The organism is Agromyces lapidis (assembly GCF_009749405.1).
In the GTDB taxonomy this organism is placed as follows: domain Bacteria; phylum Actinomycetota; class Actinomycetes; order Actinomycetales; family Microbacteriaceae; genus Agromyces; species Agromyces lapidis.
This window is the reverse complement of the sequence record NZ_WBIQ01000001.1, coordinates 397,759-511,602: the sequence shown is the minus strand read 5'-3', so window position 1 is coordinate 511,602 and position 113,844 is coordinate 397,759. Positions and strand designations below refer to the sequence as shown.

The following is a 113,844-nucleotide window of genomic DNA, read 5'->3' as shown; positions in this document are numbered from 1 at the left end:
GATCTCGACGATCACCGCGTTGGCCTGGCCGTTGCCGGGCGTCGCGATCGTGCAGCTCGTCGTCTCGCAGACGGTCCGCCCGAGCACGTCGCGCGACGTCGGGTCGATCTGCACGAGCTCGTAGCCGGAGATCGGAGAGTTGTTGAACGCACCGGCACCGAAGGCGATGTCGAGGGTGCCGTCACCGAACCCGCTGAGCAGCGGCGAGACGACGGGCTCGGGGCGGTCCTGCACCGACACCGTCACGGCGGCCCATGCCCGGCGCGACGGCTCGCCCGTGGCATCCTCGACCTGGTACCGGATCGTGGTGTTGATCGCCGCCGCTGTCTGGGAGACGGCGACCGTGAGCGTCGATCGGTCCTCGCTCGGCGAGATCGTGACGCCCGCCGGGAGGTCGCCCAGTTCGACGGCGACGACGCGCAGCGGCACGTCAGGAAAGGGGTTGGTGGCCTCGTCGTTCGCCAGCACGTCGATCGACGTCGTGCGCCCTCTCGCGGCGATCGCGGTGTCGTCGGCCGGGCGCGCAACGGGCTGGGTGGACGGCACCACCTGCAGCACGATCCGCCCGCCGCTGCCCTCGCCCGTGTCGTCCGAGACGCCGATCGTGATGAACGACTCGGTGCCGAACTCGGTCTCCGATCGGGCGGTGATCGTGAGGTCGGTCCCGTCGAGCTCGACGTCGAAGCCCTCGGCTTGCGGCGGCAGCACCTCGTAGTCGAGGTCGTCGGGCTCGGTGGAGCCGGGCGAGCGGGTGAGGCGACCCAGGTCGATCGTCTTCCGTTCGCCCGGTTCGAAGTCGATCACGCCGCCGATGAACGCCGGCGGCTCGTCCTCGTTCGAGGTGACGTCGATCGGGATGACGACGGTGCCGGTGCGCCCGTCGGGGTCGTCGGCCGACTCTCCGTCGGTCGCCGTGAACGAGATCGACGCCGGCCCGGAATAGCCCGGCTCGCTCCGGAACCGGAGCGTGTCGCGGTCGACGACGAGCGAGGAGCCGTCGCTGTGCGAGGCGAGCACGCTCGCCTCGTCTGCGATGCGCACGGGGTGGCCGGAGGCGGCGATGACGAAGTCGGCGAGTTCGAGCTCGATCGCCTCGCCGCTGCGCACCTCGACGTCGGGGGCGTCGGCGCGCAGCTGCGGCAGCGCGTCGTCGCGGCCCGGCACCCACACGAAGGCGTACGCGGTGATCTCGGGGTCTTCGGGATGCGACACCACGAAGGGGATGATGCGCCGGCGGTCCTCGACCGCGACTCGGATCGAGCCGTCGTCGAGGACCTCCGCACCGCGCCGGTAGCCGTCGACCAGGTCGACGCCGAGTCGCCGCTCGTCGCCGTCGGCGAGGAAGACCCCGCGCAGCACCGGAACGACGACTGACTCCGCATCGACGATGTCGGTCAACGTGAGCACGGTGTCGGATGCCTCGGGGCGGGCGAGGGGCGCGTCCTCGCTCGCGATGACGGTGAGGAAGCTCGACGAACGGCCGAGCGTCTCGTTCTCGATGATGTAGCTGAACCCGAACTCGTCCTCCTCCGCCGGCACGTCGACCTCGACCCGGTCGCCGACGACGCGTGCCGCGCCCGCTCCCTGCGGGTCGACGCCGACGATCTCGAGCGCGCCGCCCGCTGGATCGAAGTCGTTGTCGAGCACCGGCACCGTGATCGTGCGTTCGGGCCGCACCGTGATGACGTCCTCGACGGCGACCGGTGCCGCCGGTCGCTCGTTGCGCGGGGCGATGCCGATGCGGACCGTGCCCTCGGCCCGGGCGCCCAGCGCGTCGATGACGGCGTAGGCGAAGGTGTCGGTGCCCGCGGAGTAGTCGGCCGCGCGATAGTCGAGCCAGTCGGGACCGCTCGCCTCGACCGTGCCGAGCTCGGTGTTCGACTGCTGCCCGAGCAGCTGCACCGAGTCGCCGTCGGGGTCGATGCCGCCGAGCGGGATCCGGATGCGCACCGTCGCTCCGGCGATCACCCGGGCGTCGACCGCCTCGGGCACGGGCACGGCGTTCGTCTCGGGATCGGACTCCCGCACCGAGATCGACACCGCGGCGTTCGCGAACTGGCCCCGCTCGTCCTCGACCCGATAGGTGGCCGTGTACGTTCCCGGGGTCTCGGGGGCGAAGTAGCGCAAGCGGTCCCCCGAGACGAAGAGCAGCCCGTCCTCGGGCGGCGATGCGAGCTCGGGCGAGAGCAGCAGCGGGATGCCGTCGGGATGCTCGTCGTTCTCGAGCACGGGGATGTCGATGACGTCTCCGGTACGCACCGAGACGGTGTCGTCGGCGGCGACGGGCGGCTGTGCGAGTGCCGGCTCGGGCATCTGCACGAGCGTGACCTCGCCCTCGGCCTCCGCAAGACCGTTGCTCACCCGGTAGGCGAAGCTCGTCGAGCCCGACCCGAGCGGGCCCGTGAGGGTCACCCGCAGCAGTCGGTGCTCGATGATCTCGATCTGCACGCCCTCCAGGTCGCGGGCGGCGTCGGTGATGACGAGCACGCCGCCCGTCGGGTCGATGTCGGTGGCGAGCACATCGACGTCGGCCGGGTCGCCGACGCGGAGGAAGGCCGTGTGCGGCACGGTGATCGGGGTCGGGTCGCGGTCGGGCGGGGGCTGCACGTCGACGCGCACGACGCCCGTCACCGGGGCCCCGCCGTCGCTCACCGTGTACTCGAGGTGGTGGGTGCCCACCGCGGTGCTCGAGAAGCGGAAGGTGCCGCCGTCGTAGTCGGGCGTGATCTCGACCTCGGGCTTGGCCGGGACCGCCGTCAGCGCGACCTGCCCGGTGCCGCCGTGGACGTGGCGGAGCGGATCGATCCGGATCTCCTCGCCCGCGGTCGCCAGCGCGACGAACGGCTCGGCGACGATCGGCACCTCGCCGGCGGGGTGCACCGTGACCTCGAGCGTTCCGGACGCCTCGGCGCGGCCGTCGGAGACGACGAGCGCGACGACCCGCTCGCCCGTCGAGCCGGTGGCCTCGTGGAAGACCACCGCCCCCTCGGCCGACCACGAGACCCGGTCGGGCGCGTCGACCGAGGATTCGGCGAGGAACACCGGGTCGCCGTCGGGATCGACCCAGTCGCCGAGCACCGGGGTGGTGAGGCGACCGTCGACCGCCACGTCGGCTTGGATGGGTCGGCGTTGCTCGGGTGCCGTGTTCTCGTCGATGCCGCGCACGGTCACCTCGACGTCGGCCGTGGCGCTGCCCCCGCGCCCGTCGCCGATCCGGTAGGAGAATCGCAGCACCCCGGTCGCCTCAGCGGCGAGCGTGAGCTGCAGCTGTTGGTTCTCGGAGACGAGGTCGAGCGTGGCCCACTCGGGGAGCTGTTCCTCTGGCTGCTCGATCATCAGCACGTCGCCGTTCGCGTCGTAGTCGTTCAGCAGCACCGGCAGCAGCGTCGACCGTCCCGGGCGGGCCCCGAAGACGTCGTCCTCGGCGACCGGGTCGACGCTGCGCTTCTCGATGGTCGGCCGGTCCTCGGGATCGTTGCGCTCGAGCTGCTGATCGTCGAGTTCGACCTCGAGCAGTTCCCTCCAATTGTCGATGCGCTGGTACTCCCGGCTCGCCGCCCAGGTGCGCCCGTTGCCGCGGTCGTTGAGCACCAGGGCGGTGCCGTTCGCGAGGTAGTCGAGGTCGTCGCCCGTGGCGCCCTCGAGCGGGAACAGCTCACCGGGCGCACCGTCGCACGAGCGCCATGCGCCGTCGCCGGACCACGCCGCATGGACGCATCCGCCCACCACCACGGGCGCGACGGGGCTGCCCGAACGTTCGGCGCTCGCGCGCCGCACCGCTCCGGTGTCGGAGTCGACGGCGAGCAGCGCCCGGTCGGTCGAGATCCAGATCTCACCGGCGGTCGACGAGGCGGCCTGCAACCGGACTTCGCCGCCGGACCCGATCTCACGCGAGAGATCGATCCGCCGGCCGTCGAGCGCGAGCATGCCGGTCTCGACGTCGAGCACGGCCCAACGACCGCCGGCGGAGGTGATCTGCACCTCGTGGTCGGTGGACCGTTCGATCCGCCACTCGGACGACACCGTTGCGCCGCCGGCGGCGTCGACCTCCACCACCTCGCCCGTCGAGGGCGTGACCGCGAACATCAGGCCGGCGGGGTCGACCGAGATCACCGCGTCGGCGCCGAAGCTCAGCGCCGCGTCGGTGCCCGCGTCGAACTCGGCGAACTCGGCGAGCGGCGTGCGCCACACATCGCCATCGGCGGCGAGCACGACCTGGGAGCCGGCGAGCGCGAGCGTCGTGACCTCGGGCGGCACCGCGACCGGCTGGGTCAGCTCGCTCGTCGCCGCATCGACGATGCCGACGCTCGAGCGATCGACGTCCAGGACGAGCACGGTCGAGCCGCGCTGCACGATGGTCGCGCGACCCCCCGTCTCGACGACCGAGTTGAGCTCGAGCGCCGCGGTGCTCGCACGACCGACCGACTGGGCTCCCTCGTTCGCGACCCAGACCGCCGCGTCACCGAGATCGACCCGCTGCGAGGCGTAGCCTCCGCTCGTGACCGCGATCGTGCCCACGAGGCCGACCACCGCGGCCACCGCGACTCCGGTGATGACCGCCGAGCGATGACGACGCGGGATCGCGAGCCGCATCAGCCGACGCCTTCGACCTCGACGCAGCGCTCGGTGCTCGGTGCTCCCGACTTGCCGTCGCGCGTGACCGTCACGCTCGCGCAGACGCGATCGCGCTCGCCCGCGTCGATCGAGTAGCTGGTCTCCCGCTGCATCGGCGAGGCGTCGCCGTCGACCCTGACGATGTAGGCATCGCCCGACTCGAGACCCGGATCGACCCATTCGAAGGTGACCTCGGCGCCGACGGCGCTGCCCCTGACCTCGGTGACGACGGGGATCGATCGGGTGTTCTGGATGACCGTCACCACGCCGGCGCCGACGAGCCCGAGCAGGAGCACCGCCACGATCGAGATGCCCCAGGCGAGTCGTCCGGCGGTCGGCGGAGCGCTGCGCCCGCGCGAACCGGTGGTCTCTGCAAGCCCGGTTCGAGACGACGGCGTCGACCGCTGCGCCGCGGCGCGACGGCGGCGCCGCGCGAGATCGGCGGTCGGGCGCGCCGGACTCACCCGGGTGCGTTCGTCGAGGTCGACGGCCGTGGCGAGGGCCCAGTCGTCCATCGCCACCTCGATCGGCGTCTGCGGGAGCCCGAGCTCCTCCTCGACCGCCTGGAGGTCGCGGATGAACTCGAGCGCGCCGCTCTGCCTGGCCTTCGGCTGCTTCGACATCGCGCGGGCGAGCACCGACTCGAGGCTGGCGGGTACGTCGACCCGCCCCGTCGGCGGCAGCTTGCCCTTCGAGATGCGGGTGATGAGGGCCTGCGCCTGGTTGTCGCCGCCGATCACCTCGAACGGGCTGCGGCCCGCGAGCAGCGAGTACACGGTGGCGCCGAGGGACCACACCTCGCTCGCCACGGTGCCCGAGATCTCATCACGGAGCACCTCGGGCGCCGACCAGGGAATCGAGAGTCCGACCGGGTCCGTGGTCTCGGCCTGCCCGAGGGTGGCCGCGATCCCGAAGTCGGAGAGCACCGGGTGCCCGTACGCCGTGGTCAGGATGTTCGAGGGCTTGATGTCGCGGTGCAGCACACCGGAGCGGTGGGCCGTCTCGATGGCGCTCGCGATGCGCACGCCGATCGACAGCACCTCGCCGAGCGGCAGCTGGACCGCGCGATAGCGCTGGCCGATCGAGGCCGAGCAGTACTCCATGACGAGGTACGGCCGCCCGTCGGCGGCCACGCTCGCCTGGTACACGGTGAGGATCGAGGGGTGCGAACTCAGCTGCGCCATGAGGTTCGCCTCGGCCTGGAACATCTGGCGCAGGTCGTCGTTCACGACCCCCGCGAGCAGCACCTTCACCGCGACGAGGCGGCGCGGCATGTTCTGCTCGTAGAGGAACACGTCGGCGAACCCGCCGGAGCCGAGCACTCGGATGAACTCGAATCCCGGAAGCGTGGGCGGGGTGGAAGGGAGACGTCGCGTCACGTTCCTCCCAGCGCTCCTCGGGTCGTCATCGACGGGGTCGGTGGAGACGGGTGCCCGGTGCCCACCATTGTAGGCTTCCGCCGCCGCCGGACCGCAGGTTCGCGACGCGGATGCCGCCGGTCAGGCCCGCGCCGACTCGCCGCCCTCGCCGTGGAGCTCGGGGTCGACGCTCGGCTCGGGACGCACGACCTTCAGCACATCGACGACGACGACGGTGACGTTGTCGCGTCCGCCGTTGCCCAGCGCGGCGTCGACGAGCTGCGCCGCGGCCTTCTCGGCGTTCGGGTTGGCGAGGAGGAAGTGGCGGATGCCGTACGAGGTCAGCTCCTTCGTGAGCCCGTCCGAGCAGATCAGCAGCCGCATGCCGGTCTCGACGGCGATCGCGCGATAGTCGGGGATCGGCGCCTCGTGGAATCCGACGGCCCGCGTGATCACGTTCGAATGCGGGTGGGTGTCGGCCTCCTCGCGGGTGATCTGGCCCGCATCGACCAGTTCCTGCACGATCGAGTGATCGACGGTGAGCTGCTCGAGCACCCCGCCGACGAGCCGGTACACGCGGGAGTCGCCGATGTTGAACACGATCCAGGCCGGTTCGTCCGAGATGGTGCCGAGCGCGGCACCCGTGACGGTGGTGCCGCTGCCCTCGTCGGTGACCCCGGCTCCGCGGCCCATGTCCTGTACGGCGTGATGCAGCGAGGCGTCGATCTCGGGCGTGCCGATCGCCGCCTTGCCGCCGTGCTCGGCGAGCCGGGTGACGACCGCGGCGCTCGCGAAGTCGCCGGCGGCGTGGCCGCCCATCCCGTCGGCGACCGCGAACACGGGCGCCTGGGCGACATAGCTGTCCTCGTTGACCTCGCGGCGCAGTCCGGTGTCGGTGATCGCGGCCCAGGCGAGGGTGATCTCGGTGCCGTCGGGCAGGGTGACCCGATGGCGGGCGTTGCCGTTGCCTATCTGCGTCACGTGTTCGGCCTGCTGTCTGCTCTGAGCGTCGGATCGACTCCCGGGGGTCGGAGGATCTCGATGATCGTATCGTCTCCGAGGTCGAGCCTCATGCCCGGGACCACCACGATCGATTCGCCTGCACGCAGCCTGCGAGTGCCGTTCGGGCCGTGCACGGTGGTGCCGTTCGTCGAGCGGAGATCGCTCGCGACGAGGCGTTCGCCCTCGACGCGCAGTTCGAGGTGCGTTGAGGACACGACCCGCCCGGGCGAGTCGACCCGCACGAGCTGCGGAACGAGCCCCTCTGGCGAGGCGATGCGCGGCGCGGCGGGTCTCCGGCCGACGAAAACCGGGCCGACGGGGGTGAACGACGCCCCTCCCGCGATGCGCACGCTCGGGACCGCGTGCGCCGGGTCGCCCTCGACGACCGCGCTCGGTCCGCTCGGCGGGCCCGCCGACGAGGCGACCCCCGCGGTGAGCACGGTGTCGACGTCGACGGCGGGATGACTCGGCCGGACCTTGTCGGCCCCGCGCGCGAGGCGCTCCCCCTCGGCCTCGTCGGCGCGACGCCACTCGATCGCCGAGGCGCGCAGGCTCGCCCGTGCGTGGGCGACGACCGCGCCGCCGCCGAGTCGCGCCAGCGGTGCGACCGCCGCGGTGAGGCGGATCCCCGACACCTCGTGGAACTCCGCGAGATGCCACGGCCGAATCCCCCGGGCGTCGAAACGGCGACTGCCCCCGGGCGAGTCGAGGTCGACGACCGCGTCGCCCCGCGCGACCGCGGTCACTTCTCCGGGGTCGGGGCCGCCCCACCACACGAGGGCGAAGGAGCCGCTCGCGTCGTCGAGCGGCGCCGGAATGAGCGAGACGAGCCGCTCCAGGCTCGGCTGCGGGTCGCCGGCGGCCCCGGCGAGCGCGTCGACCACGCGCGCGTCGGCGGGCGCGCCGAGGATCGCGATGAAGCGTTCGCCGACGATCGAATCCCACGCCGGGGCGCCGGCGGTCGCGAGACTCGTGACCGACCCCAGAAGCATGTCGTTCAGTCTGGCACCGCAGGGTGCCGGCCAGCGAGCCCGATCCGGACAGCACTCAGGAGCGAATTGCATGGAATCCGTCGTCGAACGCTCAGAATTCGACGGAATCACTTGCCAGAGGCATCCTTCACTGTCACAATCGAGTCCATGACGAACGCAAGTCGTTCCAACGGGCATCGGCCGGTGCAGCTCGATGAGGTCTCGAAGGCGATCATCGAACAGCTGCAGGCCGACGGCCGACGCTCGTATGCCGACATCGGCAAGGCGGTCGGCCTCTCCGAGGCTGCCGTCAGGCAGCGCGTGCAGCGCCTGACGGAGTCGGGGGTGATGCAGATCGTCGCGGTGACCGATCCGATGCAACTCGGATTCACCCGCCAGGCGATGATCGGCATCCGCGCATCCGGCGACACCCGCGTCCTCGCCGAACAGCTGTCCGAGATCCCCGAGATCGACTACGTCGTGCTCACCGCGGGCAGCTTCGACCTGCTCGCCGAGGTGGTGTGCGAGAACGACGAGGAGCTCATCTCCCTGCTCAATTCGCGCATCCGCAACCTCGACGGCGTGAACTCGACCGAGACGTTCGTCTACCTCAAGCTCCAGAAGCAGTTCTACAACTGGGGCACTCGCTAAGAAGGGAAGATCATGACCGACACGGTCTACGACAACGCCGCACTGCAGCAGAAGGCGAAGGACCATCTCTGGATGCACTTCGCCCGGCAGTCCACGATGGAGACCTCGGGCGTGCCGATCATCACCCGCGGCGAGGGGCACCGCGTCTTCGACATCAACGGCAAGGGCTACATCGACGGACTCGCCGGCCTCTTCGTCGTCAACGCCGGTCACGGCCGCAAGCGCCTCGCACAGGCCGGCGCGAAGCAGGCCGAGGAGCTCGCCTTCTTCCCGATCTGGTCGTACGCCCACCCGAAGGCGATCGAGCTCGCCGACCGTCTCGCCGAGTACGCCCCCGGCGACCTCAACCACGTGTTCTTCTCGACCGGCGGCGGCGAAGCCGTCGAGACCGCCTACAAGCTGGCGAAGAACTACTGGAAGCTCATGGGCAAGCCGAGCAAGTACAAGGTGATCTCGCGCGCCCTCGCCTACCACGGCACCCCCCAGGGTGCGCTCGCCGTCACGGGCCTGCCGATCAAGGCTCCGTTCGAGCCGATCACCCCCGGCGGCCTGCGCGTGCCGAACACCAACTTCTACCGCGCAGCCGACATGGGCGCCCCCACGGGCAGCGAAGAGGAGTTCGGCATCTGGGCGGCGAACCGCATCGAGGAGCAGATCCTCATGGAGGACCCCGACACCGTCGCGGCCGTCTTCCTCGAGCCCGTGCAGAACTCGGGCGGCTGCTTCCCGCCTCCCCCCGGCTACTTCCAGCGCGTGCGCGAGATCTGCGACAAGTACGACGTGCTGCTCGTCTCCGACGAGGTCATCTGCGCGTTCGGCCGCATCGGCCACATGTTCGCGTGCGACGAGTACGGCTACGTGCCCGACATGATCACCTGTGCGAAGGCGATGACCTCGGGCTACGCGCCCATGGGCGCGACGATCATCAACGAGCGCATCTACGAGCCGTTCTCGAAGGGCGACACGACCTTCTACCACGGCTACACCTGGGCGGGCCACCCCGTCTCGGCGGCCGTCGCGCTCGAGAACCTCGACATCTTCGAGGAGGAGAACCTCCTCGAGCACGTCCGTGACAACTCGCCGCTGTTCCGCGCCGAACTCGAGAAGCTCAGCGACCTGCCGATCGTCGGCGACGTGCGCGGCGCAGGCTACTTCTTCGCCGTCGAGCTCGTGAAGGACAAGGCCACGCGCGAGACCTTCAACGAGGACGAGTCGGAGCGGCTCCTCCGCGGCTTCCTCTCGACCGCGCTGTTCGATGCGGGCCTGTACTGCCGCGCCGACGACCGCGGCGACCCCGTGATCCAGCTCTCGCCGCCGCTCACGATCGGCGTGCCCGAGTTCCAGGAGATCGAGCAGATCCTTCGGAGCGTGCTCACCGAGGCCTCGAACCGCCTCTGACCCGCCGCGTGCCGCCCACCCGCCGGCCGGCTTCGAGTCTTCTCGGAGCCGCCGGCGGGTGGGCGTCTCCGTGTCCGGGCGGGCGAGCGGGCCCGACCTCATTCGCCGCCGAACCGCGCAGGGCGCGCGAACGCCCAGTCCGGCAGGGCGCCGCTGCAGAGGTGCTGCTCGAGCAGCCCCGCCATGCCATGCGCGGGGTCGAGCTCGAGGGCGGCGTCGAGGAGCGCGCCGGCTGCCGAACCGCGCCCGAGCGCCCAGCAGAGCCACGCCCCGATGCACAGCGGCCCGACGCGGAACGATGCGGGTGCCTCCGCGATCATGCGGCGCACCACCTCGATCGCCCGCTCGACGCGCGCCCGCTCGGGCCGCAGGGTCGTCTGGCCCACGATCAGTCGGGCGAGCAGCTCGTGCACCTCGCCGAGGTCGCCGTCGGCGAGCTCGCGTCGCACGAGCTCGTCGATCGAGATGCCGTGAGCCTCCGCACGGTCCACGCTCTCGACGGCATCCTCATGCGCGGCCGCGCCGATGACCGGGCCGAACGCGAACTGCAGCATCATGCCGTCGCGAAAGGCCGGTCGCGCCGCGAGGTGCAGGAACCAGGCCGAGGCGACCGCCGGCGCGCTGCCGGGCTCGAGCAGGTGCTCGACGAGCTCGACGGGATCGACGTCGTCGCCGAGCCGCCCGAACACCTCGGCCCCCGGGCCCGCCGTGGCGAGCCCCTCGAGCTCTCGGGCGATCGCCCGCGCGCGGGTGCGGTCGGGCTCGGGCAGCGCAGCGTGGATCGCCGGCCCGTCGCCGGGTCGCTCCCCCTCTGGCACCGCCGCGACCGCGGCGCACTCGTCGATGAGGGCGAGCGGATGCCCCGTGGCCGGGAGTGCGGGGTCGAGGTACGACCCCCACCCGTCCGACGCGACGCAGAGCGCGTCTCGCACGGTGAATCCCGCCTCGGCGGCCCGTTGCGCGAGGAGTTCGACGAGGCGGCGCTCGGGCGCCCCCTGCTGCGCGTCGAATCGGCCGTCGGTGTATGCGATGGGCACCACCCCGTCGATCCCGGGCATGCGGCACATGGTCGCCACCACGACCGCCACGAGCGCCGCGCGGTCGCGCGCTCGACGAGGCAGGTCGTGTCGGAGCACGCCGACGCTGCGGCCGCCCTCGAAGGCGACGCAGACGAGGGATCGCGAGGGCTGGAAGCCCGCGAGGCTCGGCACGAGGGCGAGGAGTTCGTGCGCCGATCCGGCGCGGATTATCGTGGTCATGCCCCGAGGATGCCGTCGTGGCCGGGCCGCGCCGCCCGCGTCGTCGCCGCAGGGGTCGCTCTCCGATCGAGGTGCCCTGTTGAGGAGGATTCGCCGCGTCGTGGCGCCGACTCCTCCTCAACAGGCGTGCGTCCGGGCCGGTCGTCGCGATGTCCGATTCTCGCGAGTGCATGTCGGATGCCGCGGCTACGCTCGAAACATGACGAACGTGTACCTCATCCGACTCGACAGCCCGATCGGGCGCATCGAGGTCGTCGCCGACGACGACGCCGTCATCGGTCTCTCGATCGAGCACGACGGCAGCCTCCCCCATGACGACAGCCCCGAGCGGCCCAATGCCGTCCTCGAACGCGCCCGGGTCGAGCTCGCCGAGTACTTCGCCGGCTCTCGCACCGAGTTCGACGTGCCGGTGCGCCTCGACGGCACCGCCTTCCAGCAGGCCGTCTGGGGCGAACTCGCCCGCCTCGGCTGGGGCGAGGCCGTCTCGTACGGCTCGCTCGCTGCCGCCGTCGGCCGCCCCGGAGCGGCGCGCGCGATCGGCGGGGCGGTCGGCGCGAATCCGGTGCCGATCATCGTCGGCTGCCACCGGGTGCTCGCCTCCGACGGCCGCATCACCGGCTATTCGGGCGGCGAGGGCATCCCCACGAAGCTCTGGCTCCTCGGCCACGAGCAGATCGGCTTCGCCGCGTGAGCGTCATTCCGCGACCCGACGTCATCATCGGCGACGACGGGCTCGCGCGCTGCTCGTGGGGCGCCGCCGACGTCGAGTACCGCCGCTATCACGATGAAGAGTGGGGCACGCCGCAGCACGACCCGCAGCGACTCTTCGAGAAGGTCTGTCTCGAGGGCTTCCAGGCGGGGCTGTCGTGGATCACGATCCTCCGCCGTCGTCCCGCCTTCCGCGAGGTCTTCCGTGAATTCGATCCCACCCTCGTCGCCGAGATGACCGACGCCGACGTCGAGCGCCTGCTCGGCGACGCGCGCATCATCCGTCACGGCGGCAAGATCCGGGCGACCATCACGAACGCCAGGGCGACACTCGCGCTCGACAGCCCGCTCGACGAACTGCTCTGGGGCTTCGCCCCGCCCGCGCGCATCGCACCCCCGGCCTCGTTCGCCGAGGTGCCCGCCACCACGGCCGAGTCGACCGCGATGAGTCGAGAGCTGCGTCGCCGAGGGTTCGTCTTCGTCGGACCGACGACGATGTACGCCCTGATGCAGGCGGCGGGAATGGTCGACGACCACGTCGCCGGTTGCTTCCGAGCGCAGCACCCCAGCGGCACCTGACGCCGGTCGCGCCGTGCATGCGGCACACTGCGAAATCCTTGACACCGTCGAATCGGGCACGCTACTTTGTGCCTACTTCGGGGGACAGGCAACGACGCCCGTCCGATGGATCCGAAGCCGATCGCCGACCAGGCGAACGGAATCGCACAGTTCAGAAGGAGCACTGCATGCGAATCACCAGAACACTCGCGCTCGCCGCCACCGCGGCGGCCGCGCTCGCCGTCGGCACGGTAATCCCGGCCGCCGGCGCAACCACGCTCGATGACTCCGTTCCCTCCTACCAGGAGTTCGCGGCATCGACCTATCGAGACGTCGACGGCGGCTACATCGTCAACGGTGACGAGGTGATCTCGGACAAGGGCGAGCTGCGGAAGTTCTACGACCTGCTCGTCGGCCCCGAGACGCCGACCGACGGCCTCATCGTCAACACGGTCAACGGCGCCGACGACAAGTGGTCGGCCTCGCAGGTCGGCAACCTCACCTATTGCGTCAGCACGAAGTTCGGCTCGCGTCACGCCGACGTCGTCAACGCGATGGCGAGCGGCGCGGCGCTCTGGGAGTCCGCGTCGTCGAAGATCGACTTCGTGTACGTGAGCAGCGCCGACGGCCAGTGCACGACGCGCAACAAGTCGGTCCTGTTCTCGGTCGAGCCAGTGCAGACCTCGCAGTACATCGCCCGCGCGTTCTTCCCGAGCTCGCCCGACCGTCAGCAGAACGTGCTCATCGACGACTCGATCTGGAGCTCGGGCTCCTGGACGCCGACCAACATCCTCGGTCACGAACTCGGCCACACCCTCGGGTTCCGTCACGAGCACACGCGTCCCGAAGCGGGCACGTGCTTCGAAGACAACAACTGGCGTCCGCTGACGCCGTACGACTCGGCCTCGATCATGCACTACCCGCAGTGCAACGGTTCGTCCGACGACCTGTCGATGACGAACTCCGACCGCGCGGGAGCCGTCGCACTCTACGGCAACTGAGACACCGCGCTCTCTTCAGAGCGATGTCAGCGTCCGCTGGGCTCGGTCGTGCGCGACCGGGCCCAGCGGTGTGTCGTGCAGCGGGCCGATTCGGCCGCACTCCCCTCCCGCTCCCGTTCAGTGCGCAGGTCAGCGGCAGGCACGCCCTGCTGCACATCGCTGTCGCCGCGCTCCGACCGATTGCAAGCCCCGCCGCTCAGCCCTCGAATCGCGAGAGCGGCGATTCAGGCGACGAGTTCGATCTCGCGCGGCAGCGCCTCGCCGCGATCTTCCCCGAGGTGCATCGAGAAGCCCGCGGAGTCGGCCCATCCGAGCAGATCGTCGATGCTCTCGAGCTCGGGGCGCCCCTCGAGCACGGCCCGAGTGAAACGGCCCTTGGCCTGCTTGTTGAAGTGGTTGAGGGCGCGCTTGCGTCCGGCGCCGTCGAGCGAGACGACCCGCACGTACACGCTGCCCGGGCGCACCGGGGCGGGTCCGAGCTCGGCGTAGCCCTCCGACCGGAGGTCGACGATGAGTCCCGACTCGCTGTCGAGCACCTCGGCGATCGGCGACCGCCAATGGCTCTTCAGCCGCAACCCCGGCAGTTTCGAGTCGTGCGAGAGCCGGTATGCGGGAATGGGATCGAGCGCACCGACGAGCCCGAGCAGCGCCGAATGCACGACGACCGTGCGGCCTGCGAACCTACGAGCCGCTGCGTCGAGCGACGGGGCATCGAGTGCGTCGAACAGCACCCCCGTGTACCGGTCGATCGCCGCCATCGTCGGCGCGACCGCAAGCCGGCGGTTGCGCTCGACCTCCGGGACCTGTCGCGGGCCGAGCTTCAGCGCGCGCATCATCGCATCGCCGTCGGTCGAGAGCGCGCCGAGCGCAGCGATCGTCTGCTCGCGCGAGCCCGACAGCGTCGGGAATGACAGCGCATCGAGTGCGAGGGGCGCGTCGGCGCCGCCGTCGCGTTTCGTCTCGGACGGCGGGAGGAGGATGCGCACTACGAGCCGATGAAGGCGAGCGCCGCGTCGACGTTCGTGCCGAGCGTCTCGATGCTGTCGATCGTGACGCGCGGCAGCGCCGAGGAGGGGCCGGTCCACGCGGCGTACCCCTCGAGGCTCTGCTCGACGGCACGCCAAGTCGTCTCCTCGAGATGCGGCAGCCCGCGCTCGCGCTTCTCGAGACGCGCGCGGTGCAGCTCCTCGTCGGAGCAGACGACCTCGATGACGCGCAGGCGCACATCGGCTCGTTCCGCCAGATCGCGCCACTGCAGCCGAGCCGCCTCTGCGGCGTTCACCGCGTCGACGATCACCGTGCGTCCGGAGTCGAGCTCCTTCTCGGCGATCTCCTCGGCGACGAGGTAGGCCGCGAGGCCCGTCGGCTGGTCGGCATCGATGCCGGCGCGCAGGATGGCCGACTCGATCGGGTCGACCGACACGACCGTGGCGCCGAGGCGGGCGCCGACGATCTGGGCGATCGTCGACTTTCCCGCACCCGGCAACCCGGCCATGACGATGAGTTGGGTGACGCTCAGGTCACCGAACTGGCGGTCGAACGGCTGCTCCCCCTGCATCCGCTTCCCCTCAGGAGAGTTCGGCGCGAGATGCGACGACCTGCACCGAGTTGGACTGCACCGAGAGGAAACCGTCCTCGGCGCGCGCGGTGATCTTCTCACCGCCGGGCAGCGTGACGCGGACCTCGCCGCCGGCGAGGATCGCGAGCATCGGCTCGTGACCCGGCAGGATGCCGATCTCGCCTTCGACGGTCTTCGCGACCACCATGGCCGCCTCGCCCGACCAGACTTCCTGGTCGGCCGAGACGACGCTCACGTTGAGGGCGGCCATGTTCAGCCGTTCTCCTTCTGGATGCGGGCCCAGTTCTCCTCGACGTCCGAGATCGGGCCGACGTTGAAGAACGCCTGCTCGGCCACGTGGTCGAAGTCACCGCGGGCGATGGCGTCGAACGACTCGATGGTGTCCTTCAGGGGCACGGTCGAGCCCTCGACACCGGTGAACTTCTTCGCCATGTAGGTGTTCTGCGAGAGGAACTGCTGGATGCGGCGCGCACGCGACACCGTGATCTTGTCCTCTTCGGAGAGCTCGTCGACACCGAGGATCGCGATGATCTCCTGGAGCTCCTTGTTCTTCTGGAGGATCTGCTTGACCGTGGTCGCGACGCGGTAGTGGTCCTCGCCCAGGTAGCGGGGGTCCATGATGCGCGACGTCGAGGTCAGCGGGTCGATCGCGGGGTAGAGGCCCTTCGACGCGATCTCGCGCGAGAGCTCGGTCGTCGCATCGAGGTGGGCGAAGGTGGTTGCCGGCGCCGGGTCGGTGTAGTCGTCGGCGGGGACGTAGATCGCCTGCAGCGAGGTGATCGAGTGACCACGGGTCGAGGTGATGCGCTCCTGGAGGATGCCCATCTCGTCGGCGAGGTTCGGCTGGTAGCCCACCGCGGAGGGCATGCGGCCGAGCAGCGTCGACACCTCGGAACCCGCCTGCGTGAAGCGGAAGATGTTGTCGATGAAGAGGAGGACGTCCTGCTTCTGCACGTCGCGGAAGTACTCGGCCATGGTGAGGGCCGAGAGGGCGACGCGAAGACGCGTCCCCGGCGGCTCGTCCATCTGGCCGAAGACGAGGGCCGTCTTGTCGAAGACGCCCGCCTCCTCCATCTCGTGGATGAGGTCGTTGCCCTCACGGGTGCGCTCGCCGACACCGGCGAACACCGACACACCACCGTGGTCCTGCGCGACGCGCTGGATCATCTCCTGGATGAGGACGGTCTTGCCGACGCCCGCACCACCGAAGAGGCCGATCTTTCCACCCTGCACGTACGGGGTGAGGAGGTCGATCGACTTGATGCCGGTCTCGAAGAGCTGCGTCTTCGACTCGAGCTGGTCGAATGCCGGGGGCTTGCGGTGGATCGGCCAGCGCTCGGTGATCTCGATCTGCTCGCCGGGCTCGCCGTTCAGCACCTCGCCGATGACGTTGAAGACCTTGCCCTTGGTGACGTCGCCGACCGGGACCGAGATCGCCTCGCCGGTGTCGGTGACCTCCTGGCCGCGGACGAGGCCGTCGGTGGGCTTCAGGGCGATGGCACGAACGAGGTCGTCGCCGAGGTGCTGGGCGACCTCGAGGGTCAGCACCGACGTCTGGTCGCCGAGGGTGATCTCGGTCTTCAGCGCGTTGTAGATCTCGGGGATCGAGTCGTGCGGGAACTCGATGTCGACGACGGGGCCGGTGACGCGGGCGATGCGTCCGACAGCGCCGGCGGCACGCTCGGCGACCGGCGCGGTTGCGGTGTCAGTCATTCTGCTCTCTCTTTTCTGAGTTGCTACTTGGCGGCGACGAGCGCGTCCGCGCCGCCCACGATCTCGGAGATCTGCTGCGTGATCTCGGCCTGTCGAGCGTTGTTCGCCAGGCGGGTGTAGTCGGTGATGAGCTTGTCGGCGTTGTCGGAGGCCGACTTCATCGCCTTCTGCGTGGCGGCGTGCTTGGCAGCGGCCGACTGCAGGAGGGCGTTGAAGATGCGGCTCTCGATGTACACCGGCAGCAGCCCGTCGAGCACGGTTTCGACGTCGGGCTCGAACTCGTACAACGGCTGGACCGTCGCGTCGGGCTCTGCGACGCCCTCGACGACCTCGAGCGGCAGCAGGCGCACGACCGTGGGGGTCTGCGTCATCATGCTCACGAAGGTGTTGTAGACCACGTGGATCTCGTCGACACCGCCGTCGGACGCGTCGCGCAGGAAGGACTCGAGCACCGCGTCGGCGATCTCCTTCGCCAGCTCGAACTCGGGGTTCTCGGAGCTGCCCGTCCACTGCCGCTCCGACTCGCGGTGGCGGAACTGGAAGTACCCGACCGCCTTGCGCCCGACGAGGAAGTACACGACCTCCTTGCCCTGCGAGCGGAGAAGCTCTGCGAGCTCTTCGGCCTCACGCAGGACCTGCGAGTTGAACGCGCCGGCGAGGCCGCGGTCGCTCGTGAGGATCACGATCGCCGCGCGCTCGATCTTCTCGGGCTCGGTCGTCAGCACGTGGTCGACGTTGGAGTACGTCGCCACCGCCGAGACGGCACGGGTGATCGCCCGCGAGTACGGCGTCGAAGCCGACACCCGTGCCTGCGCCTTCTGGATGCGCGAGGCGGCGATGAGCTCCATCGCCTTGGTGATCTTCTTCGTCGTCTGGGCAGACTTGATCTTCTGCCGGTAGACCCGAAGTTGCGCTCCCATGTCTCTCCTGTATCCCTAACGTCAGCGGTTCAGTTCGCCGGGTCCGCCTTAGCGGCGACCCTTGACGATCTTTTCCTGGTTGACGTCTTCGGCGGCGATGGCCTCGAACTGCTCCGAACCCACCGAGGCGAGCGGCTTGCCCTCACCGGTCTGGAACTCGGTCTTGAACGTCGCGACCGACGACTCGAGCTTCTGGATCGTCTCGTCCTCGAGCTTGTTCGTCGAACGCAGCACCTCGAACACGTCGGTGTTGCGACGCAGGTAGTCGAGGAACTCGCTCTCGAAGCGCAGGATGTCTTCGACGGGCACCTCGTCGAGGTGGCCCTTCGTGCCGGCCCAGATCGAGACGACCTGGTCTTCGACGGGGAAGGGCGAGTACTGCGGCTGCTTGAGCAGCTCGGTCAGACGCGCACCACGTGCCAGCTGACGGCGGCTCGCGGCATCGAGGTCGGACGCGAACATCGCGAAGGCCTCGAGCGAGCGGTACTGGGCGAGCTCGAGCTTCAGCGTGCCCGAGACCGACTTGATCGACTTGACCTGCGCGTCGCCGCCGACACGCGAGACCGAGATGCCGACGTCGACGGCCGGGCGCTGGTTCGCGTTGAAGAGGTCGGACTGGAGGAAGATCTGGCCGTCGGTGATCGAGATCACGTTGGTCGGGATGTACGCCGAGACGTCGTTCGCCTTCGTCTCGATGATCGGAAGACCGGTCATCGAGCCGGCGCCGAGCTCGTCGGAGAGCTTCGCGCAACGCTCGAGCAGACGCGAGTGCAGGTAGAAGACGTCACCGGGGTACGCCTCGCGTCCCGGCGGACGGCGGAGGAGCAGCGACACGGCGCGGTAGGCCTCGGCCTGCTTCGACAGGTCGTCGAAGATGATGAGGACGTGCTTGGAGTCGTACATCCAGTGCTGGCCGATGGCCGAGCCGGTGTACGGCGCGAGGTACTTGAAGCCGGCCGGGTCGGAGGCCGGAGCGGCGACGATGGTGGTGTACTCCATCGCGCCGGCGTCTTCGAGGGCGCCCTTCACCGAAGCGATGGTCGAGCCCTTCTGGCCGATCGCGACGTAGATGCAGCGCACCTGCTTGTTGATGTCGCCCGACTCCCAGTTGGCCTTCTGGTTGATGATCGTGTCGATCGCGATGGCCGTCTTGCCGGTCTGGCGGTCACCGATGATGAGCTGACGCTGGCCGCGGCCGACGGGGATCATCGCGTCGATGGCCTTGATGCCGGTCTGGAGCGGCTCGTGCACCGACTTTCGCTGCATGACGCCGGGCGCCTGCAGCTCGAGGGCGCGACGGCCCTCGATGCCGGTGATCTCGCCGAGACCGTCGATCGGGTTGCCGAGCGGGTCGACGACGCGGCCGAGGTAGCCCTCGCCGACGGGTACGGAGAGAACCTCGCCGGTGCGGGTCACCTCCATGCCCTCTTCGATGCCGGTGAACTCGCCGAGCACGACGACGCCGATCTCGTCTTCGTCGAGGTTCTGCGCGAGGCCGAGCGTGCCGTCCGCGAAGCGGACGAGCTCGTTCGCCATCACCGAGGGGAGGCCCCCGACGTGGGCGATGCCGTCGCCGGCGTCGGTGACGTACCCGACTTCGGTCTTCTGCGCCTGGCCCGGCTCGTACGACGAGACGAACTCCGAGAGAGCCGAACGGATCTCGTCGGGGCTGATGGAGAGTTCTGCCATTGCCATTTCCTTTTCTGGGCCGAGCCTCATGGGCGCCGGATGCAGTGTGTTTGTCTGGCGGCGCTGGACGCCGGTCGTGGGGTCAACCGGCGTCAGCCGGCAAGCTTCTGCCGCAGCGAGCTGAGGCGGCTGGCGACGCTGCCGTCGATGACGTCGTCGCCGATCTGAACGCGGACCCCGCCGAGGAGGGCGGGATCGACGATCGTGTCGAATCGGATGGGTCGGCCGGACTGGGCCTGGAGGCCCTGCTCGAGCCGGGCGAGCTGCTCGGACGAGAGCGGTGCTGCCGAGGTGACGGTCGCGATGTCGAAGCCGCGCTGGTCGGCGACGACGGTGGCCGCGTGCCGCAGGGCTTCGCCGATGCGGCGGCCGCGGGGCTGCTGCACGAGGTTCTGCACGATCGCCACAGTCTGCGGGGAGGCCTTGCCGCCGAGCAGACGATCGACGATCTTCGACTTGGCGTCGACCGCGCTGAGCTTCGAACCGAGCGCGAGCTCGAGTTCGGAGTCGGTCGCGACCGCACGGTCGAAGGCGAAGAGCTCGGCGTCGATGTCGACGCCCTCCGCTGCCGAGTCGGCCGCGATGCGGTAACCCAGCTCCTCGATCCCGGCGAGGAAGTCCCCGCCGCTCGACCAGCGGCTCGACGCAGCGGTCACGATCAGCGTCACCGCGACCGAGGGCAGCTGCGCACCGAAGACGCGCTCGACGAGCGCGCGCTTCTGCGTGGCATCCGCCTCGGGGTCGGTGAGCGCCGAGCGCAGCTGCGTCGACGAGCCGATCACGCGGCCGGCGGCGAGGAGGCCCTCGGCGACGTCAAGCTCGACCCGGCCGAGCTCGGCGAGCGCAGCCCGCGACCCGGCCAGGGCCTCTCTCGTAGCGCTACCCATGGGTTACTTCTTCCCTCCGGCGGTGGCCTCGGAGGCCTCCAGGTCGGCGAGGAAACGGTCGACGACCGCAGTCGCCTTCGCGTCGTCGGAGAGCGACTCGCCGATCACGCCGGAGGCGAGATCGATGGCGAGGGTACCCACCTCGGAGCGGAGCGAGACGAGCGCGGTCTGGCGCTCCGCCTCGATCTGCGCCTGGGCGCTCGCGGTGACGCGAGCGGCCTCGACGGTGGCGGTGTCCTTCGCCTCGGCGACGATCTTCTTGCCGTCCTCACGAGCCGTCTCGCGGATGCGACCGGCCTCGGTGCGGGCGTCGGCGAGCTGCGCCGTGTACTCCTCGAGAGCGGCCTCGGCCTTGCGCTGGGCCTCGTCGGCCTTCGCGATGTTGCCCTCGATCGCCTCAGCACGCTCGTCGAGCAGCTTCTGGACGCGCGGGAGCACGTACTTCCAGAAGAAGACGAGGATGATGACGAAGCAGACCGACGACCAGAGAATGTCGTACAGCTCCGGAATCACCGGGCTGTGCGTCTCGCCACCCTCGGTTGCAGCGCTCAGTACTGCATGAAGCACGTTGGCCTCCTCAGTTGCGGCGGGTGGATCAGACGAAGATGAAGTAGGTCGCGATACCGATGAAGGCGAGCGCCTCGGTGAAGGCGATACCGATCCACATCAGGACCTGGAGACGGCCGGCCAGCTCGGGCTGGCGGGCGACGCCCTCGATCGTCTTGCCGACGACGATGCCCACGCCGATGGCCGGGCCGATCGCCGCGAGGCCGTAGCCGACGGTCGCGATGTTTCCATCAAGGGCAGCGAGAACGGTGGTTGCGTCCACGTTGGGTTTCCTTTCTTAGGGATGCTTCGGGCGGGCGCCCGGGCTCAGTGCTCTTCTGCGACCGCGAGCTGGATGTAGACCGCGGTGAGAAGTGCGAAGACGTAGGCCTGCAGGACGGCGACGAGGACCTCGAACAGCGTGAACGCGAGTCCGAAGGCCAGGGTGCCGGCACCGACGATGGTCCACCAGCCGCTGAGCTGGAAGACGAAGAACTGCGTGGCTGCAAAGAAGAGCACGAGCAGGAGGTGACCGACGATCATGTTCATCATGAGTCGCAGGGTCAGCGTGATCGGGCGGATCACGAACGTCGAGATGAGCTCGATCGGCGTGACGATGATGTACACCGGCCACGGCACGCCCGAGGGGAAGAGCGAGTTCTTGAAGAAGTTCTTGGGGCTCTTCTTGACGCCCGCGTAGATGAAGGTGATGTACGCGACGATCGCGAGCACGAGCGGCACGCCGATGACGGAGGTGCCGGCGATGTTCAGGAAGGGGATGACACCCGTCAGGTTCATGAACAGGATCATGAAGAACATCGTCGTGAGGATCGGCAGGAACCGCTTGCCGTCCTTCTTGCCGAGCAGGTCGTCGGCGATGTTGACGCGCACGACGTCGAGGCCCATCTCGACGAGGCTCTGGAATCGGCCGGGCACGACGCGCATGTTGCGCGTGCCGAGCCAGAAGACCAGGAACAGTGCGATGACCGCGACGAAGCGGACGAGCATGATGCGGTTGATCTCGAAGGCGGTGCCTTCGAAGAGCAACGCTCCCGGGAAGAATTCGTCGATCGACGGACCGTGGAACTCACCGTCTTCGGTGGCAGTCGGAACCAGCAGGTTCAGAGCGTGTGCTAGCAGCGCTTTCTCCTGTTTCGGGGCGTGGAGCTCGGCTCTCGCGACGACGAACATGGACCTCGGTTCGCCCATGCGTGATGAGGGCAGAACCGTGGGGGGATCGGGAATACTCTAGCAAGACTTCTACGAGCAGACGAATTCAGAACCGAGTTCAGTCGTCTTCGGGTGCTTTCGGCAGTTCGACGTCGCTCGCGTAGGGCAGGCGCGACTTCGCGACGACGAGCACGTCGACCACGAGCGAGGCCAGAACACCGGCCACGAGGCTGAGGAACAGCACGGTCGTGTCGAGCCACGAGGCATCCCTGAGGAGCACGACGAGCACGATGAAGACGATGAACTTCACGAGCCAGCCGCCGAGCACGATGCCGAAGAACGCGCCCACGAAGAGGTCGCTGCCCGAGAAGCGGTTGGCGACGAGGATGCTCGCCGCGGTGATGCCCATGAACACCACCGCCATGGTGGTGCCGATGAGGGCGCCCCAGAGGCCGGGGAGCCCGGCGAAGACGAGGCCGAGCACGGCGCTCACCACGAGGATCACGGCGGCGAGCACACCGCCCCAGATGAGGGCGCGGCGCAGCACCGGGTTCGAGGTCGGCGTGCGGTCGGCGGGCTGTGCGGGACGTGCGTCGGTCATCATGCTCCAGTCGGGGGTCGCCCGATTCTACCGAGCCGGACCTTCGAGTTCGTCGGCCCCCGCCGGAGGCGTGCTCGGGCGCTCCTCCGCGGCGATCGTGAGGCGCTTGCGGCGGCCGAGCGGAGCGAGGGTGATCACGGCGCAGACGAGGAAGCCGACGCCGAGGAAGACGAAGGCCCAGGCGCTGTCGACGCCGAAGTAGGTCGGCAGCACGTAGGTGAGGAGGCACCCGACGGAAGCGACTGCCGTCCACCCGTAGAGGATGAGCACGGCGTTCAGGTGCGAGTGCCCCATGTCGAGCAGGCGGTGGTGCAGGTGCTTGCGGTCGGCCGCGAAGGGCGACTTGCCCGCGCTCAGCCGGCGCACGACCGCGAGGCCGAAGTCGAGCAGCGGGATCACGAGCACCACGAACGGCAGGAGGATCGGGATGAAGGCGGCGAAGAGGTTCTCGAACCCGACGCTGCCCGGGTTGATCGTGCCCGTCACCGCGATCGCCGCCGTCGCCGTCAGGAGGCCGATGAGGAGGGCGCCCGCATCGCCCATGAAGAGCTTCGCGGGGTGCCAGTTGAGCGGCAGGAAGCCCGCGCACGCGCCGACCACGATGACCGCGAGCAGCGACGCCAAGTTGAAGTAGTTGAGCGGCGAGGTCTGCTGCACGAGCAGGTAGGTGTAGAGGAAGAACACGCCGTTGGCGATGAGCGAGACGCCCGCGACGAGCCCGTCGAGCCCGTCGATGAAGTTCACCGCGTTCATCACGAGCACGATGACGAAGACCGTGAGCGTCGCGCTCAGCCACGACGGGATGAGCGTGATGCCCGCGATCGGCAGCGACACGATCGTGACGCCCTGCCAGGCGATGAGCCCGCCGGCGATGAACTGGCCCGCGAGCTTCGTCGTCCAGTCGAGGTCCCAGATGTCGTCGGCGACGCCCATCGCCACGATGAGCAGCGCCGCGCCGAGGATCGCGAGGATCTGGCCGGGGTTCTCGAAGATGATCGAGACGTTCGAGAACCGCGACACCCCGAGGCTCGACACGAAGGCCGCCGCGCCGATCGCGACGACGATGCCGACGAACATCGCGATGCCGCCGAGCCGCGGCGTCGGCCGGGTGTGCACGTCGCGCTCGCGGATCTTCGGATACAAGCGGTACTTCAGGCTGAGCTTCCAGACGACGATCGAGCCGCCGAAGGTGACGAGCGCGGCCAGCAGCGCGAGCGAGAGGAAGAGGGTCATGAGGCGGCGGCGCCCGCCTCATCGGCCTCGTCGACGGGGGCGGATGCCTCGGAGGCGGAGGCCTCGGGCCCGGCTGCGTCGACCGCATCGTCGACGGGGGCGGATGCCTCGGAGGCGGAGGCCTCGGGCGCCAGCAGCTCTTCGCCGACGACCGCGGCGATGCGCTCGCGCGAGATGACTCCGGCACGCACGATGCGGAGCACTCCCCCGTGCTCGCCGAGCCCCGTGGCATCCACGATCGTCGAGGAGGTGTCGCCCGGGCGCTCGCCGATCGCCTCGTAGCCCGAACCGGCCTCGCCGCCGTCGAGGTAGACGGCGACCGACTCGCCGAGCATCTGCTCGGCACCGGCGGCGGTCGTCGCCGAGGGCAGGCCCGAGAGGTTCGCCGAGGAGACCGCGAGCGGCCCCGTCTCGGAGAGCAGCTCGAGCGCGATCGGGTTCGCGGGCATGCGCAGGGCGACCGTGCCGCGGGTCTCGCCGAGGTCCCACTGGAGCGAGGGCTGCGCACGGAGGATGACCGTCAGCCCGCCCGGCCAGAACTCGCCGACGAGGTCGCGCACGGCGGGCGGCACCTCGCTCGCGAGGGCGTCGAGCGTCGGCAGCCCGGGGATCAGCACGGGCGGCGGCGAGGTGCGCTCGCGGCCCTTCGCCTCGAGGAGGCGCGCGACGGCCTTGGCGTCGAAGGCGTCGGCCGCGACGCCGTAGACCGTGTCGGTCGGGATGACGACGAGTTCGCCGCGTCCGATCGCGCCGCGGGCGAGTCGCATGCCGGTGAGCAACTGGGAGTCGACCGAGCAGTCGTAGATGGCAGTCATGACCTGCCGATTCTAGACCAGCACGGCAGGGCGGACGGATGCCTCGGGCCGCGCTCGGCCCGAGGCATCCGAAGTGATGACGGCTCGCTCAGCGGCGACCCGCCTTGCGACGGAACAGCCATGCGCCCCAGACCGCTGCGACGACGATGATGAGCACGCACCAGCCGACGGCCCACCACGCCGAGTCGCCCATCGGCGTGCCGAGCAGGAGCGAGCGGATGGTCTCGATCACGGGGGTGATGGGCTGGTTCTCCGCGATCCACTGCAGCCACTCGGGCATGGTGTCGACCGGCACGAAGGCGCTCGACAGGTAGGGCAGGAACAGCAGGATGAAGCCGTAGCCGCTCGCCGCCTCGGGCGAGGCTGCGGCGAGGCCGATCGCCGCGAACAGGTAGGTGATCGCGAGGATGTACAGGGCCACGACGCCGACGACGGCGAGCCACTCGAGGGGTGTCGCATTCGGGCTGAATCCGACGAGGAGGGCGACGCCGATCACGACGGCCGTGGCGACGAGGTTGCGCACGAGGCTCTCGACCACGTGCCCCGTCAGCACGGCGCCGCTGCGCAGCGGCATCGTGCGGATCCGGTCGATGATGCCCGTCGTCATGTCGCGCGACACCGAGATCGCGGTGCCCGCGGCGCCGAAGCCTGCGCACAGCAGGATGATGCCGGGCACGACGTAGTCGACGTAGCCGCCCGAGGGATCGATCGCGTTGCCGAAGATGAAGGTGAACATCAGCATGAGCATCGTCGGCAGGACGACCGCCATGAGCAGCGCCTCGACGTCGCGGACGGAGTGGATGAGGCTCCTGCCGATGAAGACGCGTTCGGCGGCGACGCCGCGCAGGCGCGGACGACGGGCGGATGCGGGTGCGGTTGCTGTTGCGCGCGCCGACGCCGGCACGGTTGCGGTGGTCATTTCGCCTCCACGAGTTCGGGGGTGGATGCCTCGGCACCGGAGGTGATGGCGAGGAACACGTCGTCGAGACTCGGACGACGGATGGAGACCTGTACGCCGTCGACGCCGGCGCCGCCGACCGAGGCCCGGTCGAGCTCATCGATTGCGGCGCGCAGGCCGTGCACGCTGCCGTCGGTCGGGATCTCGCGGACGAGCACGCCGTCGGCGTCGCGCAGCTCGACGACGTCGCCGCCCACTCGCGCCTTGAGCTCGTCGGCCGTGCCCTCGGCGGCGATGCGCCCGCGGTCGAGTACGGCGATGCGGTCGGCGAGCCGGTCGGCCTCCTCGAGGTACTGGGTCGTGAGGAACACGGTGGTGCCGGCGTCGGCGAGGGTGCGGATGACGGCCCAGAGCTCCTGCCGGCTGCGGGTGTCGAGGCCCGTCGTCGGTTCGTCGAGGAAGAGCACGGGCACGTCCACGACGAGGCTCAGCGCCAGGTCGAGACGACGGCGCATTCCGCCCGAGTAGGTGCCCACGCGGCGGTCGGCCGCCGCCTCGAGGTCGAAGCGGTGCACGAGCTCGGCGGCACGCGCCTTCGCCGCACGCCGGGTGAGCCCCGAGAGCCGGCCCATCATGACGAGGTTCTCGGTGCCGGTGAGCACCTCGTCGACGGCGGCCGACTGGCCCGTGAGCGCGATGCGCTGCTGCACCTCGCCCGGGGCCCGGGCGACGTCGCACCCGGCGACGATGGCCGTGCCTGCGTCGGGCGCGACGAGGGTCGTGAGGATGTTGATCGTCGTGGTCTTGCCCGCACCGTTCGGCCCGAGGAGGGCGAAGACGCTCCCCTTCGGCACCGCGAGGTCGAGCCCCGCGAGCACCTCGGTTCGGCCGAACTGCTTGCGGAGGCCGCGGACGTCGATGGCGAGTTCCATCGCTCGTACTCCGTTCGTGTCGGGTCTGCGCCGTCGGCCCATCGACCGTGTACGACGCAAACTGTTTATGTGATGCACTGTTGTTTAAGTAATACACAGTTCTAGACTGTGGTCAAGCGCACCGAAGAACTGGAGCCCGATGAGCGACGAACTGCGAGCCGACCCCGAACTCCCCCGGGCGGTCGCACTGGCCTGGGGCGTCGCCGCCCACCCGCAGCGCGGACCCAAGCGCGAACTCTCGATCGAACGCATCGTCGACGCCGCGATCGAGATCGCCGACGCAGAAGGACTCGGCGCCGTCTCGATGAGTCGGGTCGCGGCATCCCTCGGATTCACGACGATGTCGCTCTACCGGTACGTGACGAGCAAGGACGACCTGATCCTGCTCATGCAGGAGGGCGCGGTCGAGCCGCCCGTGCCCGACGATTCGGTCGACCGGGGCTGGCGCGCGGGGGTCACGGCCTGGGTGCTCGCCATGCGCGCGGCGTACCAGGAACACCCGTGGCTCGTCGACATCCCGATCTCGGGCGCCCCGATCACGCCGAACAGCCTGCTCATCGTCGACTGGTTCCTCCGCGAAGTGCGCGATCTCCCGCTGAGCGACGGCGAGAAGATGTCGGCGCTCCTGCTGCTCACGAGCTACGCCCGCGCCACCAGCGCGCAGGACCGCGACCTGCGAGCCGCCGCCCTGGCCGCCGACGACCCGGCCGACGTCACCGGTGAGAGCGCCTTCGCCGCGTTGACCGAGCTCGTCACCCCCGAGCGCTTCCCCCACCTCAGCCCGCTGCTCGCCGCCGGCGGCTACGTCGCCGAACCCGGCACGCACCCGGGCGACACCGACGACGACTTCACCTTCGGGCTTCTTCGCATCCTCGACGGCATCGGGCACCACGTCGATCGCCAGGGCGGCGCCTCATCGCCCGCGACGCCCGAACCGCTCCCCGAACTCCCGGCGCAGCTCGATCTCCCGCGCGACCCGCGGGTCCGCGAGGCCGCGAAGGCGAGGCGCGAGGCCGAGAAGGCCGTGCGAGAGGCGCAGAAGACGCTGCGCGAAGCGCAGAAGCGCGAGCGCGAGGCGATCAAGCACGCGCTCGAACGCGAGAAGCACGAGAAGAAGAAGTAGCGAGCAGCCGGGCGTGGCCTCGCCCGGCCGAGCCGGCGTCAGCGCAGCGCGGTGGTCGCCCGGTCGCGCCCCGTGAGATCGCGGTGATGCGAGATCGCGCGCCAGCCGTCGGCCGCGAGGAGCGCTGCGATCTCGGCCGACTGCGCCTCGCCGTGCTCGATCACGAGCAGACCGCCCGGCACGAGCAGCGCCCGCGCACGCTGCGAGAGCACGCGCACGACGTCGAGGCCGTCGGCCCCGCCGTAGAGGGCGCGCTCGGGATCGTAGAGCCGCACCTCGGGGTCGCGCGGGATCGCCCCCAACGGGATGTACGGCGGGTTCGAGACGACGACCGACACCCGCCCGTCGAGTTCGGGCAGCGCCGTCGCGAGATCGCCGAAGACGAGCTCGAGGTTCGGCGCCCCGACCTCCTCGACGTTGCGCCGCGTCCACGGGAAGGCCTCGGGCGAGTTCTCGACCGCCCATACCCTCGCGTGCGGCACCTCGGTAGCGAGGGCCAGCGCGATCGCGCCGCTGCCCGAACCGAGGTCGATGCCGATCGGCTCGGCCTCCGCGACGGCGCGCAGCGCGTCGATGCCGATCTGGGCGACGCCCTCGGTCTCGGGGCGGGGCACGAAGACCCCGGGCCCCACGGCCAGCTCGAGCGAACGGAACGCGGCCCGCCCCGTGAGGTGCTGCAACGGCTCGCGCCGTGCGCGACGCTCGGCGAGCGAGGCCAGCTCCGCGGCATCCTCGGCCGAGAACGCGCCGCCGATCACGAGGCGCGCCTGCACGCCGCCGCGGCTGAGTCCCAGCACGTGCCCGATGAGGAGTTCGGCGTCGACCTCGGGGTCTGGGACCCCCGCCGCGGCGAGCATCCTGACGAGTTCGTCGCGCACCTCGCGCAGCGGTCGGGCGGCCTGGTCCTCTGGTGCATCCACGCAATGGAATGTAACGCACCCCCACCGCCCCGAACGCCCCAATAGGCTGATGACGCCCGCACCGCCCCTCCAGAAAGGCCTGCCCATGGCTCAGATCTACGACAACATCACGCAGGCCTTCGGCCGCACCCCGCTCGTGCGCCTGAACCGCCTCACCGAGGGGGCCGGCGCGACCGTGCTCGCGAAGCTCGAGTTCTACAACCCCTCCGCGAGCGTGAAGGACCGCCTCGGCGTGGGCATCGTCGACGCGGCCGAGGCCTCGGGCGCACTCCAGCCCGGCGGCACCATCGTCGAGGGCACGAGCGGCAACACGGGCATCGCCCTCGCCCTCATCGGCGCGGCGCGCGGCTACAAGGTCATCCTCGCGATGCCCGAGACCATGTCGAAGGAGCGCAAGTCGCTGCTGAAGGCCTACGGCGCCGAGCTCGTGCTGACGCCCGGCTCCGAGGGCATGAAGGGCGCCGTCGCGAAGGCCGAGGAGATCGCCGCCGCCACCCCCGGCGCGATCCTCGCCCGCCAGTTCGAGAACGAGGCGAACGTCGACATCCACCGCCGCACCACCGCCGAAGAGGTGTGGAACGACACCGACGGCGGCGTCGACATCTTCGTCTCGGGAATCGGCACCGGCGGCACCCTCTCGGGCACCGGCCAGGTGCTGAAGGAGCGCAAGCCGGGCGTGAAGGTCGTGGGCGTCGAGCCCGCCGAGTCGCCCATCCTCAACGGGGGCGCACCCGGCCCGCACAAGATCCAGGGCATCGGCGCGAACTTCGTGCCCGACATCCTCGACCGCGACGTCTACGACGAGATCATCGACGTGAACATCGACCAGGCCGTCGCCACCGCGCGCCGGCTCGGCACCGAAGAGGGCATCCTCGGCGGCATCTCCTCGGGCGCGACCGTGTACGCCGCCCTCGAGCTCGCCAAGCGCCCCGAGAACGACGGAAAGACCATCGTCGTCATCGTCGCGAGCTACGGCGAGCGGTACCTGTCGACCGTCCTGTACGAGGGTCTGCTTGACTGATCAGGTGCCGATCTTCAGACGCCTGAGGGAAGACCTCGCGACAGCCCGTGCGCACGACCCCGCAGCACGGAGCGGTCTCGAGGTCTTCCTCGTGTATTCGGGCCTCCACGCCATCTGGGCGTACCGCGTCGCCCACCGGCTCTGGCGAGCCCGATGGCGGTTCCCGGCGCGGGTGATCTCGCAGCTGACCCGGTTCCTCACCGGCATCGAGATCCACCCCGGCGCGACCATCGGCCGCCGCTTCTTCATCGACCACGGCATGGGCGTCGTGATCGGCGAGACGGCCGTCATCGGCGACGACGTCATGCTCTACCACGGCGTCACCCTCGGCGGGAAGGCGCCGCGCAACACCCCGCCGGGCACCAAGCGCCACCCGACCCTCGACGACGGCGTCACGGTCGGCGCCGGCGCGAAGATCCTCGGCGACATCACGATCGGCGCGTGGAGCGCCGTCGGCGCCAACGCGGTCGTGACGCGCAGCGCTCCCCCGCACTCGCTCGTCGTCGGCGTGCCCGCGACCGTGCGACCGCTGTCGCACCAGACCGCCGACGCCGCGCGCGGCGTGCACGACTGGCACATCTGAGGCGTCGAACGACGAGGTGCGGATGCCCCGGGGTCGCCCCGGGGCATCCGCCCCTCGTTCGTTCTCGGCGAGTGCCGCGAGCTCAGTCCTCGCGACCGGCGAGCTGCGCCTCCTCGTCGGCCTGGATGGCCGACTCGATGAGCGGGTCGAGCGCCCCGTTCATCACCTGGTCGAGGTTGTACGCCTTGTAGCCGGTGCGGTGGTCGGCGATGCGGTTCTCGGGGAAGTTGTACGTGCGGATGCGCTCCGAGCGGTCCATGGACCGGATCTGCGACTTGCGGGCGTCCGAGGCCGCGGCGTCGAGCTCCTCCTGCTGGCGCGCGAGGATGCGTGCGCGGAGCACGCGCATCGCCGCCTCGCGGTTCTGCAGCTGCGACTTCTCGTTCTGCATCGAGACCACGATGCCGGTGGGCAGGTGGGTGATGCGCACGGCCGAGTCGGTCGTGTTCACCGACTGCCCGCCGGGACCGGAGGAGCGGTAGACGTCGATCTTGAGGTCGTTCTGGTTGATCTCGACCTCTTCGGGCTCGTCGACCTCGGGGAAGACGAGCACGCCCGTCGTCGACGTGTGGATGCGGCCCTGCGTCTCGGTGACGGGCACCCGCTGCACGCGGTGCACGCCGCCCTCGTACTTGAGGTGCGCCCACACGCCCTGCGACGGGTCGCTCGCGTTCGACTTGATCGCGACCTGCACGTCTTTGTACCCGCCGAGGTCGGACTCGTTGCGCTCGAGGAGCTCGGTCTTCCAACCCTTCGACTGCGCGTACTGGATGTACATGCGCAGGAGGTCGGCGGCGAAGAGGGCGCTCTCCGCGCCGCCCTCGCCGCCCTTGATCTCCATGATCACGTCGCGGCCGTCATCGGGGTCGCGCGGGATCAGGAGCCGCCGGAGCCTCTCCTGCGCCTGCGCGAGTCCCTCCTCGAGGGCCGGCACCTCCTCGGCGAAGGCGTCGTCCTCCTTGGCGAGCTCACGGGCCGCCGCGAGGTCGTCCTGCGCCTCGTGCCAGGCCGTGTTCGCAGCGACGATCCGGCTCAGCTCGGCGTAGCGCCGGTTGACCTTCTTCGCGCGCGCCGCGTCGGCGTGCAGCGCCGGGTCCGCGAGCTCCTCCTGGAGCTGCGCGTGCTCGGCGAGCAGCGGCTGGACCGATTCGAACACGTGAGCCTCAGCGGTGGTCGGTCTCGTGCCCGTGCGAGTTGCCGTGGCCGGCGACCGGCATCGACTTCTGCATGAGCATGAGGAACTCGACGTTCGACTGCGTCTCCTTCAGACGACCGAGCACGGCCTCGAGGGCGGGCTGCTGGTCGAGGCCGGCGAGGGCACGACGCAGCTTCCAGGTGATCTTCACCTCGTCGGGGCTCAGCAGCATCTCCTCGCGACGCGTCGACGAGGCGTTGACATCGACGGCCGGGAAGATGCGCTTGTCGGCGAGCTGACGCGAGAGGCGCAGCTCGCTGTTGCCGGTGCCCTTGAACTCCTCGAAGATCACCTCGTCCATCTTCGAACCGGTCTCGACGAGCGCGGTCGCGAGGATGGTCAGCGAGCCGCCGTTCTCGATGTTGCGCGCGGCGCCGAAGAAGCGCTTCGGCGGGTACAGCGCCGAGGCGTCGACACCGCCCGAGAGGATGCGGCCCGAAGCGGGTGCGGCCAGGTTGTAGGCGCGGCCGAGGCGGGTGATCGAGTCGAGCAGCACGACGACGTCGTGGCCGAGCTCGACGAGGCGCTTGGCACGCTCGATGGCGAGCTCGGCGACCGTCGTGTGGTCTTCGGCCGGACGGTCGAAGGTCGAGGCGATGACCTCGCCCTTCACCGTGCGCTGCATGTCGGTGACCTCTTCGGGGCGCTCGTCGACGAGCACGACCATGAGGTGGACCTCGGGGTTGTTGATCGAGATGGCGTTCGCGATCTGCTGCAGCACGATCGTCTTGCCCGCCTTCGGGGGCGCGACGATGAGGCCGCGCTGGCCCTTGCCGATGGGCGCGACGAGGTCGATGATGCGCTGCGTGAGCTTCGTCGGCTCGGTCTCGAGACGCAGGCGCTCCTGCGGGTAGAGCGGGGTCAGCTTCTGGAACTCGACGCGCGCGGCGGCCTCGTCGATCGACTGGCCGTTGACCGAGTCGACCTTGACGAGCGCGTTGTACTTCTGCCGGCTGTTCGCCTCGTTGTCGCGCGGCTGCTTGATCGAGCCGACGACCGCGTCGCCCTTGCGCAGGTTGTACTTCTTGACCTGACCGAGCGAGACGTAGACGTCGCTCGGGCCGGGGAGGTACCCCGTCGTGCGCACGAAGGCGTAGTTGTCGAGCACGTCGAGGATGCCCGCGATCGGGATCAGCACATCGTCGTCGAGGATCTCGGGCTCGAGCTCGTCGCCGGCCGCGCCCTGACCGCGGCGCTTGCGGTCGCGGTAGCGGCTGCGACGGCCGCCCTCGCCCTCGAGCTGCTGCTGGGCGTCGCGGTTCTGGCCCTGGTTCTGACCCTCGCGGCCCTGGCCGTCGCGGCCCTGGCCGTCGCGGCCCTGACCCTCACGGCCCTGGCCGTCGCGGCCCTGACCGTCGCGACCCTGCTTGCCCTTCTCGGCGTCGCCCTGGCGCTCGGCGGACTTGCCGCCCTCGTCGCGCTTGCTGCGCTGCTCGCCGCCCTGGGCGGCGTCGCCCTGGCCGTTCTGGCCGTTCTGGCGGCGGTCGCCGCCCTGCTTCTGGGCGTCGTCGCCGCGCTCGCCGCGCTCGTTGCCGCCGCGCTCGCCGCGCTCGCCGCCACGGCGACCGCGGTTGCGGCCGCGGCCCTGACGGGGCTCGTCGGTCTGGGCCTGCTCGCCCTCGCCCTCGGCCGTTGCGGGGCGCGCGCCCTCGCCGGTCGCGGCGGCGAGCTCCTCGCGCACTGCGGCGCGCGCGGCCTCGCGGGCCTCGTCGTCGTTCGCCGGCACGAGGCCGACGCCCGCGCCGCCGCCGTTGACGTGCTGCGCGGCGGCCGTGGTCGCGCTCGTCGCGCGACGCGGCTGGCGACCGCGACGGGGCGCTGCCGGCTCGGGGGCGGATGCCTCGGAGGCGGCCTGCTCTGCAGCAGGAGCCTCGATCGGCGCCGACTCCGCCGCCGGGGCGGCGGGCGCCTCGACTGCGGCGGTCTCGGCGGGCGCCGGGTCGGCGGCGGCCGCCGCGCCGTCGAAGTCGAGCGTCGGGGCGACGTCGCCCGCCTGCTCGGCCTGACGGGCGGTGATCGCCTCGACGAGTTCGCCCTTGCGGAGCTTGGATGCGCCCACGATGCCGAGCGAGACGGCGAGCTCCTGGAGCTCGGCGACCTTGAGGCCGGTCAGAGGGGCGCTGTTCGCCACGCCTGCAGCGTGGTCGGATGCGTTGGTCACTGGGTGTTTTCCTTTCCCCTGGCGCAAGAGTTGCGCGGCAGGAGAGCTGATCGCGTCCTCGAGCGAGGTCGGCGCGCGGTGGCGCAGACATGCGCGAGAGCGAAAGCAAGAGATTGCCGGGAATTGCACGATGCGGCCGGGAGTACGAACAGTGCATATGTCTGCAGTACGTCGCCTGCCGGGTGCGGTGTCAGTCTAACACTCCGCACCGCACCGATCCGCCACGCGACGCGCCCTGTGGAGAAGGAGATTCCCCGACCGGGTGCACCGTCATCGACGGAGCGGCCGCTCGGGGCCTCCGACCGATGGTGTCGTCGCATGCGCGGGAGCGCATGCGGTCTGCCGCGGGCGCTGGGCCTGCCGCCTATCGCGACACGGTCTCCCGCACCGGGCGGCGTCACCTCGGGAGGTCTGCCGGAGACGCGTCGCGGCGCTGGGCGCCGCGGGCGCTGGGGCTGCCGCCTTGCGCGACAGTCGTCAACGCTCCGCGTTGACGACTGTCGCGCCCTTGAAGTCGACGGCGAGCGGCAGCGCCTGCCAGACCGTATCGGCGACGCGCTCGACGAGTGCGGTCGCGGCGGCGCGCTCGCTCGGGTCGCTCGCGAGCACCAGGATCGACGGCCCCGCACCCGAGACGACGGCGGGATGCCCCGCCTCGCGGAGCGCCTGGATGAGCCGATCGGTCTCGGGCATGGCCGCGGCACGGTAGTGCTGGTGCAGCTTGTCCTCGGTGGCCTGGAAGAGCAGCTCGGGGCTCTGGATGAGCGCCGCGACGAGCAGCGCCGAACGCGAGACGTTGAAGACCGCGTCTTCGTGCGGCACCGACTCGGGCTGCAGCGACCGCGCGAGCGCCGTCGACATCTCGTGCTCGGGCACGAGCACGAGCGGCGAGACGCCGCGGTGCACGATGAGCTTCTTGTGGCGGGGCCCCTCGGGGGTCACCCACGCGATCGTGAGCCCGCCGAACAGCGCCGGCGCGACGTTGTCGGGGTGCCCCTCGAGCTCGGTCGCGAGCTCGAGCAGCTCGTCGGCGGTGAAGTCGACGACGCCCTCGAGCAGCCCCTTCGCGGCGACCACGCCGGCGACGATCGCCGCACCCGAGGAGCCGAGCCCGCGGCCGTGCGGGATCGTGTTGTGCGCGACGAGCTCCAGGCCCGGCAGCGCGACCCCGGCACGTTCGAAGGTGTGCGCGATCGAGCGCACGACGAGGTGCGAGGCATCCAGCGGCACCTCGCCCTCGCCGACGCCGTGCACCTCGACGACGACGCCCGCCGTCGCGGTCGCCCGGATCTCGAGCTCGTCGTAGCGCGCGAGCGCGAGCCCGAGCGTGTCGAAGCCGGGGCCGAGGTTCGCGGAGGTGGCCGGCACCTTCACCTGCACGGCGCGACCCGCGAGCGCGGTGTCGACCGGAGCGACGAGGGTGCCGGTCACGAGGAGAGTCCGAGCACCGACGCGATCTGCGCGGTGTCGACCGGCACGATGGTCGGCTGCACGTCGGAACCGTCGGCGGTGCGCAGGGCCCACTGCGGGTCCTTCAGGCCGTGGCCGGTGACGGTGAGCACGACGCGGGCGCCCTTCGGCACGACACCGGCCTCGGCTCGCTCGAGCAGGCCCGCGACCGAGATCGCCGAGGCGGGCTCGACGAAGATGCCGACCTCGGCAGAGAGGATGCGCTGCGCCTCGAGGATCTTGTCGTCGTCGATGGCGCCGAAGTAGCCGTCGGACTCGTCGCGCGCCTGCAGGGCGAGATCCCACGATGCGGGGTTGCCGATTCGGATGGCGCTCGCGATGGTGTCGGGGTCCTTCACCGGCTCGCCGCGCACGATCGGTGCGGAGCCCGCGGCCTGGAAACCGAACATCCGGGGCAGTCGCGTGGCGTTGCCCGCCGCGATGTCCTCGCGGTAGCCGCGCGTGTACGCGGTGTAGTTGCCGGCGTTGCCGACGGGGATGAAGTGGAAGTCGGGGGCGTCGCCGAGCACCTCGACGACCTCGAACGCGGCGGTCTTCTGCCCCTCGATTCGGTCGTTGTTGACCGAGTTCACGAGGTGCACCGGGTAGTTCGCCGCGAGGTCGCGGGCGATGTCGAGGCAGTCGTCGAAGTTGCCCTGCACCTGCAGCAGTTCGGCGTTGTGCGCGATGGCCTGGCTGAGCTTGCCCATCGCGATCTTGCCCTCGGGCACGAGCACGGCGGCCTTGATGCCGGCGTGCGTGGCGTAGGCGGCCGCCGAGGCCGAGGTGTTGCCGGTCGAGGCGCAGATGACGACCTTCGCCCCGTGCTCGACGGCCTTCGTGACCGCCATCGTCATGCCGCGGTCCTTGAAGGAGCCGGTCGGGTTCATGCCCTCGAACTTCACCCAGACGTCGGCGCCGGTGCGGGCCGAGAGCGCCGGGGCGGGCAGCAGCGGCGTGCCGCCCTCGCCGAGGGTGACGACCGGGGTGGCGTCGGTGACGTCGAGGCGGTCCGCGTACTCGCGGATGACTCCGCGCCACTGGCGGGAGTTGGCCTTGGGGGTGGGCTGGGAGTTCACAGTGCTCCTTCGACTCGGAGGACGGACGCGACGGATGCGACGACGGGGCTCTGGGCGAGGGCGGCGACGGTCTCGGCGAGCGCGGACTCCTTCGCCTCATGCGTCCCGATGACCAGCGTAGCCCGCTGGCTCCCTTCGCTGACGCTCTGCTGGAGTTGCTCGACCGAGACGCCGTGCAGGGCGAAGATGCGGGCGATCTGCTCGAGCACGCCGGGTTCATCGGTGACCTCGAGCGTGATCGCGTAGCGCGTGGTGATGCGGCCGATCTCGAGCACGGGCACTTCGGCCTGCGTGGATTCGGCGGTGCCGGGGCCGCCGGAGACGCGGCGGCGGGCGATGGCGACGAGGTCGCCGAGCACGGCGGAGGCGGTCTGCACTCCCCCGGCGCCGGCGCCGTAGAACATGAGCGGGCCTGCGGCGGATGCCTCGACGAAGACGGCGTTGTTCGCGCCGTGCACGGCGGCGAGCGGGTGGCTCCGCGGCACGAGCGCCGGGTAGACGCGCGCAGAGACACCCTCGTCGCCCGTCTCGGGGTCGGTGAGACGCTCGCAGATCGCGAGGAGCTTCACGACGTAGCCGGCGCGGCGGGCCGATTCGACCTGGTCGGCGGAGACCTCGGTGATCCCCTCGCGGTGCACGGCCTCGACGGGCACGCTCGTGTGGAAGGCGAGGCTCGCGAGGATCGCGGCCTTCTGCGCTGCGTCGTAGCCGCCGATGTCGGCGGTCGGGTCGGCCTCGGCGTACCCGAGCTCGGTCGCGGTCGCGAGTGCGTCTTCCAGGGATGCCCCGGTCGTGTCCATGCGGTCGAGGATGAAGTTCGTGGTGCCGTTGACGATGCCGAGGATGCGGTCGACCCGGTCGCCGGCGAGGCTCTCGCGGAGCGGACGGATGATCGGGATGGCCCCGGCGACCGCGGCCTCGTACGAGAGCTGCGCGCCGACCTGCTCGGCCGCGGCGAACAGCTCGGGTCCGTGCGAGGCGAGGAGCGCCTTGTTGCCCGTCACGACGTCGGCGCCCGAGCCGATCGCCTGCAGCACGAGGCTCCGGGCTGGTTCGATGCCGCCGACGAGCTCGATCACGATGTCGGAGCCGAGGATGAGCGACTCGGCGTCGGTCGTGAGGAGCTCGGCGGGAAGCTCGACGTCGCGCTTCGCGCTCGTGTCGCGCACGGCGATGCCCACGAGTTCGAGTCGGGCGCCGACACGCTGCTCGAGCTCGTCGGCGTGCTCGAGGAGGAGCCTCGCCACCTGCGATCCCACCGATCCGGCTCCGAGCAGTCCGACTCGGATGGAGCGGTACTCGATCATGCGGGGGTCCCTTCGATAGCGGATGGCTCGAGCCCGAGGTCGCGGCCGAGCAGGTCGTCGATCGTCTCGCCCCGCACGATGAGGCGGGCCTCGCCCCCGCGCACCGCGACGACGGGCGGGCGGGGCACGTGGTTGTAGTTCGAGGCGAGCGACCAGCAGTAGGCCCCGGTGGCGGGCACGGCGAGCAGGTCGCCCGGGGCGGTGTCGGCAGGCAGGTACTCGGCGTCGACGACGATGTCGCCCGACTCGCAGTGCTTGCCGACGACGCGCGAGAGCGCGGGCGGCGCCGCTGAGACGCGCGAGGCGAGACGGGCCGAGTACTCGGCGCCGTAGAGCGCGGTGCGGGCGTTGTCGCTCATGCCGCCGTCGACGCTCACGTAACGGCGCTCGCCGCCGTCGATCGGCACCGACTTGATCGTGCCGACCGTGTAGATCGTGACGCCCGCCGGACCGATGATCGAGCGCCCGGGCTCGAACGCGAGCCTGGGCAGCAGCAGGCCGCGTTCGCGACAGCCGGCGACGACGGCGTCGAGGATGCCCCGGGCGATCTCCTCGATCGGCTGCGGCGAATCGGCCGCGGTGTAGGCGATGCCGAAGCCGCCGCCGAGGTTGAGCTCGGGCACGGGGCCGGCCTCCGAGAGCTCGGCGTGGGCCTCGAGCAGTCGCGACGCCGATTCGGCGAAGCCGTCGGCGTCGAAGATCTGCGAGCCGATGTGGCAGTGCAGGCCGAGGAAGTCGAGGGCCTCGTGGCTGCGGATGCGGGCGCCCAGCTCGGCCGCGCGCTCGAGCGGGACCCCGAACTTCTGGTCTTCGTGGGCGGTCGCGAGGAACTCGTGCGTCGAGGCGTGCACGCCGCTGTTCACCCGGAGGCGCACACGCTGGCGTCGCCCGGCACGGGCGGCCGCGGCCGCGACCCGCTCGATCTCGACCTCGCTGTCGATGACGATCGCGCCCACGCCCGCGGCGACCGCGGCGTCGATCTCGGCGATCGACTTGTTGTTGCCGTGGAAGCCGAGCCGGCCGGGGTCCGCCCCCGCCCCGAGCGCGACCGCGAGTTCACCGCCGGTGCAGACGTCGACCGCGAGCCCCTCGTCGAGGACCCAGCGCACGACGGCACCGGAGAGGAACGCCTTGCCCGCGTAATAGACCGTCACATCGGTGCCCGCGGCGCGCGCTGCGGCGTCGAACGCCTCGCGGGTGCGGCGGGCTCGCCCGCGCGCCTCGGCCTCGTCGACGACGTACAGCGGAGTGCCGAAGCGCGCGGCGAGCGACGCCGCGTCGAGTCCGGCGAGCACGAGCCGGCCCGCTTCGTCGCGATGCGCCGACTCGGGCCAGACCTGCGGCACGAGCCCGTTGACGTCGTCGGGCACGGCGGGGCCCGAGGGGACGGCGATGGAGACGGATGCCACGGAGAAACCTCACGGAGGGGACGAATCGACGGTCGCTCGCGGCGAGCGAACCCGGATCGGTTCCTGAAGCCTGATGCGTGCCGACCTTGTGGGTCGGCGTACGGCGAGTCTACCGAGGCCGCACGGCGAGGCCGAATCGACGCGTCAGTCGCAGCTGCCGGTCTGCCGCAGATGCGCCTCGTCGAGCGTGATCTCAGAGCCCTCGAGCTCGACCCGCACGACGCCGGGCGCCGCAGCGATGTCGGTCACCTCGATGCCCTCGGGCAGGTGCTCGGCGACGCAGACCGCGATCGGGTCGCTGCCGAGGACGCGTTCGACGATGCCCGAGAGATCGAGCGAGCCGCCGCCCGCGCCGATCTCGACCCCGACCGGCTGGAGCAGCACCTCGGTGCCCGCCGCCGTGGGGGTCGCGGTCACCTGGTAGGCGATCGACTGCCCGAAGAGTTCGAGCTCGCCCTCGTAGCCGACGGTCGCGTCGCCGAGCGTGATCGAGCCGGTCGAGTTCGGCACCTGGACGAGCTGGTTCACCGCGTCCTGTTCGGCCGAGACCGTCGCGTCGAGCCGGTCGACCGGGCTGCCGAGATCGACCGGGACCCCGCGGAGCTCGACCTCGACGTCGAGCGGCGCTCCGTCGACGACGAGCTCGGGCGCGCTCAGCGAGACCTGCTCCATGGTGCCCGAGAGGTATTGGGCGATCACCGAGAGGCCGCCGATCGTCACGTCGACGTCGCCCTCGACCCCGGCGGGCAGGCTCGCACGCACCTCGTCGGCGACGCGCTGCTCGGCGATGCCGCGGGCGACCACGTCGGCGACCACGAGGAGCGCCGCGATACCGACCACGGAGCCCGCGACGATGAGCCCGATGCGGGCGCCCCGACCGAGTCGACGCCGGGGCTCCGGCTCGGGCCCCGTGACATCCAACTCGACCGTCGCGTGCTCGTCGGACATCGCTGCTCCCTCGGGATCGTTTCGGGCGGACTACATGCGCTCGGGCGCCGAGACGCCGATGAGCCCCAGTCCGTTGCGGATGACCTGGCCCGTGGCGTCGTTCAGCCAGAGTCGCGTGCGCTGGAGCTCGCCGACCGGCTCGTCGCCGAGCGGCAGCACGCGGCAATTGTCGTACCAGCGATGGTAGAGGCCCGCGAGCTCTTCGACGTAGCGCGCGACGCGGTGCGGCTCGCGCAGCTCGGCCGACTGCGCCACGATGCGCGGGAACTCCTGCAGCGCGCCGAGGAGCGCCGACTCGGTCTCGTGGGTGAGCAGTTCAGGGGCGAACGACGAGCGGTCGACCCCGGATGCCGCGGCATTGCGCGCGACCGCGGAGGTGCGGGCGTGCGCGTACTGCACGTAGAAGACCGGGTTGTCGTTGGTGCGGCGCTGCAGGATCTCGGGGTCGATCGTGAGCGGCGAGTCGGCCGGGTAGCGGCCGAGCGTGTAGCGGAGCGCGTCGGTGCCGAGCCAGGCCTGCAGGTCGTCGAGCTCGATGATGTTGCCGGCGCGCTTCGAGAGCTTCGCGCCGTTCACGCTCACGAGCTGACCGATGAGCACCTCGATGTCGCGCTCGGGATCGTCGCCGGCCGCGCCGGCGAGCGCCTTGAGGCGGTGGACGTACCCGTGGTGATCGGCGCCGAGCAGGTAGATCTTGTGCTTGAAGCCGCGATCGCCCTTGTCGAGGTACAGGGCGGCGTCGGCGGCGAAGTAGGTCGGCACGCCGTTGCCGCGCACGAACACCCGGTCTTTGTCGTCGCCGAAGTCGGTCGTCTTCACCCACACGGCGTCGTCGGCGTCGTAGACGTGGCCCTGCGCGCGCAGCCGGGCGAGCGCCGTGTCGATGTCGTTGAGGCCGTCGTCGCCGCGGGCGTGCAGGCGGCGCTCGCTCGTCCACACGTCGAAGTGCACGTTGAAGCGCTCGAGCGAGGCGCGGATCTCGGCGAGCTGCAGCTCGTAGGCGATCTCGGTGGCCGTGTGCAGCGCGACGTCTCGGTCGAGCTCGGCGAGCTTCGGCTCGCGTTCGAGCACGCGGGCCGCGAGATCGGCGATGTAGCTGCCGGGGTAGCCGCCCTCGGGGGTCGGCTCGCCCTTCGCCGCGGCGAGCACGGAGGCGCCGAAGATCTCCATCTGGTTGCCGGCGTCGTTGATGTAGTACTCGTTGGCGACGTCGGCGCCCGCAGCACGCAGCACGCGGCTGATCGAGTCGCCGAGCGCGGCCCAGCGGGTGTGCCCGATGTGCAGCGGACCGGTCGGGTTCGCCGAGACGAACTCGAGATTGATCACGCTGCCCGCCAGCGAGTCGCTGCGACCGTACTCGGCACCCGCCTCGACGATCGTCTTCGCGAGCGCACCGGCCGCGGCCGCCTCGAGGCGGATGTTGATGAAGCCGGGCCCTGCGACCTCGGCGCTCGCGACGCCGTCGACCGCGGCGATCGCCTCGGCCAGCTCGCCGGCGAGCTCGCGCGGGTTCTGGCCGAACGGCTTCGCGATGCGCATGGCGATGTTCGAGGCCCAGTCGCCGTGCTCGCGCAGCTTCGGACGCTCGAGCGCCACATCACCCGGCGCCAGCACCAGTTCGACCTCCGCGCCCGCGGCCCGACGTCGCTCGGCGAGGGCGAGGACGAGGTCGTACAGGGCGAGTGAGAGGTCGGTGGGAGTCACCCGCAAATCCTACCGGGTGGCGATTGGTAAGGTTCGTCACATGCCGCGCCTCCACCGTCTGCCTCGACTGCGATCGACCGGCCTCGCGCTCGCCGTCGCGGCATCCGCCCTCGTCCTCGCCGGGTGCGCCGCACCCGCTTCCCCGACCGACGAGCCGTCGGCCTCGGCGACCGATCCTGCGGGCGAACCCGGCGCGAGCGAAGCCCCGGCCGAACCGCCCGTGCCGTTCGAGATCGCCTGCGACGAGCTGCTCTCCGCCGACGACGTCTACGCCTTCAATCCGAACTTCGGCGCCGCCCCCGGTTACGAACCGGCCGCCGACGGCGCCCTCGGCATCGACGAGGAGGCGGGCACCGCGTGCGGCCTCCTCAACCAGACGAGCGGCGCACTCATCGAGTTCGGCGTCGCGACGCCGCCCGAGGGTGCGCTCGAGCAGCGCAAGAACGATGCCGCGCTCGCATCGAAGCCCGTCCCGACCTACGGCACGCCGCCCGAGGTCGAGGGGTACTTCACCGTCGCGGGCGAGCACGGCGAGGCGCAGGTCTTCTCCGGCCCGTACTGGATCGTCGTGGACTCGGTCGACTTCGTCGAACCCGGCGACGCGCAGGTGCTCGTCTCGTCGATCCTCGAGAACCTGGCCGGCTGATGAACGCTCCGACGACGCGGCACTCGCAGGGGACGCCGTCCTGGCTCGGCGCGGTCAACGACCGGGTCGGGCTCTCGGCCCTCCTCGACCACGGGCCGCTCACCCGCAACCGCATCTGCGAACTCGTCGGCGTCTCGAAGCCGACCGCCTCGATGATGATGAGCCGGCTCATCGCCGCGGGCGTCGTCGAGGAGAGCGGGCAGCTCGCGGGCAGCCCCGGACGCAATGCCGTGCTCTACTCGGCGCGGACCGACCGCCCCCTCGGCGTCGCGATCGCGATCGACGCGTTCCGGATGCGGGCGCGCATCGTCGACGCCGCGGGCGGGGATCGTCCTGCCGTGACCATCGCCCTGCCCCGCGACGCCGCAGCGCGTTCCGCCGTCGACGAGGTGTCGGCCGCGATCCGGGAGGCGAGTGCCGCAGCCGGAACCGACCCGGCGATGGTCCACACGGTCTGCATCGGCACCGCCGGGTACGTCGACCCGGGCGGCGAAGGCGCGCTGTTCAGCGAGACCCTGCCCGGTTGGCCGACCACGGGGCTGCGCGAGGTGCTCGAGCGGGCGCTCGGCATCACCGTCTTCATCGAGAACGACGTGAACCTCGCGGCACTCGCCGAGCGCGAGAGCGGTGCAGGCGCCGGGCGCGACGTGTTCGCCCTGCTCTGGCTCGGCAACGGCGTCGGCACCTCCTTCGACGTCGCCGGAGACCTGCACCGCGGCACCTTCGGCGGCGCTGGCGAGATCGGCTTCCTCCCGCTCTCGGTCGAGGCGCACGCGCTCGATGAGCACGCCCGCACGAGCACCGACCTCGTCGGCGCGGCCGCCGTCCGGCGGATCGCCGAGGCCCGAGGGATCGGCGGCGCCGACTTCGCGGGCGTGCTCGAGTCGATCACCGCGAGCGAGGCCCGCGACGAGATCATCGACGAGATCGGACTGCGCATCGCCCACATCTCGCTGCCGCTGCTCGCGACCCTCGACCCGGGGCTGCTCGTGCTCGCGGGCCCGACCGCGGCGGTCGGCGGCTCCCGGCTCGCCGAGGCCGTCGAACGCGACATCCGACGGCTGAGCCGCTGGTACCCCGAGGTCGTCGCGACGCACATCGTCGGCGACGCGGTGCTGCAGGGCGCGCACGCGTTCCTCACGGCGAAGGTGCGCGAGGAGCTGCTCGGCCGGGTCGCCCGGCTCGCCATGCCCTAGCCCCACCGCACCCGCTCGGCCGGGCCCCGATGCGGCTCGTCCTCGGCACTCGGGCACGTCCGGGGATGCTAAGGTTTTCAACTGTGCGCCTCCGTAGCTCAGGGGATAGAGCGCCGGTTTCCGGTACCGTAGGTCGGGGGTTCGAATCCCTCCGGGGGCACGTTCGCAGGTGGTGATGTCGACGCCAGTGTCGATCACCGCGAAGAAGAGGGAAGCCTCGGCCGATGGCCGGGGCTTTTCGCTTTCGACTCGAACGCCCGCGGCCCGCGCCGACGCGCCTCTCCCGCCGCGCAATGGCGCGTCATGGACGTGGGAGTCGGAGCCGTCCTAGACTCGGGAACGTCCGTCCGGACGGGGGAAAGGCACTGGTGCATGCACGCAGGACGCAGATGGCTCGCGACGGTCGCGATGGTCGCGGGGTTGGTCGGCGTCGGAGCGGCCGGCGCCGCATGGGCTGACGACCCGGTCTCCTTCGGCTCCTCCCCCGTCGTCGACACGGCGGGCGCGCTCGGCGCCCGCACGGCCGAAGTCGAATCCGCACTCGCCGCCGACGCGGATCGCAGCGGTCGCCAGCTCTTCGTCGCCTACGTCGACGAGTTCGAGAACCCGTCGGCGGCCGATGCCTGGGCCGAGCAGACCGCGATCGACAACGGCCTCGGCAGCGAGGACTACCTGCTCGCGGTCGCCGTCGAGGGGCGGCAGTACTTCCTCTCCGCGTCGAGCGACGCCGCACTCTCCGACGAGGAGCTCGACCGCATCAGCCTCGAGGTGATCGAGCCCGAGCTGCGCGACGAGGACTGGGCGGGCGCCGCGATCGCCGGTTCCGCGGCGATCGCGGGCGACCGCGGCAGCAGCGGCGGCTGGGGGGCCGGCTTCATCTGGTTCCTCGTGATCGCCGCGGTCGTCGTCGTGATCGTCTGGATCGTCCTCGCCCGACGCAAGAAGCGGAGCCCGGCCGGCGGCGGCGCCCCGCTGCAGTCGATCGACGAGCTCCGTCGTCAGGCCGGCAGCGCGCTCGTGCAGGCCGACGACGCGCTGAAGACGAGCGAGGAGGAACTCGGGTTCGCGGTCGCCTCCTACGGAGACGAGGCCACGGCCGATTTCCGCGCCGCCCTCGAGGGTGCGAAGGCGAAGATCGCCGAGGCCTTCGCGCTGCAGCAGCGGCTCGACGACGCCGAGCCCGACACCGACGAGGAGCGCCGCGCCTGGTACGGCGGCATCATCTCGCTCACGGGCGAGGCCGATGCGCTGCTCGACGAACAGGCGGCGCGATTCGACGCCCTCCGCGACCTCGAGCGGAACGCCCCCGAGGCGCTCGCCCGCGTCGAGGCGGTCGCCGCGACCGTCGAGCGGGGCATCGCCCCCGCGGCCCAGCGCCTCGCCGCGCTGCAGTCCCAGTACGCCGCCACGGCGCTCGCCCCGATCGCCGACAACCCGGCCCAGGCCCAGGCCCGCATGGGCTTCGCCCGTGAGGCGCTGAACGAAGCCGCCGCGGCGGTCGGCCGCGGCGAAGGGGGCGCTGCCGCCGTCGAGATCCGTGCCGCCGAGGAGGCGGTCGACCAGGCGCAGCTGCTCTCGGTCTCGATCGAGCGGCTCGCCGCCGAGCTCGCAGCGGCCGACCGCGCCGTCGCCGCCGGAGCCGACGAACTCGATCGCGATGTGCAGACCGCGCGCAACCTCGGGGGCGACGGCACGGGCGCCCTCGCGGATCGGGTCGCCGCCGAGGCATCCGAACTGCGCGGTGCGATCGCCGCAGCCGGCCGCGACCCGCTCGCCCTGCAGGCCCGCCTCGAACAGGTCGACGGCGAGATCGACGCGGCGATCCAGGGCGCCCGCGACGCCGCCGAGCAGGCGGCGCGCACGCAGGCCCAGCTCGGGCGGAGCCTGCAGGCGGCGCGCAGCCAGGTCCAGGCGGCCGAAGACTACCTCGTCGCGCGACGCGGCGCCGTCGGCCCCGAGGCCAGAACCCGACTCGCCGAGGCCGGGCGACTGCTGGTGCAGGCCGAGCAGGCCGCCGCCAACGATGCCGCGGCCGCCCTCCCCGCAGCCCAGCGCGCCGAGCAGCTCGCGCGGTCGGCGATGGAACTCGCCCAGCAGGACGTCGGCGGATTCGGCGGCTACGGCGGCGGCGCGGTCCCAGGACGCGGCGGCACGGCCGGCGGCTCAGGAGGAGACCTCTTCGGCGCCGTGCTCGGCGGCATCCTCATCAACTCGGTGCTCGGCGGCGGTGCCGGCGGCTTCGGCGGCGGTGGCGGTGGCTTCGGCGGCGGCGGTCGGCGCTCCCCCGGCAGCTTCGGCGGCTCGGCGACGCGCTCGCGACGCGGAAGCGGGGGCCGATTCTGAACGACCACGACCACGACCACGACCACGACCACGACCGCACGAGACTTCGACTCCATCGACCATCGACCGACCTCAGAACCACGAACAGGGAGCAATCATGACCAAGCAGTCCATCTTCGGGCGGATCTCGCAGCTCGTCCGAGCCAACATCAACGCCCTCATCGACCAGGCCGAGGATCCGCAGCTCATGCTCGACCAGATGGTGCGCGACTACACCAACTCGATCGCCGATGCCGAGGCCGCCATCGCCGAGACGATCGGCAACCTGCGCCTCCTCGAGGACGACCACCGCGAGGACGTCGAGGCGGCGCGCGAATGGGGCGAGAAGGCGGTCGCGGCGAGCCGCAAGGGCGACGAGCTGCGCTCGGCGGGCGACGCCCCGGGCGGCGACAAGTTCGACAACCTCGCGAAGGTCGCGCTGAGCCGCCAGATCTCGGCCGAGAACGAGGCGAAGGCGGCCGAGCCGCAGATCGCCGCGCAGACCGAGGTCGTCGACAAGCTGAAGGCCGGCCTCAACGGCATGAAGGAGAAGCTCGTCCAGCTGCAGAACAAGCGCTCCGAGCTCGTCGCGCGCGCGAAGACCGCGCAGGCGCAGAAGCAGGTGCAGGACGCGGTCAAGTCGATCGACATCCTCGACCCGACGAGCGACATCGGCCGCTTCGAAGAGAAGATCCGCCGCGAGGAGGCCGTCGTGCGCGGCCAGGCCGAGCTCGCCGCGTCGAGCCTCGACGCCCAGTTCAACGAGCTCGACGACCTCGGCGAGCTGACCGAGGTCGACGCCCGGCTCGCCGCGCTCAAGGCGGGCGGCTCGCAGGGCGCGATCGGCGGCTGAGCGCCGCCTCCCGGGCACGAATCGGATGCCGCGACCGCACGTCGGTCGCGGCATCCGCCGTCTTCGGTGGTCGACCGACGACGGTGGCGCGATACTGGAGTCATGCCAGCCACCTTCGTCGTCGTACCGCTCTGGCAGGGATCGGTCTCCTCGCGCGCCATGAGCCTCGCCGACGGGGCCGAGGCCATCCGGGGCGACCTGCCGTCCTCATCGACCGTGGTCGTCGAGGTGCCGGTCGAGGCCGGGGAGTCGCTCGGTACGGGCGTCCGCCGGTACAGCACGATCCGGCGAGTGCGGGAGTCGACCGCGCTCGCGCTCGCGCAAGTGCCCGACTGGGCGCTCACGATCGGCGGCGACTGCGGCAGCTCGCTCGCCGCGGTGGCGCATGCGGCCGAGCGCACCCAGGGCGATCTGGCGGTGCTCTGGCTCGACGCCCACCCCGACCTCAACACCCCCGAGAGCTCGCCGTCGGGCGGGTTCGGCGGCATGACGCTCCGGGCGATCACGGGCGATGGGGCCGACGGCCTCGCCCTCGACGAGGCGACCCGGGTCGCACCGGCACGGCTCGTGCTCGGCGGCATCCGGGCGATCGACGCGGAGGAGCACCGCTTCATCGACGAGCACGGCATCTCGGTGCTCACCGTCGAGGACCTCTCCGACCCGGCTGCGGTCATCGCCGAACTCGAAGCGACCGGGGCGTCGAACGTCTTCGTGCACATCGACCTCGACGTGCTCGACCCCTCGGCCCTCGCCGGGCTGTCGTACCCGATGCCGTTCGGCATCGGGGCGGGCGAACTGGTGACCCTCGTCCGCGAAGTGGTGGCGCGCTTCGCGGTGGCGGGTGCGGCGATCACGGGCTTCACACCGTCGAACCCCGAGTCCGCCGTCGACGACCTGCCCACGATCCTCCGGCTCGTCGGGGCACTCACGTCGAGTGCCCGCGCGCGCGGCTGACGCCCGTGGCGGCGCCCGCCCCTAGGCTGGTGCAATCGGGCGCGGCCGGGCCTTCGCGGCACGGCACGGGCTCGTCGGGACTCACCGAACGTCACGACAGGGGGCAGCGATGCAGCGCGAGACCGATGTGGTCGTGATCGGGGCCGGGCCGGTGGGCGAGAACGTCGCCGACCGAGCGCGGGCGGCCGGGCTCGACGTCGTCATCGTCGAGCACGAGCTCGTCGGGGGCGAGTGCTCCTACTGGGCCTGCGTGCCGTCGAAGACGCTGCTGCGGAGCGCCGCCGCGCTGCGTGCGGCGCGACGCGTCCCCGGCGCCGCCGAGGCGGCGACGGGCGAGCTCGACGTCGACGCAGTGCTGCGTCGCCGCGACTTCTGGGTCTCCGACTGGAGCGACCGGGGCGCGGTGGACTGGCTCGACAGCGTCGGCATCGCGCTCGAGCGCGGACACGGCCGGCTCGACGGACCGCGCCGCGTCGTCGTCGAGCGATCCGACGGCGAGACGACGACGCTCGTCGCGCGCCACGCCGTCGTCCTCTCGACCGGATCAGACCCGGTGATCCCACCGATCGACGGACTCGCCCTGTCCCGGCCGTGGGCGAGCCGCGAGGCCACGAGCGTCACGGCGCCGCCACGCCGCCTCGCGGTGATCGGCGGCGGTGCGGTCGCCCTCGAGATGGCGACCGTCTTCGCCGGCTTCGGCACCGAGGTCACCGTGCTCGCCCGTCACGGTCTGCTCGGCGGCATGGAGCCCTTCGCGGGCGAAGCCGTCGCCGACGGACTGCGCGGGCTCGGGGCGTCCGTCCGCCTCGGCGTCGACGTGGTGCGCGTCGAGCGCCGGCCGGACGACGAGGTGCGCCTCGAGCTCGCCGACGGCGAGGTGCTCGTCGCCGACGAGGTGCTCGTCGCAACCGGGCGACGTCCCCGCACCGACGGGCTCGGCCTCGAGACCGTCGGACTCGAACCTGGCGAATGGCTCGACGTCGACGACAGCCTGCTCGTGCGCGCGTCGACGAACGAGGAGGCGCCGTGGCTCTACGCCGTCGGAGACGTCAACCGCCGCGCGCTCCTCACCCACCAGGGCAAGTACCAGGCGCGCGCAGCCGGCGACCTCATCGGGGCCCGCGCGACCGGGCGCCCGCTCGAGCTCGCGCCGTGGGGCGCGCACACGGCGACGGCCGACCACTCGGCCGTTCCCGAGATCGTGTTCGCCGAACCCGAGTGCGGCGCCGTAGGCCGGACGGCCGAGTCGGCACGACGTTCGGGGCGCACGGTGCGCGTCGCCGACGTCGACTTCGGCTCGGTGAGCGGAGCGGGCATCCACGCCGACGGCTTCGCCGGCCGGGCGCGGCTCGTCGTCGACGCCGAGCTCGGAACGGTGATCGGCGCCACCTTCGTCGGACCGGACGTCTCGGAGCTCGTGCATGCGGCGACCATCGCGATCGTCGGCGAGGTGCCGGTGGACCGACTCTGGCACGCGGTGCCCGCCTTCCCGACCATGAGCGAGGTGTGGCTGCGCCTGCTCGAGGCGCTCGGCCGGCCGGGCGCCGCCGAGGGCGCCGCGGCGGGCGATCAGGCCGCCTCCCCCTCGACCGGCACCACCGATGACGACGACGAGGAGCCCGCAGCGTGAGCGACGCGAAGCCGAACACCGCCCTGCGCATCCGCCTCACGGATTCGCCGATCAGCCGGCTCGGCTACTGGTGGGCGACCGCCGTCGGCTTCACCTGGGGGTTCATCTGGAGCACCGGGCCGATCCGCCGCCGCCACGGCCTCATCGTGTTCACCGGCATGCCGGGTTGGACCTACGGACGAGGCGGATCGTGCGTCGGCGGCTGCTACCTCACCGGCGCGAACGACGGCGACCGAGTGCTCGGGCACGAGGTCGTGCACCGCGAGCAGTGGCGCCGGTACGGCATGCTCTTCCCGCTGCTGTACTTCGCCGCAGGGCGCGATCCCCTGCGGAACCGCTTCGAGATCGAGGCGGGGCTCGAGGCGGGCGGTTACCTGCCGCGCCGCGCTACCCCTCGGCGCGGCCGAGCTTCCAGTACCCCATGAACGCCACCCGCTTGCGGTCGACGCCGAGCCCCTTCACGAGGTGGCGGCGCAGCGTCGTGATCGCCGTGGCCTCGCCGGCGAGCCAGGCGTAGAAGCCGCCGTCGCGCGCGGGCTCGGGAACCTCCCAGAGGATCTCGTCCTCGGCGAGCGTCGGAAGCTCGGCACCGGCCTCGCCCGGTTCGCCGGCGGCGAGCACGACCGCCTCCGCCCCGTCGCGCACGGCCTCCTCGGCCCAGGCATCGGCCCACGTGCGCACGGCCTCGACGAGGCAGCCGCCGTAGCCCTGCCCGGGCAGCGCGTCGCCGCCGCGGTCGAACCACTGCACCGAGACGCCCGCCGGCGCCCGCAGCTCGAGTGCGTCGGCGGCGTCGGGCACCTCGAGGAAGACCGCGCCGCGAGCGTCGGCGGGCAGCTGCTCGAGGATCACCGAGACCGCGGGAACCGCGGTCTCGTCGCCGGCGATCAAGAGCGTGCTCGCGTCGCCGGGATGCCACTCCCAGCCGCCGGACGGCTCGTCGCTCGTCGCGTCGGGGGCGATGAGGAGCATCCGCTCGCCCACGGCGGCGCGCCCGATCCACCGTGACGCCGGCCCGCTGTCACCGTGCGCGACGAAGTCGACGTCGAGCTCGCCGTGCTCGGGTCGCGCATCGCGGATCGTGTAGGTGCGGATGGGATTGCGCAGTTCGTCGGGGAGCGCGCGCCAGGCGCCGAACCAGTCGTCGCTCATCGGGAAGTGGCCGAAGCCGTCACCGTCACCGTCACCGTCACCGTCGCCGCCCAGCGGAAGGATGACCTTGATCCGCTGGTCGGGCCCGTCCCATCCGAGGTCCCGCAGCTCGTCGCCGCGGAAGGTCACGCGCACGAAGTGCGGGCTGAGCCGGCGGATCCCCCCGACGGCGGTCTCGAAGACGCGGTATCCGGGCTTGGCCATGCTGGGCTCCTGTCGTAGGGATCGGTCGAGGGGTGTGCGGATCAGGCCGTGCGGCGCGAACGCCACAGCAGCCAGACGAAGTACGGTGCGCCGACGACCGCGGTGACGAGGCCGGCCGGCAGCTGGCCCGGCGCGATCACGGTGCGGCCGATGGTGTCGGCGACGGTGACGAGCAGCGCACCGAGCAGGGCGGCGAGCGGCAGCACGAGTCCGTGCCGCGCCCCGACGAGCGCACGCGCGGCGTGCGGCGCCACGAGGCCCACGAATCCGACGACGCCGACGGCCGACACCGCGGTCGCCGTGAGCGCGACGGCGATCGCGAGCAGCCCGAGGCGCGCGTTCCCGAGCCGGACGCCGAGCACCCTCGGGGTGTCGTCGTCGAAGGCGAGGAGGTCGAGCTCCCGACGCATGCCGGCGAGCACGGGCAGCGAGACCGCGAGCACGATGAGGAGCGGGATCAGCTGCGGGAAGGTGCGACCGTACGTCGATCCCGACATCCAGGTGAGCGCCTTCGCCGCGTTGTACGGGTCGGTCGCGATGATGAGCATCGCGACGATCGCCGAGGCTGCCGCCGAGACGCCGAGGCCGACGAGGATCAGGCGGCTCGAGGCGAGCCCGCCGCGCAGCGAGAGTCCGAAGACGATCAGCGCCGCGACCGCCGCGCCCGCGAACCCGCCGGTCGTGACGGCGACGAAGCTCGCGAGCGGCCAGAAGGTGATGACGAGTACGGCCCCGACGCCGGCACCGCCGGTCACGCCGAGGATGGCCGGTTCGGCGAGCGGGTTGCGCGAGACCGCCTGCACGACGGTGCCGGCGACGGCGAGTGCGGCGCCGGCGAGGATGGCGGCCGCCACGCGCGGCGCTCGGGTGTTCATGACGAACTCGACGAGCGGGCCCGCCTGCCCGGTGATCCAGTTCAGCACGTCGCCGCCGAGCAGCTTCGCGTCGCCGAGCAGGAGGGAGACGAAGGCGAGCACCACGAGGAGCAGGATCGACGCCCCGATGACGAGGCGGCGCCCGCGCCGCGAGAGCCCGGCACCGATCACGAAGCCGCTCGCCGCCTCGGAGGTCGCCCGCGATCGGAGTGCGAGCGCGACGAGGAACACCGCACCGAAGATCGTGGTGACGATGCCGGTCGGCACTTCGACACCGGCCTGGCCGCCGAACGCGAGCCTGAGCAGCACGTCGGCGCCGAGCACCACGATGACGCCCATCACCGCGGCGGCCGGGATGAGGAGCACGTGCTTCTGCATGCCCGGCACCCGCACCGCGATGAGCCGCACGATCGCAGGGGCCGAGAGGCCGACGAACCCGATCGGGCCGACCAGCGCGACGGCCGCCGCCGAGAGCAGCACGGCGATCAGGATGCCGATGAGGCGCGTTCGCCGCACGTCGACGCCGAGCACGGTGGCCGTGTCGTCGCCGAGGGCGACGAGATCGAACTGTCGGGCGAAGACGAGGAGTGCCGCGACGGCGACGAGCACGACGGGCGCGAGCTGCGCGGCCGGTCCGATGCCGGTCTGCGCGAGGGTGCCCTGGCTCCAGGCGTAGAGCCCGTTGGTGCGCTCGGGGAAGAGCAGCAGGAGCATGGTCGTGAGCGCGGTGAGGGCGAGCGCGATGGCCGAGCCGGCGAGCACGAGCCGGACCGTGCCGCCGCCCGAGCCCGACGAGCGCGAACCGCCCGCGGACAGGGCGAGTACGAGACCGGCGGCCGCGAGACCGCCGAGGAACGCCACCGCGCCGCCGCCGAGCACGGGCAGCGAGATGCCGAACGCCGCGACCACGACGACGGCCAGGTACGAGCCGGCATTCACCGCGAGGGTGTCGGGCGAGGCGAGCACATTGCGCGACACCGACTGCAGCACGAGTCCCGCGACGCCGAGCGCGATGCCGACGACGACGCCCGCGACCAGGCGCGGCATGCGCGAGGCGAGGAAGACCGCGGCCGACTGCTCGTCTCCGCCGGTGCCGGTGAGGAGGCCGATGAGCTCGGGGAGCCCCACGTCGGCCGATCCCTGGGTGACGTGGACCGCGGCGAGCAGCGTCGCGACCACGAGCCCCAGGGCGATGAGCAGCACGGCGCCGAGCCGGGGGCGGCGGTCGCCCCCGGTCGGCGTCGCCGCCGTCTCAGCCCGCGAGGGTGCTGACGACCGCATCGATGTAGTCGTTCATCGACGACGGGCCGCCGAACATCCAGATGCCGTCGGGCAGGCGGTGCACGTTGCCGTTCGCGACGAACGGCAGCGACTTCCAGACCGCGTTGTCGGCCAGGTCGACGGCGTAGGCGTCGGCCTCGCCGTTCGTGATGTACAGGAACTCGAGGTCGTCGAGCGCGGTCAGGCCCTCGACGTCGGTCGAGCCGAGGCCGTAGTCGGCGTCGCCTTCACCCGTCCAGGCGTTCTCGAGACCGAGCTCCTCGGTGACCGCGGTGAGCAGCGCCCCCTCGGTGAACGGACGGATGGAGACCTGGCCGCCGCTCGCCCAGGAGTCGCTCATCATGAACGGGGTTCCGGCGAGGCCCGCCGCGTCGAGCGCGGCCTTGCCCTCGTCGACCTTCGCGTGGAAGCCGTCGAGGAGCGTCTCCCCCTCCGCCTCGGTGCCGGTGGCGGTGGCGATGCGCTCGAGGTTCGACTCCATCTGTCCGATGGGGTTCGAGGCGTCGGCGCCGCGCACCACGAGCACCGGGGCGAACTCCTCGATCTGCGAGATCACGGTCTCGGGCAGGTCGGTGGTGGTCACGACGAGGTCGGGTGCGAGGCCCGCGATCGCGTCGACGGAGGGCTCGCCGCGCATGCCGACGTCGGTGACGCTCTCATCGAGCGGCTCCGACTGCACCCAGGCGGTGTACCCCGCGACGTCGGCCACCCCGGCCGGCATGACGCCGAGCGCGACGAGGTTCTCGGCGGTGTTCCACTCGAGCGCGACGACCTTCTCGGCCGGTGCGTCGAGCGAGATCTCCTCGCCTCGGTCGTCAGTCACGGTGATCGCGACCTCGTCGCCTGCCGCGGCCTCAGGGGCCTCGGTCGTGCCGCAGCCGGTCAGCAGCAGGAGCGACGCCGCGGCGACCGCGCCCAGGGTGATGACGGGTGTTCTCATGGGGGAGGTTTCCTCACGGATCGGCGCGCAGGCATGACTGACCCGCGCGAGGGGGTGGTGGGGGACGACGTCGCTACGCGACGACGAGTCGTTCGGCGCGCTGCCTCGTGTTGTAGCGACCGATGGGGCAGGTGGTGATGCAGCCGCGCTCGTCGACGTCGACATCGACGCGGATGCCGTAGGCCGAGCTCAGCACGTCGCTGACGAGCACTTCTGCGGGGGTGCCGACGGCGCGAACGCGGCCCGACTCGAGCAGCACGATACGGTCGGCGATCGCGGCGGCCTGATCGAGGTCGTGCAGCACGACGCCGATCGTCACGCCGTGGTCGTCGGCGAGTTCGCGGATGAGATCGAGCAGTTCGACCTGGTAGCGCAGGTCGAGGTAGGTGGTCGGCTCGTCGAGCAGGAGGACGCCCGTATCCTGCGCGAGGCAGGCGGCGAGCCAGACGCGCTGCAGCTGCCCGCCGGAGAGCTCGTCGACCGCGTTGCCGGCGAGGTTCGCGACCCCGGTCAGCTCCATGGCGCGCTCGACGATCGCGGCGCCGCCCGCGTCGCCCGCGATGAAGCGGCCGCGATGCGGGTGCCGGCCGAACTCCACGAGCTCGCGCACAGTCAGTCCGCCGGGGGTCGGCCGGCTCTGCGCGAGGAGCGTGACGCGGCGGGCGAACTCGCGCGCGCTCAGCTCGGCCGCGTCGACGCCGTGCTCGACGAGGGCACTGGCGCCTGCGGCGGCGCCCTCCGAGACGGTGTGCACGTCGCCGCCGGCGAGCAGCACTCGGCCGGAGTCGGGCTGGTGGAGCCGCGCGAGCGCGCGCAGCAGCGTCGACTTGCCACTGCCGTTCGGGCCGACGAGCGCGGTGACCTTGCCCGGTTCGAGGTGGAGCTCCGCGCCGTGCACGACGGGCGTGCCGTTGTAGGAGATCGTGAGGTCGAGACCGAGCATGCCTCCACTATAGGTGAGGCTTACCTAAGTGCGTCAACTCGGCTCGGTCGCACAGGGTCACCAAACCGCCGGATGCCTCGGCGACCGCCGCACGCGACGCTCGAGCTGCGCGGCGAGCGAGAACAGCGTCGACTCCCCGCCGGGCCGCCCGATCAGCTGGACTCCCACCGGCACGCCCGCGTCCGTGAACGAGACCGGCACCGTGATGGCCGGCAGCCCCGAGACGTTCACGAAGGAGGTGAACGGGGTGAACTGCACCTGCTGGGCGAAGTTGCGCTCCCCGTCCTCCGCGTCGTACCAGCCGACCGGTCGCGGCGTGAGGGCGAGGGCCGGGGTGAGCACCACGTCGAACGAGGCGAAGCGCTGGATCACCCGCTGCTCGAAGGCCGCGAGCCACGCGAGCGCCTCGGCGAGCCGCCGGGCCGGCACGGCGCGCCCCCGTCCGAGCAGCCACTGCGTGAGCGGCTCGAGCAGCGCCTCGCGCTCGCCGTCGACCGGGATCGTCGCGGCGCCCGCCTGCCAGATCGTGCGGAACGCGTCGGCGTAGCCGGGTTCGGGGGCCGGCGCCAGCTGTTCGACCCCGTGGCCGAGCCCGTCGAGCACGCCGACGGCGAGCTCGAGCGCCCCCCGCGACGGGTCGTCGATCGTGATCTCGTACGCCTCGTCCCACGGGCTGTCGAGCATGACCCCGAGCTGGAATCGCCCCTCCCCGCGCACGGCCGCCCCGAGATACGGCCCGTCGTCGCCGGGCGCCCGTACCGCGGAGCGGTGACGCGCCGGGTACCCCTCGGGTGCGATGAGTCCGTCGAGGAGCAGCGCCGCGTCGGCGACGGTGCGGGCGATCGGCCCGGCGACGGCGAGACCGGCGAGGCTCGCGAGCCCCGAACCGCCCGGAACGCGTCCGCGCGAGGGCTTCACCCCGACGAGCCCGCACGCCGCGGCGGGGATCCGGATCGAGCCGCCCCCGTCGGAGCCGGGCGCGAACGGCAGCATGCCGGCGGCGACGGCCGCCGCGGCTCCCCCGCTCGATCCGCCGGCGCCGAGCTCGAGATCCCACGGGTTGCGCGCAGGCGGACCGGCGAGCCCCTCGGTGTACGAGGGCAGCCCGAACTCGGGCGTCGCGGTCTTGCCGAGGCTCACCGCGCCGGCCGCGTCGACCGCCTGCACGAGCTGGTCCGACTCCTCGGGCACGTACTCGGCGAAGGCGCGCGACCCGAATCCGGCCGGCACCCCGGCCCGCTCCTGCAGGTCCTTGTCGGCGAGCGGCAGGCCCCAGAGGGGCCGCGAACGCGGTACCTCGCGCTCGACCAGCACGGCGCGCCCGAGGGCGGCCTCGCCGGTGACCGTCGCGAACGCGCCGACCTCAGGGTTGAGCCGCTCGACGCGGTCGAGGTAGTGCGTCGCGAGCTCGACCGGCGACACCTCGCCCCGCTGCAGCAACTGGTGGAGCTCGAGGGCGGTGTGATCGTGCAGCTCGCTCATGTGCTCGAGCCTACGGCGACGAGGACGCTCGGCAGGCGGCCGCCCGTGGCATCCGCCCTATTTCAGCGAGCGCTGCAGCAGCACCGTGCCGAGCCAGCGGTCGAACTTGAACCCGACCCGGCCCATGCGCCCGATCTCGGTGAACCCGAACTTCTCGTGCAGGGCGATCGACGCCTCGGCGCCCTGGTCGGCGATCACCGCGATCATCTCCTTCAGCCCGGCGGCCTTCGAGCGCTCGATGAGCTCGCCGAGCAGCACCCGGCCAAGGCCCTTGCCCGACGCGGCCGGGCCGAGGTAGATCGAGTTCTCGACGGTGAACCGGTACGCCCGCTTCGGCTTCCACGGCGTGACGAGCGCGTAGCCGAGCAACTGCCCCGACGGCGACTCGGCGACGAGGAACGGCATGCCGAACTCGGTGAGCTGGGCGTACTTCGCCCGCCACTCGGCGAGGGTCATCGCGTCCTCGTCGAAGGTGACCGTCGAGTTCGCGACGTAGTAGTTGTAGATCTCGCGCACCGAGGGCAGATCGGCCGCGGTCGCGTCGCGGATCGTGTACTCGAACGGCGCCTCGGCCGGGGGCTGCGGCCGCAGGTGCCGCGGCAGCACCCGCCGTTCCTGGTATTCCTCTTCGAGCATTCCGTCAGCCTACGTCGCCCAGATCACACGCGTGTTTCGCGAGCCGGATGTCTCGAGGCCGGCATCAGCCCGGCAGGCTCCAGTCGACCGGGGCGGCGCCCTGCTCCGCGAGCAGCGCGTTCGCGCGGCTGAACGGGCGCGATCCGAAGAAGCCGCGCGACGCGGACAACGGGCTCGGGTGCGCCGACTCGATCACGGGCGTCTCCCCGAGGAGCGGGCGCAACTGCTGGGCGTCGCGCCCCCACAGGATCGCGACGAGCGGCGTGCCGCGTCCGGCGAGCGCGCGGATCGCGTGATCGGTGACCGGTTCCCAGCCCTTGCGGCGATGCGAGCCCGCCTCGCCGGGGCGCACCGTGAGCACCCGATTCAGCAGCAGCACACCGCTTCGACTCCAGTGGCTCAGATCGCCGTGCGCGGGCGGCTCGATGCCGAGGTCGTCGCGCAGTTCGCGGTAGATGTTCCCGAGGCTCCGCGGCAGCGGCCGAACGTGCGGGTCGACGGCGAACGAGAGGCCGATCGGATGTCCCGGGGTGGGGTACGGATCCTGCCCGACGATGAGCACCCTGACGTCGGCGAGCGGTGCGGCGAAGGCGCGCAGCACATGCTCGTCGGCCGGCAGGACCTCCCGGCCCGCCGCCCGCTCGGCGCGCACGAACTCGCCCATGCGGGCGAGCTGCGGGGCCACGGGGGCGAGGGCCTCCGCCCACGCCGTGTCGATGCGACGTGCGGCGTCGGGCCCGCTCGGCCCCGTCGCCGTCATCAGGCGCCGATCGTCGAGACCAGCACCCCGCCGTCGGCCGGCAGCACCCGCCACACGCTGCCGAAGCCCTCGACCCGCAGCCCGCCTTCGCCGACGATGAGCGCGGTGCGCTCGTCGATGCCGAGCGCACCCTCGACGAGACCCGACTCGACGGCGGCGACGAGGCGCGAGAGGTTGCCGCGCTGGGCGACGTGGGCGTCGATCGCCACGTCGACGAGCCCGATGCCCGGTTCGATCTCGAACTCGGTCGCCGGCTCCCCCGCATCTTCGGGGGCGAGCTGCACCCCGTCGATGCGCGTGCCGCCGCCGAGGGCGCCCTCGGCCGCGACCATCGCACCCGCCGAGACGCCGAGGTACGGCACTCCGCCGGCGACCTGTCGGCGCAGCTCACCGAAGACCGGCTCGAGCCCCGCCCGCACGTGCTCGACGATGCCGCCGCCCACGGCGATGCCGTCGACCTCGGCGAGCGCGGCCTGCGCGACGGGCTCGCGGCCCGGCAGCGCCGTCACCCGCGGCTCGAACTCGCCGGCCGCGGCGAGCACCGCGACGAGCATGCCCGCTCGCTCATCGGCCTCGGGGTGGATCGAGATCACCGCGATGCGCGGGACCGTGCGCCCGGCGGCTCGCGCCCGGGCGGCGGCTTCGCCGAGGAACGGCGCGTACAGCGGGGCATCCGAGGCCGCGAGGGCGCCGCCCCCGACGAGGTGGACGCTCATGCGTCGACCCGCACCGGCGGCTTCGACGACCAGGGGAACACGATCCAGTCGTCGGTGGCGCGATAGCTGAAGTCGGGAACGAGGATCGTGCGCGACTTCGTGTAGAGGGTCGCCGTGCGCACCTCGGCACCGACCTCGGTGAGGAGGTCGAGCACCTTCGCGAGCGTGCGCCCCGAGTCCGAGACGTCGTCGACGAGCAGCACCCGCTTGCCGGCGAGCGCGGGCGCGTCGAGCATCGGCGGGTGCACGATCGGCTCGGGCAGCACCTTCTCGATGTCGGTGTAGAACTCGACGTTGATCGAACCGCACTGCTTCGTGCCGAGCGCGTACGAGATCGCTCCCGCGAGCAGCAGGCCGCCGCGGGCGATCGCGATGACCACGTCGGGCCGGAAGCCCGAGGCGAGCACCTCCCCCGCGAGCGAGCGCGCGGCCTCGCCGAACTGGTCCCAATCGAGGATCTCGCGACGGATGCCGGGGTCTCCGGTCGCCGCGTCATTCGCATCGAACGTCATCTGGAAAGCGTACCCGGATGCTCGGGGCGGTCGTGCTCGCCGAGTGCGCCGGGGTGCGCCGGCCGTGCGCCTCAGTCGTCGCGTTCGGGGAGCGGGTCGTCGGGCGCCTCCGCGAGGATCTCTGAGATGCCGTGCGCGGGCGAGCTGAGCTCGTGCAACGGCTCCGACTCGCCCGGGGCGGGTGCGACGGCCGGGTGCTCGTGCCGCACCGTCGCGATTCGCTCGTTGATGAGCGAGATGATCGTGGCCGACGCGGTGCCCACGATCGCGACGCCGCCGGCCATCAGCAGCACGGCGTAGAGCCGACCGATCACCGTGACCGGGTACGCGTCGCCGTAGCCGACGGTCGCGATCGTGACGACCGCCCACCAGAGCGCCTCGCCGAAGTCGGTGATCGACGCACCGGGGGCGTCGCGCTCGGCCGAGAGCGTCGCGAGCGAGACGAAGTAGATGAAGAGCCCCGAATAGCAGATCGCGGTGACGACGAGGTTGGTGCGCACGGCGGCGCCGGTGCGCCGCTGCAGGTACGGCACCTGGCGCACGAGCACGAGCACTCGGAACGCCCGGAACACCGGCAGGAACGCCGAGAGCACGTCGATCGGGTGCGTCCACACGAACCGCCACCGCCGGCCGTGCGGGGTGAGCGCGACGCGCACCACGAGGTCGACGATGAACACGGCCCAGGTGACGACCAGGACGACGCCGATCAGGAGTCTGGCCTCCGGCGTCAGCTGCTCGACCAGCACGAGCACCGAGTACGCGACGATGAAGGCGATGCCGAGCACGAAGAGCGGCGTCGTCGTGCGCCGCTCCCATGCGAGGCGTCGCGGTGCCGGTGCCGGTGCCGGTTGGCCGGCCATGTCAGTCTCCTTCGCGGCGAACGGCCAGCGGCCCCCGCGCGAGCCGGTGGGGCGCCGCCTGCGCGACGGGTTTCACGACGATGAGGTCGAGGTCGACGTGACGGGGCTTCTGCACCGCGTCGACGACGACCCCCGCGATGTCCTCGGCGGTGAGCGGCTCGGGCACGTCGTCGTACACCGCGTCGGCGCGGGCCCGGTCGCCGCCGAACCGCACGAGGGCGAACTCGTCGGTCTTGACCATGCCGGGCGCCACCTCGATCACCCGCAGCGGTTCGCCGTTCAGCTCGAGCCGCAGCACCTCGGTGAGCGCGTGGGCGGCGAACTTCGCCGCGTTGTAGCCGCCGCCCCCGACGTAGGCGACGTGGCCCGCGATCGAGGTGATGTTGACGATGTCGGCGACGCCGCGCACGGCCGCACCTCGGCGCAGCAGCGGCAGCAGCGCACTCGTCACCCGCTTGAGCGCGAGCACGTTGACCTCGAGCATCCACGCCCAGTCGTCGATCGACGATGCCTCGACCGAGTCGAGTCCCTTCGCCCCGCCCGCGTTGTTCACGAGCGCGTGCACGGGGCCCGTCGCGGCGAGGTGGTCGCGCAGCGCGTCGACGTCGCCCTGCTTCGTCAGGTCGGCGACGAACACGGATGCCCCGGTCTCGGCCTCGAGGGCACGCAGCCGGTCCTCGCGGCGCGCGACGCCCACCACGTCCCATCCGGCCGCGCGCAGTGCCACGACGGTCGCGCGACCGATCCCCGAACTCGCACCCGTCACGACCGCCCGCAGATTCGCCATGCGCCCATTCTGCCGAACTCCGGGGTGGTCCGGCGGGAACGCGGGCGACCGATCGACCGCCGCGCCGCGGCGCCCGCGACGCGGTGCGGTTGAATGGAGTGATGCACACGAGGCTCGAACCCCGCAAGCCGACGCGCAGGCGCGTTCCCCTCTGGGACAACGCCAGATGGATCGCGATCACGCTCGTCGTGATCGGCCACGGCATCCTCCCGCTCATCGGCGAGTCGAATTCGGCGTACAGCGTCTACCTGTTCATCTACTCGTTCCACGTGGCCGTGTTCGTGACCGTGAGCGGCTACTTCGCGAAGTCGGGCCCGCCCAACGCCCGGGCCCTCAAGCAGGTCCTCACCGACATCGTCTTCCCGTTCCTGATCTTCGAGACCATCTGGACCGTGATCCGCTGGGTTCTCGGCGGCGAGTTCGCGATCGACTACACGACCGCCTCGTGGACGCTCTGGTTCCTCATCGCCCTCGCGATCTGGCGCATCGTGCTGCCCTATCTCGTGCTGCTGCGATTCCCGCTGCTCATCGCGATCGCCATCTCGATCGGCGCCGGGTACACCGAGACGATCGACTCGACCTTCGCCCTCACGCGCACCTTCGGAATGCTGCCCTTCTTCGTCTTCGGGTGGAAGCTCAGGCAGTGGCAGCTCACGGGTCGCTGGCTCGAACTGCGGACCGCCGTCGCCTGGCGCTGGCGGGCGGGTGCGATCGTGCTCTTCGCGCTCGTGCTCGCGTTCATGCCGATGACGATCGAGACACTGCGCGACCTGAAGCTGCGCCGCTTCATGCTCTACGACGAGTCGTACGAGGCGATCGGCTACGACGAGCCCTGGTCCGGAGGCATCCGGCTCGTACTGCTCGTCACCGCCATGGTGCTGGCCGTCGCGTTCCTCGTGCTGATGCCGCGCGGCGCGCACTGGTTCACCTCGTTCGGCGGCGCGACGATGTACATCTACCTGCTCCACACCTTCGTGCTCTACCCATTCCGCGAGACCGAGCTGCTCGCGGGCGACCAGCCGTTCTGGGTGCTGCCCGCGATGATCCTGTTCTGCATCGGCATCTCGATCGTGCTCTCGCTGAAACCCGTGCGCCGGGTGTTCCGGCCGCTCGTCGAGCCTCGGGCGCGGTGGCTGTTCCGCCCCGAGCCGTCGACCGCGACCGGCACGCTCGTGCTGCCGCCCGATCCCGAACGGCACTGACCACGCGCTCCTCCCCCGTGACGCCGTGTTGCGGGTTCCGTTGCCCGCGCCTCCGCGCCCGCCTAACGTGACTGCAACACCCGCGGCCCCGCCGCCACCCGACTTCTGAGGAGCCACCCATGAGCGACACCGCCGCCTGGCGTTTCGAGACCAAGCAGGTCCACTCGGGCGCCGCCCCCGACCCCGTGACGAAGGCGCGGGCGACCCCGATCTACCAGACCACCTCGTACGTCTTCGACAGCGCCGAGCACGCGCAGAACCTCTTCGCGCTCGCCGAGTTCGGCAACATCTACACCCGCATCCAGAACCCGACCCAGGCGGTCGCCGAAGAGCGCATCGCGGCGCTCGAAGGCGGCACCGGCGCGCTGCTCGTCGCCTCCGGCCAGGCCGCCGAGACCTTCGCCGTGCTGAACATCGCGCAGGCGGGCGACCACATCGTCTCCTCGTCGTCGATCTACGGCGGCACCTACAACCTGTTCAAGTACACGCTCGCGAAGCTCGGCATCGAGACGACCTTCGTCGAGAACCAGGACGACGCCGACGAGTGGCGCCGCGCGGTGCGCCCGAACACGAAGCTCTTCTTCGCCGAGACGATCGGCAACCCGAAGATCAACGTGCTCGACATCGAGCTCGTCTCGGGCATCGCCCACGAGGCGGGGCTGCCGCTCATCGTCGACAACACGATCGCGACGCCCTACCTCATCCGCCCCTTCGAGCACGGGGCCGACATCGTCGTGCACTCGGCGACCAAGTTCCTCGGCGGCCACGGCACCGTGGTCGGCGGCGTCATCGTCGACGGCGGGCGATTCGAGTGGTCGAAGAACGTCGAGAAGTTCCCGGGCCTCACCGAGCCCGACCCCTCGTACCACGGCGCGAGCTACACGGCCGCGGTCGGCGACGGGCTGGCGTACATCATCAAGGCGCGGGTGCAGCTCCTGCGCGATCTCGGCGCCGCGATCGCGCCGAACAACGCCTGGCAGCTCATCCAGGGCATCGAGACCCTCTCGCTGCGCATCGAGCGCCATGTGCAGAACGCGCAGGAGATCGCGGAGTGGCTCGACGACCACGCCGACGTCGCGAGCGTCAACTACTCGGGGCTGCCCTCGAGCCCCTGGTACGCGGCCGCGAACGCCTACGCCCCGAAGGGCGTCGGCGCGGTGCTCTCGTTCGAGCTCAAGGGCGGCGTCGACGCCGGTCGCGCGCTCGTCGACAACCTCTCGCTGTTCAGCCACCTCGCGAACATCGGCGACGTGCGCTCGCTCGTCATCCACCCCGCGTCGACGACGCACTCGCAGCTGACCCCCGAGCAGCAGCTCACGACCGGCGTCACGCCCGGTCTCGTGCGCCTCTCGGTCGGCATCGAGAACATCGACGACCTGAAGGCCGACCTCGAGGCCGGTTTCGCCGCCGCCCGCGCGGCCACGGAGGCGGCGCGCGTCTGACGCGCCCGATCGCACGGCGGATGCCGCGAGCCGAACCGGCTCGCGGCATCCGCCGTCTTCCGGCCGCGCCGTCCCGCGGTGCGCGTAACAATCGGGCGGGGCGCCGCGCGGACACGGGAGAATCGACACATGGATTGGCAGACGACGGCCGACGCGGTTCCCGCGAGCATCGTGCCCGCGGCGGGTGCGCTCGCACTGCTCGGGCGGGCGCCGGCGACGGGTGCGTGGCGCGAGGGCGACGAGGTCGGCGACCGCCGTTTCGTCGGCATCGGCGACCTCGCCCTCGAGTCGGGCCGCGTACTGCCGGGCGCGCGCATCGCCTACGAGCAGTGGGGCGCGCTCTCGCCCCAGCGCGACAACGCGGTGCTCGTGCTGCACGCCCTCACCGGCGACAGCCATGTGATCGGCCAGGCCGGCCCCGGGCATCCGAGTGCGGGCTGGTGGCGCGGCGTCGTCGGCCCCGGCCTCGCGATCGACACCGAGCGCTACTTCGTGGTGGCCCCGAACGTGCTCGGCGGATGCCAGGGCTCGACCGGTCCGGCCTCGCTCGCCCCCGACCGCAGCGAATGGGGGGCCCGGTTCCCGTTCCTCACGATCCGCGACCAGGTGCGGGCGCAGATCGCGTTCGCCCGGGCGATCGGCATCGAGCGCTTCGCCGCGGTCGTCGGCGGCTCGATGGGCGCCATGCACGTGCTCGAGTGGGCCATCGAGGCCCCCGAGGCGGTCGAGCGCATCGCGGTGCTCGCCGCGCCGGCCGCGACCACCGCCGACCAGATCGCCCTGAACTCGGTGCAGATCGAGGCGATCCGCACCGATCCGGCGTTCGCCGCGGGCGCGTTCTACGATGCGCCCGACGGCGAGGGGCCCACGCGCGGCCTGGCACTGGCCCGTCGCATGGCGATGCTCAACTACCGCACGGCCGCCGAGCTCAACGAGCGGTTCGAGCGCAGCTGGCAGTCCGAGCTCGACCCGCTCGGCGGCGACGGCCGCTTCGCGGTCGAGTCCTACCTCGACTTCCACGGCAACAAGTTCACCCGGCGGTTCGATGCGAACAGCTACATCGTGCTCACCGAGTCGATGAACTCGCACGACGTCGGGCGCGGGCGCGGCGGCGTGGCGGCGGCGCTCGCCGGGGTCCGGGCGAAGAGCCTCGTGCTCGGCATCGACAGCGACCGCTACTTCCCGCTCGCCGGGCAGCGCGAGATCGCCGCGCTCCTGCCCCGCAGCGTGCACGGGGCCGAGCCGGTCGTCATCGCCAGCGAGTTCGGCCACGACGCCTTCCTCATCGAAGACGCGGCGGTCGGTGCAGAGCTCGCTCGGCTGCTTGCCGCGTGATCGCGGGCGTCCCGAATCGACGTGATCCGCGCCGACCGGGCCCGACTCGGCTACAGTTCGAGATGACGGGCACCCCGAGACGGGCGCCGTCGTCGCCGAGGGGGTGACATGAAGCGCATCCACAAGGAGCGCGACCGGCTGCTGCGCAGGCTCGCACGTATCGCGGGCCTCACCGGCGCGCTCGGCACCTGCGCCTTCATGTTCTTCCCTGGCGCCTCGTCGACGCTCGAGTTCGCGCTCGTCGTGCTGCTCTCGCTCGCCGCCACCGTGCTCGTCGTCGTGCATTCGCTGCACGGAAGCATGCCGGCCGCCCTCGGGGTGGTCGCCGCTGCGCTCGGCACCGTGGCCGTGCTCGGCAACGCACCGGTCATCGACCCGGTCTCGATCGCCGCGATCTCGCTCGCATCGGCGGTCACCGCCCCTTCCATCGCGATCACCCTCGTCGTCCGCCGCGACGGGATACCGCTCGTCGGCGGACTCGCCGCGCTCTTCGTGGTCGCCATCGGCCTGATCGCCGCCGCCGGGCATCCGATGACCACGGTCATCCTCGCGACCGTCGCGGGCTGGGCGGTCGGCGCCACACTCGGATCGGTCGTGGACCATGCGATCGCCGGCGCCGCCGAGCGCATCGACGAGGTCGGGCGCGCGCACGAGGCGGAGCGCCACGCGAGTGAGTTCGAGGCGCGCCAGCGGCAGGACGCCCGCGTGCTGCACGACACGGTGCTCGCCACGCTCAGCCTGCTCGCGCACTCGGGCGTCGGCGTCGGTTCGGTCGCGCTGCGCCAGCAGGCGGGCGACGACGCGCGCCTGCTCAAGCAGCTCCGGCTCGGCGCCCCCCTCGACAACGCCTCGAACGCGATCTTCTCGCCCGACTCCGACGAAGACATCCTCAGCACGACCTTCGAGTCGGTCAGGCAGCGCTTCGCCCGAATGGGGCTCGACGTGAACTGGCACGGCGTCGGGCAGCTCGCGCTGCCGCGCGAGACCCTCGACGCACTGCTCGGTGCGCTCGGCGAGTGCCTCGAGAACGTCCGGCGCCACTCGGGCGTCAATGAGGCGGATGTCACGGTGAGCGACGACGACCGGACGGTTCGCGCCATGGTGACCGACGCGGGGCACGGGTTCGAGCCCGAGACGATCGGCGCCGCCCGCCTCGGCTACGCCGAGTCGGTCGTGGGGCGCCTGAACACCGTCGGCGGGCGCGCCCGCATCTTCTCATCGCCCGGCTCGGGCACCACTGTGATGCTCGAGGTGCCGAAGCCGTGAGCACGGGATCGATCGAGACCAGCGGCCGCTCGGGCTTCCGCCGCCCGAGGCGCACGGCGCGCGCCGTCGGCGACGTGCGGGAACGCCACGGCGGTCGCCGGCTGGCGACGGGCATCACGATCGCCGCGGCCATCATCATCCTCTGGCACCTGGCGCGTGCGGTGCTCCTCGCGCCCGTGTTCCCGCCCGGCGCCGGCCCCTGGGCCGCGTGGTTGGCGGTCCTCGTGATCCTCGCGGTCGGCGTCGTCTCGCGCATCCTCTCGCGCGCCCAGCCGCTGCCCGACCTGCTGTACGCAGTGCTGCTCATCGCCCTCGCGGTGCCCGTGTGGCTCGACGTCTCGGCGAGCTGGGGACTGCTCCACCTCGGCGTCACGCCGACCGCCGCCGCAGCCACGGGTGCCGTGCTCATGCCGGTCGCCGCGATCCGCGGCACCCGCATCTCGCTGGTCGTCGCCTCCGTGATCGGCCTGGTGCTCCTCGTCACGACGCTCCTGCAGACGGCGTCGGCCGGTCCGTACACGGCGACGGGCATCTCGGTCGCGGCCTCCGCGGTGCTGCCGCTCGTCCTCGCCGTCGTCGCGACCCGCGGATTCCGGCGGCTCGTCGGGCGCGAGCTCGACCTCTCGATCGTGCAGAGCACGGTGTACACCCCGCGTTCGGCCTTCGGGATGCGCGCCTCCGAAGAGCTCGCGCAGCTCGACTTCGACGCCGAGACGCTGCTCGACGACGTCGGCTCTGGGCGCATCGCCATTCCGCTGCCCGCGGCCGACGCCGAGCGCGCCGGTCGTCTGGCCGCCGCACTGCGCCTGAGGCTCATCGCGGGGCGGACGGACACGTGGCTCCGCCATGCGGTGACCGAATCGGCCTATCTCAACGACCGGGTCGTGGTCGACGACCCCGAGGGGTCGGCCGGCCTGCTCGCGCAGGAGCAGCGCGACAACCTGCTGCTCGCACTGTGGCTGCTCGTCGGCGAACTCCGCAAGGGGCAGACCCGCCCGATCGAGGTCGCCGTCTCCTCGCCCGACGGCGACGACGACGGGGAGCACCACTCCCCCGCCGTGCATCTCACGATCGAGGTCCCCGGCGTCGTCGGACGACGCTTGGACCCCGCGACGTGGGATGCTGTCGGTAGTGTCGGATCACACGGCGTCGTCGCGGGGTCCGATTCCTTCCGCATCGAAATCGAATGCCGGACGGACCCGACCGTTCCGGTGAGTGCGTCGGCCGCCGAGTCGGCCCGTCCGAGGAGAAGCTGAATGCCCGACAAAGCTCCACCGATCCGCCTGGCGATCGTCGACGATCACCGAATGCTGCTCGGCGCCCTGACCGAGTGGCTGCGCGGTGCATCGTCCGAGATCGAACTCGTCGCCGCCGTCCCGTCCTGGTCCGAACTGCTCGCCCATCCCGACTTCCCGGTCGACGTGGTGCTGCTCGACCTCGACCTCCGCGACAACATCCCCATCTCGCTCAAGCTGTCGATGCTGAAGTCGGCCGAGGTGCAGACGATGCTCATGAGCAACTACTCCGAGCCCGCCGTGGTTCGCGAGGCGCTGAGCGCCGGTGCGATGGGGTACCTCGTGAAGAGCGAGCCGGTCGAGTCGATCATCGAGGCGATCCGCTCCGCCCAGCAGGGCGTGTCGTACCTGACCCCCGAACTCGAGGCGACGCTGCTCGACGACGGCACGCTGCCGAAGCTCTCCGCGCAGGAGCGCCGGGTCATGGCGCTCTACGGCGCCGGTCAGCCGGTGAAGGCCGTCGCCTTCCAGCTCGGCATCTCCGAAGAGACGGCGAAGAGCTACCTCAAGCGCATCCGTGAGAAGTACCGGGCGTCCGGCTACGACGTCGGCACCAAGGTCGCGCTGCGCAAGCGGGCGATCGCCGACGGCATCCTGCTGCAGTCCGACTGACGGCGCGCGCACGGCTCGGCCGGCGGCAGGTACGCCCCGTCACCGTCTCTCGGGTCAGTCGATCGCCGGCGTCGCACCCGTCGCGTACGGCACCGCGTGACCGCGCCGACGGCGCGAACGGTCGAGGGCGAAGCTCGCCAGGGCGAGCCCGATCCCGGCGAAGGTCAGCAGCAGGCCGACCCAGATCGGAGCGACGTAGCCGAGCCCCGCGGCGATCACGGCGCCGCCGAGGAGCGCGCCGAGGCTGTTGCCGATGTTCAGCGCCGAATGGTTCAGCGCCGCGGCGATCGACTGGCTGTCGCGCGCGACGTCCATCAGGCGGGTCTGGATGGTCGGCGCGAGGGCGGAGGAGGTGGCGCCGATGAGGAACGCGCCGACGAAGAGACCCGCGGCGAACTGCGCGGTGAGCGCGAGCAGGGCGAGCGAGAGGGCGAGCGCCCCGAATGCGGCGTACATCGTGCGCCGCACGCTCCAGTCGGCGAGGCGGCCGCCGACGAGGTTGCCGACGGTCATGCCGAGTCCGGTGGCGACCAGCACGAGCGGCACCGCGGCGGCCTCGAGTCCGGTGACCTCGGTCGCGAGCGGCGCGATGTAGCTGTACATCGCGAAGAACCCGCCGAAGCCGATCGCCCCGATCGCGATCGCGAACCACACCTGCGGGCGGGCGAACGCCCCGAGTTCGCGTCGGACGCTCGCGTTCGCATCCCCCGCCTGCCAGGGCACCGCGGCGAGGACTGCGACGAAGGTGAGGGCGAAGATCGCGGCGACCGCGAGGTAGGCGACGCGCCATCCGGCCGCCTGGCCGAGCCAGGTGATCGCGGGCACGCCGATGACGTTCGCGATGGTGAGGCCGGAGAGCACCAGGGCGACGCCGCGAGCGCGCTTGCCCGGACCCATGAGGCTCGCGGCGACGAGCGAGGCGATGCCGAAGTACGCCCCGTGCGGCAGCGCGGAGAGGAACCGCGCGACGAGCACGAGTTCGAAGCTCGGGAGCAGCGCCGAGGCGATCGTGCCGACCGTGAACGCCGCGACGAGCACGAGCAGAAGCCGTTTGCGGGGCCAGCGCGCGGCGACGGCGGCGATCGTCGGAGCGCCGACCACGACGCCGAGCGCGTAGGCCGAGATCACCCATCCGGCGGTCGCGTTGGCGGCGTCGGGCGAGGCTGCGTAGGTGCCGGGCAGCAGGTCGGCCGCGATGTTCGGCAGGAGGCCCATGGCCACGAACTCGGTCGAGCCGATGCCGAAGCCGCCGAGGGCGAGCGCGAGGAGCGCGAGTCTGGTGCGGGCCGGCGACAAGGTCGTCGGTTCATCGGAGGCGTGGGTCACCGAGCGATTCTCTCACGAATCGAATCGATTCGAGAACCCGCCGACGAACGCGGCGACCCGACGGCGTCATCGTCGGATCCGAGCGGCAGGCTCAGTCCCGTGGCGCTCCGGCGCCCTCGCCCGCATCGTCGATCGCCGACTCGAGCCGGTCGATCTTCGCATCGAGCTCGCCCGAATAGCCGGGGCGGATGTCGGCCTTCAGCACGAGCGAGACCCGCGAACCGTACTCGCCGACGGCCTCCGTCGCGCGCCGCACCACGTCGAACACCTCGTCCCAGTCGCCTTCGATCTCGGTGAACATCGACGTCGTGCGATTCGGGAGCCCGGACTCGCGGACGATCTTCACGGCCGCCGCGACGGCGTCGTGCACGGAGCCGTCGGCGCGGCCGGTGCCGCTCGGCGCAACGGAGAACGCCACCAGCATGCTGCCTCCTCGGCGGGTGGGGTCGGTGTCGCCGCTCAACTCGTCGCGAACGCGGCATCCCGCCTGCTGCCAGCCTGCCACACGACGACGAGCGACCAGACGAGGAGCGCGCCCAGCAGCGCGACCTTCATCGTGAGCAGGAACACGAACGCGGGGTTCGCGACGAGGAGCCACCCGTACCAGTACGGGTAGATGATCTGCGTGAGCAGCGCCACGGCCGCGGCGATGAGGGCCGGTACGGCGAATCGCGCGGGGCGCAGCACGAGCCCGAGGATGACGGGCGCCGCGAGCCAGGTCGCGAACTGCGGCGATCCGACCTTGTTGGCGAGCATGAGCACGACGACGAAGGCGAGCGAGAGCGGCGCCATGAGCACGACGAACGACGCCCCGCGACGTGCCGCGCGCACGCCGAGGGCGGTGACGGCGAGCGCGGAGACGAGCATGAGCGGCGTCGTGAGCGCGGCCGCGGCGTCGGCGCCCGGCCCGACGATCTGGAAGGTGAGGATGTCCTGCGAGTACTCGATCGTGACGTCCTTCGCTCCCGCGACGATCTGCCAGAGCCAGAACACCGCGGCGGGGGCCTCGATCTGCAGGCCGCGGCCGGCCTGCTCGGCGATGAACCCGAACGCGTTCGTCCCTGCGCCGGCGAGCAGGCTCACCCCGATGATCGCGGCGCTCAGCGAGAGCGCGATCGTCACGACCTCGCCGCGCCGACGCGAGGCGATGACGATGGCGGCCACGAGCGCTGCGGGCCACACCTTGATCCAGGCCCCGATCGTGAGCAGCGTCGCCGCGACCCTGGGGCGGCCCCCCGCCCACAGCAGACCGGCGATCGCGAACGGCACGGTCACCGCGTCGATGCGGCCGAGCGCGATCGGTCCGAGGAGTGCGAGGAATCCGAGCCACCACCAGGCCGCCAGCCGCCGCGGGCGGGAGAGCGAAGCCCGACCGAGCAGGATCGAGAACGCGAGCGCGTCGAGGACGATGACGATGGCGAGCCACGACTGGGCGATGTAGGCCTCGCCGAATGCGAAGGCCGCCGCCATCGGGGCGAACGCGAGGATCGGATACACCCAGGGCGCGTCGATGCCCATGCGCAGCCAGCCGTGCGAGGCGTTCTCGGCCCACAGCCGGTAGACCCCGGTGACGTCGCCCATCGGGTACCCGGGCGCCGAGAGGTTCAGCCAGGCGAGCAGCAGGTGCACGGCGGCGAACGCCGTCCAGAGCGCGCCGCGGCCGCCGAGGGCGCGTCGCAGCCGAGCAGCGGATGTCTCGCGCTCGCCTCCCCCGTTCACGCGACGAGCCTATCCGAGCGTCATATTCCGCCACGCGCACCCGCCGTGCCCGAGGGATCGGAGATGCTGGAGATCGACGGAAGCACCGACGCAGTCGGGCGGCTTCGGTGCTCTGGGGCGGCCGGAACGTCAGCGCTGCAGCAGCCCGCCGATCACCTGAGGCACCGCTTCGGCGATGTCGAGCGCGGCCACGGGTCCGCCGTCGACCGCGGCGCTGGCACGACGCGCGGCCTCGCTGTGGATCCACGCGGCGGTCGCGGCGAGCCGCGTCAGCACCTCTGCGTTGAGCGCGAGCTCCTCGTGGTGGGTGGCGACGAGCGCGCCGAGGATGCCGCCGAGCACGTCGCCGGTGCCCGCGCTCGCGAGCCAGTGCGTGTCGGCGGTGACGGTGTAGCGGTCGCCGTCGGGATCGGCGATGTGGGTCACCGCCCCCTTCAGCAGCACGGCGACCCCGAGCTCTCGTGCGGCGCGATCGGCCCACCCGCCGGGGTCGGCCCGCACCTCGGCGACGGTCACCTCGACCTCGCGGGTCACGAGCAGATTCGCGAGTTCGCGGGCGTGCGGGGTGATCACGGTCGGCGCCGTGTGCGTGCCGACGAGATCGAGCGCCCCGGCGTCCAGCACGACCGGCACGCGGGAGGCGAGCGCGTGCTGCAGGTCACCCTGGAGCATGAAGGAGCGCCGTCCAGGGTCGATGCCCGAACCGATGAGCCAGGCCTGCACGCGCCCCGACACCGTCACCGTCTCGGGCCGTCGCAGCAGCACGGCGGCGCGCACCCCGCGCGGACCGATGTAGCGCACCATGCCGACGCCGGTCCGCGTCGCGGCGTCGACCCCCAGTACGGCGGCCCCGGGGTAGTCGGGCGATCCTGTGATCATGCCGAGCACGCCGCGCGAGTACTTGTCGTCTCCGGCATGGGGAGCCCTCACCCAGCCGGCCGCGTCATCGACGGTCCATTCCTGCCACGGTTCGCCCATGTACCAACGATAGGTTGAGTGGGATGACTCCGACAGCCCTCGCCCCGATCAGTCTCTCGCCCTCGGTCGTCGTCTTCGACTACGGCGAGGTCATCTCGCGCGAGCCGAGCGAGGCCGACCGGGCCGCACTGCTCGCGCGCGCGGGCGTGCCCGCCGAGGCGTTCTGGGCCGCGTACTGGGCCCACCGCGAGGGGCTCGACCGCGGCACGACCTCGATCGCCGCGTACTGGCAGGCGGTCGCCCGCGACACCGGGGCAGTGTGGGGCGCACTCGACGTGCACGAGCTCTGGGCGATCGACCATCGCGGCTGGCTCTCGGTCGACCACGACACCCTCGGCGTGCTGCACGCGCTGGTCGACGGCGGCACGCGGCTCGCGCTGCTCTCGAATGCCGGCGCCGACTTCTCGGGCTGGCTCCGCCACGGATCGTTCGCGCCGCTCTTCGAGCGGGTGTTCGTGAGCGGCGAACTCCGCCTCGTGAAGCCCGAGGCCGCGATCTACGAGCACGTCATCGACGAGCTCGACATCGAGCCGGCGCAGTTCCTCTTCGTCGACAACCGCGCCGAGAACGTCGAGGGCGCGCGCGCCATCGGCGGCGACGGGCACGTGTTCACGGATGCCGCCGGGCTCGAGCGCTGGCTCCGGGGCCTCGCGTGAGCGGCGCGGCGCACGACGGTCCCGCACTGTTCCGCCCGCTCACGATCCGCGGGCTCGAGATCCGCAACCGCGTCTGGGTTCCGCCGCTCTGCCAGTACTCGGTGACGGCGCGAGACGGCGTGCCGCACGACTGGCATCTCGTGCACCTCGGCGCGATGGCCGCCGGCGGCGCGGGCCTCGTGATCGCCGAGGCGACCGCGGTGAACCCCGAGGGGCGCATCTCCGATCACGACACCGGTCTCTGGAACGACGAGCAGGCCGCGGCCTGGTCCCGCATCACCCGATTCATCCGGTCGCAGGGCGCGGCGTCGGGCATCCAGCTCGCGCACGCCGGCCGCAAGGCCTCGATCTGGCCCGAACCGATGCGGCGTCGCGGGTCGCAGCCGATCGAGGAGGGCGGATGGCCGACCGTGTCGGCGTCGGCGCTCGCCTTCGACGGCTACCGCGAGCCGCTCGCCCTCGACGAGTCGGGCATCGCCCGGGTCGTCGACGACTTCCGTGCGGCGGCCCGCCGCGCGGTCACCGCGGGATTCGACCTCGTCGAGGTCCACGCCGCGCACGGCTACCTCGTGCACCAGTTCCTCTCACCGCTCTCGAACGCGCGCGACGACCGGTGGGGCGGAAGCCTCGAGAACCGGGCTCGGCTCCTCCTCGAGATCGTGCGCGCCGTGCGGGCCGAGGTCGGCGCGCAGATGCCGGTGTTCGTGCGCTTCTCAGCGACCGACTGGTCGCCCGGCGGGTGGGACGAGGAGCAGACCGCGACCGTGACGGCCTGGGCGGTCGACGCGGGCGCCGACTTCTTCGACATCTCGACGGGCGGGCTCGTCGCCGCCGCCGACATCCCGGTCGCGCCGGGGTATCAGGCGCACTTCGCCGAGTACGTCGGCGAGCATGCAGATGCACCCGTGTCCGCGGTCGGCCGCATCACCGACGCCCGGCACGCCGAGGAGCTCGTCTCCGAGGGCCGCGCCGACGCCGTCATGTTCGGCAAGGCGATGATGCGCGACCCGCATTTCGCGATGCGCGCCGCGCACGAACTCGGCGCGGGCACCTCGATGTGGCCGCCGCAGTACCTCCGTGCCGGGCCCGAGTACAACGACGGCGAGTGGTGAGCCTCCGCCCCGGTCGGTGTCGCTAGCCCATCGAGCCCGACCGCAGCTTCGACATCTGCGCCATGCGCTCGGGGCTGGTCTCGCCCAGCGCGATGATGTTGCCCTCGCTGTCGCTGAACCACGCGCTGCGCTCGTCACCGAGTTCGGCGACGCCGTCGACGGTCGTGAGCCCGGGCAGGTCGTAGTCGTGGAAGACGACCCCGAGCGTGCGCATCGCCGTCATGTCTCGGTCGAGGTCGTCGGTGTACAGGCCCAGAGCGGTGTTCTGCGCGGTGCCGGCGTAGTCGGTGCGGTAGACCAAGACGACGGTGCCACCGACGTCGTAGAAGAGCGCCTCGCCCTCCATGTCGTCGGCGATCGGGTCGCGGGCGAGCACGTCGTGCCACCACTTGCGCGCGCGTGCGATGTCGGCGGCGGGGAGGACGGCGCCCGCCATGAGCTTCTCGAACATGATTTTCCCTCGAGTTTCTCGGGTCGAGGAAAGTCTACGCCGCCTCCCCCTCCGCGGTGCTACCCCCGGCGGGTCGCGTCCTGCACCTCGCCGACGAGCTCCTCGATGATGTCCTCGAGGAAGATCACCCCGCTCGTCGAGCCGTCCTCCTCGAAGGTGCGGGCGACGTGCGTGCCGAGGCGACGCATCGTGGCGAGCGCGTCCTCGAGGTCGGTGCCGTCGAAGATCGAGACCAGCCGCCGCACGCGCTTGGCCGGGATCGGGTCGTCGAACTCGTCGTCGTCGAGGTCGATCACGTCTTTCAGGTGCACGTAGCCGTCGGGCTCGCCGTCCTCGCCGAGGATCGGGTAGCGCGAGAAGCCCCGACGGGCGACCGCCCGCTCGACATCGCCCGGCGTCGCCCCCGGCGGCAGGCTCACGAGGCCCGACATCGGCACTGCGACATCCTTCACGCGCTTCGTGGTGAACTCGAAGGCCGCCGTGAGCGTGCCGCTCGCATCGTCGAGCACGCCCTCGCGGCGCGACTGGTCGACGATCGTCTGCACCTCCTCGAGCGTGAACGTCGAGGTCGCCTCGTTCTTCGGCTCGACGCCGAACAGGCGCAGCACGCCGTTCGCCGTCGCGTTCAGCGCGACGATGATCGGCTTGAAGACGCGCGCGACGAACACGAGCGGGGGTGCGAGCAGCAGCACCGCCCGGTCGGGCACCGAGAACGAGAGGTTCTTCGGCACCATCTCGCCGAACACGACGTGCAGGTACGAGACGAGCACGAGGGTCACGATGAATGCGATCGTCGAGACGACCTCGACCGACCAGCCGGTGAGGTGCAGCGGCACCTCGAGCAGGTGATGGATCGCCGGTTCGGACACGTTCAGGATGAGCAGCGAGCACACCGTGATGCCGAGCTGGCTCGTCGCCAGCATGAGCGTCGCGTGCTCCATCGCCCAGAGCGCGGTCTTGGCGCTGCGCCGGCCCTGCTCGGCGAGCGGTTCGATCTGCGAGCGCCTGGCCGAGATGACGGCGAACTCGGCGCCCACGAAGAAGGCGTTCGCGGCGAGCAGCACGAACAGCCAGGCGATGCCGGCCCAGTCGCTCATCGGCCCGCCTCCTCGTCATCGGCGGCCTCGTCGGCCGGCATGGGTCTCGGCACGAAGCGCAGCCGATCGATGCGGCGGCCGTCGAGGCGCTGCACGCGGAGCATGCCCCCGTCGATCGCGACTTCGTCGCCGACGGCGGGCAGCCGGCCGAGTTCGGCCATCACGTAGCCCGCCACCGTCTCGTAGTCGCCGTTCTCGGGCACCCGGATGCCGGTGCGCTCGACGAGTTCGTCGGGTCGCAGTATTCCGGGGAAGCTCACGTTGTCGCCGCGGCGGACGATCCCCGCCCGCGTGCGGTCGTGCTCGTCGGCGACCTCGCCGACGAGCTCCTCGACGAGGTCCTCGAGCGTCGCGACGCCAGCGGTGCCGCCGTACTCGTCGACGACGACCGCCATCTGGAACCCGCGGCCGCGCAGCTCGCCGAGCAGCGCATCGAGCTTGATCGTCTCGGGCACGCGCAGCGCATCCGACTGGAGCGCCGACGCCGGTACCTCCGCCCGGCGCTCGCGCGGCACGGCGACGGCCTGCTTCACGTGCACGACGCCGACGACGTCATCGAGGTTCTCGTCGTAGACGGGGAACCGCGAGAGTCCGGTCTGGCGCGCGAGCTCGAGCACCGCCTCGGCCGGCTCGAGCCGCTGCACGGCGGCGACGCGCGGGCGCGGGGTCATCACGTCGGAGGCGTCGTGGTCGGAGAAGCGCAGCGTCCGACCGAGGAGGGTCGCCGTGTCCTTCTCGAGCAGCCCGGCGCTCGCCGAGCGACGCACGAGCGAGGAGAGCTCCTCGGCCGAACGCGCGCCGGAGAGCTCCTCCTTCGGCTCGATGCCGACGGCGCGCAGAATGGCGTTCGCGCTGCCGTTGAGCAGGCTGATCGCGGGCCGGAACACCCAGGTGAACGCCGTCTGGAACGGGATCACGAGCTTCGCCGTCGCGAGCGGCAGGGCGAGCGCGAAGTTCTTCGGCACCAGCTCGCCGATGATCATCGAGAGCAGGGTCGCCACGATGATCGCGGTCGTGGCGCCGACCGGGCGCACGAGCGACGCGGGCACGCCGATCGCGGCGAGGGGACCCGCGAGGAGCGAGGAGATCGCCGGCTCCATCGTGTATCCGGTGAGCAGCGTGGTCAGCGTGATGCCGAGCTGCGCGCTCGAGAGATGCGTCGAGGTGATCTTCAGCGCCGCGATCGTCATGCCGAGGCGGGTCTCACCCCGCTCGCGGCGCGCCTCGAGATCGGCGCGATCGAGGTTGACGAGCGCGAACTCGCTCGCAACGAACAAGCCCGTGCCGATCGTGAGGAGGAGTCCGATGCCGAGCAGTATCCACTCAGACAACGCTGCCTCCCCGAACGGTCACGGGCGAGGGTCTATGGCCGGGGTTGTTCGCAGAGGGAGGATCGTCCATGGTCCTGCCAGTATATCGACGCGACCGCCCGCGACGCGGGGCGTCACCAGCTGACCGGGAGCGCCTTGCCCTCCTCGTAGCCCGCGGCGGACTGGATGCCGACGAGCGCGCGCTCCCGGAACTCGGCGAGCGTGCGCGCGCCGGCGTAGGTGAACGCGCTGCGCACCCCCGAGGTGATCATGTCGAGCAAGTCCTCGAGCGAGGGGCGCATCGGGTCGAGGGTGATCGACGACGAGGAGATTCCCTCCGCGAAGAGTTCCTTGCGGGCGAGCTCGTACGGCGAGAGGCGGTCGAACCGTTCGCGCACGGCCTTCGTCGAGGCCATGCCCCAGCTCTCCTTGAAGAGGCGGCCGGATGCATCGCGCCGCAGTGCTCCGGGCGCCTCGATCGTGCCGGCGAACCAGGAGCCGATCATGACCGAGGCGGCGCCGGCGGCGAGTGCGAGCGCCACGTCGCGGGGGTGACGCACCCCGCCGTCGGCCCACACCCGCGCGCCGAGCTCGCGCGCGGCCTCGGCCGTCTCGAGCACCGCAGAGAACTGGGGCCGGCCGACGGCCGTCATCATGCGCGTCGTGCACATCGCACCGGGACCGACCCCGACCTTGAGCACGTCGGCGCCCGCGTCGACGAGGTCGCCGACGGCAGCCGCGGTCACGATGTTGCCCGCCACGATCGGGATGCCGAGGTCGAGGTCGCGCACGATCGACACCGCTCGGATCATGCCCTCCTGGTGCCCGTGCGCCGTGTCGAGGACGAGCATGTCGACGCCCGCCGCCGCGAGCGCACGCGCCTTCGCGGCCACATCGCCGTTGATGCCGACCGCCGCCGCCACGCGGAGCCGTCCGTCGCGGTCGACGTTCGGTTCGTAGATCGTGCCGCGGAGGGCGCTGCGCCGACTCAGGGTTCCGACGACGCGGCCGTGCTCGAGCACCGGCGCGAAGTCGAGCTCCGCCTCGACCATGAGGTCGAACGCGCGCCGCGGGCTGTCGACGTCTTCGGCGTCGAGCGAGGCGATGCCCCCGTGCACGAGATCGCCGAGCCGGGCGTCGGGCAGCGCGCTCGCGAGCCGCGTCGCGGCGAGGCATCCGACATAGCGCCCCGTCGTGTCGTGCAGCACGATGCCGTGCCCCTCGAACGGCGGCAGCGATTCGAGCGCGTCGGCGACCGTCGCGTCGGGGTGGAACGCATGCGGGGTGTCGAAGCGGGGCGACTGCGCCTTCACCGAGCGGATCGACTCGGCCAGGTCTTGCAGGTGCAGGTCTTGAGGGAGCACGCCGATGCCGCCGCGGCGGGCGAGCGTCGCAGCCAGTCGCGGCCCCGTGATGGAGTTCATGTTGGCCGAGACGATCGGCACGGAGGCGCCTGAGCCGTCGTCGGGGGCGAGCGACACGTCGAGCCGGCTCGTCACGCCCGAACGACTCGGAACGAGGAACACATCGGAGTAGGTCAGATCGTGGGTCGGGGCCGTCCGGTAGAACTCCATGCCCCCAGCGTAGGCCGCGCCCCTGCGGCGTGCACGAGGCGCCTCGCGCGGGGTTTAGGCTTGTGTGGGTGATCGGCCACGACGCGTTCGCGGCCGGGTCGATCTCCGAGAATCCAGCATCAACGGAGAGAGTGGGCGAGCGGCTGTGTCGAGCCAATTGACCGGAGCGGGATCCGACGAAACGGCGTCGGGCGAATACGGAGCCAACGAATGGCTCGTCGACGAGATGTACGAGAAGTTCCTCGCCGATCCCGACTCGGTCGACCAGACCTGGAGGCCGGTGCTCGAGCGGCGCCGCGCGCAGAGCGAACAGGGTGCAGCGGCCCCCGCGACGAACGGCGCCGCCCCGCAGGGCCAGGCGCCCGCGGCCCCACCGGCCGCCGAGACGCCGGCCGAGGCATCCGCCGCCCCGCAGCAGGCCGCACCGGCCGCCGACGCCGGCGCTCCCGCCTCCCCCGCGACCGCGCCGACGCCCGTGATCGGGCAGACCCCGGCCGCCCGCACGACCTCGGTGGCGCCGCGCACCCAGCCGGTGCCTGCCGACGTGCCCGTCACGAGCCCGCAGCCGGTCGTGGCCGACGCGCCCGCCGAAGACGAGGTCGTGGCGCTCAAGGGCATGCCGAAGGCGCTCGCCGCGAACATGGACGCCTCGCTCACCGTGCCGACCGCGACGAGCGTGCGCACCGTGCCGGCGAAGCTCATGATCGACAACCGCATCGTGATCAACAACCACCTGCGGCGCACCCGCGGCGGCAAGATCAGCTTCACCCACCTGATCGGGTGGGCGCTCATCCAGGCGCTCAAGGAGTTCCCGAGCCAGAACGTCTTCTACTCCGAGGTCGACGGCAAGCCGAGCCTCGTGAAGCCCGCGCACATCGGCCTCGGCATCGCGATCGACATCCCGAAGCCCGACGGCACCCGCGCCCTCCTCGTGCCCGCGATCAAGCGCGCCGAGACGATGTCGTTCAACGAGTACCTGAGCGCCTACGAAGACCTCGTCTCGCGGGCCCGCCAGAACAAGCTCAAGGCCGACGACTTCTCGGGCGCCACGATCTCGCTGACGAACCCGGGCGGCATCGGCACCGTGCACTCGGTGCCGCGACTCATGAAGGGCCAGGGCTGCATCATCGGCGCCGGCGCCCTCGAGTACCCGGCCGAGTTCCAGGGTGCGAGCGACAAGACCCTCGCGAACCTCGCGATCGGCAAGACGATCACGCTGACCTCGACCTACGACCACCGCGTCATCCAGGGCGCCGGCTCGGGCGAGTTCCTGAAGAAGGTGCACGAGCTCCTCATCGGCCAGCGCGGCTTCTACGAGGCCATCTTCGCCGCCCTGCGCCTGCCGTACGAGCCGATCCGCTGGGCGCCCGACATCGCCGTCGACATCGCGAGCGCGATCGACAAAACGGCGCGCGTGCAGGAGCTCATCAACTCCTTCCGCGTGCGCGGCCACATGATGGCCGACACCGACCCGCTCGAGTACGTGCAGCGCTCGCACCCCGACCTCGACATCGCGAGCCACGGGCTCACCTTCTGGGACCTCGACCGCGAGTTCGTCACGGGCGGCTTCGGCAACAAGCGCACGGCGCTCCTCCGCGACATCCTCGGCGTCCTCCGCGACTCCTACTGCCGCACCATCGGCATCGAGTACATGCACATCCAGGACCCGGTGCAGCGCCAGTGGATCCAGAACGAGGTCGAGCGCCCCTACGAGAAGCCGACCCACGACGAGCAGATGCGCATCCTCGGCAAGCTCAACGAGGCCGAGGCGTTCGAGACCTTCCTGCAGACGAAGTACGTCGGGCAGAAGCGCTTCAGCCTCGAGGGCGGCGAATCCGTCATCGCGCTCCTCGACGAGATCCTGCAGGGCGCCGCGAAGGAGGGCCTCGACGAGGTCGCGATCGGCATGGCGCACCGCGGCCGCCTGAACGTGCTGACGAACATCGCCGGCAAGACCTACGGCCAGGTGTTCCGCGAGTTCGAGGGCGCCACCGCCGGGCAGGGCTCGGGCGACGTGAAGTACCACCTCGGCACCGAGGGCACCTTCACCGCCGACGACGGCCACCAGGTGCCCGTCTCGCTCGCCGCGAACCCCTCGCACCTCGAGGCCGTCGACGGCGTGCTCGAGGGCATCGTCCGCGCCAAGCAGGACCGCAAGCCCATCGGCACCTTCTCGACCCTGCCGATCCTCGTGCACGGCGACGCTGCCATGGCCGGGCAGGGCATCGTCGTCGAGACGATGCAGATGTCGCAGCTGCGCGCGTACCGCACGGGCGGCACGATCCACGTGAACATCAACAACCAGGTCGGCTTCACGACGGTGCCGGGCGACGCCCGCTCCTCGATCTACTCGACCGATGTCGCGAAGACGATCCAGGCGCCGATCTTCCATGTGAACGGCGACGACCCCGAGGCCGTCGTGCGGGTGGCCGAACTCGCGTTCCGCTACCGCCAGGAGTTCAAGCGCGACGTGGTCATCGACCTCGTCTGCTACCGCCGCCGAGGCCACAACGAGGGCGACGACCCCTCGATGACGCAGCCGCTCATGTACAACCTGATCGAGCAGAAGCGCAGCGTGCGCAAGCTCTACACCGAGGCCCTCGTCGGCCGCGGCGACATCACCGAGGCCGAGTACGAAGAGGCGCACCGCGACTTCCAGGACCGCCTCGAGCGCGCCTTCGCCGAGACCCACGCCGTGCAGACCGGCGCGATCGCGGTGATCGGGGCGACCGAGCAGACCCACGCTCCCGAGCAGCCCACGGGCGAGCTCGAGACGACGGGCGTCGGCGCCGAGGTCGTGCACGCCATCGGCGACGCCTTCAACAACAAGCCCGCCGGCTTCACGGTGCACCCGAAGATCCAGCAGCTGCTCACGAAGCGCCTCGACATGAGCCGCAACGGCAAGATCGACTGGGGTTTCGGCGAGCTGCTCGCGCTCGGCTCGCTGCTTCTCGAGGGCACCCCGGTGCGCCTCGCCGGCCAGGACGCGCGCCGCGGCACCTTCGTGCAGCGCCACGCGGTGCTCCACGACCGCGCGAACGGCCAGGAGTGGCTGCCGCTGCAGAACCTGTCGGAGAACCAGGCCAAGTTCTGGATCTACGACTCGCTCCTCAGCGAGTACGCGGCGATGGGCTTCGAGTACGGCTACTCGGTCGAGCGCGCCGATGCGCTCGTCATGTGGGAGGCCCAGTTCGGCGACTTCGCCAACGGTGCGCAGACCATCATCGACGAGTTCATCTCCTCGGCCGAGCAGAAGTGGGGCCAGCGCTCGAGCGTCGTGCTGCTGCTCCCCCACGGCTACGAGGGTCAGGGCCCCGACCACTCGAGCGCCCGCATCGAGCGCTACCTGCAGCTCTGCGCCGAGAACAACATGACCGTCGCCCGTCCTTCGACGCCCGCGTCGTACTTCCACCTGCTGCGCCGCCAGGCCTACGCCCGCCCGCGTCGTCCGCTCGTGGTGTTCACGCCGAAGGCGATGCTGCGCCTGCGCGGAGCGACGAGCGAGCTGGCCGACTTCACCGAGGGCAAGTTCGAGCCCGTGCTCGACGACCCGCGCATCAGCGACCGGTCCGCCGTCAAGCGCGTGGTGTTCGTGTCGGGCAAGATCTACTACGACCTGATCGCCGAGCTCGACAAGCAGCAGAACACCGAGGTCGCGGTGGTGCGTCTCGAGCAGCTCTACCCGCTGCCCGCGACCGAGCTCAAGGCCGTCGTCGACGCCTACCCCGAGGCCGAGCTGATGTGGGCCCAGGACGAGCCCGAGAACCAGGGCGCCTGGCCGTACTTCATCATCGAGACGAACAAGCTCGGGCCGCGCACGGTCTCGGTCGTCGCCCGCCAGGCGGCGGCGTCGCCCGCGACGGGTTCGGCCAAGCGCCACGCGACCGAGCAGGCAGAGCTGGTCCGACGCGCGACGACGCTGTAGCGACCGCAGAACGAGACGAAGCGAGCGGATGCCTGGGCCCACACGCCCGAGGCTCCGTTCATCGCGAAACGATGGACGGAGTGGCGTGGGGAGTGGCATCCGCTCGCTTCGTCGTTCCGGGCCGCCCGCGCCCGCGCCCGCGAGCGCATCCCGCACTCCCGTACTCCCGCACTCCCGCACTCCCGCACTCCCGCACTCCCGCACTCCCGCACTCCCGCACTCTTCTCCACTGAGTCGCCGAAAACCGCCCTTCCGAGAGGAACGAAGGGCGGTTTTTGGCGACTCGCTAGGAGGGGCCCCGCGGCGGCGGGGCCCCGCGGCGGCGAGCCACCGCCGCGGCGAGGCCCCGGCGGGCGGGTCAGTCCGCGCGGCGGGCCAGCTTGCTCGGCCACCAGATGACCCGGCCGAGGTCGTACGCGAGCGCCGGCACGAGCAGCGTGCGCACGAGGAAGGTGTCGAGCAGCACGCCGAACGCGACGATGAACGAGATCTGCACGAGGAAGAGGATCGGCAGCACGCCGAGCGCCGCGAAGGTCGCCGCGAGCACGAGCCCCGCGGAGGTGATCACACCACCCGTGAGCCTGAGTCCGCGGACGATGCCCGGCCGCGTGCCGAACTGCAACGACTCCTCGCGCACGCGGGTCATGAGGAAGATGTTGTAGTCGACGCCGAGCGCGACGAGGAACACGAAGCCGAACAGCGGCACCGAGGGGTCGGCGCCCGGGAACCCGAAGACGTGCTCGAAGACGAGCGCCGAGACCCCGAGTGCCGCCGCGAACGAGACCACCACGCTGCCGATGAGGATGAGCGGGGCCACGATCGAGCGCAGCAGCAGCATGAGGATCAGGAGGATCGCGGCGAGCACGAGCGGGATCACGAGGGTGCGGTCCGCGATCGCGGCGTCGTTCGTGTCGAGGGCGACCGCGGTCTGCCCGCCGACGAGCACCTCGGTGCCGACCTCGTCGAGCACGGTGCGGAGCTCGGCGACGGTCGCCTCGGCCTCCATCGAGTCGGACGGATCGGCGAGCGTCGCCTGCAGCATCACCTGCCCATCGACGACGGTCGGCTCGGGGGCCGGGGTTCCGGGCGGGCCGAAGGCCTGCACGCCGTCGGCGGTCACCGGGGCCGTGCCGGCCGGCGAGTCGGCCGAGACGACCGCGACCGAGTCGACGCCGTCGACCGCGAGGGCCGTGTCGGCCATCTGCTGCAGCTCGTCCTCGGGTCCGACGATCAGTGCCGGCGTCCCCGATCCGGCCGGGAAGTGCTCGCCGAGCAGCGCCTGCCCGTCGCGTGCCTGCGACTCGCCGAGCACGAACTCGCTCGAGGGCACCCCGTCGGAGTCGAGCTGTGCGAGGCCGAGCGACATGCCGGCGAGCGCGAGCACCGAGACGATCCACACGGTGCGGGGCCGCCGCGAGACGAGGCGGCCGACGCCGGCCCAGAGGCCGCGGTCGGGCAGGTCGTGCTCGTCGGGCGCGGATGCCTCGTGCAGCACCCCGGCCGCGTGGGCGCCGTGCGCGGGCTCGGCCTCGTCGCCGCGGTGGGCGATGCGTCGCGGCCAGAACGCCGCGCGTCCCGCCCAGAGCAGCAGCGCCGGCAGGAGGGTGAGCGCCGAGAGCAGGGCGAAGACGATGCCGATCGCGGCGACCGGCCCGAGGATCTTGTTCGAGGTCAGCTCGCTCGCGAGCAGGATGAGGAGCGCCACGATCACGGTGCCGCCCGAGGCCACGATCGGCTCCCACGATCCGCGCAGGGCCGCCCACGTGGCATCCCACCGCCGTTCGTACCGTGCGAGCGTCTCGCGATACCGCGAGATGTAGAGCAGCGCGTAGTCGGTCGCGGCGCCGATCACGAGGATGAAGAGGATGCCCTGGGTCTGCCCCGAGAGGAGCAGGATGTCGGCTCGGGCCAGTGCCACGACCGTGAACACCGAGGCGCAGAGCGCCGACATGCTCGTGAACAGCACGATGAACGGCAGCAGCGGCGAGCGGTAGACGACGATGAGGATGAGGAACACCGCGGCGAGCGCGACCGCGAGCAGAAGCCCGTCGATGCCCGCGAATGCGGCGCTGAGGTCGGCGGTGAAGCCCGCCGGACCGGTGACGGCCGACGTCGTGCCGTCGACGGCGTGCTCGTCGACCACCGTGCGCATCTCCGCGACGACGTCGGCGGGGCGCTCGGCCCCCTCCGAGGTGTCGACCGGCAGCACGATCTCGACGGCCTCGCCGTCGTCCGAGGCGATCACGGGCGACGCCTCGTCGCCGAGCACCCCGTCGACCTCGGTGAGCGCCGTGCGCAGCTCGTCGGCCGCGTCCAGCTGCGCCGTGCTGAGCTCCGAGCCGTCGTCGCTCGCGATGACGACGATCGCGGGGATCGCCTCGCTGTCGCGGAACTCGTCCGCGAGGCCCGCGACCTCGGTGGCTTCGGCCGAGGCGGGCAGGAACTGCGCCTGGTCGTTCGTCGAGACGTCGCTCAGCGAGCCGAACGCGGCACCGCCCGCGCCGAAGGCGCCGAACCAGATGAGGATGAGGACCGCGGGGATGAGCACGCGGAGCCACGTGGGGACGCGTGGGCGCTTCGGAGCAGGGGTGTCGATCACATCGTCGACGCTACGGGCGCCCCGTCGCCGCCGCATCGAACGAACGATTGAATCGCTCGTCGCTCATCGCTCGTCGCACGTCGCGCGCGGCCGGCGTCAGGCGATGGTGTGCGTCGACTGGTAGAGACGGATCTGCGTGAGCACCTGCACGCGCAGCTGCTCGGGCGCGCTCTCGCGGCAGGCCCGCTGCACGACCTCCGTGATCGCGACGCCGACGCGCAGCTCGGCCTGGCAGTCGACGCAGTTCTCGACGTGCTCGCGGATGTCGGTCGCGTCGACGGCCTGCAGCTCGTTGTGCAGGTACTCCTCGAGCTCGGCTCTCGCCTTCTCGCAGCCGCAGTCGGTCATTTCTTGCTCCTCGCGGGTTTGGGCGCCTTCTCGGCCGCGGCGAACCCCTGTTCGCGGGCGTAGTCGGCGAGGGACTCGCGAAGCAGACGCCGGCCACGGTGCAGACGGCTCATCACGGTCCCGATGGGGGTGTTCATCATGTCGGCGATCTCCTGGTAGGAGAAGCCCTCGACGTCGGCGAAGTACACGGCGAGCCGGAAGTCCTCGGGCAGCGCCTGCAGTGCGTCCTTCACGGCGCTGTCGGGCAGGTGGTCGATCGCCTCGGCCTCGGCCGAGCGGCTCGACCGGGCGGTCGTCGACTCGGCGCCGCCGAGCTGCCAGTCCTCGAGCTCGTCGATCGTGCCCTGGTACGGCTCGCGCTGCTTCTTGCGGTAGCTGTTGATGAAGGTGTTCGTCAGGATGCGGTAGAGCCACGCCTTCAGGTTCGTGCCCTGCGTGAACTGCCCGAACGCGGCGAACGCCTTCACGAAGGTCTCTTGAACGAGGTCCTGCGCATCGGCCGGATTCTTCGTCATGCGGAGCGCGGCGGCGTAGAGCTGGTCGAGGAACGGCAGCGCCTGCTCCTCGAAGAGTTCGCCGAGAGGCCGGGCCTCTTCGGAGGTCTCGGCTTCGGTCGGCGCCTGGTCGATCTCGTCGGCAGTCATCACCGTCAAGCTTAGATCGTCGGTTCCTCCGAGGTCCCCGCGCCGTGCTCCGAGCTGCTCAGCCGGCCGTTCGAGTACCGCAAGCGACATCCGCACCATCTCCTTCCGCGTCCCTGACGCTACTGTTGATAACCGATGCAGATTTCGAGGTATTCCGAGCCCGAGTTCGATCCGTACGGCGACAACAAGACGACCGAGACGGATGCCGGGTGGCGCGCGCCGCTCGCGACGTCGCCGCTGTCCGCGGTGGTGTCCCTTCCGGGGTCGAAATCGCTGACCAATCGCGAGCTCGTGCTCGCCGCACTCGCCGACGGCCCGTCGACCCTGCACGCACCGCTCTGGTCGCGCGACAGCGAGCTGATGGTCGAGGCGCTGCGCGCCCTCGGCACCGGGTTCGAGCGCGTGCCCGGCCGCGGCGAGTTCGGCGACGACCTGCGGGTCACCCCGGCCGACGAGCTGCTCGGGTCGACGACGATCGACTGCGGACTCGCGGGCACCGTCATGCGCTTCATGCCCGCGGTCGCCGCACTGGCGCTCGGCCCGACGACCTTCGATGGCGACGAGTACGCACGCAAGCGTCCGATGTCGGGCGTCATCGAGGGCCTCAAGGGGCTCGGCGTCGACCTCGACGACGACCGCCGCGGCACGCTGCCATTCACGGTGCACGGCACCGGCCGCGTCGCAGGCGGCGCCCTCGAGATCGACGCCTCGGCCTCGAGCCAGTTCGTCTCGGGCCTGCTGCTCTCGGCACCCCGCTTCGAGCAGGGGCTCGACCTCCGCCACGTGGGCGAACGGCTGCCGAGCCTGCCCCACATCGAGATGACGATCGAGACCCTCGCCGCTCGCGGCGTCGCGGTCGAGACCCCTGAGACCGGCCGCTGGGTCGTGGCGCCGGGGCCGATCCGCGCGATCGACGTCGAACTCGAACCCGACCTCTCGAATGCGGCGCCGTTCCTCGTCGCGGCGCTCGTCGCCGGCGGCTCGGTCACGATCGTCGGATGGCCGGGCGCCACCACGCAGGTCGGTGCGCAGCTCGCCGAGCTCCTTCCCCGCTTCGGCGCCCGCGTCGAGCGCGACGGCGACCGGCTCACGGTGCACGCGCCGACCCCCGCGCCCGGCGGCGGGCGCGGCATCCGGGGCGTCGAGCTCGACCTCTCGGAGGCCGGCGAACTCGCGCCGAACCTCGTCGCCCTCGCGGCCCTCGCCGACGAGCCGTCGACGATCACCGGCATCGGGCACATCCGCCACCACGAGACCGACCGGCTCGCCGCGCTCGCGACCGAGCTCAACGGCCTGGGCGGTCGGGTCGCCGAACTGCCCGACGGGCTGCGCATCGAGCCCGCGCCCCTCCACGGCGGCCCGTGGCGTGCATACGCCGACCACCGCATGGCGACCAGCGGGGCGATCATCGGCCTCGCGGTGCCCGACGTGATCGTCGACGACATCGCCTCGACGGGCAAGACGCTGCCGCAGTTCACCGCGCTCTGGGAGCGGCTGCTCGCATGACCTGGTGGAGCACCGACGACGACGAGGACGACGAGCCCGAGTTCGACGAGTCCGCCGTCCGGGTGCGTCCCAACCGGCGCGGCTCCCGACCCCGCACGAAGACGCGCCCCGAGCACGCCGATGCGATCGCGGGCATCGTGCTGGGCGTCGACCGGGGCCGCTACCACGTGCTCATCGACGAGGGCGGAGCCGATGAGCACGTGCTGACGGCCGCCCGGGCGAGCGAGCTGCGTCGCAAGTCGGTCGTGACGGGCGACCGGGTCGACCTCGTGGGCGACGTCTCGGGCGATGAGGGCAGCCTCGCGCGCATCGTGCGGGTGCAGGAGCGCACGACGCTCCTCCGCCGCAGCGCCGACGACACCGATGAGGTCGAGCGGGTCATCGTCGCGAACGCCGACCAGATGCTCATCGTCGTGGCGGCGGCGAACCCCGAGCCGCGGGTGCGGCTCATCGACCGCTACCTCGTGGCGGCGTTCGACGCCGGCATCCGCCCGCTGCTCTGCATGACGAAGACCGACCTCGCCGACCCCGACGAGTTCCTCCACAACTTCCCCGGCCTCGAGCTGCCCGTCTTCCGCTCGCGCAGCGACGAGATGCCGCTCGCCGAGATCACCGAGTCGCTCATCGGGCATCGCACGGTGTTCGTCGGGCACTCGGGCGTCGGCAAGTCGACGCTCGTCAACGCCCTCGTGCCGAGCGCCCACCGGGCGACCGGGCACGTCAACGTCGTGACCGGCCGCGGCCGGCACACCTCCTCGTCGACGGTGTCGCTGCGCATCGAGCACGACGGCCGCACGGGCTGGGTGATCGACACCCCGGGTGTGCGCTCGTTCGGGCTCGGCCACGTCGACCCGGCGAACATCCTCGGCGCCTTCACCGATCTCGCCCGCATCGCCGACGACTGCCCGCGCGGCTGCACGCACCTGCCCGATTCGCCCGACTGCGCGATCATCGAAGCGGTCGACGCGGGCGAGCTCGGCGAGACGGGCCGCGCCCGCCTCGACTCGCTGCAGCGACTGCTCACCACCTTCGCCTGAGGCGGACGCCGCCCGGCTGCAGCGCCGCCCGGCCCGGACCGGGCCGGCCCGGCCCCGCCTCGCCGCACATCGCCCGGCACGGAGCATCCGCACATCGAAGCGTGCCTACGATGGGTGACATGACCGATGCACGACTTGGCCAAGGCGACCTCGCCCCCGACTTCACGCTCGACGACCAGAACGGCGACTCCGTCACGCTCTCGTCGTTGCGCGGAACGAAGGTCGTCCTCTACTTCTACCCCGAGGCGATGACCCCGGGCTGCACCACCGAGGCCTGCGACTTCCGCGACAGCCTCAACTCCTTCCAGAGCGCGGGCATCCGCGTGCTCGGCGTCTCGAAGGACGAGGTCGACAAGCTCGCCCGCTTCGCCGAGCGCGACCGCCTGAACTTCACCCTGCTCTCCGACCCCGACCTCGCGGTGCAGCAGCAGTACGGCGTGTGGGGCGAGAAGTCGCTCTACGGCAAGATCGTGGTCGGCTCGATCCGCTCGACGTTCATCATCGACGAGGAGGGCCGCATCTCGCGGGCGATGTACAACGTGAAGGCCACCGGGCACGTCGCGCGGGTGCGACGCGAGCTCGGTCTCGACGCCTGAGCCGACCGTCGGGTCGGAACGACCCGACCGCCTCCCCGAACGGGCCCGGCCGCACCTGCGGCCGGGCCCGTTCGCGTCCGTCTGCGGCGCCGCGTCAGGCGGCGGGGTGATCCTCGGGGCGCGAGTACGCGATCCGCACGGGCGTCCAGAGCAGGAGGCCGATGACGGTGATGGCGGGCACGAGCAGCGCCCAGCCGAGGTCGGGGCGCGCGAAGAGCCCCTGGAATGCGCCGACGGCGACCGACACCTGCAGGATCTGCCAGACGATCGCCGCGGCACGCGACCACGGGGCTCGCCGCAACGAGGCGAATGCGACGGCGGAGACCCAGACGGCGCCGATCACCACGAGCACGAGGAGCGCGATCGCCGTCGCCATCGACGAGGGCTCGAGCGCGAACAGGTCGACGATGAGCCAGACCACGAGCCCCACCATGAGCAGCGCCTCGGCGAAGAGCACGACGCTCACGACCACGAGCGCCGTGCGCACGCCGCCGTCCTGCGCCGCCTCGACCGGCCGGTCAGCGCCCGACGGCTCGCTCGCGCCCTGGTCGGATGCCTCGGGCCGGGTCTCGTCGCGTCGATTCACAGCGTTGTCCCATACATGGCTATTGATTCGATCTCTCCACTATGCGACCATTTATGAGGTCGAATTGATGCTCACAGGGACGTGAGCCGATCAGTCATGATCCTACTTCCCGAGATTCGACTTTCCCCCTGCAGCAGCCCTCACGGGCAAGCGCAATCGTGCGCGTCTGCGAACGAAGTACACGCAAGGAGCATCTCCATGGATTGGCGCGACAAGGCCGCCTGCCTCACCGCAGACCCGGAACTCTTCTTCCCGGTCGGCAACACCGGCCCCGCCGTCGATCAGATCGAGAAGGCGAAGACGGTCTGCGCTCGCTGCACCGTCACCGAGATCTGCCTGCAGTACGCCCTCGAGACCGGCCAGGACTCGGGCGTCTGGGGAGGCCTCTCGGAGGACGAGCGCCGCGCCCTCAAGCGCCGCGCCGCTCGCGCCCGCCGCGCGGGCTGAGCCCCATCGCTTCGGATGCTCCGGGGCCCGCGTCAGGCGGGCACCGGAGCATCTTTCGCTGCTAGGCCTGGGTGATCCAGCGCAGCGGGATCTCGATCGTGACCTCGGTGCCACGACCGACCACCGTGTGCCAGTCGATCGTGCCGCCGAGCTCGCCCTGGATGAGCGTGCGCACGATCTGCGTGCCGAGTCCTTCGCCGACCTTGCCCTCGGGCAGGCCGGCTCCCGTGTCGCGCACCTGCACCGTGAGCTCGGTCTGCGAACGGTCGGCGCTGATCTCGACGTCGCCCTCCTGACCGGCGAGGCCGTGCTCGACCGCGTTCGTCACGAGCTCGGTGAGCGCGAGGGCGAGCGGTGTCGCGTACTCGCTCGGCAGCACGCCGAACGACCCCGTGCGCTTCGGGTGCGCCGTCGTGTTGTGCGCCGAGGCGACCTCGGCGACGAGCAGCAGCGCCCGGTCGAACACCTCGTCGAAATCGACGTTCTGCGAGAGCCCGGTCGAGAGCGTGTCGTGCACGACGGCGATCGCGCCGACCCGTCGCATCGCCTGCGTCAGCGCATCGCGCGCCTCGTCGGAGTGCGTGCGGCGCGCCTGGATGCGCAGCAGCGATGCGACGGTCTGCAGGTTGTTCTTCACCCGGTGGTGGATCTCGCGGATCGTCGCGTCCTTGGTGATGAGCTCCTGCTCCTGGTGACGGAGCTCGGTGACGTCGCGGGTCAGCACGATCGCGCCGGTGCGGTCACCGCGCCGGCGGATCGGGATCGCCCGCAGCGACACCGTCACGCCGCGCGACTCGACGTCGGTGCGCCACGGCGCCCGCCCGGTCACGACGAGCGGCAGCGACTCGTCGACGACGAGCTTGCCGCCGAGGAGCGCGGTCGTCACCTCGGCGAGCGACTGACCCTCGAGCTCGTCGTCGAAGCCCATCCGGTTGAACGCCGAGAGGGCGTTGGGGCTCGCGAAGGTCGTGATGCCGTCGACATCGAGTCGGATCAGGCCGTCGGACGCGCGTGGTGCGCCGCGGCGCGGCCCGGTGGGCGCCCCCAGGTCGGGGAAGTCGCCCGAGGCGATCATCTCGAAGAGCTCTTCGGCGCACTCGTTGAACGTGAGCTCCTGCCGACTCGGCGTGCGGGTGGCACCGAGGTTCGTGTGCCGGGTGATCACGGCGACGGGTTCGGCCGCGATCGCCGTGCCGGTCGCGGTGATGCGACGCATCACCGGCACCGCCCGCACGCGCGTCGGCATCTCCTCGTACCAGTCGGGGGCCGAGGAATCGGCGATACGGGCGGTGCCGAAGGCCTCGGTCACGAGGTCGCGCCACTGGGGCTTGATGCCCTGCCCGACGAAGTCGCGGTAGAAGAGCGTCGCCGCGCTCGACGGGCGCGAGTGCGCGACCGCGACGAAGTCGTCGTCGCCGGACGGCACCCACAGCACGATGTCGGCGAAGGCGAGATCGGCGAGCAGTTGGAGGTCGCCGACGAGCATGTGCAGCCAGTCGACGTCGGCCTGACTGCTGCGGCCCTGGGCGAGGACGAGTTCACTGAGGGTCGACACAGATCCAGCGTAGTGCGCGGATGCCTCAGCCTGCCGCAGCACGGCGGAGCAGCGGCAGCGCGAGCGTGCGGCGAGGGGCCGGCGCGGGTTCGGGCAGGATCGAGCCGAGCACGTACGCGCGCAGCGCCGCGCGGAGCGGAGCGCGTCCCGCTGCGTCGCGCAGGGTTCGCGCGCCGAGGATCGCGGCGTCGGCCGCCCGTCCGTCGTGAGGCAGCAGCACGGCGTCGGTGATCCCGGCGAATCGGCGCAGCGTCTGGCGCACCTGCGCGTGCGCATCGATGCCGAGCGCGCTCTGCCGGACTCGGTTGACGACCACGTCGATGCGCTCGGCGTCGACGAGCGACCCGAGCTCGTCGTACCCGCGCAGCAGCCGCGAGAGTCCGACCGGGTCGGCGAGGCCGACCGCGACCACCCGATCGGCGGATTCGAGCGCGGCGAAGGTCGCCGCGTTGCGTCGTGGCGCGAACTGGTCGCTCGTGAGCTCCTCGTCGCGTTCGAGGCTGAATCCGGTGTCGATCACGAGGTACTCGAAGTGCTCGCGCATCGTCGCGAGCACGCTCGTCACCCGCTCGTGCGAGAGTTCGGGCCACCGGCTCGGCCCGACGAGGCCGGTGAAGACGTCGAAGGAGGCGCGCGGCGCCGAGTAGCGCTGCGCGATGCGTTCGAGTTCGGCGCGGTCGAGCGCACCGGCACCGGCGAGCCGGCATGCCGAGGCGAACCCGGGCGCCTCGTCGAGCAGTCCGAGCACCGGGGCGATGCTGCCGCCGTACGGGTCGGCGTCGACGAGTGCGACGCGGTGGCCCGCCCCGGCGAGCTCGGCCGCGATGTTGACCGCCATCGTGGTGCGGCCGGGCGCACCGGCCGCGCCCCACACGGCGATGACCCCGGCCTGCGGGGCCGCACCGTCGCCTGCGCCGCCGACCCGTGAGGGCACGGCGACCCCGCCGTGTACGAGGGCCTCGAACTCGGCCCATTCGGCTTCGGCATCGACGAGTTCGTGCACCCCGAGCGCGCCGGCGTGAGCGCGCTCGGCGTCGTTCGCCGCGACCCCCACGAGACGGATCCCGCGATCGTCGCACGCGGCGAGCAGCTCGGCACTCAACGTGCCGCGGCCGGCCCCGACGACCACGACGTCGGGCGCCAGCATCTCGAGGCTCTCGACGACGTCGCGCCAGCCGACCAGCCGGGCGACCACCGTGTGGCCGTGTTCGACGAGGTCGGGCAGCAGGCGATCCTCGGTGGAGGCGTCGAGGGCGAGCGCGAGGCGGGCCATCTCAGTCGCCCGCCGATCGCGTCGCGACGAGATCGACGGCGTCGCCCGCGGCGAGCGCCTCGAGCAGGGCGGCGACCTTCTCGCGCGGGATCAGGAGTTCGACCGAGGTGCCTTCGGAAGCCATCATGCCGCTCTCCTCGACGAGTGCGGCGATCTCCGCCCCGCCGACGAGCACCTTGGGGGCTTCGAAGCCGCTGCGCTCGGTCGCCTTCGCCGACCAGACGTCGACCAGCGCCCCGGCCTCGAGTCCGCTCGGGAGCGCGCCCCGGCTCGGCACCACCACGGTCGACAGCCCGGTGCGGTCGGCGTCGTCGACGGCCGCGACCGGCACGAGCTCGCCGGCCCGCACGGTGCGCGCCACCACGAGGGACGACTCTGGCGCTCCGTCGACGAGGAGGTAGTGCTGCTCGCTCGCACCGAGTCGCACCGAGGCGACGTCGAGCGCGTCGAGCTCGAGCGGCGCGCCCGGCGTGAGCGTGTCGCGGGCGACGTAGACCTCGACCGTGTCGTCGAGGCCCGAGACGAGCGCCCAGACGCCGAGCGTCGAACCCGCGACGAGGACGAGGCCGATGAGGAGCCTGGGATCGAGCCGCACGGCTCCGCGTTCGCCTCGGCTGCGAGCGGTCATCGGTCCTGCCTCCTGTCGTCGACGCGGACGCGTCGCCACCCATCGTCACCCGAACCGCGACGAACGTCCCGAAGTTATCCACAGCGGCTCCGGCTCGCCCGCGCGCACCGCCATCGGGTCGATAATCGAGACATGACCTCAGCAGGTTCGGGCGGCGAGATCGGCCGCTTCCTCACGATCGCCGACGCGGCCGAGATCCTCGCCGTCGATGTGGCGACCGTCGATGAGCTGATCCGCAGCGGCGAGCTCCCGGCGATCCGGGTCGGCACGTCGGGCCCGTGGCGCATCGAGCGCGCCCAGCTCGAGGTCTGGATCGAGATGCAGTACGAGGAGACCCGCGTCGGCGTGGCGTGGAACGAGGGCGAGTTCGCGAACGTCGCCGAGCTCTCGGGGGTCCGCAGCGGCCGCATCCGCCCCGTCGAGTGACCGAACCGGCTCAGTCGAAGCGCACCAGCAGCAGCCGCGCGAGCGGCACGATGCGGTAGCCGAACACCTCGCGTTCGCGACGGGCACTGCCGCGCTCATGGAGGGCGAGGTCGAGGTGATCGCGTGCGACGCGGTCGATCGTGCCGTGCGCGGTGCCGTCGATCGTCGTGAGCTGCACGGCGGTGCGCCGCCGGCAGAGATCGCGCAGCACGAACGGCAGGCCGATGCGTTCGGCGAGTCGAACGGATGCCTCGGGCAGCACCACGAGGCTCGGGTCGAGCTGCCCGCGGCCGGGCAGGATCGCGGCGACCGCCGAGAGCGGCACGATGCACTGCTCGACCGGTCGCCCGTGGTGGCGGATCTCGGCGCTCATCCAATCGCGGCCGAAGCCGAGCGGGCGGACGCCCAGCACGGTGCCGCCCTGCAGCTCGATGCGCACGAGCTCGTCGCCCGCTGTGCCGTGTTCGCCCGCACGGGCGATGGCGGCCAGCCGGTCGCGCAGCGTCAGCCGACCGAGCCGCAGCCGCTCCTCCTCGAGCGCGAGGGCCCGCTGCTCGTCGTGCTGCTCGCGATCGAGCTGCGACTCGAGGTCGTCGAACAGCAGGTCCCAGCGCATGCAGCGACGCTACCCGGGTGACGCTCCGCGACGCCCGAGTTCTCCACAGCCCGAGAAATCTCTTGACACGCTTCGACGCCCTGCCTAAATTCACTGCAGTGAGTCACTTCTGTCCCCCTCTCGGGGGGTGAGCCTCGTCGCCGACCCGAACGGCCGGCGACTCCCAGCCCTACTGGAGCAATGATGACCGTACGCGATGCCGCAGCCGCCCGAACGGCTGCGGTGCAGGGCAGTGCCGCCCGCCACCTCGATCTCGACGACGACTACTTCGCACGCCAGCCGACGCGGAGCTCCGAGCTCCCCGATCCCGAGCCGCTGCTGCGCAATCTCACTCACTGCGTCCTCGAGTCCCTCGCCGGGGCGCGCGACCTCGAGCAGCTCGCCCGCTGGGTCACCGACGAGGTGTACCGCGCGCTGTCCAAGCGGGTCGTGCTCGCGGCCAGGGCGCGCCGGGTCAAGGGGCAGCAGGCGCAGCGCCCGACCTTCGCGATCGGTCGGGTGCACCTCCACGAACCTGCCGAGGGCGTCGTCGAGGCCGTCGTGATGGTGCATCAGCGCGTGCGCTCGCGTGCGGTGGCGATCCGCCTCGAGGGCTTCGACCGCCGCTGGCGCGCGAGCGCCGTCAGTGTGCTCTGAGCGCCCAGGCGTTCATTCCCAGCTCGCCCGCTCGTCCTCCCGGGGTGCGAGCACGGTGCGCGTCTCCGTGTCGAAGGTCCGCACCGGCCGGTCTGCCGTCCAGCTCTCCCAGCCCGGGTCGCCGTGCGTGGCGAATGCGACCCACGCGCCGTGCATCTCGTCGGCGAGCGACTCGGGCGCCGCTCCCCCGGTGAGCGCGAGCGCGTCGGCCGCGTCGAGCCGATCGAAGACCGCAGGCAGCTCCATGCAGTGGGCGGCGCCGAGGCCGAGGCGGGGGCTCGACCAGGCGAACTCGTACACCCACGTCGGCACGCCGCGCGCCAGACGGGCGTCGGCCAGACGGTTGATCGGAAGCCGGAGCAGGATGTCGGAGGCGAGTGCGCCGAACAGCTCGCCGCGGCTCGCGCCGGGCCGGTTGCGCCGATAGGCGCGCATCGTCGCGCCGCGGATCTTGAAGCTGAGCCGGGCCGCGGCGAGGTGCAGGGCGCTGATGCGCGCCGTGAGCCCGGTCGGTTCGAGCCAGAGCCGGGCCTCCTCGCGGGTCGAGCCGATCAGCACGGGCACGGCGTCGGCCGCTCCCCCGCCGAGTGCGACCTCGGGATCGGGCAGGCCGTCGCCGACGGCGAGGGCGAAGCCCGGGCCACCCGTGACGGGTGTGGTGCCCGCCGTGACCCGCAACTGCGCGGCGACGAGGCCGTCGGGCGCGATCGCGGCGAAGGCGTCTCGCTCGGCGGCGATGCCGAGGTCCTTCGCGATGAGGCGGGTGATGCGCCCCGCCCGCTCGCGGGGCCGGGCGGCGAGCGGCCCGCTCTGCAGGATGACCCGGTCGGCGAGCCCGGCCCCGTCGGGGTGCGCGAGCGCGGCCGCGATGAGCGAGGCGCCCGCGGACTGCCCCGCGACGGTGACCCGTGCGGGGTCGCCGCCGAAGGCGCCGATCTCCTGGCGCACCCAGCGGAGGGCCGCGATGACGTCGAGGAGCCCGAGGTTCAGCGGGGCGCCGTCGAGCACCGAGAACCCCTCGGATCCGAGACGGTAGTTGATCGCCACGAACACGACGCCGTCGCGGGCGAACGTGGTGCCGTCGTAGCTCTCGAGCGCGTTCGCGCCGCGCGACAGCGCGCCGCCGTGCACCCAGACGAGCACGGGGAGCGACGCCCGCCCGGTAGCCGTGGCCTCCGGCGCGCCGTCGGATTCGCGCATCTCCTCGGCCGCACCGATGCCGGGCGCCCAGACGTTCACGTTCAGGATCTCGTCGCCCGCGACCTCGACGCTCGGCAGCACCTGCTCGAGGCCGCCGCCGTACGGCGCCTGCGGGGCGGTGGCGCCCGGCTGCGTGGCATCGCGCTCCCCCGGCCATCCCGGATGCGGCGCAGGTGGCGCGAAGCGCAGTGGCCCGAACGGCGCCGCGGCGTAGGGCACGCCGAGGAAGCGGGCGATGCCGCCCGAGCGCGAGCCGCGGAGCATCCCGCCCCCGACCCGTACGCTCACCGCCTCGCGGGGCTCGTCGATCGTGTCTGAACGCAGCGCGGACGCATCTTCGGGTCGTGACGCCATGGCTCCTCCTCGAGTGGGCGATCCTCCGATCGTACGGGTCGCCGGCGCGCCCGCGCAGCGGGGCGCGGAAACGGCCGCGGCCAGCGTGTTCGGAGGAACACGCGGGCCGCGGCCGTCGACGGGGCTCAGCGCCCCTTGCGCTCCTGGGCGCGACGCTCCGAGCGGTTCTGCGGGGCGACCTCGCCGCTGCCGGCACGCTGGCCGAAGGCTCCGCGCTCGGGCTCCGTCGCGGGCGCCTGGCTCTCGGCGACCGCGCGACGCGCGCGCTGGGTCGCGGCCTGCTGCACCTGGCCGCGCTGGTTGCGCACCTCGACGCCGCCCGAGTCGCTCGGTGCCGTGTAGCTCAGCTTGTCGTCGGCGGCGCCCTGACGGCCGAGGCCCTTCGCCTCGATCGTCGGCCCGGTGCCGCCCTGCGGCGCGACCTCGACCTCGAGGTTGAACAGGAACCCGACGGTCTCCTCGCGGATCGAGCCCATCATCTGCTGGAACATCGCGAAGCCCTCGCGCTGGTACTCGACCAGCGGGTCGCGCTGCGCCATCGCGCGCAGGCCGATGCCGTCCTTCAGGTAGTCCATCTCGTAGAGGTGGTCGCGCCAGCGGCGGTCGATGACCGAGAGCACGACACGGCGCTCGAGCTCGCGCATCGCGGGACTGCCGAGCTGCTCCTCACGGCGCTGGTAGGCGAGCTTCGCGTCGGAGAGGATCTCGCGGCGCACGAACTCGCGGTTGACGCGGCCCTTCTCGCCCGCCTCGGCGACGACCTCGTCGATCGTGATGTCGACCGGGTAGAGGGTCTTCAGCTCGGTCCAGAGGGCGTCGAAGTCCCACTCGTCGGGGTTGCCCTCGGCGGTGTGCTGCGCGAGCACCTCGTCGATCACGTCTTCGAGGAACTTCTGCGTGCGCTCGTGCAGGTCGTCGCCCTCGAGGATGTGACGGCGGTCGCCGTAGATCGCCTCGCGCTGACGGTTGAGCACGTCGTCGTACTTCAGCACGTTCTTGCGGATCTCGGCGTTGCGGGCCTCGACCTGCGACTGCGCCGAGCGGATCGCGCGCGAGACGACCTTCGACTCGATGGCCACGTCGTCGGGCACGCCGCGCGCCATCAGGTTCTCGGCCGCGCCGGCGTTGAAGAGGCGCATCAGGTCGTCGGTGAGCGACAGGTAGAAGCGGCTCTCGCCCGGGTCGCCCTGACGGCCCGATCGACCGCGCAGCTGGTTGTCGATGCGTCGCGACTCGTGGCGCTCGGTGCCGAGCACGTAGAGCCCGCCCGCGGCGAGCACCTTCTCGGCCTCGACGTCGACCGCGGCCTTGACGGCCTCGAACACGCCGTCCCACGCGGCCTCGTACTCATCGGGCGTCTCGGCGGGCGAGAGGCCCTTCTCGTGCATCTGCTGCACGGCGATGAACTCGGCGTTGCCGCCGAGCATGATGTCGGTGCCGCGGCCGGCCATGTTCGTGGCGACGGTGACCGCGCCGAGGCGCCCCGCCTGCGAGACGATCGCGGCCTCACGGGCGTGGTTCTTCGCGTTCAGCACCTCGTGCCGCACGCCCTTCTTCGCGAGCAGGCGCGAGAGGTACTCGCTCTTCTCGACGCTCGTCGTGCCGACGAGCACGGGCTGGCCCTTCTTGTGCCGCTCGACGATGTCTTCGACGACCTGGGCGAACTTGACCTCTTCGTTCTTGTAGACGAGGTCGGACTGGTCGATGCGGACCATCGGCTTGTTCGTCGGAATGGGCACGACGCCGAGCTTGTAGGTCGACATGAACTCGGCCGCCTCGGTCTCGGCGGTACCCGTCATGCCGGAGAGCTTCGAGTAGAGGCGGAAGTAGTTCTGCAGCGTGACGGTGGCGAGGGTCTGGTTCTCGGCCTTGACCTGCACCCCCTCCTTCGCCTCGATCGCCTGGTGGATGCCCTCGTTGTAGCGGCGACCCACGAGGATGCGACCCGTGTGCTCGTCGACGATCAGCACCTCGCCGTTCATGACGACGTAGTCCTTGTCTCGCTTGAAGAGTGCGTTGGCCTTGATCGAGTTGTTGAGGAACGAGATGAGCGGGGTGTTCGCCGACTCGTAGAGGTTGTCGATGCCCAGGTAGTCTTCGACCTTCTCGATGCCGGGCTCGAGCACGCCGACCGTGCGCTTCTTCTCGTCGACCTCGAAGTCCTCGCCGGGCACGAGCCGGTCGGCGAGCCGCGCGAACTCGGCGAACCAGCGGTTCGCCTCGCCCGAGGCGGGCCCCGAGATGATGAGCGGGGTGCGCGCCTCGTCGATGAGGATCGAGTCGACCTCGTCGACGATCGCGAAGTAGTGGCCGCGCTGCACCATGTCGGAGGCCTGCCACGCCATGTTGTCGCGCAGGTAGTCGAAGCCGAACTCGTTGTTCGTGCCGTAGGTGATGTCGGCCGCGTACTGCTCGCGGCGCACCTGCGGCGTCTGGCCGGCCACGATGCATCCGGTCGTCATGCCGAGGGCGCGGAAGACGCGGCCCATCAGCTCGGACTGGTAGCTCGCGAGGAAGTCGTTCACCGTGATCACGTGCACGCCGCGGCTCGTGAGCGCGTTGAGGTAGGCGGCCGTCGTCGCGACGAGGGTCTTGCCCTCACCGGTCTTCATCTCGGCGATGTTGCCGAGGTGAAGGGCGGCGCCGCCCATGAGCTGCACGTCGAAGTGACGGAGGCCGAGGGTGCGGCGCGACGCCTCGCGCACGGCGGCGAACGCCTCGGGCAGCAGGTCGTCGAGCGACTCGCCGCTCGCGTAGCGCTCGCGCAGCTCGACGGTCTCGTGCTTGAGCTCCTCGTCGCTGAGGGCCTGGAAGCCGTCTTCGAGGGCGTTGATCGCCGCCGCGTAGTTCTCGAGCCGCTTGAGGGTTCGGCCCTCGCCGACGCGGAGGACCTTTTCAAGAATCGAAGCCACGAATGTTCTCCTGTGTTTCATCGGGCGCTGCGTCGTCGGTGCCCGCCTCGGGTGGCGGCGGCGCCCACTGCCGCCTGTCCAGCGGTCATCATAGCCATGCTAGTGGGCCGCAGCCTGAGCGACCCCGCTCGGCATCGTGCGATGCCGGGCGGGGTCGCCGGTTCAGAGCATGACGTCGGTCAGGATGCCACAGGCTCGCGCCCCTTCGTCACGGGGCTGTCGAGCACGGCGTCGGAGTTCTCGTCGAGGCCGATCAGGCCGTAATCCCAGCCCTTTCGGCGGTAGACGACGCTGGGGCGGTTCGACTCGGCGTCGACGAAGAGGTAGAAGTCGTGCCCCACGAGTTCCATGAAGTAGAGCGCGTCGTCGACGGTCATGGGCGTCGACGCGAAGACCTTGCGCCTGATCACGACGGGACTGTAGACCTCGTCCTCCTCGATCCCGTCGGGCTCGGCCACGACGGGGATCGCCCCGGTGCGCACCCGCTCGAGCACCTCGGGTGCCGCGGCCTGCACGCCGACATCGGCGAAACCGGCATCGGTGGCCTCGCGGAGGGAGGTGTGGCGGTGATTGCCGCCTCGATGGACCTTCCGCCGGTCCTTCGCCCTCCTGATGCGTTCGAGCAATCGCCCGAGCGCGACGTCGAACGCCGCGTACTTGTCGGTGCCGTCGGCCTCAGCCCGCACCACCGGCCCTTTTCCGAACAGGGTCAGCTCGACGCGATCGAGACCAGGGTTGCCGTTCTTCTCGTTGTGACGGCTGAGCTTCACGTCGAGGGAGATGGCCCGGTCGTTCAAGTGCGTGACCTTCTCGGACTTCTCCGTCGCATAGGCGCGGAAACGGTCCGTGATCCCCAGGTTTCGTCCGACGATGTTCAGTTCCATGACGACCTCCGTTCACCGGCGTGTCACCCGGTTCTGAAGGGTGGATCGACCACGCCTGTCCTGCCACCGTAGTCCGCTTGCACGCCATTGTCACGGGCGGCTTCCAGAGAGTTCGCCGAGAGCCGAATGCGCCGCAGCGGCGTCTCGGCGAGCACCGCACAACCGGCGACCGAACCACCCGCCGACCGCACGGCGCGTGCCGACTCGGCGAGGGTCGACCCGGTCGTGAGGATGTCGTCGACCAGCAGGAAGCGGCGTCCGTCGAGGCGACGCGCGGCGACGAGCCCGCCCGCGGCGTTCGCCCGTCGCGCCGCGTGGTCGAGCCCGGCCTGGTCGACGCGGTCCCGTGCGAGGCGGAGCACGCGCGCGGAACGGATGCCGCTGCGCGCGAGCAGCAGCTCGACCGGGGCGTAGCCGCGTTCGCGGAGCGCGCGCCGAGTCGACGGCACCGTGCACAGCTCGACGGGGGCGCCCGGCCCCGCGTCGGTGAGCGCGGCGACGACGGCAGCGCGCAACGCGAGGGCGAGCGGCCGCACGGCGTCCGTGCGCCCGCCGTCCTTGAACGCGGCGAGGGTCGTGGCGACCACTCCCGCGTACTCCAGCGAGGCGTGCACGACGATCGGCGCCTCGGGGCTCGGAACGGGCCGGGTCACCGTGCGCGGCACCGGGGCGAGCACGCCGAGGCAGACGGCGCAGACGGCGCGGTCGACGGTTCCGCAACCCGCGCAGGCGACGGGTGCGAGCACCGCGAGGCCGTCGAGGACGGCCTCACGGGCGGCCTGCGCGGCGCCGGCGAGGCGCAGGGCCGGAGACGCGGTCACGTCACGGAGTCTGCCGCGCGGGCTCGAGCGCCGATCGGGGTGACCGCGGACGGTGGCCCGCGTGCGCGCCCGTCCGTGCTGGGGAGGAGCGGTCGAGAGGTCGGCGACCGGGTCGACGGGTCAGTCGGGCATCTGCGAGGCGACGAAGTCGATGCCCCTCGCCCGGATCTGCCAGCCCACGCCGCTCTGCACATCGAGATCGCCCGAGGAGGTGAGCACCCGGAGATCGCGCTCCCCGTTGCCGGCGTCGAGCTGGATGCCGCCCTCCGGGCCGGCGATGGTCTCGGGCACTCCCCCGAGCTCCTCGACGACGACCCGCGTATCGCCGCCGGGCAGCGAAGTGAGCGATGCGACCGTGTTCGCGTCGAGCCAGGCCACGTCGCGCGGCGTTCCTGCCAGCCCCGACAGGCTGAGCACGACGGGGCCGAGCGCGATCGGCATGCCGTCGGCGTCACGCTCGATCGACGCTGCGACGAAGCGGGTGCGCACCCCGTCGCCGAGGAGGGCGATGATGCGCGTGCCGTCGCGCGAGACCTCGAGCGCCGCGATCGTCGATCCCGACCACGGAACCGGGATGGGACGCTCCCGTTCCTCGCCGCTCGGCAGGTACGCCACGAGCTCCCCGGGCGCCGTCGCGGGCACCGACCAGACGACACCCTCGGGGTCGACGGCGGGCGTGATGAGCCCCGGTCGCGGATCACGCACCTCGGCGGGCTCGCCGGGCAGCACGACCGAGACCCCCGCCGGCGTGCGCACGGCGACCGATTCACCACGCGGGCCGACCGCGGCGGCCGACACCGCGAGTCCCTCGACCTGCGGCGAGATGTCCTCGATCGGCTCGATCTCGTCGCCCGAGGCGGCGAGGTGGCCGAAGGCGGCGCCGTCGAAGACGACCGGCCGCGGATCGACCGGCGGATCGTGCACCGGCGGGTCGTCGAGCGGAGGCACGTCCTGCGCCGCCCCGTCGATCGCGAGCGCGACCTCGTCGACGTTGCGCACGACGCCCACGAGGCTCTCGTCGAGCTGCTCCTGCATGCGTTGCACGGTCAGGACGTCGTCGAAGGAGGCGCCCGAGAGCTCGACGCTCGCGATGCCGTTGGCGATCGGCACCGAGCTCGTCTCGAGCGAGACGCCCTCGGGGAAGGCCGTCTCGACGCCGGGCGCGAGCCATTCGGCCGGCCCGGCGAGCAGGGCCCGCACGATGCTCGTCTGGGCCGAGTCGCGCCCCGCGAACCAGCGCAGGTCGGGCACGAGGTACTGGAAGGTCGGATCGAAGAAAGCGAGCTCGTACGGCCGGAACACGTCGCCGAAGGTCAGCTCGTCGATGAGGATTCCCTTCGGGGCCTCGGCGATGCGCCACTCGCCGTCGACGCGCTCGAGACGATACGGCAGGGTGACCTCGGCGGCCGACGCGGGCAGTTCGTACTGGCCGTTCGACGTCAGCGCGGCCGCCGGCGTCGCGCCGACCGAGAGCTGGGTCTCGGTGGCGTCGTCGGCGACCTCGGGCTCCTCGATCGAGCGGTCGGCGAGCACGTCGATCGTCGCGCCCGCACCCGGCTGCCACTCCGCCGAGAACTCCGGGGTGAGGAAGTCCCTGGCCGCGTCGTAGTTGCCGCGCGGACTCGCGGCGGCCTCGATGAACCCCTGCACGATCTGGTCGGGCGTCGCCCCGGCCTGCGGCGGGCGCACGAAGGTGTCGAGCTCCGCCGACTCCTCCACCGGATCCGGATTCCCGACGCCGACGGGCCCCGAGGTCGGCAGCGCGACGCAGCCGCTGAGCAGGGCCGCCACCGCGAGCGCGAGGGATGCCCCGAGCACACGTCTACGCATCGCGCACCCCCTGCCCCGTGGCATCCGTGGAGGTACCGGCCGCGCCGCCGTCGGCGACCGCGTCGAGGTCGACCGCGGCGATGATGCCCGTCGGCGGCGGTCCGCTCGCCAGGGCGTCGTCGGGCTCGAGCGGCAACGGCGAGACGACCGACTCGGCGTCGTCGCCGCGCGGCAGGGTGAGCCGGAACACGGTGCCCGAGCCGGGCCTCGACCAGACGTCGAGCGTGCCCCGATGCGCGACCGCGTCCTCCAACGAGATGGCGAGGCCGAGCCCGGTGCCGCCGATGGTCCGTGTGCGGCTCGGATCGGCCCGCCAGAATCGGTCGAACACGCGTGCGCTCTCCTCTTCGGTCATGCCGAGGCCGTAGTCGCGCACCGACAGGGCGATCGCCGACTGGTTGCTGTCGACCGCCACGACGATCGGGCGCCCTTCGCCGTGCTCGATCGCGTTGCCGAGCAGATTGCGCACGATGCGGCGGATGCGGCGCGGGTCGACCTCGGCGTCGACATGGCCGCCGGGGGCGACGAGACGCAGCTCGCTGCCTCGCTCGCGCGCGAGCTCGTGCATCGACTCGATCGCATCACCGGCGAGGTGCACGAGGTTCGTGGGCTCAGTGGTGAGCTCGACCGAACCGGCGTCATAGCGGCTGATCTCGAGGAGGTCGGCCAGCAACCGCTCGAAGCGCTCGGTCTGCGTGTGCAGGAGCTCGACGGTGCGCGAGGTCGGCCCGGGGAAGTCCTCGCGCTGACCGTACAGCACGTCGCCCGCGAGCCGGATGGTGGTGAGCGGCGTGCGCAGCTCGTGCGAGACGTCGGAGACGAATCGCTGCTGCATCACCGACAGCTCGGCGAGCTCGCGGATGCGGGCCTGCAGGCTGTCGGCCATGCCGTTGAAGGACGCGGCGAGGGTCGCCAGCTCGTCTTCTCCCTTCGACGGCATGCGCACCCCGAGGTCCCCCGCGGCCAGCCGCCGGCTCGTCGTGGCCGCCGAGCGGATCGGCTCGATCACCCAGCGCACGACGAGCAGCGTGATCGCGCTGAGCAGCACGATCAGCGCGATCGCGCCGAGCACGCCGACCGCCTGCATGAACCCGAGCGTCTGCTGCGCATCGGCGAAGTCGTAGCCGATGTAGAGCTCGTAGTCGCCCGCCCTCGGCACCTCGAGGGTGCTGCCGACCACCACGCCGGGGTCGGTGCCGCCGTCGGCGTTCTCGAGCGCGACCGACTGCCAGAACTGCCCGTCGGGATTGGCCTGCACCCGTTCGCGCAGCTCGTCGGTGATGACCGCGCTCAGCTGCGGATCGCCGCGGTCGGGCGGCGCGTCGCTCACCGGCGCATCGGTCGGCACCCGGAAGTAGGCGATCGAGGTCGAGCCCGAACTCGCCCCCACCGTGCGCACGGTCGAGGACATGAGGCTCTGCAGCGCACCGCGATCCGCCGCGTCGGAGGAGTTCAGGATGCGCTGGGCGGCCACCGTGGCGTTGTTCGCAGCGGCGAGCGATTGGTCGAGCTGGCTCTGGAACAGGTTCGACGCCACGCTGAACGAGATGTACAGGCCGATCACGAAGATCGCGAGCGAGGAGAGGGCGATCGTGATGACGACCGTGCGGAACTGCAGCGACCGGCGCCAGAGCGCGGCCATCCTCCTCGGCAGTTCGCGCCACGAACCCGCGAGGGGGATCGCCGTGGCGGCCGTCTCGGACATCCGGCCCGTCGCCTAGGTCGTCGCGCCGGCGCGGTAGCCGACGCCGCGCACCGTCATGACGATGCGCGGGTTGTCGGGGTCGTGCTCGACCTTCGCCCGCAGCCGCTGCACGTGCACGTTCACGAGCCGCGTGTCGGCCTTGTAGTGGTAGCCCCAGACCTGTTCGAGCAGCATCTCGCGGGTGAACACCTGCTGCGGCTTCGAAGCGAGGGTGAGCAGCAGGTCGAACTCGAGCGGCGTGAGGTTGATGCGGGTCTCGCCGCGACGCACCTCGTGCCCGGCCGCGTCGATCACGAGGTCGCCGATGCCGAGCGTCGCGACGACCGGGTCGGGGGTCGGCCGCAGCCGGGTGCGGATGCGGGCGACCAGCTCCTTCGGGTTGAAGGGCTTGACCATGTAGTCGTCGGCGCCGGACTCGAGGCCCTTCACGACGTCGGCCGTGTCGGACTTCGCGGTCAGCATGATGATCGGCGTGCCCGACTCGGCGCGGATTCGACCGCACACCTCGATGCCGTCCATGCCGGGGAGCATCAGGTCGAGGAGCACGAGGTCGGGCTTCGACTCGCGGAACGCGGCGAGCGCGCCGGCGCCGTCGGCGCAGAAGACCGGCTCGAAGCCCTCGGTGCGCAGCACGATGCCGATCATCTCGGCGAGGGCCGTGTCGTCGTCGACGACGAGTACGCGTGAAGTCATCCCGTTCATTCCTGTCGGCGCCGAGCTTTCCGGCGCAGTCCCGTGTCGGTGCCGTGCGGCGCGGCCCGGTCTCCGTCTCGGTGCCGTGCGACGCGGCGCGGTCTGGTGCGCTCCAGCGTAGCCGGTCGGCGTGCGGCTCGGCCGAATGTGCGAGCATGGGGGCACCCCGCCGGAAGGAGTGCGTACAGGTGTCGGATCACGACTGGCAGGCGCCCGGTACTCCGGCGAGCGGTTCGGCTCCGGATGCCCCGGTGCCGCCGCCGTACGGCGCGCCCCCGGTGCCGCCCGCGCCGGGCTACGGTTCGCCGCAGCAGCCGTGGCTCCCGCCCGCGCCCGGCGCGTGGGCGCCGCCGCCGAAGCCCGGGCTGCTGCCGCTGCGTCCGCTGAGCTTCGGCACGCTGCTCTGGGCGCCGTTCCAGGCCCTGCGCCGCAACCCCGGCGCGACCTTCGGCAGCGGGCTCGTCGTGCAGCTCGTCTCCGCGTTCGCGACGCTCGCCGTCGTCGTGCCGTTCATGGTGTTCATCTTCACCAGGGTCGAGAACGCCGCCTCCGAGGACATGGACGCGGTGATGTCGGGCGGCGTCGGCGCCTTCCTCCTCCTCATGCTCGTCCCGGTCGCGCTCACACTCGTCGCCGGCGCCTTCCTGCAGGGGGTCATGGTCGTCGAGGTCGCGACCGGCACCCTCGGCGAGCGGCTCGGGTTCGGAGCGCTCTGGCGGCGCGCCGCGCGCCGCATCTGGCCGCTGCTCGGGTGGACGGCGCTCGTCACCCTCGCGGTGCTCCTCGTCGTGGCCGTGTTCACCGGCATCATCGTCGTCGCCGCGCTCACCTCGCCCGGCGCCCTGATCGGCGCGGTGCTCGTCACGCTATTCGGCGCCCTCGGCCTCGCGGTGGTCGGCGCCTGGCTCGGCACCAAGCTCGCGATCGTGCCGAGCATCATCGTGCTCGAGAACACCGGGATCGGGCAGGCCGTACGACGGTCGTGGCGACTCACGAACGGGTACTTCTGGCGCACCTTCGGCACCCTGCTGCTGGTGGGGCTCATCCTGAACGTGGCCGCCCAGGTCGTGGTGCAGCCGGTGTCGCTCATCGGTACCGTCCTCGCCGCGATCATCGACCCGACCGGCACCGGGGCCGCGCTCGGCATCACCATCGCGACGAGCGTCGTCACGCTCGTGCTGTCGCTGCTCATCGGCGCGATCACCGCCGTCGTGCAGGCCGCCCTCGTCGCCGTCATCTACATCGACCTGCGCATGCGCACCGAGGGGCTCGACCTCGAGCTCGCGCGCCACGTCGAGCAGCGCGACGCGGGCGCGGCCGCGACGGGCGACCCGTACGCACCGCCGCCGTCGAGCGCACCCGCCCCCGCATGGGCGCCGTACGCGCCGGCGGCGGCACCGCCCGCCACGACCTGGCCGACGACGCCCGAGGCCGGCGGACCCGAGCAGCCCCGGCACTGACGGTGCTCGTCCTGACCCCGCTCGACCCCGACGCGCCCGAGGCGCGTCGGTGGCTCGAGGACGAACTCGCCAAGCCCGAGTACCAGAACTCCAAGCCGACCGCCTTCGACCTCGCGATGCAGGCCGTCCGCGACTGGTTCGCCGAGCTCCTCGGCGGCGCCGGGGGCGTGCCCGCGCCGGTCGTGACGCTCATCGTCGTCGTCGCCGTCGCCGCGCTCGTCGTCGTCGCCTTCCTGGTCTTCGGCGCGCCCCGTCTCCGTCGGCGTCAGCAGGCCGCCGTCCCGCTCTTCGACGACGGCGACCTCCGCGACCTCGCGGCGCTGCGGCGGGCCGCAGAGCTCGCCGCGGCGAGCTGGGACTGGCCGCTCGCCATCGAGGAGCGCTTCCGCGCGCTCGTCCGGGGCACGGTCGACCGCGATCTCGTGCAGGTGCACCCGGGTACCACCGCGCACGCCTTCGCACTGGCGGCCGCAGCGCCCTTCCCGGATCGCGAGCGCGAGCTCGCGGCGGCCGCCGCGGAGTTCGACGGGGTGCGCTACCTGGGTGGGCTCGGCAGCGCCGCGGGGTACGAGCGGATGAGCGAGCTCGAGACCGAACTCGCCCGGAGCCGGCCCGCCGGCGCCCCCGAGGCGGCCGCCGACGCAGCGGGGGCCGTCCGATGACGGCGGCGCCGCCCGCTGCGGCGGTCGCCTCCGCACCCGCCGACGTGACGCCCGCCGCCGCGATCACGCCGACGTTCCGCGCGGGTGTCCGCCGCCGACGCATCTGGATCTGGTTCGCGATCGTCCTCGTGCTCGGTGCGATCGCGCTGCTCGTGCTCCGCGGCGGCGCCGCGGGCGCCGGCCAGCGTCTCGGCGCCGACAATCCGGCCCCGTTCGGGGCGAAGGCGCTCGTCGAGGTCCTCGGCTCCCACGGCGTCGAGGTCGAGACCGCCGACGACTTCGACACGGCACTCACCGCGGCGAAGTCCGGTGCCACGGTGCTCGTCTTCGACGAGTTCGGCCTGCTCGACGAGCAGCGACTCAGCCGGCTGGCGATGTTCGCCGACCGCGTCGTCGTCGTCGAGCCCGGGTTCGCCGCGCTCGAGGCGCTCGCCCCCGGCATACGGTTGGCCGGGGCCGCATCGGGCGCCCTCGACGAGGTCGCGTGCGAGCTCCCCGCCGCCGAGAACGCCGGGGCGCTCTCGACCGACCAGCGCCTCTTCACCATCGACGACGAGGCGGCCTCTGGCGGCTGGCAGGGGTGCTTCCGCGACGGCGAGTACGGCTACGCCGTCGCCGAGGGACCCTCGTCGGGCGACGGACGGATCGCACTCGTCGGGGCATCGACCCCGTTCGAGAATGGCCGCATCACCGAGCGCGGCAACGCGGCGCTCGCCATCGGGCTCGCCGGGGCATCCGATGAACTCGTGTGGTACCTGCCCGGCCCCCTCGATGCCGACCCCGACCAGGCACCCACGCTCGGCGAACTCACCCCGGGCTGGGTCAGCCCGGTGCTCGCCCTCGCGGTCGTCGTCACCATCGTCGCCGGCGTCTGGCGCGGGCGGCGCTTCGGCCCCCTGGTCGTCGAGAACCTCCCCGTGCACGTGCCTGCGGGCGAGACCGCCGTGGGCCGCGCCCGGTTGTACGCGCGCAGCGCGGCGCGCCGGCACGCGCTCGACCAGCTGCGCCTCGGCACGCTCGCCCGCATCGCCTCGGCACTGCGGCTGCCGCGCACCGCCGACGTCGCCGAGATCGCCGCGGCGGCGGCGGCCGCGACCCGACGAGACCCGGGGCAGGTGCGCGCCGTGCTGATCGATGCGGTGCCCACCGGCGACCAGGAGTTCGTGCGGCTCGCGGCCGGGCTCGACGATCTCGAACACGCCGTGCGTGCGACACTCGCACCAGAGACCTCCACCCCGCAGCCTGCGGATCATCCAGGAAGGCGACCATGACCGACCCGATCGCGAACGAGACGACCGCCCAGGCGGCGGAAGCCCCGGCGACGACCGCTGCGGCGACCCCTGCACCGGCGCCCGCCACGCCCGACGACGAACTGCGCGCCGCGCTGAACCGCGTCCGCACCGAGGTCGGCAAGGCCGTCGTCGGCCAGGACGGCGCGGTGACGGGCCTCATCATCGCCCTGCTCACCCGCGGGCACGTGCTGCTCGAGGGTGTGCCCGGAGTGGCGAAGACCCTGCTCGTGCGCACGCTCAGCCGAACCCTGCAGCTCGACACACGACGCCTGCAGTTCACGCCCGACCTCATGCCCGGCGACGTGACCGGCTCGCTCGCCTACGACCCCCGCTCCGGCGAGTTCGCCTTCCGCGAGGGGCCGGTGTTCACCAACATCCTGCTGGCCGACGAGATCAACCGCACGCCGCCGAAGACCCAGTCCGCGCTCCTCGAGGCGATGGAGGAGCGCCAGGTCTCGGCCGACGGCGTGACCCGGCCGCTGCCCGACCCGTTCATGGTCGCGGCGACCCAGAACCCGATCGAGTACGAGGGCACCTACGCCCTTCCCGAGGCGCAGCTCGACCGCTTCCTCCTGAAGCTCGTGCTCGACGTGCCCGAGCGCGAGGCCGAGGTCTCGCTGCTGCGTCGCCACGCCGACGGCTTCGACCCGCACGATCTCGCCGCCGCGGGCGTCACGCCGGTGCTCGGCGCCGACGAGCTCGCGGCCGCGCGTCGGGCGGCCGCCGCGGTGCGCGTCGAGGACGACGTGCTCGGCTACCTCGTCGACCTCGCCCGTGCGACCCGCCGCAGCCCCTCGATGCGACTCGGCGTGAGCCCACGCGGCACGACCGGGCTCCTCGCCGCGGCGAAGGCCTGGGCGTGGCTCACGGGCTTCGAGTCCCTCACCCCCGACCACGTGCAGGCGATGCTGCTGCCGGTCTGGCGCCACCGGGTGCAGCTGCGCCCCGAGGCCGAGCTCGAGGGCGTCTCGGTCGACCAGGTGCTGCGCGGCATCGCGCAGCAGGTGCAGGTTCCGCTCTGAGATGGCGCTGACCGGTCGATTCGCGCTGCTCGTCGCCCTCGGGGTCGTCCCCGTCGTGGTGGCGGGCATCTCGAGCGCGCCCCTGGCCTGGCTCGCGCTCGTCGGGTGGCTCCTCGTCGTCACCGGTGCCGGCATCGTCGACCTCTCGCTCGCCGCCTCGCCCCGAACGGTCGCCTTCGGCCGTGAGCTGCCCGATCGAGTGCGGCTGGGCGAGCCCGTCGCCTCGCAGCTCACGGTGCAGAACCTCGGCGGCCGGATGCTCCGCGCCACCGTCCGCGACGGGTGGGAGCCCTCGGCCGGGGTCGCCGGCACCAACCGCACCCGGCTCGCGATCCCGCCGGGCGAGCGTCGCCGCATGACGCTGCAGCTCGTGCCGACCCGTCGCGGCGATCGGCGCACGCAGCAGGTGACGATCCGCTCGGCCGGCCCGCTCGGCCTGTGGGCGCGGCAGGCGACCCTCGCGGCGCCGGGGCGGGTGCGGGTACTGCCGCCGTTCCATTCGCGGGTGCACCTGCCCTCCCGGCTGACCCGGCTGCGCGAGCTCGACGGCCGGACGCCGCTCCTCATCCGCGGGCAGGGCACCGAGTTCGACTCGATCCGCGAGTACGTCCGGGGCGACGACGTGCGCTCCATCGACTGGCGGGCGACCGCGCGCCACATCGACCCCGAGGTGCCCGGCAACACGAGGCTCATGGTCCGCACCTGGCGCCCCGAACGCGACCGCCGCATCGTCATCGTCGCGGACACCTCGCGCACCGCTGCGGCGCGCATCGCCGACGAACCGCGCCTCGACACGAGCTACGAGGCCGCGCTGCTGCTCGCGGCGCTCGCATCGCACGCGGGCGACCGCGTCGACTTCCTCGCGACCGATCGCCGCCTGCGGGGGCGCGTGCACGGCGCGAGCGGAGCCGACCTCCTCGCCCGCATGGTCGACGCGATGGCGGGCATCGACGCCGAACTCGTCGAGGCCGACTGGGCGCTCGTGCCCGGTCAGGTGCGCGCGGTCACGAGTCGGCACGCCTTCGTCGTCCTGCTGACCGCTGCCGACTCCCCCGGCTCCGCGCGCGGCCTGCTGTCGGTGCTGCCGCAGCTCACCGCGCGCCACACGGTCGTCGTCGCCTCCGTCGCCGACCCCGCGCTGCTCGAGGCGAGTCGGCTGCGCGGCGACCTCGACGAGGTGTACGGCGCTGCGGCCGCGGAGCGCGGCCTGCTCGACGGCGAACGGGTCGGCGCGGCGATCCGCCGGCTCGGCGCCCAGACGGTCACCGCTGCGCCGCATGAACTGCCCCCGGCCCTCGCCGATCGCTACCTCGAGCTCAAGGCCGCCGGGCGGCTCTGAGACGGCGGGCTGCGACGCCCGGGGTCGCACGGCGCAGTTTTCGAACATTCGCGCGGGGTTCACCGCTCGAGAACGGCGGACTCGCTACGCTCTGGAAGGCGCCGATGAGGCAGCGCCACACGAACGGACGACGTCCGCGTCCGTCCACCCTACGAAAGGGACTCAATGTCTGACACCGCACCTGCCGTCGCCGTTCCGTCGACCGCCCAGAAGCTCACCGCCGAACTCCTCGGCACCTTCATCCTCGTCTTCGGCGTCATCGGTGCGGCGATCTTCGCCGCACCGACCGCCGGCCTGCTCGCCGTGGCCGTCGCGCTCGGCCTCTCGGTCGTCGTCGGCGTCTACGCCTTCGGCCCGATCTCGGGCGGCCACTTCAACCCGGCCGTCACCCTCGGTCTCGCCGTCGCCGGACGCTTCGCCTGGAAGGACGTGCTCGGCTACCTTGCGGCCCAGGTCGTCGGCGGCATCCTCGGTTCGGTGGTGCTGCTCGGCATCCTCTCGACCGGCCCCATGTTCGACATCGCGATCTTCCGCGGCGCGTCGACCGGGTACGACGAGCTCTCGCCCGGCGGGTTCGGCCTCGGCTCCTTCCTCATCGCCGAGATCGTCGCCACCGCGGTCTTCCTCTTCGTGATCCTCGGCGTGACCTCGGCCGGCCGCGCGGCGTCGAACCTGGCCCCGCTCGCCATCGGTCTCACGCTCACCGTCCTCGTGCTCGTCGCCGGCCCGGTCTCGAACGGCTCGTTCAACCCGGCGCGTTCGATCGCGACCGCGATCTTCGGCGGCGAGCTCGCACTCACCCAGCTCTGGGCCTCGATCGTCGCCCCGATCGCCGGTGCGCTGCTCGCCGGCGTGATCTACAAGGCGGTCTTCGACCGTCCGGCGAAGCTCACCGCGTAGTCGCCGCAGCTGACGAAGGCGGATGCCCCACGGGGCATCCGCCTTTCGTCGTCTCACGGCACGCACGCGGGATGCGGAGGAGATCGACCGCTCGGGAGGAGGCGATGCCTCGGATCGACCTCCGAAGCGGGCGAGCTCCTCCCGAACGCCCGCCGCGCTCAACCCGCGGGAGATGCGGGACGCACGCCTGGGCCGCTCGGCGCCTCAGCCCGAGACGACCCGCGTGGCGCCGGCGTCGAACGCCGCGAGGTCGCCGGTCGCCCCCGCACGCCGCGCTCGACCGCCGATCACCAGCATGTAGAAGAGGAACCCGCCGAGCGCAAGCGCTCCGATGCCGATCTTGACGGCCCACGGCCACGGTGCGGGCGTCACGAAGCCCTCGATGAGGCCCGCGACGAAGAGGAAGAAGACGAGCCCGATGGCGACCGTGAAGAGCGCCCGGGCGTCGGCGGCGAGGGCGACCCCGCGCGGCCTCGGCCCTGGAGCGACCCACGCCCAGAAGATGCGCAGCCCCGCCGCGGCGGCCACGAACACGCAGGTGAGCTCGAGCAGGCCGTGGGGGGCGATGTAGAGGAAGAAGGTGTCGGCCTCGTCGTAGGCGAACATGATCGCGGCGTTCACGCCGAGGTTCTGCGCGTTCTGCATGATCACCCACGGCACCCAGACGCCGAGCACGCCGAAGGCGACGCACTGGGCGGCGACCCACGCGTTGTTCGTCCAGACGGAACCGGCGAAGGAGCCGGCCGGGTGCTCCGAGTAGTAGGCGGCGAACCCCTCCTCGGCGATCTGGCGGAGCTCCCGCTCCGAGCCGATCGAGGCGAGCGCCCTCGGGTCGCCGGCGATCCACCACGCGTAGAGCGCCGCGATGACGAACGTGGCCACGGCGACCGCGAGCGTGAGCCAGCGGAGGCGGTGGAGCGCCGCGGGAAGGTCGACCGCAGTGAATCTCGCGAGCTGGCGCAGCGGGTTCTCGGGGGCGCCCGTGAAGCGCAGCCTCGCACGCGCGAGCGAGAGCGAGAGCCGGTCGCCGAGGGCGGTCGACCCGGCCGTCGACTTCACGAGCGAGAGGTCGGATGCCCCGGCCTGATACCGCTCGATGAGCTCGTCGGTCTCGGGCCCGCTGAGGCGCGAACTGCGCGCGAGCGCGTCGAGCCGCTGCCAGTCGTCACGGCGGGCTGAGGCGAGCGCTTCGAGGTCCATCTGCTTGAATACTACCCATGGCCGAATCGACCGCCGAGCCCATCCGGCTCGCCCGCTTCGACGACGACGGCGTGCTCACCGGCGAGGCGGTCAGCCTCGACCTGCGGCCCGCGAGCGCGCTCATCCGTGCGGGCGGCGCCGCGATCGACGTGCTCGTGAGCATCGTGCTCCTCGTCGGCCTCGTCTTCCTGCTCGCGGGGCTCGGCGTCGACGAGGCGGCCTTCCGCGCGGTGCTCATCACCGGCCTCGTCGCAGTGCTCGTGGTGCTGCCGACGACCGTCGAGACGGCGTCGCGGGGTCGTTCGCTCGGCAAGCTCGCCCTCGGGCTCCGCGTCGTGCGCGACGACGGCGGTGCGATCGGCTTCAGGCACGCCTTCATCCGGGCGCTCGTCGGCGTCGTCGAGATCTACATGACGTTCGGCGGCCTCGCGGTGCTCGTCGGCTTCCTGAACCCGTCGTCGAAGCGCCTCGGCGACCTGCTGGCCGGCACGCACGGGCAGGTCGAGCGGGTGCCGGTGCCGCCGTCGACCGCGTTCGGGGTGCCGGTCGAGCTCGGCGCATGGGCGGCGATCGCCGACATCGGCCGACTTCCCGACCCGCTCGCGCGCCGGGTGGCGTCGTTCCTGCAGAACGCCCCGCATCTCGCACCGGCGAGCCGCGACCGGGTCGCGGCCTCGCTCGCGGCCGAGGTCGTCCCCTACGTCTCACCGGTCCCCGACGCCCCGGCCGAGCGGTTCCTCGCCGGGGTCGCCGCGCTCCGGCGCGAACGCGACCTCGCCGCGCTCACCCTCGAGGCCGAGCGCATGGCCGCGCTGGCCCCGGTGCTCACCGCGACCCCGCCCGGCTTCCCGCAGCGCTGACGCGGGGCGCCGAGGCATCCGCCCGCTCAGTAGCGGTAGTGGTCGACCTTGTAGGGCCCCTCGACGGGCACGCCGATGTATGCGGCCTGCTCGGGGCTCAGCTCGGTGAGCTGCACGCCGAGCGAATCGAGGTGGAGGCGCGCGACCTTCTCGTCGAGGTGCTTGGGCAGCACGTAGACGCCGACCGGGTACTCGTCGGGACGGGTCCAGAGCTCGATCTGCGCGAGCACCTGGTTGGTGAAGGAGTTCGACATGACGAAGGACGGGTGGCCCGTCGCGTTGCCGAGGTTCATGAGCCGGCCCTCGCTCAGCACCAGGATCGAGCGGCCCGTCGGCAGGCGCCACTCGTGCACCTGCGGCTT

At 71.7% G+C, this 113,844-nt stretch carries 102 protein-coding genes and 1 tRNA gene (2 of these 103 cut by a window edge); 38 read left to right on the top strand and 65 right to left on the bottom strand.

Annotated elements, in window-relative coordinates; all coding sequences use genetic code 11:
- The 4 genes from GQQ93_RS02190 to GQQ93_RS02175 form a co-directional block, all read right to left on the bottom strand.
- On the bottom strand, positions 1 to 4,593 hold the 5' portion of the coding sequence (locus GQQ93_RS02190) for an Ig-like domain-containing protein (RefSeq protein ID WP_157422567.1). Its footprint begins 1,275 nt before the window's first position; 4,593 of the gene's 5,868 nt are visible here — the first part of the coding sequence; it begins with the start codon at positions 4,591 to 4,593; its stop codon lies off the left edge, out of view.
- The gene (locus GQQ93_RS02185; protein ID WP_157422566.1) at positions 4,593 to 5,993 is read right to left on the bottom strand and encodes a serine/threonine-protein kinase; all 1,401 of its coding nucleotides are present in this window, start codon (positions 5,991 to 5,993) and stop codon (positions 4,593 to 4,595) included. Before GQQ93_RS02185 ends, GQQ93_RS02190 begins: the two co-directional genes overlap by 1 nt.
- A gap of 120 nt (positions 5,994 to 6,113) precedes the next feature.
- Positions 6,114 to 6,953, bottom strand: coding sequence for a PP2C family protein-serine/threonine phosphatase (locus GQQ93_RS02180; RefSeq protein WP_157422565.1), 840 nt, complete (start codon positions 6,951 to 6,953; stop codon positions 6,114 to 6,116).
- Positions 6,950 to 7,966 (bottom strand): FHA domain-containing protein, encoded by a 1,017-nt coding sequence (locus tag GQQ93_RS02175; protein ID WP_157422564.1) that lies wholly within the window; start codon positions 7,964 to 7,966, stop codon positions 6,950 to 6,952. The genes GQQ93_RS02180 and GQQ93_RS02175 overlap by 4 nt, the downstream gene beginning before the upstream one ends.
- Before the next feature lie 147 nt (positions 7,967 to 8,113).
- On the opposite strand from GQQ93_RS02175, the gene GQQ93_RS02170 reads away from it, so the two are divergent.
- Both GQQ93_RS02170 and GQQ93_RS02165 read left to right on the top strand, forming a co-directional pair.
- Positions 8,114 to 8,596, top strand: coding sequence for an Lrp/AsnC family transcriptional regulator (locus tag GQQ93_RS02170; RefSeq protein WP_157422563.1), 483 nt, complete (start codon positions 8,114 to 8,116; stop codon positions 8,594 to 8,596).
- Between the two features lie 12 nt (positions 8,597 to 8,608).
- Positions 8,609 to 9,994: an aspartate aminotransferase family protein gene (locus tag GQQ93_RS02165; RefSeq protein ID WP_157422562.1), complete on the top strand. Its 1,386-nt coding sequence runs from the start codon at positions 8,609 to 8,611 to the stop codon at positions 9,992 to 9,994.
- Between the two features lie 98 nt (positions 9,995 to 10,092).
- On the opposite strand, the gene GQQ93_RS02160 is transcribed toward GQQ93_RS02165, so the two are convergent.
- On the bottom strand, positions 10,093 to 11,253 hold the full coding sequence (locus GQQ93_RS02160) for a DUF4192 family protein (RefSeq protein ID WP_157422561.1): 1,161 nt from the start codon (positions 11,251 to 11,253) through the stop codon (positions 10,093 to 10,095).
- Between the two features lie 199 nt (positions 11,254 to 11,452).
- On the opposite strand from GQQ93_RS02160, the gene GQQ93_RS02155 reads away from it, so the two are divergent.
- From GQQ93_RS02155 to GQQ93_RS02145, 3 genes are all read left to right on the top strand, one after another.
- A complete protein-coding gene (locus GQQ93_RS02155; protein WP_157422560.1) occupies positions 11,453 to 11,944 on the top strand; it encodes a methylated-DNA--[protein]-cysteine S-methyltransferase in 492 nt (163 codons plus the stop codon).
- Between the two features lie 5 nt (positions 11,945 to 11,949).
- Positions 11,950 to 12,540, top strand: coding sequence for a DNA-3-methyladenine glycosylase I (locus GQQ93_RS02150; RefSeq protein ID WP_157422790.1), 591 nt, complete (start codon positions 11,950 to 11,952; stop codon positions 12,538 to 12,540).
- 167 nt (positions 12,541 to 12,707) lie between these two features.
- Entirely contained in the window at positions 12,708 to 13,520 is an 813-nt protein-coding gene (locus GQQ93_RS02145; protein WP_157422559.1) for a M57 family metalloprotease, read from the top strand.
- Between the two features lie 224 nt (positions 13,521 to 13,744).
- Here the strand turns inward: GQQ93_RS02145 and GQQ93_RS02140 are convergent, their stop codons facing one another.
- From GQQ93_RS02140 to GQQ93_RS02070, 15 genes are all read right to left on the bottom strand, one after another.
- Positions 13,745 to 14,506: a YaaA family protein gene (locus GQQ93_RS02140; protein WP_157422558.1), complete on the bottom strand. Its 762-nt coding sequence runs from the start codon at positions 14,504 to 14,506 to the stop codon at positions 13,745 to 13,747.
- Entirely contained in the window at positions 14,506 to 15,078 is a 573-nt protein-coding gene (locus tag GQQ93_RS02135; RefSeq protein WP_157422557.1) for a P-loop nucleotide/nucleoside kinase family protein, read from the bottom strand. Before GQQ93_RS02135 ends, GQQ93_RS02140 begins: the two co-directional genes overlap by 1 nt.
- Positions 15,079 to 15,088: 10 nt before the next feature.
- Positions 15,089 to 15,349, bottom strand: a complete 261-nt coding sequence (locus tag GQQ93_RS02130; RefSeq protein ID WP_157422556.1) for a F0F1 ATP synthase subunit epsilon — start codon at positions 15,347 to 15,349, stop codon at positions 15,089 to 15,091.
- A 2-nt stretch (positions 15,350 to 15,351) separates the two neighbouring features.
- Positions 15,352 to 16,812 carry a F0F1 ATP synthase subunit beta gene (gene atpD / locus GQQ93_RS02125; RefSeq protein ID WP_157422555.1) on the bottom strand — a complete coding sequence of 487 codons (1,461 nt, stop codon included), beginning with the start codon at positions 16,810 to 16,812 and terminating at the stop codon, positions 15,352 to 15,354.
- Between the two features lie 23 nt (positions 16,813 to 16,835).
- Entirely contained in the window at positions 16,836 to 17,732 is an 897-nt protein-coding gene (locus tag GQQ93_RS02120) for a F0F1 ATP synthase subunit gamma (RefSeq protein ID WP_157422554.1), read from the bottom strand.
- Between the two features lie 48 nt (positions 17,733 to 17,780).
- Entirely contained in the window at positions 17,781 to 19,421 is a 1,641-nt protein-coding gene (atpA, locus tag GQQ93_RS02115; RefSeq protein WP_157422553.1) for a F0F1 ATP synthase subunit alpha, read from the bottom strand.
- A gap of 92 nt (positions 19,422 to 19,513) precedes the next feature.
- Complete coding sequence (locus tag GQQ93_RS02110) at positions 19,514 to 20,308, bottom strand: F0F1 ATP synthase subunit delta (RefSeq protein WP_157422552.1); 795 nt, start codon at positions 20,306 to 20,308, stop codon at positions 19,514 to 19,516.
- A gap of 3 nt (positions 20,309 to 20,311) precedes the next feature.
- Positions 20,312 to 20,875 (bottom strand): F0F1 ATP synthase subunit B, encoded by a 564-nt coding sequence (locus GQQ93_RS02105; RefSeq protein WP_157422551.1) that lies wholly within the window; start codon positions 20,873 to 20,875, stop codon positions 20,312 to 20,314.
- Positions 20,876 to 20,903: 28 nt separating this feature from the next.
- Positions 20,904 to 21,137: an ATP synthase F0 subunit C gene (gene atpE, locus GQQ93_RS02100; RefSeq protein WP_122937972.1), complete on the bottom strand. Its 234-nt coding sequence runs from the start codon at positions 21,135 to 21,137 to the stop codon at positions 20,904 to 20,906.
- A 44-nt stretch (positions 21,138 to 21,181) separates the two neighbouring features.
- A complete protein-coding gene (gene atpB / locus GQQ93_RS02095) occupies positions 21,182 to 21,979 on the bottom strand; it encodes a F0F1 ATP synthase subunit A (RefSeq protein WP_157422789.1) in 798 nt (265 codons plus the stop codon).
- A gap of 163 nt (positions 21,980 to 22,142) precedes the next feature.
- On the bottom strand, positions 22,143 to 22,625 hold the full coding sequence (locus tag GQQ93_RS02090; RefSeq protein ID WP_212277228.1) for a Cg1360 family ATP-synthase-associated protein: 483 nt from the start codon (positions 22,623 to 22,625) through the stop codon (positions 22,143 to 22,145).
- A 27-nt stretch (positions 22,626 to 22,652) separates the two neighbouring features.
- On the bottom strand, positions 22,653 to 23,858 hold the full coding sequence (locus tag GQQ93_RS02085) for an MraY family glycosyltransferase (protein ID WP_157422549.1): 1,206 nt from the start codon (positions 23,856 to 23,858) through the stop codon (positions 22,653 to 22,655).
- Complete coding sequence (locus GQQ93_RS02080) at positions 23,855 to 24,673, bottom strand: L-threonylcarbamoyladenylate synthase (protein ID WP_157422548.1); 819 nt, start codon at positions 24,671 to 24,673, stop codon at positions 23,855 to 23,857. The genes GQQ93_RS02085 and GQQ93_RS02080 overlap by 4 nt, the downstream gene beginning before the upstream one ends.
- Before the next feature lie 88 nt (positions 24,674 to 24,761).
- Positions 24,762 to 25,592, bottom strand: a complete 831-nt coding sequence (locus tag GQQ93_RS02075; protein ID WP_157422547.1) for an ABC transporter permease — start codon at positions 25,590 to 25,592, stop codon at positions 24,762 to 24,764.
- Positions 25,589 to 26,503: an ATP-binding cassette domain-containing protein gene (locus GQQ93_RS02070; RefSeq protein ID WP_157422546.1), complete on the bottom strand. Its 915-nt coding sequence runs from the start codon at positions 26,501 to 26,503 to the stop codon at positions 25,589 to 25,591. The genes GQQ93_RS02075 and GQQ93_RS02070 overlap by 4 nt, the downstream gene beginning before the upstream one ends.
- Positions 26,504 to 26,642: 139 nt before the next feature.
- Here GQQ93_RS02070 and GQQ93_RS02065 point away from each other — a divergent pair, with 139 nt between their 5' ends.
- On the top strand, positions 26,643 to 27,626 hold the full coding sequence (locus tag GQQ93_RS02065; protein WP_157422545.1) for a TetR/AcrR family transcriptional regulator C-terminal domain-containing protein: 984 nt from the start codon (positions 26,643 to 26,645) through the stop codon (positions 27,624 to 27,626).
- 38 nt (positions 27,627 to 27,664) lie between these two features.
- Here GQQ93_RS02065 and prmC read toward each other — a convergent pair whose 3' ends face one another.
- Positions 27,665 to 28,513: a peptide chain release factor N(5)-glutamine methyltransferase gene (gene prmC / locus GQQ93_RS02060; RefSeq protein WP_281349867.1), complete on the bottom strand. Its 849-nt coding sequence runs from the start codon at positions 28,511 to 28,513 to the stop codon at positions 27,665 to 27,667.
- 118 nt (positions 28,514 to 28,631) lie between these two features.
- Between prmC and cysK the strand changes: the two genes are divergently transcribed.
- Together cysK and epsC are read left to right on the top strand one after the other, a co-directional pair.
- Positions 28,632 to 29,567, top strand: coding sequence for a cysteine synthase A (cysK, locus tag GQQ93_RS02055; RefSeq protein ID WP_157422544.1), 936 nt, complete (start codon positions 28,632 to 28,634; stop codon positions 29,565 to 29,567).
- Positions 29,568 to 29,571: 4 nt separating this feature from the next.
- A complete protein-coding gene (gene epsC / locus GQQ93_RS02050; RefSeq protein ID WP_246192012.1) occupies positions 29,572 to 30,150 on the top strand; it encodes a serine O-acetyltransferase EpsC in 579 nt (192 codons plus the stop codon).
- 82 nt (positions 30,151 to 30,232) lie between these two features.
- Here epsC and prfA read toward each other — a convergent pair whose 3' ends face one another.
- The 8 genes from prfA to GQQ93_RS02010 form a co-directional block, all read right to left on the bottom strand.
- A complete protein-coding gene (gene prfA, locus GQQ93_RS02045; RefSeq protein ID WP_157422542.1) occupies positions 30,233 to 31,306 on the bottom strand; it encodes a peptide chain release factor 1 in 1,074 nt (357 codons plus the stop codon).
- Between the two features lie 7 nt (positions 31,307 to 31,313).
- Positions 31,314 to 33,506 (bottom strand): transcription termination factor Rho, encoded by a 2,193-nt coding sequence (gene rho / locus GQQ93_RS02040; RefSeq protein ID WP_157422541.1) that lies wholly within the window; start codon positions 33,504 to 33,506, stop codon positions 31,314 to 31,316.
- A gap of 477 nt (positions 33,507 to 33,983) precedes the next feature.
- Complete coding sequence (gene thrB, locus GQQ93_RS02035) at positions 33,984 to 34,937, bottom strand: homoserine kinase (protein ID WP_157422540.1); 954 nt, start codon at positions 34,935 to 34,937, stop codon at positions 33,984 to 33,986.
- Positions 34,934 to 36,034 carry a threonine synthase gene (gene thrC / locus GQQ93_RS02030; RefSeq protein ID WP_157422539.1) on the bottom strand — a complete coding sequence of 367 codons (1,101 nt, stop codon included), beginning with the start codon at positions 36,032 to 36,034 and terminating at the stop codon, positions 34,934 to 34,936. Before thrC ends, thrB begins: the two co-directional genes overlap by 4 nt.
- On the bottom strand, positions 36,031 to 37,341 hold the full coding sequence (locus tag GQQ93_RS02025; RefSeq protein ID WP_157422538.1) for a homoserine dehydrogenase: 1,311 nt from the start codon (positions 37,339 to 37,341) through the stop codon (positions 36,031 to 36,033). Before GQQ93_RS02025 ends, thrC begins: the two co-directional genes overlap by 4 nt.
- On the bottom strand, positions 37,338 to 38,750 hold the full coding sequence (gene lysA / locus GQQ93_RS02020) for a diaminopimelate decarboxylase (RefSeq protein ID WP_157422537.1): 1,413 nt from the start codon (positions 38,748 to 38,750) through the stop codon (positions 37,338 to 37,340). The genes GQQ93_RS02025 and lysA overlap by 4 nt, the downstream gene beginning before the upstream one ends.
- A gap of 144 nt (positions 38,751 to 38,894) precedes the next feature.
- Entirely contained in the window at positions 38,895 to 39,698 is an 804-nt protein-coding gene (locus GQQ93_RS02015) for an LmeA family phospholipid-binding protein (RefSeq protein WP_157422536.1), read from the bottom strand.
- Positions 39,699 to 39,728: 30 nt separating this feature from the next.
- Entirely contained in the window at positions 39,729 to 41,402 is a 1,674-nt protein-coding gene (locus GQQ93_RS02010; protein WP_157422535.1) for an arginine--tRNA ligase, read from the bottom strand.
- A 40-nt stretch (positions 41,403 to 41,442) separates the two neighbouring features.
- Between GQQ93_RS02010 and GQQ93_RS02005 the strand changes: the two genes are divergently transcribed.
- The 8 genes from GQQ93_RS02005 (at position 41,443) to GQQ93_RS01970 (ending at position 49,428) form a co-directional block, all read left to right on the top strand.
- A complete protein-coding gene (locus GQQ93_RS02005; protein ID WP_157422534.1) occupies positions 41,443 to 42,048 on the top strand; it encodes an iron ABC transporter ATP-binding protein in 606 nt (201 codons plus the stop codon).
- Positions 42,048 to 43,244, top strand: a complete 1,197-nt coding sequence (locus tag GQQ93_RS02000; protein ID WP_157422533.1) for an ROK family transcriptional regulator — start codon at positions 42,048 to 42,050, stop codon at positions 43,242 to 43,244. Before GQQ93_RS02005 ends, GQQ93_RS02000 begins: the two co-directional genes overlap by 1 nt.
- 87 nt (positions 43,245 to 43,331) lie before the next feature.
- Positions 43,332 to 43,404, top strand: a tRNA-Arg gene (locus tag GQQ93_RS01995).
- 212 nt (positions 43,405 to 43,616) lie between these two features.
- Positions 43,617 to 45,587 (top strand): TPM domain-containing protein, encoded by a 1,971-nt coding sequence (locus GQQ93_RS01990; RefSeq protein ID WP_157422532.1) that lies wholly within the window; start codon positions 43,617 to 43,619, stop codon positions 45,585 to 45,587.
- Positions 45,588 to 45,684: 97 nt separating this feature from the next.
- A complete protein-coding gene (locus GQQ93_RS01985) occupies positions 45,685 to 46,419 on the top strand; it encodes a PspA/IM30 family protein (protein WP_157422531.1) in 735 nt (244 codons plus the stop codon).
- Positions 46,420 to 46,521: 102 nt separating this feature from the next.
- Positions 46,522 to 47,373: an arginase family protein gene (locus GQQ93_RS01980; protein ID WP_157422530.1), complete on the top strand. Its 852-nt coding sequence runs from the start codon at positions 46,522 to 46,524 to the stop codon at positions 47,371 to 47,373.
- A 109-nt stretch (positions 47,374 to 47,482) separates the two neighbouring features.
- Complete coding sequence (locus tag GQQ93_RS01975) at positions 47,483 to 49,003, top strand: dihydrolipoyl dehydrogenase family protein (RefSeq protein ID WP_157422529.1); 1,521 nt, start codon at positions 47,483 to 47,485, stop codon at positions 49,001 to 49,003.
- A complete protein-coding gene (locus GQQ93_RS01970; RefSeq protein WP_157422528.1) occupies positions 49,000 to 49,428 on the top strand; it encodes a Fe-S oxidoreductase in 429 nt (142 codons plus the stop codon). Before GQQ93_RS01975 ends, GQQ93_RS01970 begins: the two co-directional genes overlap by 4 nt.
- On the opposite strand, the gene GQQ93_RS01965 is transcribed toward GQQ93_RS01970, so the two are convergent.
- The 11 genes from GQQ93_RS01965 to GQQ93_RS01915 form a co-directional block, all read right to left on the bottom strand.
- A complete protein-coding gene (locus GQQ93_RS01965) occupies positions 49,391 to 50,359 on the bottom strand; it encodes a siderophore-interacting protein (RefSeq protein WP_157422527.1) in 969 nt (322 codons plus the stop codon). The two genes, GQQ93_RS01970 and GQQ93_RS01965, sit on opposite strands and share 38 nt — an antisense overlap.
- Before the next feature lie 41 nt (positions 50,360 to 50,400).
- Positions 50,401 to 52,515, bottom strand: a complete 2,115-nt coding sequence (locus GQQ93_RS01960; protein WP_157422526.1) for an iron ABC transporter permease — start codon at positions 52,513 to 52,515, stop codon at positions 50,401 to 50,403.
- Positions 52,487 to 53,455: an iron-siderophore ABC transporter substrate-binding protein gene (locus GQQ93_RS01955; RefSeq protein WP_157422525.1), complete on the bottom strand. Its 969-nt coding sequence runs from the start codon at positions 53,453 to 53,455 to the stop codon at positions 52,487 to 52,489. The genes GQQ93_RS01960 and GQQ93_RS01955 overlap by 29 nt, the downstream gene beginning before the upstream one ends.
- A gap of 73 nt (positions 53,456 to 53,528) precedes the next feature.
- On the bottom strand, positions 53,529 to 54,398 hold the full coding sequence (locus GQQ93_RS01950) for an ABC transporter ATP-binding protein (RefSeq protein ID WP_157422524.1): 870 nt from the start codon (positions 54,396 to 54,398) through the stop codon (positions 53,529 to 53,531).
- Positions 54,399 to 54,455: 57 nt separating this feature from the next.
- Positions 54,456 to 55,880 (bottom strand): amidase, encoded by a 1,425-nt coding sequence (locus GQQ93_RS01945; RefSeq protein WP_157422523.1) that lies wholly within the window; start codon positions 55,878 to 55,880, stop codon positions 54,456 to 54,458.
- A gap of 57 nt (positions 55,881 to 55,937) precedes the next feature.
- The gene (locus GQQ93_RS01940) at positions 55,938 to 56,516 is read right to left on the bottom strand and encodes a GNAT family N-acetyltransferase (RefSeq protein ID WP_157422522.1); all 579 of its coding nucleotides are present in this window, start codon (positions 56,514 to 56,516) and stop codon (positions 55,938 to 55,940) included.
- A 64-nt stretch (positions 56,517 to 56,580) separates the two neighbouring features.
- A complete protein-coding gene (locus tag GQQ93_RS01935) occupies positions 56,581 to 57,276 on the bottom strand; it encodes a uracil-DNA glycosylase (protein ID WP_157422521.1) in 696 nt (231 codons plus the stop codon).
- Positions 57,276 to 57,992: a Type 1 glutamine amidotransferase-like domain-containing protein gene (locus GQQ93_RS01930; protein ID WP_157422520.1), complete on the bottom strand. Its 717-nt coding sequence runs from the start codon at positions 57,990 to 57,992 to the stop codon at positions 57,276 to 57,278. The genes GQQ93_RS01935 and GQQ93_RS01930 overlap by 1 nt, the downstream gene beginning before the upstream one ends.
- Positions 57,989 to 58,504, bottom strand: a complete 516-nt coding sequence (locus GQQ93_RS01925; protein ID WP_157422519.1) for a phosphoribosyltransferase — start codon at positions 58,502 to 58,504, stop codon at positions 57,989 to 57,991. Before GQQ93_RS01925 ends, GQQ93_RS01930 begins: the two co-directional genes overlap by 4 nt.
- Before the next feature lie 71 nt (positions 58,505 to 58,575).
- The gene (locus tag GQQ93_RS01920; protein ID WP_157422518.1) at positions 58,576 to 59,364 is read right to left on the bottom strand and encodes a potassium channel family protein; all 789 of its coding nucleotides are present in this window, start codon (positions 59,362 to 59,364) and stop codon (positions 58,576 to 58,578) included.
- 1 nt (position 59,365) lies between these two features.
- Positions 59,366 to 60,151 (bottom strand): SDR family oxidoreductase, encoded by a 786-nt coding sequence (locus GQQ93_RS01915; protein WP_157422517.1) that lies wholly within the window; start codon positions 60,149 to 60,151, stop codon positions 59,366 to 59,368.
- A 101-nt stretch (positions 60,152 to 60,252) separates the two neighbouring features.
- Between GQQ93_RS01915 and GQQ93_RS01910 the strand changes: the two genes are divergently transcribed.
- The 6 genes from GQQ93_RS01910 to GQQ93_RS01885 all read left to right on the top strand — a co-directional run bounded on the left by GQQ93_RS01910 (position 60,253) and on the right by GQQ93_RS01885 (position 67,303).
- A complete protein-coding gene (locus GQQ93_RS01910) occupies positions 60,253 to 61,353 on the top strand; it encodes an acyltransferase family protein (protein ID WP_157422516.1) in 1,101 nt (366 codons plus the stop codon).
- 119 nt (positions 61,354 to 61,472) lie between these two features.
- Entirely contained in the window at positions 61,473 to 62,795 is a 1,323-nt protein-coding gene (locus tag GQQ93_RS01905; RefSeq protein ID WP_157422515.1) for a bifunctional o-acetylhomoserine/o-acetylserine sulfhydrylase, read from the top strand.
- A gap of 129 nt (positions 62,796 to 62,924) precedes the next feature.
- Positions 62,925 to 64,130 carry a homoserine O-acetyltransferase MetX gene (metX, locus tag GQQ93_RS01900; protein WP_157422514.1) on the top strand — a complete coding sequence of 402 codons (1,206 nt, stop codon included), beginning with the start codon at positions 62,925 to 62,927 and terminating at the stop codon, positions 64,128 to 64,130.
- 108 nt (positions 64,131 to 64,238) lie between these two features.
- Positions 64,239 to 65,396 (top strand): sensor histidine kinase, encoded by a 1,158-nt coding sequence (locus GQQ93_RS01895; RefSeq protein WP_157422513.1) that lies wholly within the window; start codon positions 64,239 to 64,241, stop codon positions 65,394 to 65,396.
- The gene (locus tag GQQ93_RS01890) at positions 65,393 to 66,652 is read left to right on the top strand and encodes a hypothetical protein (RefSeq protein WP_157422512.1); all 1,260 of its coding nucleotides are present in this window, start codon (positions 65,393 to 65,395) and stop codon (positions 66,650 to 66,652) included. Before GQQ93_RS01895 ends, GQQ93_RS01890 begins: the two co-directional genes overlap by 4 nt.
- The gene (locus GQQ93_RS01885; RefSeq protein WP_157422511.1) at positions 66,653 to 67,303 is read left to right on the top strand and encodes a response regulator transcription factor; all 651 of its coding nucleotides are present in this window, start codon (positions 66,653 to 66,655) and stop codon (positions 67,301 to 67,303) included.
- Between the two features lie 54 nt (positions 67,304 to 67,357).
- On the opposite strand, the gene GQQ93_RS01880 is transcribed toward GQQ93_RS01885, so the two are convergent.
- The 4 genes from GQQ93_RS01880 to GQQ93_RS01865 all read right to left on the bottom strand — a co-directional run bounded on the left by GQQ93_RS01880 (position 67,358) and on the right by GQQ93_RS01865 (position 71,326).
- Positions 67,358 to 68,629 (bottom strand): MFS transporter, encoded by a 1,272-nt coding sequence (locus GQQ93_RS01880; RefSeq protein WP_157422510.1) that lies wholly within the window; start codon positions 68,627 to 68,629, stop codon positions 67,358 to 67,360.
- Between the two features lie 91 nt (positions 68,630 to 68,720).
- On the bottom strand, positions 68,721 to 69,053 hold the full coding sequence (locus GQQ93_RS01875) for a thiamine-binding protein (protein ID WP_157422509.1): 333 nt from the start codon (positions 69,051 to 69,053) through the stop codon (positions 68,721 to 68,723).
- Positions 69,054 to 69,088: 35 nt separating this feature from the next.
- A complete protein-coding gene (locus GQQ93_RS01870) occupies positions 69,089 to 70,348 on the bottom strand; it encodes a hypothetical protein (protein WP_246192010.1) in 1,260 nt (419 codons plus the stop codon).
- A gap of 129 nt (positions 70,349 to 70,477) precedes the next feature.
- Positions 70,478 to 71,326: an ADP-dependent NAD(P)H-hydrate dehydratase gene (locus GQQ93_RS01865; protein ID WP_157422508.1), complete on the bottom strand. Its 849-nt coding sequence runs from the start codon at positions 71,324 to 71,326 to the stop codon at positions 70,478 to 70,480.
- Between the two features lie 23 nt (positions 71,327 to 71,349).
- Here GQQ93_RS01865 and GQQ93_RS01860 point away from each other — a divergent pair, with 23 nt between their 5' ends.
- Both GQQ93_RS01860 and GQQ93_RS01855 read left to right on the top strand, forming a co-directional pair.
- Positions 71,350 to 71,982 carry an HAD family hydrolase gene (locus GQQ93_RS01860; protein ID WP_157422507.1) on the top strand — a complete coding sequence of 211 codons (633 nt, stop codon included), beginning with the start codon at positions 71,350 to 71,352 and terminating at the stop codon, positions 71,980 to 71,982.
- Complete coding sequence (locus GQQ93_RS01855) at positions 71,979 to 73,094, top strand: NADH:flavin oxidoreductase/NADH oxidase (protein ID WP_157422506.1); 1,116 nt, start codon at positions 71,979 to 71,981, stop codon at positions 73,092 to 73,094. Before GQQ93_RS01860 ends, GQQ93_RS01855 begins: the two co-directional genes overlap by 4 nt.
- Before the next feature lie 22 nt (positions 73,095 to 73,116).
- On the opposite strand, the gene GQQ93_RS01850 is transcribed toward GQQ93_RS01855, so the two are convergent.
- From GQQ93_RS01850 to guaB1, 4 genes are all read right to left on the bottom strand, one after another.
- On the bottom strand, positions 73,117 to 73,545 hold the full coding sequence (locus GQQ93_RS01850) for a VOC family protein (RefSeq protein WP_157422505.1): 429 nt from the start codon (positions 73,543 to 73,545) through the stop codon (positions 73,117 to 73,119).
- A 59-nt stretch (positions 73,546 to 73,604) separates the two neighbouring features.
- Positions 73,605 to 74,642, bottom strand: a complete 1,038-nt coding sequence (locus GQQ93_RS01845) for a hemolysin family protein (protein ID WP_157422504.1) — start codon at positions 74,640 to 74,642, stop codon at positions 73,605 to 73,607.
- Positions 74,639 to 75,973, bottom strand: a complete 1,335-nt coding sequence (locus GQQ93_RS01840) for a hemolysin family protein (RefSeq protein WP_246192008.1) — start codon at positions 75,971 to 75,973, stop codon at positions 74,639 to 74,641. The genes GQQ93_RS01845 and GQQ93_RS01840 overlap by 4 nt, the downstream gene beginning before the upstream one ends.
- A 113-nt stretch (positions 75,974 to 76,086) precedes the next feature.
- Positions 76,087 to 77,526, bottom strand: coding sequence for a GMP reductase (guaB1, locus tag GQQ93_RS01835; RefSeq protein WP_157422503.1), 1,440 nt, complete (start codon positions 77,524 to 77,526; stop codon positions 76,087 to 76,089).
- A 145-nt stretch (positions 77,527 to 77,671) separates the two neighbouring features.
- On the opposite strand from guaB1, the gene GQQ93_RS01830 reads away from it, so the two are divergent.
- Complete coding sequence (locus GQQ93_RS01830; RefSeq protein WP_157422502.1) at positions 77,672 to 81,451, top strand: multifunctional oxoglutarate decarboxylase/oxoglutarate dehydrogenase thiamine pyrophosphate-binding subunit/dihydrolipoyllysine-residue succinyltransferase subunit; 3,780 nt, start codon at positions 77,672 to 77,674, stop codon at positions 81,449 to 81,451.
- Between the two features lie 358 nt (positions 81,452 to 81,809).
- Here GQQ93_RS01830 and GQQ93_RS01825 read toward each other — a convergent pair whose 3' ends face one another.
- The 3 genes from GQQ93_RS01825 to GQQ93_RS01815 are packed head-to-tail and all read right to left on the bottom strand — an operon-like array spanning position 81,810 to position 85,042.
- Complete coding sequence (locus GQQ93_RS01825) at positions 81,810 to 84,086, bottom strand: MMPL family transporter (protein ID WP_157422501.1); 2,277 nt, start codon at positions 84,084 to 84,086, stop codon at positions 81,810 to 81,812.
- Between the two features lie 60 nt (positions 84,087 to 84,146).
- Entirely contained in the window at positions 84,147 to 84,398 is a 252-nt protein-coding gene (locus GQQ93_RS01820) for a zf-HC2 domain-containing protein (protein ID WP_157422500.1), read from the bottom strand.
- Positions 84,395 to 85,042 (bottom strand): sigma-70 family RNA polymerase sigma factor, encoded by a 648-nt coding sequence (locus GQQ93_RS01815; protein WP_212277238.1) that lies wholly within the window; start codon positions 85,040 to 85,042, stop codon positions 84,395 to 84,397. The genes GQQ93_RS01820 and GQQ93_RS01815 overlap by 4 nt, the downstream gene beginning before the upstream one ends.
- A gap of 135 nt (positions 85,043 to 85,177) precedes the next feature.
- On the opposite strand from GQQ93_RS01815, the gene aroA reads away from it, so the two are divergent.
- The 3 genes from aroA (at position 85,178) to bcp (ending at position 88,181) form a co-directional block, all read left to right on the top strand.
- The gene (gene aroA, locus GQQ93_RS01810) at positions 85,178 to 86,548 is read left to right on the top strand and encodes a 3-phosphoshikimate 1-carboxyvinyltransferase (RefSeq protein WP_157422498.1); all 1,371 of its coding nucleotides are present in this window, start codon (positions 85,178 to 85,180) and stop codon (positions 86,546 to 86,548) included.
- A complete protein-coding gene (gene rsgA, locus GQQ93_RS01805; protein ID WP_157422497.1) occupies positions 86,545 to 87,585 on the top strand; it encodes a ribosome small subunit-dependent GTPase A in 1,041 nt (346 codons plus the stop codon). Before aroA ends, rsgA begins: the two co-directional genes overlap by 4 nt.
- 119 nt (positions 87,586 to 87,704) lie before the next feature.
- On the top strand, positions 87,705 to 88,181 hold the full coding sequence (gene bcp / locus GQQ93_RS01800) for a thioredoxin-dependent thiol peroxidase (protein ID WP_157422496.1): 477 nt from the start codon (positions 87,705 to 87,707) through the stop codon (positions 88,179 to 88,181).
- A gap of 94 nt (positions 88,182 to 88,275) precedes the next feature.
- Here bcp and GQQ93_RS01795 read toward each other — a convergent pair whose 3' ends face one another.
- Entirely contained in the window at positions 88,276 to 88,767 is a 492-nt protein-coding gene (locus GQQ93_RS01795) for a hypothetical protein (protein ID WP_246192004.1), read from the bottom strand.
- A 198-nt stretch (positions 88,768 to 88,965) separates the two neighbouring features.
- On the opposite strand from GQQ93_RS01795, the gene GQQ93_RS01790 reads away from it, so the two are divergent.
- Positions 88,966 to 89,214, top strand: coding sequence for a WhiB family transcriptional regulator (locus GQQ93_RS01790; protein WP_022888365.1), 249 nt, complete (start codon positions 88,966 to 88,968; stop codon positions 89,212 to 89,214).
- Between the two features lie 61 nt (positions 89,215 to 89,275).
- On the opposite strand, the gene GQQ93_RS01785 is transcribed toward GQQ93_RS01790, so the two are convergent.
- From GQQ93_RS01785 to GQQ93_RS01775, 3 genes are read right to left on the bottom strand one after another with little or no spacing between them, the layout of a single operon-like run.
- On the bottom strand, positions 89,276 to 90,769 hold the full coding sequence (locus GQQ93_RS01785) for a sensor histidine kinase (RefSeq protein ID WP_157422495.1): 1,494 nt from the start codon (positions 90,767 to 90,769) through the stop codon (positions 89,276 to 89,278).
- Between the two features lie 25 nt (positions 90,770 to 90,794).
- Positions 90,795 to 92,042, bottom strand: coding sequence for a CpaE/TadZ family protein (locus tag GQQ93_RS01780; RefSeq protein ID WP_157422494.1), 1,248 nt, complete (start codon positions 92,040 to 92,042; stop codon positions 90,795 to 90,797).
- Position 92,043: 1 nt separating this feature from the next.
- Positions 92,044 to 92,670, bottom strand: a complete 627-nt coding sequence (locus GQQ93_RS01775; protein ID WP_157422493.1) for a hypothetical protein — start codon at positions 92,668 to 92,670, stop codon at positions 92,044 to 92,046.
- 132 nt (positions 92,671 to 92,802) lie between these two features.
- Between GQQ93_RS01775 and GQQ93_RS01770 the strand changes: the two genes are divergently transcribed.
- Positions 92,803 to 93,096 carry a helix-turn-helix domain-containing protein gene (locus GQQ93_RS01770; protein ID WP_157422492.1) on the top strand — a complete coding sequence of 98 codons (294 nt, stop codon included), beginning with the start codon at positions 92,803 to 92,805 and terminating at the stop codon, positions 93,094 to 93,096.
- Positions 93,097 to 93,106: 10 nt separating this feature from the next.
- Here GQQ93_RS01770 and GQQ93_RS01765 read toward each other — a convergent pair whose 3' ends face one another.
- Positions 93,107 to 93,712, bottom strand: coding sequence for a hypothetical protein (locus GQQ93_RS01765; RefSeq protein WP_157422491.1), 606 nt, complete (start codon positions 93,710 to 93,712; stop codon positions 93,107 to 93,109).
- Between the two features lie 183 nt (positions 93,713 to 93,895).
- Here GQQ93_RS01765 and GQQ93_RS01760 point away from each other — a divergent pair, with 183 nt between their 5' ends.
- Complete coding sequence (locus GQQ93_RS01760; protein ID WP_246192002.1) at positions 93,896 to 94,348, top strand: Rv3235 family protein; 453 nt, start codon at positions 93,896 to 93,898, stop codon at positions 94,346 to 94,348.
- Between the two features lie 12 nt (positions 94,349 to 94,360).
- Here the strand turns inward: GQQ93_RS01760 and GQQ93_RS01755 are convergent, their stop codons facing one another.
- The 7 genes from GQQ93_RS01755 to mtrA all read right to left on the bottom strand — a co-directional run bounded on the left by GQQ93_RS01755 (position 94,361) and on the right by mtrA (position 104,747).
- Complete coding sequence (locus GQQ93_RS01755) at positions 94,361 to 95,902, bottom strand: carboxylesterase/lipase family protein (RefSeq protein ID WP_157422490.1); 1,542 nt, start codon at positions 95,900 to 95,902, stop codon at positions 94,361 to 94,363.
- Positions 95,903 to 96,027: 125 nt separating this feature from the next.
- Positions 96,028 to 98,814, bottom strand: a complete 2,787-nt coding sequence (secA, locus tag GQQ93_RS01750) for a preprotein translocase subunit SecA (RefSeq protein ID WP_157422489.1) — start codon at positions 98,812 to 98,814, stop codon at positions 96,028 to 96,030.
- A 179-nt stretch (positions 98,815 to 98,993) separates the two neighbouring features.
- On the bottom strand, positions 98,994 to 99,698 hold the full coding sequence (gene hpf, locus GQQ93_RS01745) for a ribosome hibernation-promoting factor, HPF/YfiA family (RefSeq protein WP_157422488.1): 705 nt from the start codon (positions 99,696 to 99,698) through the stop codon (positions 98,994 to 98,996).
- A gap of 23 nt (positions 99,699 to 99,721) precedes the next feature.
- Positions 99,722 to 100,519 carry a ComF family protein gene (locus tag GQQ93_RS01740; RefSeq protein WP_157422487.1) on the bottom strand — a complete coding sequence of 266 codons (798 nt, stop codon included), beginning with the start codon at positions 100,517 to 100,519 and terminating at the stop codon, positions 99,722 to 99,724.
- Positions 100,520 to 100,639: 120 nt separating this feature from the next.
- Entirely contained in the window at positions 100,640 to 102,349 is a 1,710-nt protein-coding gene (locus tag GQQ93_RS01735; protein WP_157422486.1) for an LpqB family beta-propeller domain-containing protein, read from the bottom strand.
- Positions 102,342 to 104,054, bottom strand: coding sequence for an MtrAB system histidine kinase MtrB (gene mtrB / locus GQQ93_RS01730; RefSeq protein WP_157422485.1), 1,713 nt, complete (start codon positions 104,052 to 104,054; stop codon positions 102,342 to 102,344). The genes GQQ93_RS01735 and mtrB overlap by 8 nt, the downstream gene beginning before the upstream one ends.
- 12 nt (positions 104,055 to 104,066) lie before the next feature.
- Entirely contained in the window at positions 104,067 to 104,747 is a 681-nt protein-coding gene (gene mtrA / locus GQQ93_RS01725; protein WP_157422484.1) for an MtrAB system response regulator MtrA, read from the bottom strand.
- 188 nt (positions 104,748 to 104,935) lie between these two features.
- Between mtrA and GQQ93_RS01720 the strand changes: the two genes are divergently transcribed.
- The 6 genes from GQQ93_RS01720 to GQQ93_RS01695 all read left to right on the top strand — a co-directional run bounded on the left by GQQ93_RS01720 (position 104,936) and on the right by GQQ93_RS01695 (position 111,422).
- Positions 104,936 to 106,207, top strand: a complete 1,272-nt coding sequence (locus tag GQQ93_RS01720; RefSeq protein ID WP_170296096.1) for a glycerophosphoryl diester phosphodiesterase membrane domain-containing protein — start codon at positions 104,936 to 104,938, stop codon at positions 106,205 to 106,207.
- Positions 106,117 to 106,869 carry a DUF4129 domain-containing protein gene (locus GQQ93_RS01715; protein ID WP_212277227.1) on the top strand — a complete coding sequence of 251 codons (753 nt, stop codon included), beginning with the start codon at positions 106,117 to 106,119 and terminating at the stop codon, positions 106,867 to 106,869. The genes GQQ93_RS01720 and GQQ93_RS01715 overlap by 91 nt, the downstream gene beginning before the upstream one ends.
- A complete protein-coding gene (locus GQQ93_RS01710) occupies positions 106,866 to 108,140 on the top strand; it encodes a DUF4350 domain-containing protein (protein WP_157422482.1) in 1,275 nt (424 codons plus the stop codon). The genes GQQ93_RS01715 and GQQ93_RS01710 overlap by 4 nt, the downstream gene beginning before the upstream one ends.
- Positions 108,137 to 109,183, top strand: a complete 1,047-nt coding sequence (locus GQQ93_RS01705; protein WP_157422481.1) for an AAA family ATPase — start codon at positions 108,137 to 108,139, stop codon at positions 109,181 to 109,183. Before GQQ93_RS01710 ends, GQQ93_RS01705 begins: the two co-directional genes overlap by 4 nt.
- A 1-nt stretch (position 109,184) precedes the next feature.
- Entirely contained in the window at positions 109,185 to 110,522 is a 1,338-nt protein-coding gene (locus GQQ93_RS01700; protein ID WP_157422480.1) for a DUF58 domain-containing protein, read from the top strand.
- Between the two features lie 165 nt (positions 110,523 to 110,687).
- Positions 110,688 to 111,422 (top strand): aquaporin, encoded by a 735-nt coding sequence (locus tag GQQ93_RS01695; RefSeq protein ID WP_157422479.1) that lies wholly within the window; start codon positions 110,688 to 110,690, stop codon positions 111,420 to 111,422.
- Positions 111,423 to 111,626: 204 nt separating this feature from the next.
- Here the strand turns inward: GQQ93_RS01695 and GQQ93_RS01690 are convergent, their stop codons facing one another.
- Positions 111,627 to 112,622, bottom strand: coding sequence for a stage II sporulation protein M (locus GQQ93_RS01690; RefSeq protein WP_157422478.1), 996 nt, complete (start codon positions 112,620 to 112,622; stop codon positions 111,627 to 111,629).
- A gap of 17 nt (positions 112,623 to 112,639) precedes the next feature.
- Here GQQ93_RS01690 and GQQ93_RS01685 point away from each other — a divergent pair, with 17 nt between their 5' ends.
- Entirely contained in the window at positions 112,640 to 113,482 is an 843-nt protein-coding gene (locus tag GQQ93_RS01685) for an RDD family protein (RefSeq protein WP_157422477.1), read from the top strand.
- A 26-nt stretch (positions 113,483 to 113,508) separates the two neighbouring features.
- On the opposite strand, the gene ahcY is transcribed toward GQQ93_RS01685, so the two are convergent.
- Positions 113,509 to 113,844, bottom strand: the 3' end of a protein-coding gene (ahcY, locus tag GQQ93_RS01680; protein ID WP_157422476.1) for an adenosylhomocysteinase. Its footprint extends 1,146 nt past the window's final position; only the last 336 of its 1,482 coding nucleotides appear in the window; the start codon falls outside the window, past its right edge; it ends in the stop codon at positions 113,509 to 113,511.

Bases quoted from the DNA above. Each gene is read 5' to 3' on its own strand.
- GQQ93_RS01965 (WP_157422527.1), bottom strand. From the start codon at position 50,359: ATGGCCAAGCCCGGATACCGCGTCTTCGAGACCGCCGTCGGGGGGATC.
- mtrB (WP_157422485.1), bottom strand. From the start codon at position 104,054: ATGTCCGAGACGGCCGCCACGGCGATCCCCCTCGCGGGTTCGTGGCGC.
- GQQ93_RS01760 (WP_246192002.1), top strand. From the start codon at position 93,896: ATGACCGTACGCGATGCCGCAGCCGCCCGAACGGCTGCGGTGCAGGGC.
- GQQ93_RS01765 (WP_157422491.1), bottom strand. From the start codon at position 93,712: ATGCGCTGGGACCTGCTGTTCGACGACCTCGAGTCGCAGCTCGATCGC.
- GQQ93_RS02145 (WP_157422559.1), top strand. From the start codon at position 12,708: ATGCGAATCACCAGAACACTCGCGCTCGCCGCCACCGCGGCGGCCGCG.
- GQQ93_RS01910 (WP_157422516.1), top strand. From the start codon at position 60,253: ATGCACACGAGGCTCGAACCCCGCAAGCCGACGCGCAGGCGCGTTCCC.
- GQQ93_RS02120 (WP_157422554.1), bottom strand. From the start codon at position 17,732: ATGGGAGCGCAACTTCGGGTCTACCGGCAGAAGATCAAGTCTGCCCAG.
- GQQ93_RS01780 (WP_157422494.1), bottom strand. From the start codon at position 92,042: ATGGCCCGCCTCGCGCTCGCCCTCGACGCCTCCACCGAGGATCGCCTG.
- GQQ93_RS01940 (WP_157422522.1), bottom strand. From the start codon at position 56,516: ATGCTCGAAGAGGAATACCAGGAACGGCGGGTGCTGCCGCGGCACCTG.
- GQQ93_RS01950 (WP_157422524.1), bottom strand. From the start codon at position 54,398: ATGCTCGGTCTCGACCTCACGATCTCCTACAACGGCACGCCCGTCGTG.
- atpA (WP_157422553.1), bottom strand. From the start codon at position 19,421: ATGGCAGAACTCTCCATCAGCCCCGACGAGATCCGTTCGGCTCTCTCG.
- GQQ93_RS01945 (WP_157422523.1), bottom strand. From the start codon at position 55,880: ATGAGCGAGCTGCACGATCACACCGCCCTCGAGCTCCACCAGTTGCTG.
- GQQ93_RS01975 (WP_157422529.1), top strand. From the start codon at position 47,483: ATGCAGCGCGAGACCGATGTGGTCGTGATCGGGGCCGGGCCGGTGGGC.
- GQQ93_RS01915 (WP_157422517.1), bottom strand. From the start codon at position 60,151: ATGGCGAATCTGCGGGCGGTCGTGACGGGTGCGAGTTCGGGGATCGGT.
- GQQ93_RS02000 (WP_157422533.1), top strand. From the start codon at position 42,048: ATGAACGCTCCGACGACGCGGCACTCGCAGGGGACGCCGTCCTGGCTC.
- GQQ93_RS01735 (WP_157422486.1), bottom strand. From the start codon at position 102,349: ATGCGTAGACGTGTGCTCGGGGCATCCCTCGCGCTCGCGGTGGCGGCC.
- GQQ93_RS01790 (WP_022888365.1), top strand. From the start codon at position 88,966: ATGGATTGGCGCGACAAGGCCGCCTGCCTCACCGCAGACCCGGAACTC.
- GQQ93_RS01990 (WP_157422532.1), top strand. From the start codon at position 43,617: ATGCACGCAGGACGCAGATGGCTCGCGACGGTCGCGATGGTCGCGGGG.
- GQQ93_RS02005 (WP_157422534.1), top strand. From the start codon at position 41,443: ATGCCGCGCCTCCACCGTCTGCCTCGACTGCGATCGACCGGCCTCGCG.
- atpD (WP_157422555.1), bottom strand. From the start codon at position 16,812: ATGACTGACACCGCAACCGCGCCGGTCGCCGAGCGTGCCGCCGGCGCT.
- GQQ93_RS02090 (WP_212277228.1), bottom strand. From the start codon at position 22,625: ATGACCGACGCACGTCCCGCACAGCCCGCCGACCGCACGCCGACCTCG.
- GQQ93_RS02110 (WP_157422552.1), bottom strand. From the start codon at position 20,308: ATGGGTAGCGCTACGAGAGAGGCCCTGGCCGGGTCGCGGGCTGCGCTC.
- GQQ93_RS02065 (WP_157422545.1), top strand. From the start codon at position 26,643: ATGAGCGACGAACTGCGAGCCGACCCCGAACTCCCCCGGGCGGTCGCA.
- GQQ93_RS01770 (WP_157422492.1), top strand. From the start codon at position 92,803: ATGACCTCAGCAGGTTCGGGCGGCGAGATCGGCCGCTTCCTCACGATC.
- GQQ93_RS01920 (WP_157422518.1), bottom strand. From the start codon at position 59,364: ATGGCCGGCCAACCGGCACCGGCACCGGCACCGCGACGCCTCGCATGG.
- GQQ93_RS01685 (WP_157422477.1), top strand. From the start codon at position 112,640: ATGGCCGAATCGACCGCCGAGCCCATCCGGCTCGCCCGCTTCGACGAC.
- GQQ93_RS02015 (WP_157422536.1), bottom strand. From the start codon at position 39,698: ATGTCCGACGAGCACGCGACGGTCGAGTTGGATGTCACGGGGCCCGAG.
- GQQ93_RS01695 (WP_157422479.1), top strand. From the start codon at position 110,688: ATGTCTGACACCGCACCTGCCGTCGCCGTTCCGTCGACCGCCCAGAAG.
- GQQ93_RS02160 (WP_157422561.1), bottom strand. From the start codon at position 11,253: ATGACCACGATAATCCGCGCCGGATCGGCGCACGAACTCCTCGCCCTC.
- GQQ93_RS01860 (WP_157422507.1), top strand. From the start codon at position 71,350: ATGACTCCGACAGCCCTCGCCCCGATCAGTCTCTCGCCCTCGGTCGTC.
- GQQ93_RS02075 (WP_157422547.1), bottom strand. From the start codon at position 25,592: ATGACCACCGCAACCGTGCCGGCGTCGGCGCGCGCAACAGCAACCGCA.
- GQQ93_RS02085 (WP_157422549.1), bottom strand. From the start codon at position 23,858: ATGACCCTCTTCCTCTCGCTCGCGCTGCTGGCCGCGCTCGTCACCTTC.
- GQQ93_RS01985 (WP_157422531.1), top strand. From the start codon at position 45,685: ATGACCAAGCAGTCCATCTTCGGGCGGATCTCGCAGCTCGTCCGAGCC.
- GQQ93_RS01710 (WP_157422482.1), top strand. From the start codon at position 106,866: ATGACGGCGGCGCCGCCCGCTGCGGCGGTCGCCTCCGCACCCGCCGAC.
- GQQ93_RS02070 (WP_157422546.1), bottom strand. From the start codon at position 26,503: ATGGAACTCGCCATCGACGTCCGCGGCCTCCGCAAGCAGTTCGGCCGA.
- GQQ93_RS01955 (WP_157422525.1), bottom strand. From the start codon at position 53,455: ATGAGAACACCCGTCATCACCCTGGGCGCGGTCGCCGCGGCGTCGCTC.
- GQQ93_RS01775 (WP_157422493.1), bottom strand. From the start codon at position 92,670: ATGACCGCTCGCAGCCGAGGCGAACGCGGAGCCGTGCGGCTCGATCCC.
- GQQ93_RS02155 (WP_157422560.1), top strand. From the start codon at position 11,453: ATGACGAACGTGTACCTCATCCGACTCGACAGCCCGATCGGGCGCATC.
- GQQ93_RS02025 (WP_157422538.1), bottom strand. From the start codon at position 37,341: ATGATCGAGTACCGCTCCATCCGAGTCGGACTGCTCGGAGCCGGATCG.
- GQQ93_RS01935 (WP_157422521.1), bottom strand. From the start codon at position 57,276: ATGACGGCGACGGGGCCGAGCGGGCCCGACGCCGCACGTCGCATCGAC.
- GQQ93_RS01850 (WP_157422505.1), bottom strand. From the start codon at position 73,545: ATGTTCGAGAAGCTCATGGCGGGCGCCGTCCTCCCCGCCGCCGACATC.
- cysK (WP_157422544.1), top strand. From the start codon at position 28,632: ATGGCTCAGATCTACGACAACATCACGCAGGCCTTCGGCCGCACCCCG.
- mtrA (WP_157422484.1), bottom strand. From the start codon at position 104,747: ATGACTTCACGCGTACTCGTCGTCGACGACGACACGGCCCTCGCCGAG.
- GQQ93_RS01930 (WP_157422520.1), bottom strand. From the start codon at position 57,992: ATGAGCGTCCACCTCGTCGGGGGCGGCGCCCTCGCGGCCTCGGATGCC.
- GQQ93_RS01815 (WP_212277238.1), bottom strand. From the start codon at position 85,042: ATGACTGCCGACGAGATCGACCAGGCGCCGACCGAAGCCGAGACCTCC.
- GQQ93_RS01895 (WP_157422513.1), top strand. From the start codon at position 64,239: ATGAAGCGCATCCACAAGGAGCGCGACCGGCTGCTGCGCAGGCTCGCA.
- GQQ93_RS02170 (WP_157422563.1), top strand. From the start codon at position 8,114: ATGACGAACGCAAGTCGTTCCAACGGGCATCGGCCGGTGCAGCTCGAT.
- GQQ93_RS01755 (WP_157422490.1), bottom strand. From the start codon at position 95,902: ATGGCGTCACGACCCGAAGATGCGTCCGCGCTGCGTTCAGACACGATC.
- GQQ93_RS02175 (WP_157422564.1), bottom strand. From the start codon at position 7,966: ATGCTTCTGGGGTCGGTCACGAGTCTCGCGACCGCCGGCGCCCCGGCG.
- GQQ93_RS02165 (WP_157422562.1), top strand. From the start codon at position 8,609: ATGACCGACACGGTCTACGACAACGCCGCACTGCAGCAGAAGGCGAAG.
- GQQ93_RS01705 (WP_157422481.1), top strand. From the start codon at position 108,137: ATGACCGACCCGATCGCGAACGAGACGACCGCCCAGGCGGCGGAAGCC.
- hpf (WP_157422488.1), bottom strand. From the start codon at position 99,698: ATGGAACTGAACATCGTCGGACGAAACCTGGGGATCACGGACCGTTTC.
- rsgA (WP_157422497.1), top strand. From the start codon at position 86,545: ATGACCTGGTGGAGCACCGACGACGACGAGGACGACGAGCCCGAGTTC.
- GQQ93_RS02080 (WP_157422548.1), bottom strand. From the start codon at position 24,673: ATGACTGCCATCTACGACTGCTCGGTCGACTCCCAGTTGCTCACCGGC.
- metX (WP_157422514.1), top strand. From the start codon at position 62,925: ATGGATTGGCAGACGACGGCCGACGCGGTTCCCGCGAGCATCGTGCCC.
- GQQ93_RS01885 (WP_157422511.1), top strand. From the start codon at position 66,653: ATGCCCGACAAAGCTCCACCGATCCGCCTGGCGATCGTCGACGATCAC.
- GQQ93_RS01715 (WP_212277227.1), top strand. From the start codon at position 106,117: ATGGGCGCCGTACGCGCCGGCGGCGGCACCGCCCGCCACGACCTGGCC.
- GQQ93_RS01825 (WP_157422501.1), bottom strand. From the start codon at position 84,086: ATGCGGCGGCGACGGGGCGCCCGTAGCGTCGACGATGTGATCGACACC.
- GQQ93_RS01925 (WP_157422519.1), bottom strand. From the start codon at position 58,504: ATGACGTTCGATGCGAATGACGCGGCGACCGGAGACCCCGGCATCCGT.
- GQQ93_RS01700 (WP_157422480.1), top strand. From the start codon at position 109,185: ATGGCGCTGACCGGTCGATTCGCGCTGCTCGTCGCCCTCGGGGTCGTC.
- bcp (WP_157422496.1), top strand. From the start codon at position 87,705: ATGACCGATGCACGACTTGGCCAAGGCGACCTCGCCCCCGACTTCACG.
- GQQ93_RS01690 (WP_157422478.1), bottom strand. From the start codon at position 112,622: ATGGACCTCGAAGCGCTCGCCTCAGCCCGCCGTGACGACTGGCAGCGG.
- GQQ93_RS01845 (WP_157422504.1), bottom strand. From the start codon at position 74,642: ATGAGCGACTGGGCCGGCATCGCCTGGCTGTTCGTGCTGCTCGCCGCG.
- guaB1 (WP_157422503.1), bottom strand. From the start codon at position 77,526: ATGGAGTTCTACCGGACGGCCCCGACCCACGATCTGACCTACTCCGAT.
- GQQ93_RS01960 (WP_157422526.1), bottom strand. From the start codon at position 52,515: ATGCGGTCGTCAGCACCCTCGCGGGCTGAGACGGCGGCGACGCCGACC.
- GQQ93_RS01820 (WP_157422500.1), bottom strand. From the start codon at position 84,398: ATGACCGACTGCGGCTGCGAGAAGGCGAGAGCCGAGCTCGAGGAGTAC.
- aroA (WP_157422498.1), top strand. From the start codon at position 85,178: ATGCAGATTTCGAGGTATTCCGAGCCCGAGTTCGATCCGTACGGCGAC.
- GQQ93_RS01865 (WP_157422508.1), bottom strand. From the start codon at position 71,326: ATGGGCGAACCGTGGCAGGAATGGACCGTCGATGACGCGGCCGGCTGG.
- GQQ93_RS02135 (WP_157422557.1), bottom strand. From the start codon at position 15,078: ATGCAGGGGGAGCAGCCGTTCGACCGCCAGTTCGGTGACCTGAGCGTC.
- GQQ93_RS02130 (WP_157422556.1), bottom strand. From the start codon at position 15,349: ATGGCCGCCCTCAACGTGAGCGTCGTCTCGGCCGACCAGGAAGTCTGG.
- GQQ93_RS01875 (WP_157422509.1), bottom strand. From the start codon at position 69,053: ATGCTGGTGGCGTTCTCCGTTGCGCCGAGCGGCACCGGCCGCGCCGAC.
- GQQ93_RS01980 (WP_157422530.1), top strand. From the start codon at position 46,522: ATGCCAGCCACCTTCGTCGTCGTACCGCTCTGGCAGGGATCGGTCTCC.
- GQQ93_RS01905 (WP_157422515.1), top strand. From the start codon at position 61,473: ATGAGCGACACCGCCGCCTGGCGTTTCGAGACCAAGCAGGTCCACTCG.